We start from the raw sequence: 115,343 nt of genomic DNA, 5'->3' as shown, positions 1-115,343 counted from the left end.
TCGCTCGTCTGACGGGGTGTGAGGGCGAGAGGATCAGGGAACCTTCTCGTCTCCGCCAGCGTTTTCGGTGTGTGGTGGGTGACGTGGCGGTGACAGGGTGTGGCGAACGGCGGGGTGCGGCTACCATGACCGGCACAAGGACGGGCGGCGCGACAGAGTCGTCCCCGGGGGCGGCGACCGGCGTGATGCCGGGGCGAGGAGGGCGGGCCATGGTGCAGAAGGCCAAGATCCTCCTGGTCGATGACCGGCCGGAGAATCTGCTGGCGCTGGAGGCGATTCTCTCGGCGCTCGATCAGACTCTGGTCAGGGCATCGTCCGGGGAGGAAGCGCTCAAAGCGCTGCTCACCGACGATTTCGCGGTGATCCTGCTCGATGTCCAGATGCCGGGCATGGACGGGTTCGAGACCGCGGCGCACATCAAGCGGCGGGAGCGGACCCGGGACATCCCGATCATCTTCCTGACTGCGATCAACCACGGGCCGCACCACACCTTCCGCGGCTACGCGGCGGGTGCGGTGGACTACATCTCCAAGCCGTTCGACCCGTGGGTGCTGCGGGCCAAGGTGTCGGTCTTCGTCGACCTGTACATGAAGAACTGCCAGCTGCGCGAGCAGGCCGGACTGCTGCGGCTGCAGCTGGAGCAGGGCCTGCCCTCCGGGGCGGAGGCCAACGGCTCCAAGGAGCCGGCGGGCCTGCTGGCCGAGCTGTCCGCCCGACTGGCGGCCGTCGAGGAGCAGGCCGAGGCGCTGAGCAAGCAGCTCGGCGAGTCCGCGGACGCGGCAGCGGTGGCGACCGCCGCCCACCTGGAGCGCAAGCTGACCGGCCTGCGCCGGGCGCTGGACGCGCTGGAGCCCGGCAGCGGCGGCGGCATCGTCCGGCAGGCCTCCGGGGACTAGAGCCCATCGGGGCGGCACGGGTACGCGGCCGGGTCCGCGCGGGCCGGGCGACGCAGGTTGACGGCACGTCAATGCCGTGACGGTGGGCGCCCGACACGAACGGGCGTATCGGCAAGCACGCGTGTTCCCCGATCACAAGGGCGGTAACCTCGGCACCATGGCCCCACGTACGTCCGGCACCGCCAAGAAAGCCCCGGCGAAGCCTGCGGCCAAAAAGCCCCCGGCGAAGAAGCCCGCGAGCGCCGCCCGACCGCCCGCCAAGAAGGCGGCAGCGGCGCCCAAACCCGCGCCCAAAGCGGCTCCTTCGCCGACCAGCGGCGTCTACCGCATGTTCCGGGCGCTGTGGCTCGGCCTGGCGCACACCGTCGGCGCGGTCTTCCGCGGCATAGGACGCGGCGCCCGCGGACTGGACCCCGCGCACCGCAAGGACGGCCTCGGCCTGCTGCTGATCGGGCTGACCCTGGTGGTCGCGGCCGGCACCTGGTCCAACCTGCAGGGCCCGGTCGGCAACCTGGTGGAGATGCTGGTCACCGGCGCCTTCGGACGGCTGGACCTGCTGGTGCCGCTGCTGCTCGGCGCGGTCGCCGTCCGCGTCATGCGGCACCCCGAACAGCCCGAGGCCAACGGCCGGATCGTCATCGGCCTGTCCGCCCTGGTCATCGGCACGCTGGGGCTGATCCATCTGGCCTGCGGCTCACCGACCCGCAGCGACGGCGCGACCGCGCTGCGAAACGCCGGCGGCCTGATCGGCTGGGTCGCGGCCTCCCCGCTGGTCTACACGGTCGGCGCCGTCCTGGCCGCGCCGCTGCTGCTGCTCATCACCGCCTTCGGGCTGCTCGTGGTCACCGCCACCCCGCTCGCCGCCGTACCGCAGCGGCTGCGGGCGGCCGGCGCCCGGCTCGGCCTCTACGCCCCGCAGCCGGACCTCGACGCCGTCCCGCTGGAGGAGTTCTTCGACGCCGACGAGGCGGACGGCCTGCCCGGCGGCCGGGACAACGAGGACGAGGCGCCGGTTCGCCGGCTGCCGAGGAAGCTCGGCAAGGCGCCGGACGAGCCCTACGACGTGGACGGCGACCTGGGCGCGGACGGCCTGCCGGCCGGCGACGAGCCCAGGCCGCGGCGCAGACCCCGCCGCCGGCCCGAGCCGCTGCCCGGGACCGCCCAGGCGGCCGGGTCGGACGCGGTGGACGTGGCCGCGGCCGCCGCGGCGGCGCTGGACGGCGCCGTCCTGCACGGCCTGCAGCCGTCGCCGCTGGTCGCCGACCTGACGAGCGGCATCAAGAAGCCGGTGCCCGCCGCCCGCGCGGAGGAGGACAACACCGGCTCCGGCGTCCCCGACCTGACCAAGCACACCGCCGATCCCGGCGAGCCGCTGCCGCCGCGCGCCGAGCAGCTGCAGCTGTCCGGCGACATCACCTACGCGCTGCCGTCGCTCGACCTGCTGGAACGCGGCGGCCCCGGGCGTACCCGCAGCGCCGCGAACGACGCGGTGGTCGCCTCGCTGACCCAGGTCTTCAAGGAGTTCAAGGTCGACGCGGTCGTCACCGGCTTCACCCGCGGCCCGACGGTCACCCGCTACGAGGTGGAACTCGGCGCCGCCGTCAAGGTCGAGCGGATCACCGCACTGGCCAAGAACATCGCCTACTCCGTCGCCAGCCCCGACATCAGGATCATCAGCCCCATCCCCGGCAAGTCCGCGGTCGGCATCGAGATCCCCAACAGCGACCGCGAGATGGTCAACCTCGGCGACGTGCTGCGCTCCGCGGAGGCCGCGGGCGAGGACCACCCGATGACGGTCGCGCTCGGCAAGGACGTCGAGGGCGGCTACGTGATGGCCAACCTCGCGAAGATGCCGCACGTCCTGGTCGCCGGCGCCACCGGCTCCGGCAAGTCGTCCTGCATCAACTGCCTGATCACCTCGGTGATGGCCCGCGCCACCCCGGACGAGGTCCGCATGGTGCTGGTGGACCCCAAGCGGGTGGAGCTGACGGCGTACGAAGGCATCCCGCACCTGATCACCCCGATCATCACCAACCCCAAGCGGGCCGCCGAAGCGCTCCAGTGGGTGGTGCGCGAGATGGACCTGCGCTACGACGACCTGGCCGCGTACGGCTTCCGGCACATCGACGACTTCAACGCCGCCGTGCGCTCCGGTCGGGCCAGGACCCCCGAGGGCAGCGAGCGCGAGCTGACGCCGTATCCGTATCTGCTGGTCATCGTGGACGAGCTGGCCGACCTGATGATGGTCGCGCCGCGCGACGTCGAGGACTCCATCGTGCGGATCACCCAGCTGGCCAGGGCCGCCGGCATCCACCTGGTGCTGGCCACCCAGCGGCCCAGCGTGGACGTGGTCACCGGACTGATCAAGGCGAACGTGCCGTCCCGGCTGGCCTTCGCGACCTCCTCGCTCGCCGACAGCCGGGTCATCCTGGACCAGCCGGGTGCCGAGAAGCTGATCGGAAAGGGCGACGGACTGTTCCTGCCGATGGGCGCGAACAAGCCGATCCGGATGCAGGGCGCCTTCGTCACCGAGGACGAGGTGGCCAAGGTCGTCGACCACTGCAAGGCCCAGCTCACCCCCGCGTACCGCAGCGACGTCACCGTCGGCAGCGGCCCGAAGAAGGAGATCGACGAGGAGATCGGCGACGACCTGGACCTGTTGTGCCAGGCCGCGGAGCTGGTGGTCTCCACGCAGTTCGGCTCGACTTCGATGCTCCAGCGCAAGCTGCGTGTGGGATTCGCCAAGGCGGGCAGGCTGATGGATCTGATGGAGTCGCGCGGCATCGTCGGCCCCAGCGAGGGGTCGAAGGCGCGCGATGTGATGGTGAAGGCGGACGAGCTCGACGGGGTGCTGACCGAGATCCGCGGCGGGGCCTGACCGCGACACGCGGCAACGGCCGAAAACCAGTCGGATTTTCCGGGCAACCGTTTGATCTGTTCGTACGTCAATTCCGGCAGGGAGGACGACATCCTGATGGCGGACAAAAACCGGCCGTCCGCTTGCCCCCCGTTTTCGTACCCCCCCTAGACTGAACTCCCAGCAGGCGGCTGCACGCTCGAAAGGCGCCCTCGTGTCCCTCGGCAACACGCCCACCGAAGACCGGCCTTCGGTCGGTCACGCCCTCGCCCAGGCCCGTATCGCCGCCGGGCTCTCCATTGACGAGGTCAGCACCAGCACCCGGGTGCGCGTCCCGATCGTGCAGTCGATCGAACAGGACGACTTCTCCCGCTGCGGTGGCGACGTCTACGCACGCGGCCACATCCGCACCCTGGCTCGCGCGGTCGGCCTGGACCCCGAGCCGCTGATCGCACAATATGCGGCCGAACACGGGACCGAGGTCGAAGTCGCGCCCGTGGCGCCGGTCTACTCGTCCGAGAAGATCCGCTCCGAACCGCGCCGGCCCAACTGGACCGCGGCCATGGTCGCCGCGATCGTCGCGGTCGTCGGCTTCGTCGCCTACACCGCCGTCACCGGCGGCAACGACGGGAACGGCGCCAAGGCCGACCCCGCGCCGCCGACCCCGAGCAGCAGCACGAAGCCCACCGGCCACACGCCGGGCACCCACACCCCCTCGCCCGACCCGACCGGCAGCGTCATCGCCGCCGCCCCGCCCGGCAAGGTCACCGTCAAGATCAGCGCCGAGGGCGGCGTCAGCTGGGTCCAGGCCACCGACCACAACGGCAAGCGGCTCTTCCAGGGCTCGCTGAAGAAGGGCGCCTCGCAGATCTTCACCGACGACAAGAAGATCAAGCTCGTCGTCGGCAACGCGGGCGCGGTGCAGCTCTTCGTCAACGGCAAGGACCTGGGCGCGGCCGGCACCGACGGCCAGGTGGTCCGCCTGACCTACACCCCGGGGGACCCGACGCAGGGCTGAAGCCCCCCGCTCCTGACGGGGCGGGCGGCCGGTCCGCCGGCGGGCCGGCCGAGGGGTTCCGGCCGTAGCGGCCGAGGCGCGAGGGGCGCGACAGGGCAGCGGGTAGTCTGAGTGCATGCCCGAACCCCGTACCGTCGCCCTTGTCACGCTCGGATGCGCCCGTAATGAAGTGGACTCAGAAGAGCTTGCCGGCCGGCTGGCAGCGGACGGCTGGCAGCTGGTCGAGGACGCCGCGGACGCGGACGTGGCGGTCGTCAACACCTGCGGTTTCGTGGAGGCGGCCAAGAAGGACTCCGTGGACGCCCTGCTGGAGGCCAACGACCTGAAGGACCACGGCCGTACGCAGGCCGTCGTCGCCGTCGGGTGCATGGCGGAGCGGTACGGCAAGGAACTGGCCGACGCGCTGCCGGAGGCCGACGGCGTGCTCGGCTTCGACGACTACGCCGACATCTCCGAGCGGCTGCGCACCATCCTGGCCGGCGGCGTCCACGCGCCGCACACCCCGCGCGACCGCCGCAAGCTGCTCCCGATCAGCCCCGCCGAGCGCCAGGCGTCAACGGTGGCGCTGCCGGGTCACTCGCAGGAGGGTCACCCGAAGGGGGACGCCGCCGCGGTGTCCGGCACGCCCGCGCAGGACGACGGACCGGCCGTGGACCTGGCGGACCTGCCAGCCGGCGTCGCGCCCGCGTCGGGCCCGCGCGCCCCGCTGCGGCGCAGGCTGGACTCAGGCCCGGTCGCCTCGGTGAAGCTCGCCTCCGGCTGCGACCGGCGCTGCACCTTCTGCGCGATCCCGTCCTTCCGCGGCTCCTTCATCTCCCGCCGCCCCTCCGACGTCCTCGGCGAGACCCGCTGGCTGGCGACCCAGGGCGTCAAGGAGGTCATGCTGGTCAGCGAGAACAACACCTCCTACGGCAAGGACCTCGGCGACATCCGGCTGCTGGAGACGCTGCTGCCCGAACTGGCCGCGGTGGACGGCATCGAGCGGGTCCGCGTCAGCTACCTGCAGCCCGCCGAGATGCGCCCCGGGCTCATCGACGCGCTGACCTCCACGCCCGGCGTGGTGCCCTACTTCGACCTGTCCTTCCAGCACTCCGCCCCCGGGGTGCTGCGGGCCATGCGGCGCTTCGGCGACACCGACAGCTTCCTCGAACTGCTCGGCGCGATCCGCGCCAAGGCGCCACAGGCGGGTGTGCGGTCCAACTTCATCGTGGGCTTCCCCGGCGAGACCGAGGCCGACCTGGCGGAGCTCGAGCGCTTCCTCAGCGGCGCCCGGCTCGACGCCATCGGGGTGTTCGGCTACTCCGACGAGGACGGCACCGAGGCGGCAGGCTACGACGGCAAGCTGGACGACGACGTGATCGCCGCCCGGCTGGCCCGGGTCTCCCGCCTCGCCGAGGAGCTGACCGCGCAACGGGCCGAGGAGCGCCTCGGGGACACCGTGCGGGTGCTGGTCGAGGCCGTCGACGAGGAGACCGGCGAGGTAACCGGCCGGGCCGACCACCAGGCGCCGGAGACGGACGGGCAGGTCGTCCTGGTGCCGCAGAGCGGCTCGGCCGGCGGGGACTGGCAGCCGCGGCCGGGGACCTTCGTGACCGCCAAGGTGACCGGGACGCAGGGCGTCGACCTGGTGGCCGAGCCGCTCGGCGGCGCCACCACGATCGGTGCCCCCGCCGCGCCGGCCGACAGCGCGGTCATGGCCGGATCGGCGGTGGTGGGCAGATGAGCGGAGCCCCCGCACCGGCCGAGTCCCCAACCCCGTCGTCGTCCTCCTCGTCCTCTCCGTCGTCCCCCGCCTCCCCTGCCGCGTCGGGCGGGGTGCCGTCCGGATCCACGGTGGCGCCCCCCTCGGTCGTGGAGCCTGCGGCGGGCACCGATCACGCGGGTGACCCGGTGGCGCCGAAGGCCGGCCTGTGGAATATCGCCAACCTGCTGACGATGACCCGGCTGGTGCTGGTCCCCGGCTTCGTCCTGCTGCTGGTCCACGACGGCGGGAACGACCCGAAGTGGCGCTCCTTCGCCTGGGCCGCTTTCGCCGTGGCGATGATCACCGACCTCTTCGACGGCGAGCTGGCCAGGCGCTACGGCCTGGTCACCGACTTCGGCAAGATCGCCGACCCGATCGCGGACAAGGCGATCATGGGGGCCGCGCTGGTCGGGCTGTCCGCGCTGGGCGACCTGCCGTGGTGGGTCACCGCCGTGATCCTCTTCCGCGAGCTGGGCATCACGCTGATGCGGTTCTGGGTGATCAGACACGGGGTGATCCCGGCCAGCCGTGGCGGCAAGCTCAAGACGCTCACGCAGGGCGTCGCGGTCGGCATGTACATCCTGGTGCTGACCGGGCCGCTGGCCAGCGCCCGCGCCTGGCTGATGGCCCTCGCGGTGCTGCTCACGGTGGTGACCGGGCTGGACTACGTCCGGCAGGCCGTGGTGCTGCGGCGGGCCGGCCTCGCGGCGGAGCGCAGGTCGGCCCGGGAGGCCGCGAACTCCGCGGCTTCCTCCCCGGCTACTTCGGGACCTTCGGCTTCCGCCGGGTCGTCCGGCTCCTCCGCTTGCTCTGACGGTGCCGGGGCCGGCGACGGGCCGGGGGACGAGCGGCCCGAGCAGGGCGTATGACGCGCGGGACCGCCGCCGAGGCGCTGCGGCTGCTGGACGAGCGGGGCGGCACGCTGGCGGTCGCCGAGTCGCTGACCGGCGGGCTGCTGGCCGCGGAGCTGACCGGGGTGCCCGGCGCGTCCCGGACCTTCCGCGGATCGGTGACGGCATATGCGACCGCGCTGAAGCAGGAGCTGCTGGGAGTGGACGGCGCACTGCTGGCCGAGCGGGGCGCGGTGGACGCGCGGGTGGCGCGCGAGATGGCCGAGGGCGTACGCCGCAGGCTCGGCGCGGACTGGGGCGCCGCCACCACGGGGGTCGCGGGCCCCGACCCGCAGGACGGGCAGCCGGTGGGCACCGTTTTCGTCGCGGTGGCCGGTCCCGGGGGGGTCGCCGAGGTCACCGCGCTGCTGCTGACCGGCGACCGGACGGCGATCCGCCGGGCGTCCGTGGCCGCCGTACTCGATCTTCTGGTCGAACAGCTCGGGAAGGCCGCCGAATAACGGGCCCGGCGTGCGTTCAGCGGTGCAGGAGGGGGAAGAACAGCGGAGGGCGCGATGTTTGCAGCCCTGAGTGAACACGTCTTAGCTCCCCGCACGGCCGGTGCCCGAGGCGGTACGGTGGGGCGAGTAAGGATGCGGTACCGCGATCCGAGGAGGGAGCCACCGATGATTCTGCTCCGTCGCCTGCTGGGTGACGTGCTGCGTCGGCAGCGCCAGCGCCAGGGCCGCACCCTGCGTGAGGTCTCCTCGTCCGCCCGGGTCTCGCTCGGCTACCTGTCGGAGGTCGAGAGGGGGCAGAAGGAGGCGTCCTCCGAACTGCTCTCAGCCATCTGCGACGCCCTGGACGTACCGATGTCCGAGGTGATGCGTGAGGTCAGCGACGATCTGTCGCTCGCCGAGCTGGCACAGTCCGCGGCGTCCGAGGCCACTGCCGCACCGATGCGGCCGCTGCTCGGCACTGTCACATCGGTCACGTCCGTCACGTCCACCCCGGACGAACGGATCACCATCAAGGCACCGAAGAAGTCCGCGGAAACCGTGAACGTCGTGGCCGCCTGACCCCCTGCGGCCGCCCCACGCGGCGGCGGATCTGCCTTTGCCGTGTTCAGAACGGCGAGGCAGGGTAGGCGGTGAAGGTCCGATACCGGTCACAACCGGCCGTATCGGATCCGAACGCGTCGATCCGCTGGGAGACCCGCATGAGTGTCGTGAAGAGCCCTCTGTCCGAACGCGACGGCAAGGCCGTCGGAGACGCCCTGCAGGGCGCGCTGGTCGATCTCCTCGACCTGTCGCTGCTCGCCAAGCAGGTGCACTGGAACGTGGTGGGCCCGCGATTCAGGTCCATCCACCTCCAGCTCGACGAGGTCGTCGTCAGCGCGAGGGCCCACTCCGACACCGTGGCCGAACGCGCCTCGGCGATCGGCGTGAGCCCGGACGGCCGCGCCGGGACGGTCGCCAAGACCAGCGGCATCGACACGGTCACGGACGGCTGGGTCAAGGATTCCGAGGTCGTCGAGATCATGGTCGCCGCGCTGAGCGCCGTGATCACCCGGATGCGGGAACGCATCGAACTGACGGACAAGCCGGACCCGGTCACCCAGGACATCCTGATCGGCCTCACCGCCGATCTCGAGAAGTTCCACTGGATGTTCCAGGCCGAGAACGCCTGACCGTCCGCTCGCCCGCTCCGGCGGGAAGTACGGGCAGTACGGGGGCCGCCGTGTGCGGCCCCCGCCGCGAACTCGGGGTCAGAGGAGGCGGCCGTGCGTGCGCTTCAGGAACTCCCCACCCCCCTTTACCCTTCTTCGCCCCTCGCCCCCGCTGCACCGTCCCCGCGCCGGTCGGGGCCGCGCCGGCTGGTGCTCATGGCTCGCGTCGCCGGGGGTGCGCTGTGGTGGGGGGCGCTGCTGCGGCTCGCGGTGCACCCCGAGGCGGTCGGCCCCTGGCAGGGCGCGCTGGCCGCGGGCGGCTGGAGTCTCGGCCTGATACCGCTGCACGCCGTGCCGGTACGAATACGGCGACCACGTGCGGCCGCCGAGACGCAGGCGCAGGCGGACGCCACCGCTGCCTGAAGGGCAGGGGCCTGCGACTGACCTACTGGCTGACTTACTGGCCGGGAGTGGGTCCGCGCTGGCACCGCGGACACCAGTACGCCACCCGCCGCTGCGCCGCCGGGCCGTGCTCGCCGCCCCTGACGGGGGTGCCGCAGCGCAGGCACGGCTGGTGCTCCCTGCCGTACACCCAGTGAGTGCGGCCGCGCCGCGTGTCCCCGGTCGTCACATGGCCCGGGCGCGCCTTGTTCGCCTCCAGCAGCCGCTTGGCCAGCGCCACCAGCTTCACCGGCGCTGCGACCTCGCCGAACGGCGTCCACGGGGTCACCCCGCGCAGAAAGCACAGCTCGGCCACGTAGACGTTGCCGATCCCGGCGAGATTGCGCTGGTCGAGCAACGCCTCACCCAGCGGCCGCTCCGGCTGCTCCGCCAGCCGGGTGAGCGCCGCGGCCGCGTCCCACCCGGGACCGAGCAGATCGGGCCCGAGGTGGCCGACGACCTGTGACTCCTCCGCGGTGGGCAGCAGCTCAAGCACCGGCAGCCGGTAGCCGACCGCCGTCCTGGCCTCGTTGCCCAGCACCGCCCGTACCTGATGCTCGGCGCCGCCCCGCCAGCGCTCCCCGGGGGCGTAGAGGTGCCAGGCACCGTCCATCCGCAGATGCGAGTGCAGTGTCAAGCCGCCCTCCAACCGGGTCAGCAGGTGCTTGCCCCGCGGTGTGACCTCCAGCACCTGCCGCCCGCCGAGCTCCACCGTCGCCAGCTGGGGCACCCGCAGCTCCGCCCGCACCAGCGGGCGTCCCGCCAGCGCCGCATCCAGCCGCTGGGCGGTCAGCCACACCGTGTCTCCTTCAGGCACCCCTCCATCATGCCCGCCCGCGTGGCGGTCGGGGGAGCGGGGGCCGCCGGCTGCCGCGCCCGCGGGCTCGCATCGGTCAGCGGGAGTCCCGCAGGCGCAGCCCGCGCGGTGTCGCGTGGAAGCCCGCCGCCTCCAGTGCCCGGCCCAGCGGTGAGGTCAGCGCGGACTCCCCGTTGGCCCGCTCGACCGTGAGCCTGCCCAGTGCCCCCTCCCGCACCGCCAGCGCCAGCGCGTCTGCGGCGGCCTGCGTCCGTATCTCGTCGGTGGGCCAGGCCAGCAGCGTCTTGCCGCCCCGCTCCACGTAGAGGGCGACTTCCCCGTCGGTGAGCACGACCAGGGCGCCCGCCTTGCGCCCGGGCCGGTGTCCGACGCCCGCCGGCTGCTCGGGCCACGGCAGCGCGGCGCCGTACGGGTTGGCCGGGTCCGCGGCGGCCAGCACCACCGTCCTGGCGCGGCCGGTCTGCTCCTCCTCCCGCTCGCGGGCCGTGCTCAGCGCCCGCAGCCGGTCCACCGCTCCGTCCATCGCGAACTGCGCGGCCCCCAGCCCCTCGATCACATAGCCGCGCCGTGCCTGGCCGGTCTCCTCGAACGCCGCCAGCACTCGATACGCCGCCGAGAAACCGCCCTCGACCCCTTCCGCCGCGACCGCGCCCCGGGTCACCACCCCGTGCCGGTCGAGCAGCGCATGGGTGAGCGCATGTGCCCGCAGGGTGGGGTCCTGCTCGGCCACCGGCAGCAGCGACCAGCGCCCCGCGGTGGTCGGCGGGCCGTTGCGTGACGCGGTGGCGCGGGGCACGGCCCGGGAGGCCAGCGAGCTGTAGCGGCCGCGCGGCACCGCCCGGGGTGCCCGGTGCGCGGTCGCCCCCGCGGTGCGGCCGGATCCGAGCAGGGCTCGCAGCGGCGCCAGCGTGTCGTTGGTGAGCCGGCCCGACCAGGCCAGATCCCAGACGGCGTCGGCGAGTTGCGGCTCGGTGACATCCAGGCCGCCGGCCCGCACCTGGTCGGCGATCTGCCGGAAGAACAGCCCGTAGCCCCCGGACAGCGCGGTCAGCACGGCCTGATGCACCGGGGTGAGCTCCAACGGCTGCGGGGCGGGCAGGAGCAGCGGAGCCGTGTCGGCCGGATACAGCGACACCCAGCCGTCCTTGCCGGGCAGCGCACCGGCGCCTGCCCACAGGATCTCCCCGGAGGCGGTCAGCTCGTCCAGCATCGCCGGGCTGTAGCCGGTGACCCGGGAGGGCAGCACCAGCTTCTCCAGCGCGGACGCCGGCACCGAAGCGCCCTGCAACTGCTCCACCGCCCGGGCCAGGCCGTCCATCCCGCGCAGGCTGTGGGTGCCGACGTGCTGCCACTGCGGCAGGAAGACGCCCAGCGTCGCCGGCGGCACCGGTTCCAGCTCCTGCCGGAGCGCCGCCAGGGACCTGCGCCGCAGCCGGCGCAGCACTGCCGCGTCGCACCACTCCTGACCCGCGCCACCGGGCCTGAACTCGCCCTGCACCACGCGGCCCGCCGCACCCAGCCGGTGCAGCACCCCGTCGGCCACCGCTGCCCCGAGCCCGAACCGGCCCGCCGCCTCCCCGGTGGTGAACGGCCCGTGCGTGCGGGCGTAGCGGGCCAGCAGATCGCCCAGCGGATCCTTCACCGGCTCGGTGAAGGCCACCGGCACCCCCACCGGCAGCGCGGTGCCCAGCGCGTCACGCAGCCGCCCCGCGTCCTCGACCGCCGCCCAGTGCTCGGCGCCGGCGATGCGCACCCGGATCGCCCGCCGGGCGGACTCCAGCTCCTCCGCCCAGGCCGGATCCGCGCCCCTGACCGACAGCTCCGCCCCGGTCAGCGGTCCCAGCAGCCGCAGCAGGTCCGCGACACCCTCGGCGCTCCTGGCCCTGCGGTCCTCGGTCAGCCACTGCAGCTCGCGGTCCAGTTCGGCCAGCACGTCGGCGTCCAGCAGCTCACGCAGTTCGGCCTGGCCCAGCAGTTCCGCCAGCAGCCGCGAGTCCAGCGAGAGCGCGGCCGCCCGCCGCTCCGCCAGCGGCGAATCCCCCTCGTAGAGGAACTGCGCGACGTAGCCGAACAGCAGTGACCTGGCGAAGGGCGACGGCTCGCTCGTGGTGACCTCGACCAGCCGCACCCGGCGGGCCTCGATGTCGCCCATCAACTCCACCAGCCCCGGCACGTCGAAGACGTCCTGCAGGCACTCGCGTACCGCCTCGAGCACGATCGGGAACGAGCCGTACTCCGAGGCGACCTCGAGCAGCTGGGAGGCCCGCTGGCGCTGCTGCCACAGCGGAGTGCGCTTGCCCGGGCTGCGGCGCGGCAGCAGCAGTGCGCGGGCCGCGCACTCGCGGAACCGGGAGGCGAACAGCGCGGAGCCGCCCACCTGGTCGGTCACCAGCTGCTCGACCTCGTTCTTGTCGAAGGCGACATCCGCCGCCCCGACCGGCGACTGCTCGGGGTCGAACTCCGCCCCGTGCTGCACCGGGGCCGCGTCCAGCAGGTCGAGTCCCATCAGATCGGCGTCCGGCAGCCGGAGCACTATGCCGTCGTCGGCATGCATCGCCTGCGCGTCCAGGCCGTACTTCTCCTGGAGCCGGGCGCCGAGCGCCAGCGCCCAGGGGGCGTGCACCTGCGCGCCGAACGGGGAGTGGATGATCACCCGCCAGTCACCCAGCTCGTCGCGGAAGCGCTCGACCACGATCGTCCGGTCGTCGGGGATGTGGCCGCAGGCCTGCCGCTGCTCGGTGAGATAGGCCAGCACGTTGTCGGCGGCCCAGGTGTCGAGGCCCGCCGCGGACAGCCGCTCCCTGGCCGGCCCTTCGGTGAGCGCGCCCACCTCCCGCAGCCACGCGCCCAGCGCCCGGCCGAGCTCCAGCGGGCGGCCGAGCTGGTCGCCCTTCCAGAAGGGCAGCCGCCCCGGCACCCCGGGTGCCGGCGAGACCAGCACCCGGTCCCTGGTGATGTCCTCGATCCGCCAGGACGTCGTACCCAGGGTGAAGACATCGCCGACGCGGGACTCGTAGACCATCTCCTCGTCCAGCTCACCGACCCGGCCGCCGCCCTTCTTCGGGTCGGCGCCCGCAAGGAACACCCCGAACAGGCCGCGGTCCGGGATGGTGCCGCCCGAGGTCACGGCGAGCCGCTGCGCCCCCGGCCGGCCGGTCACCGTGTTCGCCACCCGGTCCCACACCAGGCGCGGGCGCAGTTCGGCGAAGGCGTCGGAGGGATAGCGCCCCGCGAGCATGTCGAGCACCGCCGTGTAGGCGGAGTGCGGCAGGGAGGCGAAGGGCGCCGCGCGCCGCACGACCACCAGCAACTCGTCGACGTCCCAGCTGTCCAGCGCCGTCATAGCGACGATCTGCTGGGCCAGCACGTCCAGCGGATTGGCGGGCACCCGCAGCGACTCGATCGCCCCCGCCCGCATCCGCTCGGTGACCACCGCGGACTGCACCAGGTCACCGCGGTACTTGGGGAAGACCACACCGGTGGACACCGCACCGACCTGGTGGCCGGCCCGGCCGACGCGTTGGAGTCCCGACGCCACCGAGGGCGGCGACTCCACCTGGACGACGAGGTCGACGGCCCCCATGTCGATCCCCAGCTCCAGGCTGGAGGTGGCGACGACGGCCGGCAGCCGGCCGGCTTTCAGGTCCTCCTCGACCAGCGCGCGCTGCTCCTTGGACACCGACCCGTGGTGTGCGCGGGCCAGCACCGCCGGGGCGCCGCGGGCCGCACCCGACTGGGCCATGACCTCGGCGGGGGAGTGGGCCTCCGGCAGCGGCTCGCCCTCCGCCCGCTCGTGGCCGATCTCGTTGAGCCGGTTGCAGAGCCGTTCTGCGAGCCGGCGCGAGTTGGCGAAGACGATCGTGGAGCGGTGCGCCTGCACCAGATCGGCGATCCGCTCCTCCACGTGCGGCCAGATCGACGGCCGCTCGGCCGGACCGGCTGCGGGGCCGCTGTGTTCTGCCTGGTCGGCGACCGGCGATCCGCCCAGCTCGGCCAGATCCTCCACCGGCACCACGACCGAGAGGTGGAACTTCTTCTGCGACGGCGGCTGGACGACGGTCACCCTGCGCTGCGGGGACAGATAGCGGGCGATCTCGTCCACCGGCCGTACGGTTGCCGACAGCCCGATCCGGCGCGCGGGCCGCTCCAGCAGGTGGTCGAGGCGTTCCAGCGACAGGGCCAGGTGGGCACCGCGCTTGGTGCCCGCCACCGCGTGCACCTCGTCCAGGATCACCGTCTCGACCCCGCTCAGTGCCTCGCGGGCGGCGGAGGTGAGCATGAGGAAGAGCGATTCCGGAGTGGTGATCAGGATGTCGGGCGGCCTGGTGACCAGTGCGCGCCGCTCGGCGGGCGGGGTGTCGCCGGAGCGGATGCCGACCCGCACCTCCGGCTCGGGCAGCCCGAGGCGTACCGACTCCTGGCGCAGGCCGGCGAGCGGGCTGCGCAGATTGCGCTCCACGTCCACCGCCAGGGCCTTCAGCGGGGAGACGTACAGCACCCGGCAGCGCCTGCGGGCCTCGGCCGGCGGCGGGGTGGCCGCCAGCCTGTCGAGGGCGGCCAGGAAGGCGGCGAGTGTCTTGCCGGAGCCGGTGGGCGCGACGACCAGCACGTCGGAGTCCTCGGCGATGGCCGTCCACGCCCCGGCCTGGGCGGGAGTGGGCTCGCTGAACGCCCCCGTGAACCACGCGCGGGTGGCGGGGGAGAAAGCGTCGAGGCTGTTGCGACTGGACATGCCACCATCCTGCCTCGCCGGACCGACAGCGTGCTGAGTCAGCGGGGCGACCTGTGGATAACTCCTGGCGCGGCCACGCCACAATGGCCGCATGACCCCGCGCGAGCAGGCCAGACACTGGGAGCACCCGGCGCTGCCCGGCGTGGACCTGCTGCGGGCCCGTTATGTCCGCCACACCTTCTCCCGGCATGCTCATGACGGCTACGTGATCGCGGTGGTGACCGCGGGAGTGGAAGGTATCGGCCTGCCGGACGGGGCCGAGCTGGCCGGTGCGGGCGGAGTGGTGCTGATCAACCCCGAGACACCGCACTCTGCCTACGCGGGCACCGAGGAGGGCTGGGCCTATCAGGTCCTCTATCCCGCCCGGGAGGTCGTCGCCGCGGTCGCCGCCGACCTCTCCGTGCCGCGCGGCACCGCGGCCTTCGACACCACCGTCCTGCACGACCCCGTCACGGCCCGGATGATCGCCGACGTCCACGCGGCCGCGGAGAGCGACAACGCGCTGGCGGCCGACACGTGTCTGCGGCTGCTGCTGGCCCGGCTGCTCGCCCGGCACGGTGCCGGCCCCACCGCCGCCCGCGGCCGTTCCGGCGGGCAGGCCGTCGCCGCCCGGGCCCGCGAGCTGCTGGCGGCACGGCTCGCGGAGCCGCCGAGCCTGGCACAGCTCGCCGCCGAGCTCGGCACCAGCCCCTTCGCGCTGCTGCGGGCGTTCAGATCGCGCTACGGGCTGCCCCCGCACGCCTGGCTGACCGGCGAGCGCGTGAAGGAGGCCCGCAGGCTGCTGGACGCCGGCATCGCTCCCGCGGCCACCGCGGCCACCGTCGGCTTCACCGACCAGTCACACCTCAACCGCCACTTCACCCGGATCGTCGGCGTGCCGCCCGGGGCGTACCAGCGCGAGCGCAAGAACGTACAAGACCCGCTGCCGGACGCTTCCTAAGCTGGGCGGATGACCGCACCACCGATACCCGACCGGGCCGCGGACCGGCCGCCACCCCGCTCCCGCGTGGTCCGCGACGCCCTCGGCGTCGGAGTCGCCGTGGGCCTGTCCGGCTTCGCCTTCGGCGTGACCGCGGCCGGCGCCGGCCTCACGGTGCCGCAGAGCTGCGCGCTGTCCCTGCTGGTCTTCACCGGCGCCTCCCAGTTCGCCCTGGTCGGAGCGCTCGGCGCGGGCGGCAACCCCTTCGCGGCGACGGCCGGCGCGCTCTTCCTCGGCGCCCGCAACGCCTTCTACGGTCTGCGGCTCTCACAGCTCCTCCGCTTCCGGGCGGCGCTGCGCCCGCTGGCGGCGCAGTGGGTCATCGACGAGACGTCCGCGGTGGCGCTCGCCCAACGGGGCGAGGCTGCTGCCAGGCTCGGCTTCACCGTGACCGGCGCGAGCCTGTACGTGCTGTGGAATCTCACCACCCTGCTCGGGGCGCTGGGCGCCGCCGCGCTCGGCGACCCCGCCGCCTGGGGTCTGGACGCCGCCGGTCCCGCCGTCTTCCTCGCCCTGCTCGCCCCCATGGTCAAGGGCCGCACCGAACGTGCCGTGGCGGCGCTCGCCGTGCTGCTCGCCCTGGCGGCGCTGCCCCTGCTGCCGGCCGGAGTGCCGGTGCTGGTCGCCGCCCTGGCGGCGCCGCTGGTGCTGGCCACCCGCCGGCGCGGCCGCGCCGGCGACGCAGCCGGCGCCGCACCGGCCGGGCCCGTACGGCAGGAGCCGGAGCAATGAGCGTCGGCGCAGGCACCTGGACGGCGATCCTGCTGACCGCGGCCGGCTGCTACGCGGTGAAGCTGCTTGGCCTGTCGGTACCCGCCGGGCTGCTGGAAAGGCCGCTGGTCAAACGGCTCGCGGCGCTGGTGCCGATCGCGCTGCTCGCCGCGCTCACCGCACTGCAGACCTTCGGGACCGACCAGCTGCGGCTCACCGTCGACGCCCGAGCCGCGGGGCTCGCCGCCGCCTTGGTCGCGGTGCTGCTGCGGGCACCCTTCCTGGTGGTCATCGCGGCGGCGGTCGTCGTCACCGCGGCCGTACGCGCGCTGTCCGGCATATGACGACGCCGCGCCGGATCCACCGGCACGGCGCGCGATACTGGCAGCCATGCGGTTGACGATTTTCTGGGAACGAATGCGCGCTCAGTTCGGTGACGCCTACGCCGACTCCTTCGCGCGTGACCATGTCATGGCGGAACTGGGCGGCCGTACGGTCCACCAGGCACTGGACGACGGCTGGGAGACCAAGGACGTCTGGCGTGCCGTGTGCGCCGCGATGGACGTGCCCGCCGCCCGGCGCTGACCCGATGCCGGGCGGACACCCTGCGGTGTCCGTCCGGCACCGGTGCCGGATGCGCGCCGGGCGCACTCGCTGCGCCGAATGAGTCGATATCAGGACTTTCCTCCCGCACGAGGTGACACTTGGCGCGTGGCAGGAAGCGACGACACCCCCGGTCCTGCCCCACCACCTGCCCCGCCACCGCCCGGCGGACCCGGTGCACACGGCACCCCGCGTCCACCCCGCGCCCGTATGCCCAGGTGGCTGCCGCGCGCGTTGGTACTGGCGCTCGCGCTCATCGCCGGCTACCAGTTCGCGCACTGGGCCTTCGACCGGCTTCTCGGGCTGCTCGTCAACGTTCTGGTCGCGTTCTTCTGTGCCGTGGCCATCGAGCCCGCCGTGGCGTGGATGGCCGGCCGCGGGATCCGCCGCGGGGCTGCCACCGGGCTGGTCATGCTCATCGTGCTGGTCGCCGCGGCGGGCTTCGTGCTGGCGCTCGGTTCGCTGCTGTTCGATCAGATCGGCACCATCGTGCGCAATCTGCCGCAGTACGTGGACGACATCGTCGGGTGGATCAACAGGACCTTCCACTCCCACCTCGACGCCGACAAGCTCCGGGACAACGCCTTGCACTCCAACTGGGTACGCACGTATCTGGCGAACGGCGCGAGCGGCGTGTGGGGGCTGTCGGCCACCGTCGTCGGCACCGTCTTCCAGATCTTCACCGTGCTGCTGTTCACCTTCTACTTCGCCGCCGACGGCCCGCGGCTGCGGCGCACGCTGTGCTCCATGCTTCCCCCCGCCCGGCAGGCCGAGGTGCTGCGGGCCTGGGAGATCGCGGTCGCCAAGACCGGCGGCTACCTCTACTCCCGGGCACTGATGGCGCTGATCTCCGGGGTCGCGCACTACATCCTGCTCCAGGCGCTCGGGGTGCCCTACGCGCCCGCGCTCGCCGTGTGGGTCGGGCTGGTCTCGCAGTTCATCCCGACCGTCGGAACCTACCTGGCAGGCGCGCTGCCGGTCCTGATCGCACTCACCGAGAACCCGTGGGACGCCCTGTGGGTGCTGATCTTCGTCGTGGTCTACCAGCAGTTCGAGAACTACCTGCTCCAGCCGCGGATCACCGCACGGGCCGTGGACATCCACCCGGCGGTCGCCTTCGGCTCGGTCGTCGCCGGCACGGCCCTGCTCGGCGCGGTCGGCGCCCTCATCGCGATCCCCGCCACCGCCACTCTGCAGGGCTTCTTCGCGGCCTACGTGCGGCGCTACGAGGTGACCGACCCCCGGGTCTGACGGCTCCGGCGGGTCGCTTGACACGGAATTCGAACATCCATTCTTATGGAAGCGCCGGACGGATTTCCGGGTCGGCGGCGTGGATTCGGGCCGGAACAACCGGCCGGGACCGCCCGAGTTATCCACAGGCCGGAGCGACGTCCGGGCGCATTGTCAGTGGCAGGCGCTAGCGTCGTGGACGTGAAGCGATCGAACCAGACATCCCGGGTGGAGCCCATGGCAGGAAACGACCGCGACAAGGCGCTCGACGCCGCGCTCGCGCAGATTGAACGGCAGTTCGGCAAAGGCGCCGTCATGCGCCTCGGCGACCGGCCGAATGAGCCCATCGAGGTCATTCCCACCGGGTCGACCGCCCTGGACGTGGCCCTCGGCGTCGGCGGACTGCCGCGCGGCCGGGTGGTGGAGGTGTACGGCCCGGAGTCCTCGGGCAAGACCACGCTGACCCTGCACGCGGTGGCCAACGCGCAGAAGGCCGGCGGCACGGTGGCGTTCGTGGACGCCGAGCACGCCCTCGACCCCGACTACGCCAAGGCGCTCGGCGTCGACACCGACAACCTGCTGCTGTCCCAGCCGGACACCGGCGAGCAGGCGCTCGAAATCGTCGACATGCTGGTCCGCTCCGGCGCCATCGACCTCATCGTGATCGACTCCGTGGCAGCCCTCGTGCCGCGGGCCGAGATCGAGGGCGAGATGGGCGACTCGCACGTGGGTCTCCAGGCCCGGCTGATGAGCCAGGCGCTCCGCAAGATCACCAGCGCGCTCAACCAGTCGAAGACCACCGCGATCTTCATCAACCAGCTCCGCGAGAAGATCGGTGTGATGTTCGGCTCGCCGGAGACCACCACCGGTGGCCGCGCGCTGAAGTTCTACGCGTCCGTCCGGCTGGACATCCGCCGGATCGAGACGCTCAAGGACGGCACCGACGCGGTCGGCAACCGCACCCGCGTCAAGGTCGTCAAGAACAAGGTCGCACCGCCCTTCAAGCAGGCCGAGTTCGACATCCTCTACGGCCATGGCATCAGCCGCGAGGGCGGCCTGATCGACATGGGCGTCGAGCACGGCTTCGTCCGCAAGTCCGGCGCCTGGTACACGTACGAGGGCGACCAGCTCGGCCAGGGCAAGGAGAACGTCCGCAACTTCCTCAAGGACAACCCGGACCTGGCGGACGAGATCGAGAAGCGGATCAAGGAGAAGCTGGGCGTCGGCGTCCCCCGGACCGAGGCGCCGGCGGCGCTGCCGGGCCCCGACGCGGCAGGTGCCGTGGTGCCGGCCAAGGCCGAGGTCCCGGCGCCGGCGCCGGCGCCGAAGAAGGCTGCCAAGGCCACCGCTGCCAAGGCCTGACGCCATGGCGCGCAGGTCCCAGGAGCGCGGCGGCTCTTCCGAGTCGAGGGCCTCGCAAGAGCCGCCGCTCGATCCCGAGGAGCAGGCGCGGGCGCTGTGCCTGCGCCTGCTCACCGGGACTCCTCGCACACGCCGGCAGCTCGCCGACGCCATGCGCAAGCGGGAGATCCCCGACGAGGTCGCGGAACACGTCCTGGAGCGCTTCCAGGACGTGGGACTGATCGACGACCAGGCGTTCGCCAACGCATGGGTGGAGTCCCGGCACCGCGGCCGCGGCCTGGCCCGGCGGGCCCTCGCCCAAGAGCTGCGGCACCGCGGGGTGGAGGCCGAGCTGGTGACCGAGGCCGTCGGCCTGCTCGACGCCGAGCAGGAGGAGGAGACGGCCCGAGCCCTCGTGCAGCGGCGGCTGCCCGGTACCCGCGGTCTGGACCGGGACCGGCGGATCCGGCGACTGGCCGGGATGCTCGCCCGCAAGGGATATGGCGAGGGGCTGGCTCTGCGAGTGGTCCGCGACGCCCTCGCCCGGGAGAAGGAGGCCGACGCCGACAGTGCCGAGTCCTGGCCCGGCACCGAGGGGCTGGACCCGTGGGAGTAGCCCAGCCAAGTGGCCGCCGGCCGGCACGCGACCCGCACCGGCCGACGCCTACCGCGTACGCCCGCTGACGCGCGCACCCGATGCGCCGCTCCCCGGCACTCGGCGGGCAGCGGGGTGCTGACCACCGCCGTCCGGGGCGTCGCCGTCCGGCCCGTCGTCCTCGTCGCCGCCGACCGCGGTCGGCGGACCGCCGCGGGCCAGGTCGGCGTAGGAGTACAGCTCGGCGGGGCGGCAGCCGACCATGGCCGTGACCAGATGTCCGTCCGGCCGGATCAGCAGCACGCTGTGCGCCGTCGCGCCCGGATAGGTCTCGGCCACCAGCAGCTCCGCGGACGTGGGCAGCGCGGCCACCGCCGACGCCAGCCGGGGCATCAGCCCGGCCGTCAACCAGTGCCTGCTCTCCCACACCCCGGTGCCTGGCGCGATCAGGAGCACGACCAGCCCCTGGCCCAGCCGGTCCCGCAACCGTCCGACCGTGCCGTCGAGCGCTGTCACCTGCACGTCGACGACCTGGCCGCCCGGCGGGGTGTCGCACCCCGCCACCAGTGGCGACGCCCCGGACCTGCCGCCGCCCGACCGCGGTGCGGGCAGCGCCAGCGGCGACCGCGCGTAGACCCGGGAGCCGGCCGCGGCGCCGCGCCCCAGGTGGCTGTCGGTCAGCAGTTCCGCCTGCCCGCGTGCCGACCCCGACAGCACCGACTGGCGCACGGTCTGCCAGGTGCCGCTCGCCCGGAGCAGCGGAAGCACCTGGTCGGTGGCCCTCAGCCGGGCGCCGACCGCGCCGCGCCGCTCGGCCTCGTAGCTGTGGAGCAGCAGCTTGGAGGCGCCGTCGTGCCAGGCGAGGGCCAGCTTCCAGGAGAGGTTCTCGGCGTCCCGCAGCCCCTCCTCGACGCTCTGCGCCCCGAGCGCGCCCATCAGATGTGCGGCGTCCCCGGCCAGGAAGACCCGTCCGGACCGCCAGCGCCTGGCCAGCCGCTGGTGCACCGAGTAGTCGGCGGAGCCCACGACCTCGTACGGCACGACGCTGCCGCACCAGGCGGTGAGCGTGCCGCGCAGCCGCTCCACCAGGGCGTCGGGGGTGAGCGCGCGGGCCTGCACCGGCAGCAGCCAGTCCAGCCGCCACAGCCCGTCGGGCAGCGGCCGCGCCGTCACCTCCTGGCCGGCCGGCGCGCCCGGCGGGTCACGGTGCAGCAGCGCCACGCCCGGCTCGGGCAGTTCGGCGCGCACCACGGCCACGGCGTGTCGGTCCACCGCCGTGCGTCCCGGGAAGCGCACCCCCAGCAGCTTGCGCACCGTCGAACGCGGGCCGTCGCACCCGACCAGGTGACTGCCCCGCCACCACGTCTCGTGCGAGCCTGTGGTGTGCACTGTGACCCCATGGCCGTCCTGCTCCAGCGCGTCCACCCGGCAGCCCGCCACGATGCGGACGGAGCCGCAGCCCAGCAGCGCCTGCCGCAGGCCGTTCTCCAGCCGGTGCTGTGCGATGTGCAGCGGGGCGTCATCCGCTCCGAAGTCGATCCGCGCCACCTCGGCACGGCGGCGCACGGTGCGCCAGCCGGTCCAGGCGATGCCGTCCTCGCGCACGGCGGGGCAGCCCAGCCGCTCGACCAGCGCGACGGCCGCCGGACCCAGCACGGCGGTGCGCGAGCGCCGCAGCCCCTCGGCGTCGGCGATCACCTCCGCCTCGTCCAGGAGGATGACGGGGACGTCGCGGCGGGCCAGCGCGAGGGCGAGGGTCAGGCCCACCGGGCCCGCCCCCGCGACGATCACCGGGTCCACTGAGCGGCCCCCGGAAGAAGTGCGGTCACAAAGCGTATGCAACCCACTGCGCCTGCCCACGTCAAGCGACAGTCGCACGTCGGCGCGGTGCGCGGGCGGCGCATCGGGCGCATGCCGTATGCGCCGCACGGCCCGCTTGACGCGTACCGGCTCGGTAACGGTCGGCACCGTGAGCCGGTACCCCCTTGACGCACCCCCGGCCGATCGGCGTGGATTCGGTCACAGATGTCGGGCACGTACGATCCTGGCCGGATGCGGTCGGACGTCGCAGGACAGAGGGAGGAGACCCCAGATGCGGCTGCTGCTGGTGGAGGACGACGACCGGGTTGCCGCGGCCGTCTCCGCACTCCTCGGCAAGCACGGATTCGACGTCAGGCACGCCCGCAGCGGTGAGGAGGCGATCCAGGCGCTGCTGCCCGACGGCGGCCCGGCCTTCGACTGCGTCCTGCTCGACCTCGGGCTGCCCGACCAGGACGGATTCGAGGTGTGCAGCCGGATCAGGCGCAGGACCGCCACGCCGGTGATCATGGTGACCGCCCGCGCCGATGTCAGATCCCGGATCCACGGTCTCAACCTGGGCGCCGACGACTACATCGTGAAGCCGTACGACACCGGGGAGTTGCTCGCCCGCATCCATGCCGTCAGCCGCCGCCCGCCGCTCAACCCGACCGGCCTGCTGCCCCCCGGGGCGCCGCCCGGCGCCGTACCTGCCGCGCAGACCGCCCTACCCGCCGCGCAGCGCACCCGGCTGGTGCTCGGCCCGATCGCCATCGAACTGCCCACCCGCCGGGTCACCGTGGACGGCGATCCGATCGTGCTGACCCGCAAGGAGTTCGACCTGCTGGCGCTGCTCGCCGGGCGGCCGGGAGTGGTCTTCCGCCGGGAGCAGATCATCAGCGAGGTGTGGCGGACCGCGTGGGAGGGCACCGGCCGCACCCTTGAGGTCCATGTGGCGTCGCTGCGTTCCAAGCTGCGCACCCCGGCCATGATCGAGACGGTGCGCGGCGTCGGCTACCGCCTCGTCGTGCCGTCCGCCGGCTGACCCGCCGACAGGCCCGGTGCCGCATCGTGCGCTCCCGACTGCTTCCGCTGCTGATCGTGCTGATGGCGGGCGTCCTGCTGGCGCTCGGTATCCCGCTCGCCGCGAGCCTGGCCGCGGCTCAGCAGCAGCGCGTCGTCGTCGACCGGATCGACGACACCACCCGCTTCGCCGCGCTCGCGCAGTTCGTCACCGCACGCGACGAGCAGAAGTCCGTGGTGGACAGCGTGGACGGCGAAAGGCTGCATACATTGCGCGCGGAACTCGCCAGATACCAGCAGCTGTACGGCATCAGCGCCGGCGTCTTCTACCGCGACAGCGGCGCCATGGCCACGGCCCCGAAGAGCTGGCGACTGCCCGCGCGGGGCGAGCTCTACGACGCCTACGAGTCCGCGCTGCTGGGCCGGCGCGCCCACGATCCGGCGCAGGTCTGGCCCTGGCAGCACCGAAGGCTGGCCATCGCGTCGCCGATCGTGCGGGACGGCGACGTGGTGGCGGTCGTCGTCACCGACTCGCCGACCGGCGCCCTGCGTTCGCGCATTCTGCACGGCTGGCTGCTGCTGGCCGCCGGCGAGCTCGCCGCGATGGTCATCGCCGTGCTGTGCGCGGTACGGCTGACCGGCTGGGTGCTGCTGCCGGTCGCCACCCTGGACCGGGTCACCCACGACATCGCCACCGGCCGGATGAAGTCCAGGGTCGGCGCCGCCGGCGGCCCGCCGGAACTGCGACGCCTGATCAGGTCGTTCAACGAGATGGCCGACAACGTCGAGGCGGTGCTCGACCAGCAGCGCGCCTTCGTCGCGGATGCCTCCCACCAGTTGCGCAATCCGCTGTCCGCACTGCTGCTGCGGATCGAGCTGCTCGGCCTCGAACTGCCCGAGGGCCACACCGAGGCCGAGTCGGTCATGGAGGAGGGCCACCGGCTGGCGCAGGTGCTCGACGATCTGCTGGGTCTGGCGCTGGCCGAGAACTCCGGCAGCCATCTGCACCCCATGGACGTTGTGGCCATGGCGCGCACCCGCACGGCTGCCTGGCGGCCGGTCGCCGACCGGGCGGGCGTCGTGATGGACTTCAGCGCGCCGCCGGATGGCACCGAGGTGACCGGATGGGCGGACCCCGTCGCCCTGTCCAGTGCGCTGGACGCCGTGCTGGACAACGCGATCAAGTTCACCCCCGCAGGTGGCACCGTCATGGTCGTCGTCGCGACCGCCGGGGACAGTGCCACGATCGTGGTCGCCGACGGCGGCCCGGGACTGGTGGACGACGAACTGTCCAGGATCGGCGACCGCTTCTGGCGCAGCGCCCGGCACCAGAACGTGCAGGGCTCGGGGCTCGGCCTGTCCATTGCCCGAGCGCTGCTCAGCCAGGGCGGCGGCGCCATCGCGTACAGCCACCACCAACCGTGCGGCCTCGCGGTCACCCTCTCCGTGCCGGGCGCGGCACCGGCGGTGGCACCGTAGGGCCTCCCGCGGAAGCGACGGCGGCTCCGGCAAGGGCCGGTAGGGCTACGGTTTCACCGAGCGGTAGTACCGCTCCGCGCCCACGTGCAGCGGCAGCGGGTCGGTGAACACCGCGGTCCGCAGGTCGACGAGTTGGGCGGCGTGCACGACGCTGCCGATCGCGTCCCGGCTGTCGATCACCGCCCGGGTCAGCCGCTCCACCAGGCCGGCGTCGGCACGGTCCGTGGTGACCAGCAGGTTGGCGACCGCGACGGTCGGCACGGCCTTGCCGCCCTGTGCCCCCGGATAGGCGTCGGCGGGCATCACCGCCTGCCGGTAGTAGGCCATGTCGGCGCCCATCGCGTGCAGCGGCGCCACCACGTCGCCGAGTTGCACCAGTTTGATCCGTGCCGCCGGGGAGGCCATCGCGGACACCGCGGCGGTCGGCAGTCCGCCGGACCAGAAGAAGGCGTCGAGCCGGCCGTCGAGCAGCATCGCGGGCGCCTGGTCGATGCCGACCGGCTCCGCCGTCACGTCCTTGTTCATGTCCATGCCGGCCGCGTCGAACAGCCGGCGGGTGATCAGATTGACGCCGGAGTCGGCCTGGCCCACCCCCACCCGCATATGGCGCAGGTCGCGGATCGACGTGACAGGGGAATCGTGCGGCACGACCAGTTGCATGTAGTCGTCGTAGAGGCGCGCGACCGCCCGCAGCCGGGACTTCCCGGGACCGTCGTAACTCGCCACCGCGTCGGCCGCCGCGATGGTGAAGTCGGAGCGCCCCGACACCAGCCGCTTGATGTTGTCGACGGATCCCTCGGTGTGCTGCAACGTGACGTCGACCCCGGGCAGCGCTGTGCGCAGGTCGCTCTGCAGCAGCGTTCCGTACTTCTCGTACACCCCGTTGGCGACACCCGTGGCGAAGGACAGCGGAGCTCGCGGGTAGTCCGGGCCGCCGGCCGGAAGCAGCCACCACAGGAGCAGCGCCAGCGCCGATCCGGAGGCCAGCACGCTCTGCAACGCCCGCCGCCGCCAGGCACGGCGGCCCTGCGGCCACGGCAGGCGGAGACGGGGGAGGTCCATGCCCCGCGATCCTGCCAGGCTGCACTGACACGCGGAAGGGGCGACGGATACCGACCGGGGCCTGCGGTCCGCGCGGCAGCGGTTACGGAGCCGTACCCGGCCGTCCGCGGGCGGCGTGAGGCGGGGGGAGACACCGCCCGGGAACCACGTACTCTGGGGGATTGTTATGAGCGCGCGTACTTACGAGGTCCGCACCTACGGGTGTCAGATGAACGTCCACGACTCCGAGCGGCTGTCCGGCCTGCTTGAGGGCGCCGGTTACGTGCGGGCGCCCGAGGGCGCCGACGGCGCGGACGTCGTCGTCTTCAACACCTGTGCGGTGCGGGAGAACGCCGACAACCGGCTCTACGGCAACCTCGGCCAGCTGGTGCCGAAGAAGGCCGCCCGGCCGGGCATGCAGATCGCCGTGGGCGGCTGCCTGGCGCAGAAGGACCGCGACACCATCGTGAAGCGTGCGCCATGGGTCGACGTGGTCTTCGGCACGCACAACATCGGCCAGCTGCCGGTCCTGCTGGAGCGGGCCAGGATCGCCGAAGAGGCCCAGGTCGAGATCGTCGAGTCGCTGGAGACCTTCCCCTCCACGCTCCCCTCCCGCCGCGAGTCGGCCTATGCCGCGTGGGTCGCGATCTCGGTGGGGTGCAACAACACCTGTACGTTCTGCATCGTGCCCGCGCTGCGCGGCAAGGAGAAGGACCGCCGGCCGGGCGATGTGCTGGCCGAGGTCGAGGCGCTGGTCGCCGAGGGCGTCATCGAGGTCACCCTGCTCGGCCAGAACGTCAACGCCTACGGCTCCGACATCGGCGACCGCGAGGCGTTCGGCAAGCTGCTGCGTGCCACCGGCGCTGTCGAGGGTCTGGAGCGGATCCGCTTCACCTCCCCGCACCCGCGCGACTTCACCGACGACGTGATCACGGCGATGGCGCAGACCCCGAACGTGATGCACCAGCTGCACATGCCGCTGCAGTCGGGCTCGGACCGGGTGCTGAAGGCGATGCGCAGGTCGTACCGGCAGGACCGCTACCTGGGCATCATCGAGAAGGTACGGGCCGCGATGCCGGATGCCGCGATCACCACCGACATCATCGTGGGCTTCCCCGGCGAGACCGAGGAGGACTTCGAGCAGACCCTGCACGTGGTCCGTGAGGCGCGCTTCGCGCAGGCCTTCACCTTCCAGTACAGCAAGCGGCCCGGCACCCCCGCCGCGGAGATGGACGGCCAGATCCCCAAGGCCGTCGTCCAGCAGCGCTACGAGCGGCTGGTCGCGCTCCAGGAGGAGATCTCCTGGGAGCAGAACAAGACGCAGGTCGGCCGCACGGTCGAGGTGCTGGTCGCCGAAGGCGAGGGGCGCAAGGACGACGCCACCCGCCGGCTGTCCGGCCGTGCTCCCGATAACCGTCTCGTGCATTTCGAGCGGCCCGAGGGCCGGCCGGTCAGGCCGGGTGACATGGTGACGGTCGAGATTACCTACGCGGCCCCGCACCACCTGCTGGCCGAGCGCCCGGCACTGTCGGTGCGCCGCACCCGTGCCGGCGACGCCTGGGAGCGGCGCACGGCGGCACCGTCGACGCAGCCGGCGGGTGTGATGCTCGGGCTGCCGACGATCGGGGCCCCGGCCCCGGCGCCGGTGGGTCCGATGGCCGCCGCCGGCGGTTGCGCGATCGACTGAGCGCTGCCGCTTGCCGGTGGTTGCGGGATCCACGGAGCGCCGGCCAGTCGGCGGACCGCGGGTCGCCGCCGAAAACCGGCGGTAGGGTGACGATCATGCTGGTCGCTGCCGCTGTCTGCCCCTGCCCGCCGCTGCTGGTGCCCGCGGTGGCGGCCGGAGCTGCTCCCGAGCTGGACGCGCTGCGGGACGCCTGCGCGGACGCCGTCGGGCTGCTGGCCGCGGCCCGCCCCGACCTGCTGGTGGCGGTCGGCCCGGCGGACGCGGCGACCCACGGCGCCTTTCCGGCGGGTGCCCGCGGCTCCTTCCGCCCGTTCGGCGTCGCAATGGACGTACGCCTCGGTACGGCGCGGGCGACCGACGACCGCGCCCCGGCCGATGACGCGGCTGCCCTGCCGCCCTCGCTCGCGGTGGCCGCGTGGCTGCTCGACGGCTGGAACGCGAGCTCCGTCGAGGGCCTGGGAGTGGCGGAGCACCTCACACCCGACCGCTGCGCCGACGCCGGGCGGGACGTCGCCCAGTCCGCGGAGCGGATCGCCCTGCTGGTCATGGGCGACGGCAGCGCCTGCCGCACGGTCAAGGCGCCGGGCTATCTGGACGAGCGGGCCGAGGGCTTCGACTCGGCCGTCGCGGCCGCGCTCGCCGCCGCCGACACCGCGGCGCTGGCCGGGCTCGAACCGGGACTGGCACAGGAACTGAGCGCCGTCGGCCGGGCGCCCTGGCAAGTGCTTGCGGGTGCGGCGGAGGGCGCGGGCCTCGGCGGTCAACTGCTGTACGAGGCGGCGCCCTACGGGGTCGGGTACTTCGTGGCCGGCTGGACGTAACGGCGGCCCGCGCAGACCAGGGTGCGTGCGCGTGGACAGGCCGCGGAAGGTGGAATTCCGCGGCCGTCCGGCATCGTGCGCCACGCCGCCGCCGGCCTCGGGCCGCGGCGGCTTTCAGCGGGAGGTGGGCGTCAGACGGAGCCGCCGGAGTCCCGGCCGCCCTGGTCACCACGGTTGCCCATGGCGTCCCTGGCCTTGTCCGCGCCGGTGTCGATCTTGTCGGTGTGCTTGCCGCCGGTCTTCGAGTCGGCCGTATTCGCCGCCCTGTCGATTCCGGAGTCGACCTTCTCCGGGTGCTGCTCGGCCATGTCGCCGGCCTTGCCCTTCGCCATACCGAGCTTGTCCTTGAGCGTGTCCATGAAGCTCATCTGGCACCTTCCCTCGAAGATGACGCGATCAGGGCGGCGGCCTTCGCCGTTCTACGACGACGAGGCCGCAAAACATCCCAAGCATCGCAAAATGCCCTTCGCGTCCACGATACCCGCGACGCTGTGAATGCGCGCCATCTGTCCTGGAGCCCCGGAATCCCGCCCGATCGGGGCCGGCGCCGGATCTTTGGGAGACTGGCACGGTGAAGAACCGTGTGATCGCCGTGGTCGGCCCCACCGCGGCCGGGAAGTCGGATCTCGGGGTCGCCCTGGCCCGGATTCTGGGCGGCGAGGTGATCAACGCCGACTCCATGCAGCTCTACCGCGGCATGGACATCGGCACCGCCAAACTCCCGCCCGACGAGCGGCAGGGCGTGCCGCACCACCTGCTGGACATCTGGGACGTGACACAGGCCGCGAACGTCGCGGACTACCAGCGGCTGGCCCGCGCCGAGATCGACCGGCTGCATGCGGCAGGGCGCGTCCCGGTACTGGTCGGCGGCTCGGGGCTGTACGTCCGCGCCGCGCTCGACCCGCTGGAGTTCCCGGGCACCGACGCCGCCGTCCGTGCCCGGCTGGAGGCCGAGCTCGACCTGCGCGGCCCGGGCGCCCTGCACGCCCGGCTGGCGGCCGTGGACCCGGCGGCAGGCCGGGCGATCCTGCCCAGCAACGGCCGGCGGATCGTGCGCGCCCTGGAAGTCGTCGAGATCACCGGCCGGCCCTTCACCGCCAACCTTCCGCAGGTCGACGCCCAGCAGTCCCTCTACGACACGGTGCAGATCGGGCTCGACATCCCCCGGCCGCTGCTCGACGAGCGCATTGCCCTGCGGGTCGACCGCATGTGGGCGGCCGGCCTCGTCGCCGAGGTCCGCGCCCTGGACGCGGTGGGACTGCGCGAGGGCCTCACCGCCTCCCGCGCCCTCGGATATCAGCAGGTGCTCGCCGCCCTGTCCGGGGAGTGCACCGAGGAGCAGGCGCGTGCCGACACCGTGCGGGCCACGAAACGCTTCGCACGGCGCCAGGATTCGTGGTTCCGGCGCGACGGGCGTGTGCACTGGCTCACTGCCCAGGATGCGGAACTCACCGACCGTGCACTGGCGTTGCTCGAAGAAGCGGTCACAGCCTGATCACGTGATGGCATCGGGACGCTCCGGCGTCCAGGAGGAGCCCCCCGCCCGTGCCATCATCGAGCATCTAGCTACGGTGTCGGAGACCTGGGAGGGCGCGTGGCGATGGCAGCCGGCCCACGCGACACCCCCCCGGGGCGCGACCCAGCAGCGGGCTCCCACGAGTCCCCCGCGTCACAGGAGATCGGCGGCGTCCCAGCAGGCAACGCCGAACACCTCGGCGAACTCGCCCACTTGGAGGCGCTGGACGCCCTCGGCGACCCGCTCGATCCCCTCGACCCGCTCGATCCCCTCGACCCGCTCGGTTCGATCGACGCCGTCCTGCCGCTCGACGGCGGCCAGTCCTTCCGTGAACTGCGACCGCAACGGCGGCTGCGGATCTGGCAGCTCGCCCCGATCATCGCGCTCGCCGTGGGCGGGTCCCTCATGTTCGCCTTCCCTCTCGCCTTCGAGTCCGGCGAGGCCGGCCCCGTCGTCGCCATGCTGGGTCTGCTGCTGTGCTGCTGCTCCGCGGGCTGGGGCCTGATGGCGGCCCGCCGGGTCGGCTACACCTGGCCGGGCCTGCCCGCCCGCGGGTCCGGCGTCCGGGTCGACTGGCGCTTCGTCGCCGGCTACGCCGCCCTGATCGCGCTGCTCGCGGTGCTGGCCGTCTGGCGCGTCGCCCGGCTGCGCTGACGCCCCGCGCCGCCGCCCGGGCCGCCGTCCGCGTACGATCGAGACGTGACTGACGTGCACCACGGCGCCCCTTCGACCTTCCTCAAGGGCCACGGGACCGAGAACGACTTCGTGATCGTCCCCGACCCGGACGGGCTGCTCGACCTGTCCGCCGAGCAGGTCGCCCGGCTGTGCGACCGGCGCGCCGGGATCGGCGGCGACGGCCTGCTGCGTGTCGTCCGCTCCGCGGCCCACCCCGAAGCCGCCGCACTCGCCGGGCGGGCCGAGTGGTTCATGGACTACCGCAACAGCGACGGCAGCATCGCCGAGATGTGCGGCAACGGCGTCCGCGTCTTCGCGCGCTACCTCCAGCGGGCCGGCCTCGCCGGCCCGGGCGACCTGCCCGTCGCCACCCGTGCCGGGGTGCGCGAGATCCACATCGCCAAGGACGCCGACGACGGCACGCCCGGCGAGATCACGGCGGGCATGGGCCGTGCGGCCCTGCCCGGCGGCGCTGTCACGGTGACGGTCGGCTCCCACAGCCGGCCTGCGGTACACGTCAACATGGGCAACCCGCACGCCGTCGTCTTCGTGGACGACCTCGACGACGCCGGAGACCTCTTCCGCGCTCCCGCGGTCGCCCCAGCTGAGACCTACCCGACCGGGACCAACGTCGAATTCGTCGTGGACCGCGGGCCGCGCCACGTGGCCATGCGCGTCCACGAACGGGGCTCGGGGGAGACCCGGTCCTGCGGCACCGGGGCCTGCGCCGTCATGGTCGCCGCCGCCCGCCGCGACGGCCTCGACCCGGCGAAGACCGGCCGCCCCGTCACCTACACCGTCGACGTCCCCGGCGGCCGGCTGGTGATCACCGAGAACGCGGACGGGCAGATCGAGATGACCGGCCCCGCGGTCATCGTCGCCGAGGGAGTCCTCGCCCCGGCCTTCTCCGCCGCCCACCCGGCTCGCTGAACGGCCGGCATCGAGATGTGGCCCGAACCCCCTACCCCGCTCATTCCGCCAGGAATCCCCGTACACCGTCCCTCGAACGGGTGATGGGGATCACTCTCGGCGAGAGCGTGACGGTCGCACGTGGTGGGCTCGATAGCATCAATCACCGGCGCGGCCCCGCGGGTCGTGTGAGGGCCACCACCGCCGGTTCATGCTGCCGGAGGTGCGGATGAGCGCAGACAACGCGGTGGACGCCGAGCGCGCTGCCGACGCCCCTCGACGCGGTCTGCGGCGCATCGATCTGCGCCGCCTCGGCCGGGCCGCCCTGCTCGGCCCCGGCACCAGGGACCGGCTGCCCGGCGCCATCGAACACCTCATCAAGGTCCACCGCGCCCGGCATCCGCAGGCCGGCCCTGAGGCCGTAGAGACGCTGCGCCGGGCGTATGTGCTCGCCGAGTCCTCGCACCGCGGCCAGACGCGGAAAAGCGGTGAGCCTTTCATCACCCATCCGCTGGCCGTCACCTTGATCCTGGCCGAACTCGGCGCCGAGACCACCACGCTGACGGCGTCCCTGCTCCACGACACGGTCGAGGACACGGACGTGACGCTGGATCAGGTGCGCGAGGAGTTCGGCGCGGAGGTGACCTACCTCGTCGACGGCGTCACCAAACTGGAGAAGGTCGACCACGGCGCTGCGGCGGAACCCGAGACCTTCCGGAAGATGCTGGTCGCGACCGGCAGCGACGTACGCGTGATGTCGATCAAGCTCGCCGACCGGTTGCACAACGTCCGCACCCTCGGGGTGATGCGGCCCGACAAGCAGGCCAGGATCGCCAAGGTCACCCGGGACGTGCTCATCCCGCTCGCCGAACGCCTCGGCGTGCAGGCGCTCAAGACCGAGCTGGAGGACCGGGTCTTCGCGATCCTCCATCCCGCCGAATACGCCCGCACCCAGGCCATGATCGCCGCGAACGCGCAGCGGCCCGACCTGCTGGCCACGATCGCCGAGGACCTGCGCAAGGTGCTGCGCGAGGCGGACATCGCGGCGGAGGTGGCCATCAGGCCCCGGCACGCGGTCTCCGTGCACCGCCTGCTGCTCAAGCGCGGCGGCGCGGAGCTCGGCGGCGGCGACTTCGGCCGGCTGCTCGTCCTGGTCGGCGAGGACGCCGACTGCTACGCCGTGCTCGGCGAGCTGCACACCTGCTTCACCCCGGTGATCGCCGAATTCAAGGACTTCATCGCCGCCCCCAAATTCAACCTCTACCGGTCGCTGCACACCGCCATCGCCGACGACCAGGGCCGGATCGCCGAAGTCCTGGTCAGGACCCGGCAGATGCACCGGGTGGCGGAGGCCGGCGTGATCGCCCTCGGCGACCCGCACGCCGCCCCGGAGCACCTGCAGCCCGCCGACGGCACGCCCCAGCCCGCCGCGGGGTCCGCGGCCGCCGAGGTCTGGGGGAGGGTCGACCCGACCCAGCCCGGCTGGCTCGCCCGGCTGCTCGAATGGCAGCGCGACGCGCCCGACCCCGACACCTTCTGGTCCGCGCTCCGTGACGACCTCGCGCAGGACCGCGAGATCACCGTCTTCACCGCGGAGGGCGGTGACGCCTCCGGCACCATCAGGCTGCCCGCGGGTGCCAGCTGCGTGGACGCCGCCTACGCGGTGCACGGCGAGGGTGGCCGCCGGTGTATCGGCGTACGGGTCAACGGCCGGCTCGCGCCGCTCGGCACCCGGCTGCGCGACGGTGACAGCCTGCAACTGCTGCTGGACGATGCCGCCGCCTCCCGCCCGGCGGCCGACTGGCTCGAACACGCCACCACCCCCGCGGCCCGGATCGCGATCACCCGCTGGCTGGCGCAGCACCCCGCGCCGGCCGACGAGGACCAGCCCGCCGCCGCCCCGGCCGTCCGGCCCAGCCGAGCCGCGGGCAGCGCTCCGTCGTCGCAGCCGGTGGCGGTCACCGACCTGCCGGGAGCCACGGTGCGGCTGGCCCGCTGCTGCACGCCCGTCCCGCCCGACGCGGTGACGGGCTTCGTCATCCGCGGCGGCGCCGTGACCGTCCACCGCGCCGAGTGTCCCAGCACCGCCAGGATGACCGCGGCCGGGCGGACCTCGGTGCCCGTGGGGTGGCGGGACGGCACTCCGGCCGGCGGCTACCGCGCGACGGTGCTCGCCGAGGCGCTCAGCCGCCCGCGACTGCTCGCCGACCTCACCGAGGTGATCGCCACCGAGGGCGTCGGGATCGTCTCGGCCGCGGTGGAGCCGCCGCAGGAACACCGGGTGCGGCACACCTACACGGTCGAGCTGCCCGACCCCCAGGCCCTTGCCGCTCTGATGCGCGCCATGCGGGCCGTGCCCGGTGTCTACGACGTCTACCGGGCGAAGCCCGCCGTCACCGCGGGCCGCGGCTGATCCCGTCCGTGCCGTTCCGTTCTCGCGCACCGCACCCACTCCTCGGATCGTCATCGGACCGGCGTCCGGCCTCTTGATGATTACTCTGAGTGAACGGCTGGTGGCGGCGGCCCGTTCCCGGCCGGGATCACCCGTACGAGTGGTTCGCGAGCTGTGCGCACCCACCGGGAAACCCGCGTGACCGCGACGGTCCGGCGTGCGACCATCGTAATGACGGCACGTGCGAGTGCCGGACCCCGACCGAACGACCTAAGGATCCGATGACCTCCTCCTCTTCTTCCTCTTCGAACGACCGCCAGCGCCTCCCCGAGAGCCTTCGGGCCGACGCCCTGATGGAAGAGGACGTCGCCTGGAGCGCGCAGATCGACGGGGACCGGGACGGCGATCAGCTCGACCGCTCCGAGCGGGCCTCGCTCCGCCGGGTCGCGGGACTGTCCACCGAGCTGGAGGACGTCACCGAGGTCGAGTACCGCCAGCTGCGGCTGGAACGCGTGGTGCTCGTCGGCGTGTGGACCTCCGGCACCGTGGACGACGCCGAGAACTCGCTGGCCGAGCTGGCGGCGCTCGCCGAGACCGCCGGCGCCCTCGTCCTGGACGGCGTCATCCAGCGCCGCGACAAGCCGGACCCGGCCACCTACATCGGCTCGGGCAAGGCGCAGGAACTGCGGGAGATCGTGCTGGAAAGCGGCGCCGACACCGTCGTCTGCGACGGTGAGCTCAGCCCCGGCCAGCTCATCCACCTCGAAGACGTGGTCAAGGTCAAGGTCGTCGACCGCACCGCGCTGATCCTGGACATCTTCGCCCAGCACGCCAAGTCCCGTGAGGGCAAGGCACAGGTCTCGCTCGCCCAGATGCAGTACATGCTGCCGAGGCTGCGGGGCTGGGGCCAGTCGCTGTCCCGGCAGATGGGTGGTGGTGGCGCCGGCTCGTCCGGCGGCGGTATGGCCACCCGCGGTCCCGGTGAGACCAAGATCGAGACCGACCGGCGCCGCATCCGCGAGAAGATGGCCAAGATGCGCCGGGAGATCGCGGAGATGAAGACCAGCCGCGACCTGAAGCGCCAGGAGCGCAAGCGCCACAAGGTGCCCTCGGTGGCCATCGCCGGCTACACCAACGCGGGCAAGTCCTCGCTGCTCAACCGCCTCACCGGTGCCGGTGTCCTGGTGGAGAACTCGCTGTTCGCCACGCTCGACCCGACCGTGCGGCGGGCGGAGACGCCCAGCGGACGGCTCTACACTCTCGCCGACACCGTCGGATTCGTCCGGCATCTGCCCCACCACCTGGTGGAGGCCTTCCGGTCCACGATGGAGGAGGTCGGCGACGCCGACCTGATCCTGCACGTGGTGGACGGCTCGCACCCGGTGCCCGAGGAGCAGCTGGCGGCGGTCCGCGAGGTCTTCCGCGACGTCGGCGCGCTCGACGTGCCCGAGATCGTGGTGATCAACAAGGCGGACGCCGCCGACCCGTTGGTGCTCCAGCGCCTGCTGCGCAACGAGAAGCACGCCATCGCGGTGTCGGCACGCAGCGGCAAGGGCATCGACGTGCTGCTGGAAATGATCGACGAGGAACTGCCGCGCCCTGACGTGGAGGTGGAGGCCCTGGTGCCCTACACCCACGGCGGGCTGGTGTCCCGGGTGCATGCGGGCGGCGAGGTGCTCTCCGAGGAGCACACCGGCGACGGCACTCTGCTCAAGGTCCGGGTGCACGAGGAGATGGCGGCGGAACTGGCCCCGTTCACCCTCGCCACCCACTAGCGAAGGAACCGCGGCAGCAGCCGGCACCGCGAACGGCACCACATGGGTGAGGCCCCGGCTCCAGCCGGGGCCTCACCCATGTCCGCGTGCCGCCGTCAGCTGAACTTCCGGCTCACCGCGTCGAAGACCTTCTCCGCGTCCGCTCCGAGCCGCGGGCCGGCCAGCCAGGTCGCCGTCACCGGGCCGATCGAGGTGTTGCTGACCAGCGCGGTCGTCCCGTCGGGCCGCTTGGCGAACCAGCCCCCGCCGGAGGAACCCGCCGTCATGGTGCAGCCGATGCGGTACTCCGTCGGCTGCCGGGCGTCGAGCGAGAGCCGTCCCGGCTTGCCCGCACAGTCGTACATCCGCTGCCCGTCGTAGGGCGAAGCCGCCGGGTACCCCCACGCGTCGAGGGTGCCGACCTGAGCCGTGGTCGGAGCGTCGAACCACACCGGCATGGCCGAGCCCACCGTCTCCTCCAGCGACTTGCCGCCCTGCTCCGGCGTCACGTGCAGCACCGCGAAGTCGTAGGGCGAGCCGCTGCCGCCCGACTCGGCACCGGTGTCGATCCACTGCTGCGACGTACTCGCTCCGTCGGCCCAGAACACCCCGTACGGCGCCAGCACGTCGCGCTTGGCGCCCTTGAGCGCGGCGGCGTCCTTGCCCGAGTCGTTGTAGGCGGGGACGAAGGCGATGTTGCGGTACCAGCCGCCTTCCGCGCCCGCATGCACGCAATGGCCTGCCGTCCAGACCAGGTTGGACTTGCCGGGGTGGGCCGGGTCCTGGATCACGGTCGCCGAGCAGACCATCGATCCCCTGGGGCTGTCGAAGAACAGCTTTCCGACGTCAGGCGCGCTCCGGTGGTAGGGCGCCGCCACCTGGCGCGCCGTCACCTGCGCGGGCGCGGGATCGGTCTTGCCCTGGTCGGACGCGACGTCGACCGGCACGTTCTTGTCCTGCGGATCGGCGGCCTTCATCCGGTCGTCGTCCCACAGGCCGTCGATCACCGGGTTGACGAAATCCGCCGCCTTGCGCAGCCATTGGGCTTTGTCCCAGTTCTTCCAGGCCCCCCGCTTGTACGCCTGCTCCCACTTCTTCAGATCGGCGACGCTGGTCGGCAGCGACGTCGGAAGGGAGAGATCGAACTTCGGCTTCGCCGTCGTCTTCTGTGTCGCCGTGGGCTTGGAGCCGCCCTCGGTGTCCGACGACCCGCATGCGCTTGCCGTGGCGACCAGCGCCACGGCCGCCGCAGCCGCCATCAACGACCGGCGTATCGATGACATGAACGTGAGCCCCCTGCGAAGTCTGCGTGCCGGGCCATCAGTGGTGTGTCCGGCGCGGGCGGCGCACGAGCACGCCGTCGGGGTGAGGGACGGTCAGCCGCCGCGCACCGGTTCCGGCGGGAAAGTTCCGTGCGCGGCCCGTGATCGGTCCGTCACCGCGTCGTTAGTACGGACGGGGGACTGATCGACTGCAGGCGACTCGGAGGAGACAGCACGTGGCGGCCATTTCGAGCGCTTCGGGACATCGCACGGCGCCGGCCGACGACTACGACGGCATCACCGCCGCGGAGGGGATCCTGCGCAGACAGGCGCAGCGCGAGTCGGCCGCGCGCACCTACGCGCGCTCGCTGCCCGTGGTCCCGGTGCGGGCCAGGGGGATGACGGTCGAGGGCGCGGACGGGCGGCGCTACCTGGACTGCCTGGCCGGGGCGGGGACCCTGGCACTCGGCCACAACCACCCCGTCGTGCTGGAGGCCATCAGGGGCGTCCTCGACTCCGGAGCGCCGCTGCATGTGCTGGATCTCGCGACACCGGTCAAGGACGCCTTCACCACCGCCCTGTTCGAGACGCTGCCGCCCGCCCTCGCCGACCACGGCCGGATCCAGTTCTGCAGCCCGGCGGGGACCGACGCCGTCGAGGCGGCCATCAAGCTCGTCAGGACCGCGACCGGCCGCGACGGGCTGCTGGCCTTCTCCGGCGCCTACCACGGCATGACCGCCGCGGCACTCGCCGCAACGGGTGACACCGCGGTGCGCGCGTCCCTGCGCGGCCCCGACGTCCAGGTCACCCGGCTGCCGTATCCGTACGACTACCGCTGCCCCTTCGGGATCGGCGGCGAGCGGGGCGCCGAACTCGCAGCACGCTGGACCGCGCACCAGCTCGACGACCCCAAGGGCGGGGTGCAGCCGCCCGCCGGGATGATCCTCGAGGCGGTCCAGGGCGAGGGCGGCGTGATCCCGGCCCCCGACAGCTGGCTGCGGCGGATGCGGTCCGTCACCGCGGACCGCGGCATCCCGCTGATCGCCGACGAGGTCCAGACCGGCGTCGGCAGGACCGGCACCTTCTGGGCTGTGGAGCGCAGCGGCATCGTGCCCGACGTCATGGTGCTGTCCAAGGCCATCGGCGGCAGCCTGCCGCTGGCGGTGATCGTCTACCGCGAGGAGCTGGACGGCTGGCAGCCCGGCGCCCACGCCGGGACCTTCCGCGGCAACCAACTGGCGATGGCGGCGGGCGCTGCTACCTTGCGTTTCGTTCGCCGCAACGCCCTGCACGAGCGCGCCGAGACGATCGGGTCCCGGATGCTCAGCCGGCTGCGGGGACTGGCCGCGCACCATCCTTGCATCGGAGACGTACGCGGCCGCGGACTGATGATCGGCATGGAGATCGTCGACACCGACGCGGAACGGGACGACTACGGAGCCCTGCCGGCCGCACCGCAACTGGCCGCGCGGGTCCAGCGTGAGGCCCTGCGCCGCGGGCTGATCACCGAACTCGGCGGCAGGCACGCGAGCGTCGTCCGGCTGCTGCCGCCGCTGACCATCACCGACGAGCAGGCCGAGGCGGTCCTCGAACGCCTCGCCGGAGCCGTCGAGGCCGCCCGCGCCGGCGCACCGGGCGCCGCCGCATGACGCCTGCCCCCCACACCCTCCGCAGCCCCGCGGCAACGACCAGTGGAGCCCCCGTATGACCGCCCCCGCAGAAGCCGCCCCTGCCGTCGACGTGACCGGCCTGCCGGTTCAGCGCCCGCACTTCCCGATGCCCGCCGGGACGCCGCACTCCGCGGCCCCGGCAGGCAGCGGCCCCGATCCGTTGCAGCATCCCGACGCCTATCGCGCCGCCGACGCGGCGGCCACCGACAACCTGCTGCGCTGCTGGGTACGCGAACGGGGCCTGCCACGGCCCGCCGACTCCGTGCTGCGGATCTCCCTGCCCGCCAGTGGGATCGAGGCCCGAGCCGCCGTACGCCACTGGTCGCCCACCGGCCACCACCGCTTCGGGCCCGCCCGTCCGACCACGGCCGGCCCCGCCCTGACCGCCGTCGAGCTGTCCGCGCTGCTGGCCAGGGAGGGCGGCGGCGAGCCCACGGAGGCGGCCGACATGGTGGCCAGGGTGGCCGATTCGGTGCGCCGCACCGCCGTCTTCGTCGCGGAACGGCGCAGCCGTCCCGGTCCTCCCGATGCCGAACTGCATTTCCTGGACTCGGAGCAGGCCCTGATCTTCGGGCACCCGATGCACCCTGCCCCGAAGAGCCGCGAAGGGCTCAGCGACGCGGAGAACGCGGCCTATTCCCCCGAGACGCGCGGCTCGTTCCGGCTGCACTGGCTCGCGGTGGACGAGGCGCTGCTCGCCACCGACTCCGCCTGGACCGAGCGGGGCCGCCCGATCCGGGCGACCGACCTGATCGCCTCCTTCGCCGCCGCCGCCGCCGCCGCCGCCGCCGGCCCGGCCCGGCCGGCGGGCACCGCGCTGCTGCCGCTGCATCCCTGGCAGGCCCGCGACATCCGGCACCGGCCGGAAGTGCTCGACCTCTTCGAGGCCGGGCTGCTGCACGACCTGGGCCCCTACGGCGAGGCGTGGCACCCCACCTCGTCGGTGCGGACCGTCTACCGGCACGACGCCCCGGCGATGCTCAAGCTGTCGCTGGGCGTGCGCATCACCAACTCCCGGCGGGAGAACCTCCGCAAGGAACTGCTGCGCGGCACCGAGGTCCACCGGCTGCTGCGCAGCGGTCTGGCCGCGCAGTGGCGCGCCGCCCACCCCGGCTTCGACATCGTGCGCGACCCCGCCTGGCTCGCCGTCGACACCGCGGACGGCGAACCCGTACCCGGCCTGGACGTCGTGCTCCGGCACAATCCGTTCGGTCCGGGCGACCGGGCCCACTGCGTCGCCGGACTGGCCTCGCCGCGCCCCTGGCCCGCCGACGGCGGGGCGCCCGTCCTGTGGTCGCGGCTTGCCGCGGTCATCGCGGGCCTCGCGGAGCGCACCGGGCGGCCCGGTCCTGCCGTCGCGACCGAGTGGTTCCTGCGGTATCTGGACGCCGTGGTCGGCCCGCTGCTCTGGCTGGACGGCGAGGCGGGCATCGCCCTCGAAGCGCACCAGCAGAACACCCTGGTGCTGCTGGACGCCGACGGCTGGCCCTGCGGCGGCCGCTACCGGGACAACCAGGGGTACTACTACCGTGCCTCGCACCGCGCCGACCTGGAGCGGCGGCTGCCCGGCCTCGGAGTCGCCAGCGACACCTTCGTCGCCGACGAGATCGCCGACGAACGCTTCGCGTACTACGTCGGCATCAACAATGTCCTGGGGCTGATCGGCGCTCTCGGGGCGCAGCAACTGGCGGACGAGCAGGTGCTGCTCGCCGCGTTCCGCCGCTTCCTCAGCCGGGCGGCGCAGCGCGGTGGCAGCAGCCTGCCCGGCCTGCTGCTGCACAGCGCGCACCTGCGCTGCAAGGCCAACCTGCTGACCCGGCTGCACGGCATGGATGAGCTCGTCGGCCCGGTCGACACCCAGTCGGTCTACGTCACCATGCCCAACCCACTGGCCGTCTGACCGGTCGCCACACGCAGCAGAGGAGGAGTCACCGTGTCATCCGCCGACCCCGGCACCGAGGACACCCTCGATCTGACGCTGCCGCCGGAATTCCTCGCGCTCTTCGCCGCCCGCGACACCTCACGGGTCCACGGCGCGCCCGGCCCCCGGGCCGGGCGCGCCGGCGCAGCCACCGGCCTGATCGGGGACATCGCCCGATGGGCCCCCGCCGACACCCCTGCCGGGACGTTTCGCCTCCTGCCGGCCGAGCCCGCGCGCGACCTCGCCCTCGTCAGCCGCTGGATGAACGATCCGGCGGTCGCGGAGTTCTGGGAGCTCGCCGGCGACCCGGCGGTGACCGGGCGGCACCTGGACGCCCAACTCCGCGGCGACGGCCGCAGCATCCCCTGCCTGGGGCTGCTCGACGGCACCCCGATGAGCTACTGGGAGATCTACCGCGCCGACCTCGATCCGCTGTCCCGCCACTACCCGGCCAGACCACAGGACACCGGTGTCCACCTGCTCATCGGCGGCGCCGCAGACCGCGGCCGCGGGCTCGGAAGCACCCTGATCAAGGCGGTGGCCGAGCTGATCCTGGACCACCGGCCCGGCTGCGGTCGTGTGATCTCGGAACCCGACCTCCGCAACACCCCCTCCGTGGCAGCCTTTCTCACAGCGGGCTTCCGGCTGTCCGCCGAGGCCGACGTCCCGGGCAAGCGCGCTGCCCTGATGATCCGCGACCGCTCGCTGCGCCATCTGCTCTGACCGGCCCCGACCGGTGCTCCCTCACCCGCCTGCACCCCCTGTCCCCGCAGGAGCCCACCGTGACCACCACCTCCCCTCCCTCCGACTCCGCGGCCTGGCAGCGTGCGGCCCGGCGCCTGCTGGCGAAGCTGCTCGCCGAATTCGCCTACGAGGAGGTGATCGTCCCCGAACCCGAGCCCGCGGCCGGCCCGACGGCGTACCGCCTGCCGGTCAGCGACACGCTGACCTACCGCTTCCAGGCCCGCAGGGGCGCGTACGGCAGCTGGCAGGTGGACCCCCCGAGCATCGGTCCTGACGGCGATCCGCTGCACTTCGTCAGCCAGGCGCACAACGGCGTCCTCGGCCTGAGCGGGGACACCACCGGCCACCTCATCCGCGAGCTCCTGGCCACGCTGCGCGCCGACCTGCGGCTGGACGCCCACGCGCTGCCGGCCGCCGAGCTGGCCGAGCTGGACTACGCGGAGCTCGAAGGACACCAGACAGGACACCCCTGGCTGGTCGCCAACAAGGGACGTCTCGGATTCTCCGACGCCGACGCGGCCCGCTGGGCGCCCGAGGCCCGCCGACAGCACCGGCTGCCGTGGATCGCCGTGCACCGCGGCCTCGCCCGATACCGCGGTGTCGACACCCTGGCCACCCCCGATCTGCTCTATGCGGACGAGATCCCGCCCGCCACACTCGACGCCTTCCGCTCCACCATCGCCGACCGGGACCGCGACCCGGCCGACCACCTGCTGCTGCCGGTCCACCCGTGGCAGTGGGAGCACGTGGTGCTGCCGCTCTTCGCCCCCGCTGTCGCCGACGGATCCATCATCGCGCTCGGCACTGACAACGACCTGAGAGTGCCGCAGCAGTCCATCAGGACCTTCCTCAACACCAGCCACCCGCGGCGCCGTACGGTCAAGTTGCCGCTGTCGGTGCTCAACACCCTGGTGTGGCGCGGACTGCCCACCCAGCGCACCCTCGCCGCGCCCGCCGTCACCGCCTGGGTGGACGGGCTGCGGGCCGGCGATCCGTTCCTGCGCGACGAGACCCGGGTGATCCTGCTCGGCGAGGTCGCCTCGGTGACGGTGGCGCATCCGCAGTACGACCGGCTGCCGACCGTCCCGTACCAGTACCGCGAACTGCTCGGCTGCATCTGGCGCGAGCCGCTGACGGCGCACCTCGACCCGGGCGAGCGCGCCCGTACGCTGGCCGCGCTGCTGCACACCGACCCGGAAGGACGCTCTTTCACCGCGGAGCTCGTCGCGCGTTCCGGCGTCGCCCCGGCAGTGTGGCTGCGGCATCTGTTCGGCGCGCTGCTGCCGCCGCTGCTGCACTTCCTCTACCAGTACGGCACGGTCTTCTCCCCGCACGGCGAGAACGCCATCGTCGTCTTCGACGAGCAGGACCTGCCGGTGCGGCTCGCGGTCAAGGACTTCGTCGACGACGTCAACGTCAGCGCACAGGCGCTGCCCGAGCACGACACGATGCCCGACGAGGTCCGGGCGGTGCTGCTGACCGAGGAGCCCGGCTTCCTCACCCAGTTCATCCACTCGGGACTCTTCGTCGGCGTGCTGCGGTATCTGGCGCCGCTGTGCGAGGACCAGCTGGGAGTGCCGGGAACGGTCTTCTGGGGCCTGGTGCGTGGGGAGATCATCCGCTACCAGGAACGTTTCCCCCACCTCAAGGAACGATTCGCCGGCTTCGACCTGCTCACCCCGCGCATCGCCCGGCTCTGCCTCAACCGCAACCGGCTGCACCTCGACGGCTACCGCGACCGCGCCGAGCGGCCGCACGCCGCAGTCCACGGCACCGTCCCCAACCCCCTGCACGCGCTGTGACCTGGCGCCGTATGACCGGACCGGGGCCGAAGCCGACCGGTAATGGCGCAGCCGGACGGCGTTGTCGGTGGCTGCCCGTAGGCTTGCCTTCCTATGACTGACACGCCCCCACCCGCGCTCACCGACCTGCTGCACGCCGCCGTCACCGCCGTCGGAGGCGTGGAGCGGGCCGGTCAGGTCACCATGGCCGAGGCCGTCGCCGCCGCCGTGGACGACAAGTCCCATCTGCTCGTGCAGGCGGGCACCGGCACCGGTAAATCGCTCGGGTACCTCGTGCCCGCGCTCGCTCACGGGGAGCGCGTGGTGGTCGCCACCGCCACCCTGGCGCTCCAGCGCCAGCTCGTCGAGCGCGACCTGCCCCGGACGGTCACCGCGCTGCAGCCGCTGCTGCGCCGTGAGCCGCAGTTCGCCATGCTCAAGGGCCGGTCGAACTACCTGTGCCTGCACCGCCTGCACGAGGGAGCGCCGCAGGACGACGAAGAGGGCCTCTTCGACCCCTTCGAGGCCGCGGCGCCGACCAGCAAGCTCGGCCAGGACCTGCTGCGGATGCGGGACTGGGCCGACGAGACGGAGACCGGCGACCGCGACGGCCTGACCCCCGGGGTGTCCGACCGCGCCTGGGGCCAGGTGTCGGTCAGCTCGCGCGAGTGCCTGGGCGCCGCCAAGTGCGCCTACGGCGCGGAGTGTTTCGCCGAGGCCGCGCGGGAGCGCGCCAAACTGGCCGACGTGGTGGTCACCAACCACGCGCTGCTCGCGATCGACGCGATCGAGGGCACCCCGGTGCTGCCCGGCCATGAAGTGCTGATCATCGACGAGGGGCACGAGCTGGTCTCCCGGGTCACCGGCGTGGCGACCGGCGAGCTGAGCGCGGGCAGCGTGAACCGCGCGGTCAAGCGCGCCGCCCGGCTGGTCAACGAGAAGGCCGCCGACGCCCTGCTGAGCGCCGCGGAGGGCTTCGAGCGGGTGATGGAGCTGGCGTTGCCGGGACGGCTGGAGGAGGTCCCTGAGGACCTCCTCTACGTCCTCGCCGCGCTACGGGACGCCTGCCGCCAGGTGATCACGGCCCTCGGCGACACCCGCGACAAGTCGGTGCAGGACGAGGACGCGGTGCGCAAGCAGGCCCTGGCGGCCGTCGAGCACGTGCACGAGGTCTGCGAACGGCTGGTCTCGGCCTCGGAGTACGACGTGGTGTGGTGCGAGCGGCACGACCGTTTCGGGGCCTCGCTGCGGGTCGCCCCGCTCAATGTGTCGGGGCTGCTGCGCGAGAAGCTGTTCACCGACCGCTCGGTCGTCCTCACCTCCGCCACCCTCAAGCTCGGCGGCGACTTCAACGGTGTGGCGGCCTCGATGGGCCTGGCTGCCGAGGGCACCTCGGGCGAGGACGTGGCGCCGTGGAAGGGCATCGACGTCGGATCGCCCTTCGACTACCGCAAGCAGGGCATCCTCTACGTGGCCAGGCACCTGTCGCCACCCGGCAGGGACGCCGGCCGTGAGGACATGCTGGAGGAACTCGCCGAGCTGATCGAGGCGGCCGGCGGCCGTACGCTCGGGCTGTTCTCCTCGATGCGCGGCGCCCAGACCGCCGCGGAGGCGATGCGCGACCGGCTGGACCACCCGGTGCTGCTGCAGGGCGAGGAAACTCTGGGCGAGCTGATCCGCACCTTCTCGCAGGATGCCAGGACGTGCCTGTTCGGCACGCTCTCGCTGTGGCAGGGCGTGGATGTGCCGGGGGTGAACTGCCAGTTGGTGGTGATGGACCGGATCCCGTTCCCGCGGCCCGACGACCCGCTGATGAGCGCGCGGCAGAAGTCGGTCGAGGAGCACGGCGGCAACGGCTTCATGGCGGTCGCCGCCACCCATGCCGCGCTGCTGATGGCCCAGGGCGCGGGCCGGCTGATCAGGGCGTCGGGCGACCGCGGTGTGGTGGCCGTCCTCGACCCGCGGCTGGCGACCGCCCGCTACGGCGGCTTCCTGCGCTCCTCCATGCCCGACCTCTGGTACACCACCGACCGCAATCAGGTGCGGCGCTCGCTGGCCGCGATCGACGCCGCGGCGAAGGTCTGACGGCCCGGCGGACCACACGGCAGGGCCGGGCAACGAGTGCGCCCCGGAACCGCGTACGGTTTCCGGGGCGCTCGGCACACCCGCGCGTCACACCCTGCGCAGGACCGCCACGACCTTGCCCAGGATGGTGGCCTCGTCGCCGGGGATGGGCTGGTAGGCGGCGTTGTGCGGCAGCAGCCACACATGGCCGTTGTCCCGCTTGAAGCGCTTCACCGTGGCTTCGCCGTCGAGCATGGCGGCGACGATGTCGCCGTTCTCGGCGACCGGCTGGCGTCGCACGGTGACCCAGTCGCCGTCGCAGATGGCCGCCTCGATCATCGAGTCACCGACCACCTTGAGCACGAACAGTTCGCCGTCGCCCACGAGTTGGCGGGGCAGCGGGAAGACGTCCTCGACCGACTCCTCGGCGAGGATCGGTCCGCCGGCCGCGATCCGCCCCACCAGTGGCACGTAGGAGGCCGAGGGCTTTCCCGAGGTGTCGGTCGGCTGGGGGTGCCCGGCGTCGGAGGCACGCACCTCGTAGGCCCGCGGTCGGTGCGGGTCGCGGCGCAGAAAGCCCTTCCGCTCCAGTGCCATCAGCTGATGGGCCACCGATGACGTACTGGACAGGCCGACGGCCTGGCCGATTTCGCGCATGGACGGGGGGTATCCGCGGCGCTGCACCGAATCCCTGATGACTTCGATGACCCTGCGCTGGCGTTCGGTGAGGCCGGAGCTGTCGGCGCGAATACCCGGGGGCCGTCCGGGAAGTGAGCGCGCGGGCTTCGGGCTGTTCTCTTCGTTCATCACGTCCAACGGGCCGATTCGATCCGGGGAGCGGTCATGGGCGGTCAATGTCCCTGTGGCGCTCTCTGCGGTGGTGGTCACGGCGGCCCCTTTCGAGATGTTCTCCCACCGCATGAACTGCGGGAGGCCCGCTTCGCAGCCGCGGGCAGTTAGTACAACGGTAGTGGGTTTCGAAAGGTTGCGCCAAACACACGTTCGAGTGAATTTGCATAAATCCGCTGACGTGATCAAGGTACCGGGTGTATTGATCGAATGGAAGTTCGACCCCCATATCCTGCCCGCCGCCGGCCGGACCGGGCCGCAGGGGCCCCCGTGTGACGCTCCGGCCACGCCGCACCCCAGTGTGTCACCGGCGCCCCGCAGGGGTCCCGGATACGCAGCGGACACGGTCGCGCACACCCGGCGACTTGCGACACGCGCAGCGAGTCGGTTGAATCCACTCCACCACATCTAGTGGTTGGATAGGGCCCGGCCCCCACGGGTTGTGGTCGGAGTGGGGACCCGGCGGGTCCAACGTCAGGGCAATCACCTATGCTTGGGACTGCTTCACGGGGTCGTCAGACGCCGCGGAAGCGTCGTTTTGTCGCGCGCTCACCATGGAGTGAGGGAGGGAGTAGGAACGATGCACTGCCCCTTCTGCCGGCACCCCGACAGCCGTGTCGTCGACAGCCGCACCACCGATGACGGCGCCTCCATCCGCCGGCGCCGCCAGTGCCCCGACTGCGGTCGCCGGTTCACCACCGTGGAGACCGCGTCACTCATGGTGATCAAGCGCAGCGGCGTCACGGAACCGTTCAGCCGCAGCAAGGTGATCGCCGGCGTGCGCAAGGCCTGCCAGGGCCGCCCCGTCACCGAGGACGCCCTGGCCCAGCTCGGTCAGCGGGTCGAGGAGGCGGTCAGGGCCACCGGCAGCGCGGAGCTGTCGACCCACGACGTGGGGCTGGCCATACTCGGTCCGCTCCAGGACCTCGACCTCGTCGCGTATCTGCGGTTCGCCTCGGTCTACCGGGCATTCGACTCGCTCGAGGACTTCGAGCGGGCCATCACGGAGCTGCGCGAGCAGCTGCCACCCACCACTCCTGGCGGGCTCGACGAGGACCTCGGTGTCCCCGCCCCCGCATCCGCCGCCGACTGAGCGGCGCGCAGGACTCAGATTTCCGCCGGAGCGCGCCGCGCGCCGAGGCCATTGACATCACCGTGCTGCGGGAAGAACCGCGCACATCAGGGCGTTTTCGCCCGTATAGGGAGGCGGAATGACAGAGACGACGAGCGGCCCGGCACGCGGTTCCCGCACCAAGGGGTCCAAGACGAGCAAGGGCCTGCGCATCGAGCGCATCCACACCACCCCCGGCGTGCACCCGTACGACGAGGTGGTCTGGGAGCACCGTGACGTCGTCATGACCAATTGGCGCGACGGCTCGATCAACTTCGAGCAGCGTGGCGTCGAGTTCCCCGACTTCTGGTCGGTGAACGCGGTCAACATCGTCACCAGCAAGTACTTCCGCGGCGCGGTGGGCAGTCCGCAGCGTGAGAAGAGCCTGAAGCAGCTGATCGACCGGGTGGTTCTCACCTACCGGAAGGCGGGCGAGAAGCACGGATACTTCGGTTCGCCCGACGAGGCCGAGGTCTTCGAGCACGAGCTGACCTACGCGCTGCTGCACCAGGTCTTCAGCTTCAATTCGCCGGTCTGGTTCAACGTGGGCACCGCCCAGCCGCAGCAGGTCTCCGCGTGCTTCATCCTGTCCGTCGACGACTCCATGGAGTCGATCCTCGACTGGTACAAGGAAGAGGGCATGATTTTCAAGGGCGGCTCGGGCGCCGGCCTGAACCTGTCCCGTATCCGCTCGTCCAAGGAGCTGCTCTCCTCCGGCGGCAACGCCTCAGGTCCGGTCTCCTTCATGCGCGGCGCCGACGCCTCCGCCGGCACCATCAAGTCGGGCGGCGCCACCCGCCGCGCCGCCAAGATGGTCGTCCTGGACGTCGACCACCCCGACGTCGAGGCCTTCATCGAGACGAAGGTCAAGGAAGAGGTGAAGATCCGCGCCCTGCGGGACGCGGGCTTCGACATGGACCTGGGCGGCGACGACATCACGTCCGTCCAGTACCAGAACGCCAACAACTCGGTGCGTGTCAACGACGAGTTCATGAAGGCGTACGAGTCCGCCGCCCCCTACGGCCTGCGCGCCAGGATGACCGGTGAGGTCATCGAGGAGGTCGACGCGCGGTCGCTCTTCCGCAAGCTGGCCGAGGCGGCCTGGGCCTGCGCCGACCCGGGCATCCAGTACGACGACACGATCAACCACTGGCACACGTCGCCGGAGACCGGCCGGATCACCGCGTCGAACCCGTGCAGCGAGTACATGCACCTGGACAACTCCAGCTGCAACCTGGCCTCGCTGAACCTGCTGAAGTTCCTGCGCGACGACGGCGAGGGCCGCCAGTCCTTCGACGCGGAGCGCTTCGCCAAGGTCGTCGAGCTGGTCATCACCGCGATGGACATCTCGATCTCCTTCGCCGACTTCCCGACCGAGAAGATCGGCGAGACCACCCGCGCCTTCCGCCAGCTGGGCATCGGTTACGCCAACCTGGGCGCCCTGCTGATGGCGACCGGCCACGCCTACGACTCCGACGGCGGCCGCGGACTCGCCGGGGCCATCACCTCGCTGATGACCGGAACGTCCTACAAGCGCTCCGCGGAACTGGCCGCGGTCGTCGGCGCCTACGACGGCTACGCCCGCAACGCCGACGCCCACAAGCGCGTCATGAAGCAGCACTCCGACGCCAACGGCGCCGCCCGCAGGGTCGACGACCTGGACAGCCCGGTATGGGCCGCGGCCACCGAGGCCTGGCAGGACGTCATCCGGCTCGGCGAGAAGAACGGCTTCCGCAACGCGCAGGCGTCGGTGCTGGCGCCCACCGGCACGATCGGCCTGATGATGGACTGCGACACCACGGGTGTCGAACCGGACCTGGCCCTGGTGAAGTTCAAGAAGCTCGTCGGCGGCGGCTCGATGCAGATCGTGAACAACACGGTCCCCACCGCGCTGCGCAGGCTCGGCTACCAGCCCGAGCAGATCGAGGCGATCGTCGCCCACATCGCCGAGCACGGCAACGTGATCGACGCGCCCGGGCTCAAGCAGGAGCACTACGAGGTCTTCGACTGCGCCATGGGCGAACGGGCGATCTCGGCCATGGGCCACGTGCGCATGATGGCTGCCGCCCAGCCCTTCCTGTCCGGCGCCATCTCCAAGACGGTGAACCTGCCGGAGACGGCCACCGTGGAGGAGGTCGAGGAGGTCTACTACGAGGGCTGGAAGCTCGGCCTGAAGGCACTGGCGATCTACCGCGACAACTGCAAGGTCGGCCAGCCGCTCTCGGCCAAGAAGAAGGACGACACGAAGGCCGAGAAGACGGCACAGGCAGCCGCGCAGGTCGAGAAGGTCGTCGAGTACCGCCCGGTGCGCAAGCGCCTCCCCAAGGGCCGTCCCGGCATCACCACGTCCTTCACCGTGGGCGGCGCCGAGGGCTACATGACGGCGAATTCGTATCCGGACGACGGTCTGGGCGAGGTCTTCCTGAAGATGTCCAAGCAGGGCTCCACCCTCGCGGGCATGATGGACGCGTTCTCCATCGCGGTGTCCGTTGGCATGCAGTACGGCGTCCCGCTGGAGACCTACGTCTCGAAGTTCACGAACATGCGCTTCGAGCCGGCCGGACTCACCGACGACCCGGACGTGAGGATGGCGCAGTCGATCGTCGACTACATCTTCCGCCGCCTGGCGCTGGACTTCCTCCCCTTCGAGACCCGCTCGGCGCTCGGCATCCACTCCGCGGACGAGCGGCAGCGGCACCTGGACACCGGCTCGTACGAGGCGGGCGAGGACGACGTCGACGTCGAGGGCCTGGCCCAGTCCGCACCGCGGCAGGTCGAGCCCCGCGCGCCGCTGGCCGTCGCCAAGCCCCCGGCGGCGGAGACCCCGGCGCCCAAGGAGGCGCACAACTCCACCGAGCTGCTGGAGATCCAGCTCGGCCTCAACGCCGACGCTCCGCTGTGCTTCTCCTGCGGCACCAAGATGCGCCGCGCCGGCAGCTGCTACCTCTGCGAGGGCTGCGGCTCGACCAGCGGGTGCAGCTGACCGGAGCGCACGGCCGGCTGACCGGCAGGTGACAGCGGTGGGGAGCGGGCCCGCGGGCCCGCTCCCCACCGCTGTGCGCGCGGCACGTCCCCCGCGACTGCCCCGGCGCCGCGGGGCGCCGCGGACCGGAGTGGCGGACAGGGACGATCCGTGGCCTCCGCACCACTACGATGGCGCGGTGTTGGTGAAGTGGATACGCTGCGGCGTCCTGGACCGGGCCGGTTTCGACCGGGGGCAGCGCAGATGGACCGCGCTCAGGGAGCAGCCGGGCTTCCGCGGTCAGGGCGGCGGCTGGAGCCGCTCCCAGCCCGGTGTGGTGCACCTCTTCGCCTTCTGGGACGGGCAGGCGCCCTATGACGCCTTCATGGCCGGGCCGCACGAGGCGCTGGCGGCCAACCAGGCCGGCACCTTCGAGATGCTGGCAGCGCGCACGTTCACCCGCCGGCTGGACGTGAAGGTCGGCTTCGAGCCGCGCTTCTCCGACGCGGACCTGCTGCGGGTCGCGCTCTGCAAGGTGCGCCCGGACCGCGTCGACCACTTCGTCCAGATGCAGGAACGCGTCTGGAACCCAGCGATGGCCGGCTCACCCGGCATGCTGCGTGGCGTCTTCGCGGAGGGTGCGGAGAGCGACTTCCTGGTGCTCTCGGCGTGGAACTCCACCACGGAGCACGGCAAGTACCGCGAGGGAGCGGTGGCACGGCTGTCCGACCGGGCCGGCCTGGACGACGACGTGCTGAACGTGGCGGGCGACGTGGTCGACGTCGTCCAGGCGTGGACGGTCTGAGCGTGCCGGCGCGCTCACGCCGCGCCGTGGGGGCCGGCCGGGGGCGCCCCGCCGGTCGCCACCGACTGGATCGCGGTGGCGGCGCCCGGCCGTAGCAGGGTCGCGAGCGCCGTGGTGACCTGCTCGGCCAGGCCGGTGTCCACCGGGGCGTGCTGGCTGATCAGCCGATACCACATGGTGCCGAAGGCGAAGTCGACCGCGAGGTCGAGCGGCGCGGCCGCGTCGGAGAGCGAGCCGTCCGCCACGCCGCGGGCCAGCAGCGACCGCAGGGCCTGCCGCCGGGGGCCGAGGACGGTGGCCTGCAGGCGGTGCGACAGTGCGGGGTCGTGCTGCGCCTCGGCCATCAGCCCGACCAGGGCGTTGCCCGTGAGTGCGGTGGTGAGCGTGAACGTGGCGTCCAGGAGCGTCCGTACGTCGCGCAGCGTGTCGCCGGTCTCCGGGTCCAGCTGCTCCGCCTTGCGCAACCCGAGGTCGCGCAGGGCGTCGATCAGCACGTCCTGCTTCGCGGGCCACCAGCGGTACACGGTCTGACGGCCGACTCCCGCCGTCTCCGCGATGCCCTTCATCGTCAGCGCCTGATATCCGCCGCTCTGGCACAGCTCCAGCGCCGCGTCGAGCACCGCGCGCCTGGCCGTCTCGCTGCGGGGTCTGCCGCGTGGGGGGGTCTCGTCCATGGGGCCACTTTACAAGGCACGCTGTCTCGCATAGAGTTTACGAGTCACCATGTCTCGTAATCGGAGAGCGCAATGCCCGCATCGACAGAACGCGTCGTCGTCATCGGCGGCACATCGGGAATCGGCCTGGCCACCGCGGAGGAGCAGCTGCGGGCCGGCCGCGCGGTGATCGTCACCGGGCGGGACAAGGGCAGGCTGGACGCCGCGCTCGCTCGGCTCGGGGACGGTGCGTCCGGCACGTCGCTGGACGCGCTGGACGAGACGGCCACCCATGACTTCTTCGCCGGCCTCGGCCCCGTCGACCACGTGGTGGTGGCCGTCACCGGCGCCACCGCCGCAGGACCTTTCTGTGACCTGCCGATAGCCCGGCTGCGCGCCGCCGCCGAGGGGAAACTGGTGGCCCAGACCATCGCCGCCCAGTCGGCCCTCAAGGCGCTGCGTCCCGGCGGTTCGATCACCTTCGTGACCGCCGGCTCCGCCGGTTCGGCACGTCCGGGCACCGCCGGGCTCGCCGCGGTCAACGCGGCCGTCGAGGCGATGGTCCCGGTGCTCGCCGTCGAATTGGCGCCGGTCCGGGTCAATGCCGTGTCGCCCGGCATCATCGACACCCCGTGGTGGGACTGGATGGACGCCGACGCCCGGCAGCAGGCGTTCGACAGCTTCGCGTCGACCGCGCCGGCCGGGCGGGTGGGGCGCCCGGAGGATGTCGCCGGGGCGATCGGGTATTTGCTCGGCGCGACCTTCACCACCGGCGTGGTGCTCCCGGTCGACGGCGGGTCGCGTCTGCGGCCGGCGGCGCTGTGACGGCGCCCGGGCGGCGGACCGTCCTGATCACCGGCTCCACCGACGGTCTGGGCCGCTGGCTCGCCCTGCGCCTTGCCGAGGCGGGCGACCGCGTCCTGATCCACGGCCGCGACGCCGACCGCGCGCAGGAGGTACGCGGCGCCGTGCTGGAGGCCACCGGCGAGGACCGGGCCGAGGTGCTGCTCGCCGACCTCGCCGAGCTGCCGGAGGTCGACCGGCTGGCCGACGAGGTGGCCGCCCGCACCGACCGGCTGGACGTGCTGGTGAACAACGCGGGAATTGGCGGCGCCACACCCGGCGGCGGGCGACAGGTCGACGAGTACGGGGTCGAGCGCCGGTTCGCGGTGAATTACCTGGCCGGATATCGGCTGACCCGCCGGCTGCTGCCGCTTCTGCTGGGGGCCGCGCCGTCCCGGATCGTCAATGTCGCCTCGGCGGGACAGCAGGCCATCGACTTCTCCGATCCCATGCTGGCGAGTGGTTACGACGCGACCCGGGCGTATTCGCAGAGCAAGCTCGCCCAGATCATGTTCACCTTCGACCTCGCGGAGGAACTGAGCGGGACGGGTGTCACGGTGGATGCGCTGCACCCGGCCACGTTCATGGACACCACAATGGTGCGGGAGATCGGCATCAGCCCGTGGAGCACCGTCGAAGAGGGCGGCACGGCGACGCTTCGGCTCATCAATACCACCGGACCCGGGAGCGGGCGCTATTACAACGGGCTCAGCGAGGCGCGCGCCGACCGGCAGGCGTATGACAGGGAGGCACGGCGAAGGCTCCGGCAATTGTCGGACGACCTGATAGCCGGCCGGTCCGGGCTCCGGCACTGAGCCGTGCGCAGGCGCCGGCACGCAGGCCGACCCGGTGCGCTGCCCCGGCCGGCGGCACGATGTGCGAGGTGCCCGGCGGTTCCGGCGCGCTGCCGGCCCGGTCGCACCATAGGCTGATCACCATGGGACGTCCTCGCCGCATCGTGCTCATCCGGCACGGCGAGTCCCAGGGCAACAGGGACGACACCATTTACGAGCGGGTGCCTGACCACGCCCTGGAGCTCACCGCCACCGGCAAGCGCCAGGCCACCCGGGCCGGTGAGGGCCTGCGCGAGCTGTTCGGCGACGAGCGGGTGCAGGCGTTCGTGTCGCCCTACCGGCGCACCTGGAACACCTACCGGGCGCTGGGCCTGGATCCGCGGCTGACCCGGGCCAAGGAGGAACCACGGCTCCGGGAGCAGGACTGGGGCAACTGGCAGGACGTCGAGGACATCCAGCGCCAGCGCAAGGCACGTGACGCGTACGGCCACTTCTTCTACCGCTTCGCGATGGGGGAGAGCGGCGCGGACGTCTACGACCGGGTCGGGGCGTTTCTGGAAACCCTCTACCGCGCCTTCGACCAGGAGGACTTCCCGTCCAACGTCCTGATCGTCACCCACGGGATCACCATGCGGCTGTTCTGCATGCGCTGGTTCCACTGGACGGTCGAGGAGTTCGAGGCCCTGTCCAACCCGGAGAACGCCGAGACCCGCGCTCTGCTGCTCCAGCCGTCGGGCCGCTATGTCCTGGACCGGCCGTTCGACCGGTGGCGCACCCCGGGGCCGCCCGGTGGCGGCGACGGGTGAGTTTCGGCACAAGGAGATTGACCCGGAACAGGCACGATGTCAGAGTTTCCGACGTCATGACGGCTCACACCACCGATTCCGCGCGTGTCTCCCGCGCCATCACCAGCCTCCGCGGCCTTGCCGTAGGGGACGCCCTCGGCTCGCAGTTCTTCGTCCCTGCCCACTACTCGGCACTGCAGAACGGCGAACTGCCGCCAGGCACCTGGCAATGGACCGACGACACCGAAATGGCCTGCTCCGTCGTCGCGGTGCTCGCGGGCCACCGGCGTATCGACCAGGACGCCCTCGCGCTGTCCTTCGCCGAGCACCACGACTTCGACCGGGGCTACGGCCCCGCCGTCAACCGCATGCTGCGGCTGATCCGCCAGGAAGGCGCCGACTGGCGGGAACTCGCCGCGGGGCTCTTCAACGGGCAGGGCTCGTGGGGCAACGGCGCCGCGATGCGGGTGGCACCACTCGGCGCCTGGTATGCGGGCGACCTTGTCCAGGCCGCTCACCAGGCGGAGATCTCGGCCTACACCACGCACCAGCACCGCGAGGCGGTCGCCGGAGCGATAGCGGTGGCCGCCGCGGCGGCGCTCGCCGCCGACCCCGCCGCCCCGCGGGACCCCTCCGACCTGCTGGGCGCGGTCCTCGACGTCGTGCCGCGCAGCGCCGTCCAGGCCGGGATCCGGCGGGCCAGGGACATGCTCGACTACGGCGACGTCGCCACCGTGGCAGCGGTGCTCGGCTGCGGCCGGCGTACGAGCGCACATGACACCGTGCCGTTCGCCCTGTGGTCGGCGGCACGCCACCTCGGCGACTACGAACGGGCGTTCTGGACCACCGCGAAGGCGGGCGGCGACATCGACACGACCTGCGCGATCGTCGGCGGCATCGTCGCGGCACGACCGGGCGGCGAACCGCCGGCGGCATGGACCGAGCGGACCGAAGCGCTGCCGGACTGGGCCGTGACGTCCTGAAGCCCCCATGGAAGTGGCGGCAGGGCGGCGAGTAGGCTGGATTCCGCCATGGCGTATCCACCACCCACTCACACCGTCGAGCGTTCCCTGCGTGCCACGCTCGGCGTGAAGACCGTCGCAGGCATCGACGAGGTGGGGCGTGGCGCCTGGGCCGGTCCGGTCACCGTCTGCGCCGCCGTCACGGGTCTGCGCCGCCCGCCGGACGGTCTGACCGACTCCAAGCTGATCACCCCCAAGCGGCGCACCCGGCTGGCAGCCGTGCTCACCGGCTGGGTCACGTCCTTCGCGCTGGGCCACGCCTCGCCGGAGGAGATCGACACACTGGGCATGACGGCGGCCCTGCGGCTCGCGGCGCTGCGCGCCCTCGACGGCCTGCCGGAGCCCCCCGACGCGGTCATACTCGACGGGAAGCACAACTACCTTGCCGGCGGCGGTCCGTGGCAGGTCAAGACGGTGATCAAGGGCGACCAGTCGTGCGTGTCGGTCGCCGCCGCCTCCGTCATCGCCAAGGTCCAGCGTGACGGCCACATGGCCGAACTCGGCGCGGACTACCTCCCCTTCGCCTTCGACGACAACGCCGGCTATCCCTCGCCCGTGCACCGCTCGGCACTTGAGGACCTCGGGCCGACGCCGCTGCACCGGATGTCGTGGTCGTACCTGGACTCGATGCCGCGCTGGCAGCACTTGAAGAAGGTCCGCGTCCTGGACGACTCAGGGGAACAACTCGGTTTCGATTTCTGATCCAGCACCCACCCACCGCTGCGCATCCGGTGCGCATTTGATAGACATCAGCTCATGCCTCTCACCCCCGAGGAGCCTCAGATTCACGAGAGCGTCCCGGGTCCCCGCACTGCTCCGACCAGCGGCCGGAGTGCGTCGACCCCCCGTCCTGTCCCAGGGCCGCCCCGGCCCGCCGCGCCCCGGCCGGCGCCGCCGAGGGCAGTCGCCGCCGTCGGCTCGGCCCCCGGCCGCGCCGGAACCGGCCACTCGAACAGCGCGCCCGGATCCGCGGCTGCGAACCAGCCCGTGCCGGTGCCCGGTCAGCGTCCGTCCACCATGCCCACTGCGGAGACGTCCACCACGGAAACGCACAGTGCGGCAACCTCCAGCACGGGAACGGCGCAGATCCAGCTGATCCCCGCCCCGGTCGACGGTGCGCTCGACGCGGCCGAGGAGGCCGTCGACCTGCTGCTGGACACCGGACGCGCCCCCGGCGAGATCCTGGTGCTCACCTCCGGCGAGCAGCACCCGTGGGCTAGCCACGAACTGAGCTTCGGCGAAACGTCGTACTGGGCTCAGCACGACGCGGCCGACGACGTCTTCTTCGCCGACATCGCCGCTCCGCGCGCCACGGGCCGCCCCGTCGTGATCGTGGCGCTCAACGGCGGCAGCGACGACACGCTGCCGCGCGAGCTGGCCACCGCGCTGGCCCGTGCGGGGCTCCTGCTGATCGTGTGCGGCGACCCGGCCCGTATCAACAACGCGCTCGGCGCCAGCGCCTGAGCGCTTCCGGGCGGGGCGTCCCGCCCGGTGCCGCTCAGTGCAAGGACGCCCGACGCAGCGTCTGCGGTGTGCCGTTGGCGACCGCGGGCGGCGGGTCGGTCCCGGCGCGCGACCACGAGGCGGCGTTCGGCGTACGCCCGGCGCGGTTCTCGCCGATGACGTGCCAGCCGTCGCCGGTGAGCGTCACGTACGAGCCGCAGCGCAGCCCGTGCAGGGTGCAGGCGTCGCGCAGCCCCCACATCCAGGCGCCGTCCTCCGGGGTCCACCCCGGCGCACCGTCGCGGCAGACCATCAGCACCGCGGTGCGTACGGGCTTGCGCAGGCGCAGGTCGTGCGGGATGACCCGGCGCAGGTGGGACAGCAGCGCGTTGCGCCGCTCCCAGCCGTCCACCACGCCGCTGCGGCCGGTGAACGACGCACTGGCCCTGATCCGCCCGTCCGGGTCGTAGACCGCGACCACCACGGTGGACGGCGCCGGCAGGTGGCGGGCGTGCAGGTCCTTGACCACGTCGCGCGGACTCGCGAGCAGCGGGACGCCGACGTCCGCCCATTCGGCCGGCTCCAGCGTGCGTGTCGCGGTGGAGGCGATGGCGGAGGACGTCCCCGGAACGAAGCCGATGGTCACGGTCCTCCCTTCGCGGATACACCCGTGGACCGGCCGCGGGCGTGCGCCGGTCAGAAGGCTCGGAGAGCCGATCGGGGATCCGTCTCCAATTCTTCCCCGCGTATTGCCCTGCGGCAACGGGCAATTGGCGCTCGCGACCGGAATGGTCACGTCCGTCGGATAGATCCCGGCCCCCGCGCCGTCCTTCGGCCCCGCACCCGTGAACCGCCACGACCAGCGGGAACGCCGCCCGGGCGGCGGCTCGGGGGGCCCGCGGGCGACGGCCGCCGGTGCCCGGCCGGTCTCCGAGAATTCATCGGCGACCAGCCCGTGACCGGACGCCGCCTTCACGGCTTCAACCCAACCCGGCGGCAGGGTGAACGCTGCGTGCAGTGCCCGTAGGCGCTGGATACGGTCGCCGCGCGAGGGTGCCGCGCGCCCGGCGTACTGCTCGCCGCGCCGACATGGGGGATCAGCGGCCATGCCGTGCGGCCGTCCGCCTTCGGGCCGCAGCAAGGCCGGCGGGCCGACCGCATCCGGATGGTCACGCTCGGTGAGGTGACGGATTCGCCGATTGTCCGTGCCATCGGGTTGCATGGGGGCATGGACAACCTGGAGCTGCGCGCCGAAGCCGATGCCATCCTCGCTGAGCTCGTCGGTGCCCCGAGCGGTTCGGCCCGGCTGCGGGAGGACCAGTGGCAGGCGGTGGCGGCTCTGGTGGAGGAGCGCCGGCGGGCTCTGGTGGTGCAGCGCACCGGGTGGGGGAAGTCGGCGGTGTACTTCGTGGCCACCGCCCTGCTGCGGCGGCGTGGCGCCGGCCCGACGGTGATCATCTCGCCCCTGCTTGCGCTGATGCGCAACCAGGTCGAGGCGGCGGCGCGGGCCGGCATCCAGGCGCGGACCATCAACTCGGCCAACCCGGAGGAGTGGGAGACGATCTACGGGGAGGTCGAACGCGGCGAGACCGACGTGCTGCTGGTGAGCCCGGAACGCCTCAACTCCGTGGACTTCCGGGACCAGGTGCTGCCCAGGCTCGCGGCGACTACCGGTCTGCTGGTGGTCGACGAGGCGCACTGCATCTCGGACTGGGGCCACGACTTCCGGCCCGACTACCGCCGGCTGCGCACGATGCTCGCGGAGCTGCCCGCGGGTGTGCCGGTGCTGGCCACCACGGCGACCGCGAACGCGCGGGTGACCGCCGACGTGGCCGAGCAGCTGGGCACGGGCGGCGGGGACGCCCTGGTGCTGCGGGGGCCGCTGAACAGGGAAAGCCTGCGCCTGGGCGTCCTGGTGCTGCCTGACGCGGCACATCGGCTGGCCTGGCTGGGGGAGCGGCTGGGGGACCTGCCGGGTTCGGGGATCATCTACACGCTGACGGTGGCGGCCGCGGAGGAGGTCGCGGCGTTCTTGCGGCAGCGCGGATACGCGGTGGCCTCGTACACCGGCAAGACGGAGAACGCCGAGCGGCTGCAGGCGGAGGAGGATCTGCTGGCCAACCGGGTGAAGGCGCTGGTGGCGACCTCGGCGCTGGGGATGGGCTTCGACAAGCCGGACCTGGGGTTCGTCGTCCACATGGGATCCCCGTCGTCGCCGATCGCCTACTACCAGCAGGTGGGCCGTGCCGGGCGCGGGGTGGACCACGCGGATGTGCTGCTGCTGCCGGGGCGCGAGGACGAGGCGATCTGGTCGTATTTCGCCTCGGTGGGCTTCCCGCCGGAGGAGCAGGTCCGGCGCACCCTCGCGGTGCTGCAGGAGGCGGGCCGCCCGCTGTCGCTGCCGGCGCTGGAGCCGTTGGTGGACCTCCGCCGCTCCCGCCTGGAGACGATGCTGAAGGTCCTGGACGTGGACGGCGCGGTCAAGCGCGTCAAAGGGGGCTGGGCGGCGACGGGGCAGCCGTGGGCGTACGACGCGCAGCGGTATGCCTGGGTGGCCCGGCAGCGGGAGGCCGAGCAGCAGGCCATGCGGGACTACGTGGCGACCACCGGGTGCCGGATGGAGTTCCTGCAGCGCCAGCTCGACGACGAGAAGGCCGTCCCGTGCGGCCGCTGCGACAACTGCGCCGGGGCCTGGTTCGATCCCGCCGTCGCGCCCGGCGCCCTGACCGCGGCGGCCGGCGAGCTGGACCGCCCGGGGGTCGAGGTCGAGGCACGCAAGATGTGGCCGACGGGGCTCGCCGCGGTCGGGATGGACCTCAAGGGGCGGATCCCCGCCGGCCAGCAGGCGGTCACCGGGCGCGGACTGGGCCGGTTGTCGGATATCGGCTGGGGCAACCGACTGCGCCCGCTACTGTCGGCGCAGGCCGCGGACGGGCCGATGCCGGACGACGTGCTGGCCGCCGTGGTGACCGTGGTGGCCGACTGGGCCCGATCCCCGGGCGGCTGGGCCAGTGGCGACTCCGAGGCGATGGCCCGGCCGGTGGGGATCGTCGCCATGCCCTCCCGTACGCGCCCCCAGTTGGTGGCGTCCCTGGCCCAGGGCTTGGCCAGGGTCGGCAGGCTCCCGCTGCTCGGCACCCTGGCATATACCCCGCGGGCCGGCGAGTACGGGGCGCACCGCAGCAACTCCGCCCAGCGGCTGCGGGCGCTGGCGGACTCCTTCGCCGTGCCGGACGAAGTCGCCGCCGCCCTGGCGGCCACCCCGGGCCCGGTCCTGCTCGTCGACGACTACACCGATTCGGGCTGGACTTTGGCCGTGGCGGCTCGGCTCCTGCGGCGGACCGGGGCTGACCAGGTGCTCCCGCTCGTCCTCGCCCTGGCCGGGTAGCCGGCCCCCGACCCCGCCCGCGCCGTTGTCCTGCACCCCGCGGGCCGCCCTCCCCACCAAGCCTGTCCAGGCGGCTTCCTCGCAACCTTCGCGCACCTGACCCCGATCGTTGGCCGACGACGGGGTAAGCGGGGGGGCGAGGACCGGCGCCCTCTGGGGCCATGGATGGGAAGGGTGGGGAGTCACGTGGGCATGGACGACATGAGCGGTGCGATGGCACCCGGTCTTTTGTCGGATATGAGCCTGCCGGCGGCTCCGGACGCCGGGATGAGGCGCTTCGCGCGGCTGACCGCCCGCTTCGTCGGTGTGCCCAGCGCTCTGGTCGCGCTGGTGGAGGGCGACAGCCTGGTCTTCCCCTGCGTCGTCGGGCCCGCCGCCCATTTCGCGGCCGACGGCAAGCAGGCCGCCCTCGTCCGCGAGTTGAGCCGGCGAGTGGTGACGTCGGGCGCCCCGGTGGTCCTGGAAGACGTGCGCGCCGGCGATCCGAACAGGGAAGGCGGCGACGACCCCGGCGCGGCCGAGGTGGTGTCCTACGCGGGTGAGCCGCTGAAGGACGCCATGGGCAGGCCGCTGGGGGCGCTGTGCGCGGTCGATGCCACCGCGCGCCGCTGGACAGAATCCCAACTGGGCGACCTGGCCGACCTGGCCGCAGCGTGCTCGGCCGAACTGCGGCTGCGCGTGACCTCGCTGCGGGCCACCGGCGCCCGGAACCGCGCCCAGGTCCTGACGCACCAGGTGCGCCAGGACCTGAACAGCGCCGAGCTGCTGCTGCGCGCGGCCGAGGAGCTCACGGGCGCCGCCAGCGTTCAGGAGGTGAACGCCCGGGTGCGGGACCTGCTCAGCGCCGACCTCAAGCCCTCGTACGTGAGCCTGCTGCTGCTCAACGGCCGCGAGCTGCGCCGGCTGCCCGATCCCGACAGTGTGCACCCGGGCGAGTCCGTGGAGCGCATGGACCGCGGCGCCGACTTCGCCGCCGCGCGGGCGCTGCGCGAACGCCGCATGGTCACCGTCGCCGACCGCGCCGACGTCGTACGGAACCACGGGCCCGAGGCGGTCGCGGCCTTCGACTCCCTCGGCATCAGCTCCGCGGTCTGCCTCCCCATGGTCGCGTCGCGCGGCCCCGTGGGGGTCCTGGGGCTCGGCTGGGACTCCTCCCACGAGGTGACCCTGGACGAGGCGGCCGTGCTCACCACGATCGCCGGCTACACCGCCCAGGCGGTGGAACGCGCGGTCTTCCTCGACGACCGCATCCACGTGGCCCACCAGCTCCAGCAGGCCATGCTCACCGACCTGCCCACCCTGCCCGGCATGGACATCGCCGCGCTCTACCGGCCCGCGAGCGCCGACGACATGGTCGGCGGCGACTGGTACGACGCCTTCCCGCTTCCCCATCCGCACGGCGACCGCGACCCCGGTGTCGCCGTCACTGTCGGCGACATCACCGGCCATGACATCCGGGCCGCCGCCCTGATGGGGCAGGTGCGCAGCATGCTGCGCCAGTCGGTGCTGATCAAGAACGGTGAAGGCCCCGCCTCCGCGCTGGCCGCGCTGGAGTACGCCTGCCGCGTCCTGCCCCTTCCCGCCTCCGGCACCCTGATCCACGCGCACATCCACCACGAGAACGACCAGTGGACCATGACCTGGACCAACGCCGGCCACCCTCCGCCCCTGCTGCTGCACCCCGACCGCCATGTCTCGCACCTGACGGACCACGGCCCGCTGCTGCACCACGGCCTGCCCGCCACCGAACGCCACGACAGCCAGGTCGTGCTGGAACCGGGATCCACGCTGCTGCTGTACACCGACGGCCTGATCGAGCGCCCGGGCAGCGACCTGGACAGCGCCATCGACCATGCCGCGGCCCTGCTGGCCGCCGGCGCCACCGCACCATTGCCCGACCTGCTGGAACGCCTGGCCGACCAGGTCGCCTGCGCGCACGCCGACGACGACACCGTGCTGCTCGCCCTCCGGATCCCTCCCAGGGAGCAGCCCGCGACCGCCGGACCGTCGTAGCCGTCGGTCGCGGGCGGGGGGGCAAGGACGCCGGCCGACGTGCGCGGCGCGAAACTCCCCGGCGTCCGACGCCCGGATGGGCAGCCCACTCCCGCGGATAATGACCGGATGGTTCATGTACTGAGCAGCAGGACCCTGCTCCGGCCCACCGACCCCGAGCGCTCCCGGGTCTTCTACGGCGAGCAGCTGGGCCTGGCGGTCTACCGGGAGTTCGGCACCGGACCCGAGCGCGGCACCGTCTACTTCCTGGGCGGCGGCTTCCTGGAGGTCTCGGGGCGCTCGGACAGCCCGCCGTCCCCCGGCCTCCAGCTGTGGCTGCAGGTGGCGGACGCGCAGGCGGCGCACGAACAGCTCGCCGCGCGAGGCGTCGAGGTGGCACGGCCGCCCAAGAAGGAACCCTGGGGCCTGGTCGAGATGTGGATCGCCGATCCGGACGGCGTCATGATCTGCGTGGTCGAGGTGCCGGAGGACCACCCGATCCGCCACCGGCCGGGTATCTGACGGCCCGTACCGGAGCGCGGGGCCCCGGGCCGCCCGGCCCGTGTCACGAGGGCGTCCTCAGCCCTGTGACGGGCACGGCGGTCTTCCGGGTGCATCCACTTCACCCCTCAGGGCGAAGCCGGGGCGTTGTCCTACTCGTGACGGGCGCTGACCCGGCGGGCGCGGCGCCTCATCGAGCGGCGCTCCTCCTCGCTGAGCCCGCCCCAGACTCCTGCGTCCTGTCCGGTCTCCAGTGCCCATTCGCGGCACTGGTCCATGACGGGGCACCGGTGGCAGACGCTCTTGGCCTCCTGGATCTTCAGGAGTGCGGGGCCGGAGTTGCCGACCGGGAAGAACAGCTCGGGGTCCTCGTCGCGGCAGGCGGCGCGGTGTTGCCAGTCGGGGATCATGGGTCGTCCTCCATCGCTCGATTGGCCTTTCGGTGTGGGAGCGGCCGGATTGAAGGGCTCGACCGGCGGACCGGCCTCAACTTCGCGACCTCCCGGGCGGCTTCGCCCTCAGGAGCGCCTTACCGGTGAGGCGGAGCCGAACCGCATTGTCCGCAGGAAGCTGGAGCCGGCCGCGGCGATGCGCCCTCCGGCGCCGTCAGCCGAGCGTCACGAGCAGCGCGGCGGCGATCACGACCAGGACCGCCGTGGAGAGCAGAATGATGTGGCCCATGGGCAACGAGCCCGCGGCGTGATGGCGGGGGCGCCCGTCCCGTGCGTGCTTGTGCGGCTGGTCGGCGGACGTCTCGGCGCCCCACGCGCCGCTGCTGTATGTGGTCATCCTGATATGGGTCATGTTCCCCTCCTGACCGCTGAACGGGAATCGACGCATTGCCCGGCCGAGCCGCTCTTCCGGCCGCCTCGGCGGCCCGGCTCGCCCGATCGGGCTGAACCGCCCGGTTCGGGGTAGCCGCAAGCACATCAGCGGCCGGCAGCCCAGGCTCCGGCAGAGGAGGCGATGCACGTGTCGAGTCCGCAGCCACACCCCGCAGGACAGCACCGCGATGCGCCAACTGCCGCGACCGAACCGGTCGGTGAGCTGGTCCAGCGGGCGTCACAGCAGCTGACCGAGCTCGTGCGCGGTGAACTACGGCTGGCACAGGCGGAGATGACGGAGAAGGGCAAGCGGTACGGCAAGGGGGGCGGCCTGATCGGCGGTGCCGGGATGGTCAGCCTGCTCATGCTGCAGGCGCTGGTCGTCACCGTGATCGCCGCCCTGGCCGTACCGCTTCCGGTCTGGGCCGCCGGACTCATCGTCACCGTGGCGCTGGCCGCGGTCGCCGCTGCGCTGGCGATGACCAGGAAGAAGCAGGTCAGTCAGGCGGCGCCGCCGGCGCCCGAGGAAACCATCGAGAACGTGAAGGCAGACGTGGCCGAGATCAAGAGGAGTGCGCGCCGATGAGCGAGCCGGATGGTGAGCAGACCGCCTCCAGCCCCGACGAGCTTCGCGAGCAGGTCGAGAAGACCCGCGCCGAGCTTGGGCGGACCGTGGAGGAGTTGGCAGACAAGGCCGACGTCAAGGCCAGGGCCAAGGCGAAGACCGCCGAGGTCAAGGAACAGGCCGTGGGCAAGGCCGAGGAGATGAAGACCAAGGTCGTCGAGACCGGCCACCGGGTGCAGGACAGCATCCCGGACCAGGTCAAGGACAAGGCGGCCGTGGCTGCGGAGCAGCTACGTGCCAAGACCGCCCAGGCCGGCAGCGTATGGGAGGGAAAGGCGCCCGAGCCGCTGCAGGAGAAGACCGCCCAGGGTGCACGGGTGGCGCGGGAGAACCGGACCGTGCTGCTGGTGGCGGCCGGCGTGGCCACGGTGGCCTGGCTGGCGTGGCGCCACAGGAGCTGATGGTCCGGCAGCGCTGAACAGCGCTGCGCTGCGCCCCTGATGGTGACCTGCACGGCCCGTGGCCCGTTCGCGCCCGCGGAACCGCCTCTCCGGCGGTTCCGCGGGCGCGTTGCGCGTGCCGGCCCTGGCCCCTGCCGACGGGGCCAGGGGTCTGCTGCGAGGCCGCTCGCGCCTGCCGGGTCCCCTTGCGAGGACATCGGACGGACAGCGCCGGAGTGGAGGCGCTGAGTCGATCCGTAGCGGGCAGGCTGCTTGGTGCGACCGCCCGGTGGCCATCCCGCCGGCGCAGGAAGCGCGGTGGAAGGTGTGCTGGCGATGATCGGTGATGGTTGAGCGGTTCCGTGTGGTGTCCGATGCCCCCGGTGAGGTGGCCAGGGCGCGCCGGTGGGCGCAGGGGCAGGTGGAGGAGTTCGCCTGGCCGACCCGCTGGCGCCCCGATGGCGCGGCGGTCGCGCTGCTGGTCTCGGAGTTGGTGACGAACGCGCTGCGGTATGCCGGTGGTCTGGTCGGACTGTCCCTGGTCTTCGACGCGCGGCGGCTGCGGATCGTGGTCAGTGACGACTCGACCGCCCTGCCCGTGCTGCGTCCGCACTCGGCGGGAGGGCGGGGGCTGGTGATCGTGGACCGGCTGACGCGGTCGTGGGGCGTGGTCTCCTACCGCACCGGCAAGCAGGTGTGGGCTGATCTCGCGGCGGCGGGTGCCGCCCCGGCGCAGGCCCCGGCCGGCCACCGCCCGCCCGGCGCGCCGGGCCGGCCTCAGGAGTGCCTGAACTGCGCGGCACTGATCTCCGGCAGCGAGTCGTGGGTCCGGCTCACGTTCCGCAGACGGTGGACGCCGCTGGTGGGTGCCGTCAGGAGGATGCTTCCTCCCTGGCGCAGGTCCGGAATCTGCCACCAGTAGCCGGCAGCCGCCGTAGGCGGGCATCGGCGGGCCTTGGCGGGCGTCGGCCGGACCGCGCAGGCAGTGCGCAAGACGGGTTCTCTGCCCTGTGGATAACTCTGAGCCAGAGTTATCCACAGGTTTTGTGGGGGTCTGGTGCGAAGTGTGTTCGCTGCGGCAAGCTCAAGTCATGACACAGAGCAACCATATCAACCACGGAGAGTCATCGTCGTCGACGGGCGAGGTGGAGGTCGTCCTGCGCGGTCCCGCGGAGCTCGCGGCGGCGCTGCCGTTCCTGATGGGCTATCACCCGGACGACTCGGCGGTTCTGCTGGCGCTGCACGGCGAGCACGGACGCTTCGGCGGCAGGCTGCGGGTCGGTCTGCCCGAGCACCCGCAGGATCCCGCGGAGTGGCCGGATCTCGCCCGGCAGCTCGCGGACTGCCTGGTGACCGGGAGTCTGCGCCGCGGCAGCCGGCCGTCGTCGATCGTCGTCTTCCTCTGCCAGGATCCGCGCGCGGGTGAGGAGTCCCGCGCGGTGATGGAGCGTCTGCGGCCGCTGGCCCAGCAGCTTCGCGTCGCCTGCGGCGAGTTGGACGTCCCGGTGATCGAGGCGCTGTGCGTCTCGGGGGGACGGTGGTGGTCGTACTGCCGGCCGGAGTCCGACAGTTCCGGGCAGGCTCCGGACGGCGGTGCGCGGGTCGCGGAGCCGCACGCATCCGCGATCGCTGCCACCTCCGCCTACCACGGCATCAGGATGCCGGTCTCGCTGCGCGACCTGGAGTCCCGACTCCGGCCGCTGGAGCAGCGGGACCGCGAGCACGAGACCGCGCTCGACCTCGCCTGCGCCCGGTTGGTGCCGCGCATGCTCGACAGGAGCGCCAGCGCCTCCGTCGCCGAGCGCACGGTCGAGCTGCTGCGCGGGGCCCTGGAGACCTTCGTCTCCGCACCGCTGATCAACGACCCCGTGCGGTCGGACAGAAGGGACGACGCCCTCCTCGACGACGGCGAAGCCGCGGAGATGATCCTCGGCCTCCAGGACCACGCGGCACGTGACCGAGTCGTGGAATGGGCGGAGCCGGCCACGGCGGCCGCGGCGATCCGGCTGTGGCGGGCGCTGGCCAGGCGCTGCTCGGGGCCGTACGCGGAGCATGCCGCGGCGCTCCTCGCGCTGACCGGCTGGGTGGCCTGGTGCTCGGACGACGAGGCGGAGGCGCGCGTCGCCCTGAGCAGGGCGCTGGACCTCGAACCGCACTGCACCTTCGCCCGCCTCCTGCAGCATGCCGTCAGCCAGGGGCTGGACCCCGACGTGGTGCGCCGGTCGCTGCGCAGCACCCGGCGCAGAAGGGTCCTGGAGGCGGCTACAGTTCGCCGCGGACCAGCCGGACCAGCCGGTCGAGGACCCGGCCGCCGCTCACCCGGAGGCCGTCGTGCTCGTATTCGTCGGTGACCCACGTCCGCAGACCCCGGATCGCCCGCGCGGTCTCCAGCGAATCCGCGGTGTCGACGTACATGTCGTCGTGGTAGACGGCAGCCGCCACGGGCACCTGGTTGTGCGCCAGCCGATCCGGGTCGTAGAGGTCCGGCCACTGCTCGCGCTGCGCCAGCAGCTCGGCGGCCTCACGCAGTGGTGCAAGCGACGGGTCGGTCTCGAACATCCACGGGTGGATGGACTCACCCGTGAAGAGCACCGGTCCCGCGCCGTCCAGCGCCGCGTCCGCGTCGAAGGCGGGGAATTCGCCCCGGACGGTCTCCGCGGCCCACCCGGTCCCCCGTGCCGAGACGGATGTCTGACCGTAGGTCGCCTCGTGCAGCACCGCGTAGAGCGGGCTGGCGGCGAAGGAGAGATGCCCCTGGACCTCGAAGAGGAAGGAGTCGGACAGCACGCGTCCGGCAGGGCCGGTGACGAAGGCGTCCTCGACCAGGTAGTGCAGGGTGTGCGAACCGTTGCTGGAACCCAGCATCAGCCCGAGGGCCTGGAAGGCGCGCGGGGTGAGCACACCGCCGCCCGGAAGCCGGGTCGGGCTGTCGCGCAGCAGGCGCGTGATGTCCCGGACGGCTTCGACGTCATCGGGGTAACGGGTGTAGTGGGCCACGTTCTTGCGCTGGATCCGGGGGTAGGCCGCGCGGTAGACGTCCTCAGGCGTGGTCCGCAGGCCCGGCAGGCCGCCGGTGATCAGCACCTCGCTGAGGGCCTCGGGCGCGAAGGACAGGTAGCTGACCGCGCAGAAGCCGCCGAAACTCTGGCCGAGGACGCTCCACGGCTTGTCATCGCCGAGCAGCCGTCGCCGGAGGACCTCGCAGTCCCGCACGATCGAATCGGCCCGGAATTGGGAGAGGTACGCGGCCTGCGCCGCCGCGTCGCCGCGTGCGGGCAGCGTCTGGCGGTTCGCCGGGGTGGACAGCCCTGTGCCGCGCTGGTCGACCAGGAGCACGCGGTAGTCGTCCAGCGCGCGGTCCACCCAGCCGTCCCTGCCCAGCGGCCGCGGACCGCGGTTGCCGGGGCCACCTTGCAGGAACAGCAGCCACGGCAGTTGGCCGGAGTCCTTGCCCGCGGCCGCCACTTCCCGCGCGAAGACCTCGATGTGCTCGCCGTCGGGCTGAGCGTGGTCGAGCGGCACCTGGACGCGGTGGTCGGTGACGAGGGTGCCTGGCTGGCGGTGGGCGGGCATGCTGCCTCTTCTCTGCCGCTCCGGATGCTCCGGGGGCGGCGCGCACGATGTCATTCGTTCAGGAACCGTAGACGGCCCGTGACCTGGGTGCTCGGGCGGCCGTTCTTCAGGAGTGCAGCACTCAGCGCGACAGCCCGACCCTCCGCGACCGTATGCGGACGTGATCACCGCGCCCGCTCCGGAGCGGCGCAGCACGCGGGCAGGCGGGAAGCGGTGACGGCGCGACCGCGCCCCGGCCCGGTCCTGGCGGACTCGCCGCCGGCCGTCCACGACGCGCTGATCTGTGTGGCCGCGCCGGCCCTCGCCGTCTCGGGCCGGCACGCTGCTCGGGCAGGTGCTGGCCGGGCCGGGCCTGGACGGCGGCTGGGGCCTGCGGAGGCTGTCCACGGACGTACCCGGCTTCAACCCCTTCGGGCACCGCAGTGGTGCGGTGCGGATCCACGAGACCGCCGTGGCCGTGGCGGGGCTGGCTGCCGCGGGTCTGAAGGAGGCTGCGGCCTCGCTGATGACCGGAGTGCTCGACGCGGCGGCCGCCTTCGGCCTGCGCCTGCCGGAGATATACGCGGGGGAGCAGCGGGCGGCCGGCCGCCCGCCGTGCCCGCACCCGATGGCCTGCCGTCCCGCCGCGCTCGCGGCCGCCGGCTCGGTGCACCTGCTGGCGGCACTGGCCGGAGTGCGGCCGGACGCCCCTGGCGGGTCCGTCACCCTGCGTCCGCTGGCGTGCGCGCCGGTGGGGGCCGTGCGGCTGAGCGGGATGCGATCGACGAGACGCCCTTCGCGGTGCGGGTCAGCCGGCTGGGGACGGCGACGGCCGAGGGGGTGGCATCGGGGCTGCGGCTCGACGCCTGACGTGGGAGCGATTCGAGGGAGGGAAGTGATCACGGAGCAGGTGTCGATCCTGCTGATTATCGTCAGGCAGACGACTAAGATCGTTGCATGTCGCCCTACGACCCGTCGGCCTTTCCGCCCTTCGCCGTCACCGTCGACCTGGTCGTGCTCACCGTGCGGCACCACGCGCTGTGCGCGCTGTCGGTGCGGCGTGGCGAGGCCCCGTTCCAGGGGAGATGGGCACTCCCGGGCGGCTTCGTGCGGGCCGACGAGGATCTCTCGCAGGCCGCGGCACGCGAGCTCGCCGAGGAGACCGGGCTGCGGGCGCAGAACGGAGCACACCTGGAGCAGCTCGCGACGTACGGCGACCCGCAGCGCGACCCGCGGATGCGGGTGGTGAGCGTCGCGCATCTCGTGCTGGCGCCCGACCTGCCCGCCCCACGGGCGGGCGGCGACGCGCGCAGCGCGCGCTGGGCGCCGGTCGGCACGCTGCTGGCCGAGGGCGGCCAGGAGCACCCCGCCGACGCGGCCCCGCTGGCCTTCGACCATGCGCAGATTCTGGCGGACGGGGTGGAGCGGGCCAGGTCCAAGATCGAGTATTCGTCGCTGGCCACGGCCTTCTGCCCGCCCGAGTTCACCGTGGGGGAGCTGCGCCGCGTGTACGAGGCCGTGTGGGGAGTGGCGCTCGACCCGCGCAATTTCCACCGCAAGGTGACCGGCACGGTGGGCTTCCTGGTGCCCACCGGCGGGACCACGACGCGTCAGGGCGGCCGTCCCGCACAGTTGTTCAGAGCCGGCGGGGCCACCCTGCTCAATCCGCCGATGCTCCGGCCCGAGGTGTAGTTCGCAGGACGATTTACCCCATTTAGGACGTTATGGTGCTGGGGTGATCCAGGCCATCGGATTGACCAGCACACCCCGTCGCAACGCCCCGCCCGCCGTCGCCGACCTCACCTTCGACATCCGCCCGGGCGAGGTCACCGGCCTGCTCGGGCCGGCGCAGTCGGGCAAGTCCACCGCCCTGCGCCTGCTGCTGGGCCTGCAGGCCGGCCGCGGCGCCACGCTCGTCGACGGCCGCCCGCTGCACGAACTGGCCAGGCCCGCCAAGGCGATCGGCGCGGTGCTCGGCGACGTTCCAGGACACCCCCGCCGCACCGCCCGCGGCCACCTGCGGATGCTCTGCGCCGCACACGGCCTCCGCGCCGCGCGCGCCGACGACGTGCTGGACTCCGTCGGCCTGGCCGCCGTGGCCGACCGGCGGCTCGGCACGTACTCGCTGGGCATGGACCGCAGGCTCGCCTTCGCCGTGGCGCTGCTGCCCGACCCGCACACCCTCGTCCTGGACGACCCGGTCCGTGAGCTTCCGCCCCGCGAAGCCGCCTGGGTGCACGCCCTCGTACGCCGCCACGCGGCCGCGGGAGGCGCCGTCCTGCTGACCGGCCGGGACCCCGGTGCGCTGGCCAGGACGGCCGACCGGGTGATCGCGCTGGCGGACGGCCGGGTCGTCGCCGACCAGTCCGCGGCGCTCTTCGCCGGCACCCGGCTGCGGCCGCACGTGGCCGTCCGTTCGCCGTACGCCCAGCGGCTCGCCGGGCTGCTCGCCGAGGACGGCACGGAGGTGGTCTCGACCAGCGGGAGCCGCCTCGCGGTGTACGGCGCCACGTCGGCGGCGGTCGGGGAGGTCGCCTACCGGCACGGCATCCTGCTGCACCAGCTGGCGGACGAGTCGGCTGCCGCCGAGCCGGCCGACCCGGATCAGGCCGACGAGGACGCCGCGCCGCGCACCGCCCCCAGGAACCGCCCCTCGCCTCGCCGCAGGCCGCACAGCCCGCTGTATCCGCTGCGCTACGAACTGCGCCGCTGCTTGGGCGTGCGCACCCCCTGGCCGGCGGTCGCGGCCGCCCTCGTGGCGTCGGTGATCTGCGCGCTGCTGCTGGCGCGCGGCGGGGCCGTCCACGCGTCGCCGCTCCGGCTGCTGGCCGGGTGGCCCGCCGCGATTCCGCTGCCGGCCGCCGCGGTCGGCGCCGGAGCGCTGGGCGCGCTGTCGTACGGACAGGAGTTCGCCTTTCCGGCGCTGACCCCGGGTTTCGGCCCGGAGCCGAGGGCCCCGCGGCTGCTCACCGCCAAGCTGGCCGTGAGCGGAGCTCTTGCCCTGGCGCTCGCCTGGCTCGCCGCGCTGGTGAACTCCGTCGTCCTGAGGCTGGCACTCGGCCCCGGCCACGTCCCCGACCCGACGACCCTGTCGGCCACCACGGCGGGATGGGCGGCGCTGGCGGTCGGGTGCGCGTGGACCGGGGTGCTCGCGGCCTGCGCCTTCCGTACGACCGCCCTGGGCCTGTCCGCGGTCCTCTCGGTGCCGCTGCTGGTCGCACCCGGCGTACGCGCTCTGCTCGGTGGCCGGACCGGGCGGCAATTCCGCGACGCGGGAGGCGCGTTGTGGTCGGTGCTGAGCGGGGATTCGCGGGCCGACGACCGTGCGGCTCTGGCGGCTCTGCACTCTGCCGCCCAACCGCTCTTCGTGGCCCTGGCATTGTCGCTGTCCGGGCTGGTCATCGCGTATCTGGCAGGGGCCTTGCGCGGTCGCAGGCGCAGCCGCAGGCCAACTCCCCTGCCCTCGACGGCAGCTGTCAGAATCGACGGCGAAGAGGGCTGATTCGTCCCCTTAAAACGTCAATTATCAGGTGATGAGCGCTCACCCTTTCGTGTGCTTTTCAGCAAAGCCCTCAAGGCCTGCATCGGCATCGCCGACAAAGGATGCGTGAGTACCCTTGCGCACACCATGATGACCGCGGCTCGATCCGCCGATTCCGGCATGGCCGGCTCGGGCGAGCTGGACCGCTACTCGTATGCCGGCGCCTCCGGCGGCGACCGCCCAGGACTCGGGTCCTGGGACGGTATGGACCCGGACATGGGCCGGATGGGCCGCCGGGCGGGCGGCAGCCGCGGCCGGGGGCTGCACGGCCAACTCGTCCAACAGCTCGGACAGATGATCGTGTCCGGCGACCTCGGCGCCGACCGCCCGCTGGTCCCCGAGGAGATCGGCCAGCGCTTCGAGGTCTCCCGCACTGTGGTGCGCGAGTCCCTGCGCGTGCTGGAGGCCAAGGGCCTGGTCAGCGCCCGGCCCAACGTCGGCACGCGGGTCCGGCCGGTCAGCGACTGGAATCTGCTCGACCCCGACATCATCGAATGGCGCGCCTTCGGGCCGCAGCGCGACGAGCAGCGCCGCGAGCTGCTCGAACTGCGCTGGACCATCGAACCGCTCGCCGCCCGGCTCGCCGCAGGACACGGCCGCGAGGACGTGCAGCAGCGGCTGGCCGACATGGCCGAGATCATGGCCCACGCCGCCGCCCAGGGCGACGCCCTCACCTTCACCCGCGCCGACGTGGAGTTCCACGCCCTGCTGCTCCAGGTCGCCGGCAACCGCATGCTGGAGCACCTGTCCGGCATCGTGTCGTCGGCGCTGCACGTCTCGGGCGGCCCGGTCACCGGCTGCGAGCGGCCCGGGGACACGTCCGTCGGGCTGCACCACCGCATCGTCGACGCGCTCGCCGAGGGCGACGGCGGTACGGCGGAGGCGGCGATGCGCCAGCTGCTCGCCGTTCCCTCCGAGCAGTCCGCCGCTCCCGCCGACCATGTCGTCCCCGCCCCCCGAGAGCACTGACCGCCCCGCCCGGCCGCCGCGGGCCCCGTATCCGGGGGCCTGCGGCGGCCCTGTGCGTGTCACATGTCCGACTTTGCCGCTGATCTGCACAATTTGGGGTGTGACTCGGGCCACGTAAGCTGGGCGTAACGCCAGGCGAGGCAGTGCGATGACTTAAGAGGTGGCGGCCGTACGAGGAATATTCAGCATTGAGCTTGACGCTGAGTCGCTGTGCGGTTCCACCGAGTCGTTCCCATCGTTCCGAGAGGTTGTTCGTGTCGGCCAGCACATCCCGTACGCTCCCGTCCGAGATCGCCGAGTCCGAGTCTCTGATGGCCCTCATCGAGCAGGGTAAGGCTCAGGGGCAGATCGCAGGCGACGATGTACGCCGGGCGTTCGAAGCGGACCAGATTCCGGCAACCCAGTGGAAGAACGTTCTGCGCAGCCTCAACCAGGTCCTCGACGAGGAGGGTGTGACGCTGATGGTGAGTGCCGCTGAGGCGCCCAAGCGCACCCGTAAGAGCGTCGCAGCCAAGAGCCCGGCGAAGCGTACTGCCACCAAGACGGTCGCCACCAAGGCGGCCCCTGCCAAGAAGACCGTTGCGCCCAAGGCCCCCGCTCCCGAGGCGGTGGCCGAGGCCGAGACCACGGTGGAGCCATCGGTGGAGGCGGAAAACCCAGCAGCCAAGAAGGCGCCCGCGAAGAAGGTCGCCGCCAAGAAGACCGTCGCCAAGAAGGCCCCCGCGAAGAAGGTGGCGGCCAAGAAGACCGCCGCCGGTCCCGGTGAGGACGAGGCGGTCGAGGCGGAGGACGCGATCGAGGACCCCGCTCCCGGCAAGGCCGGCGAGGAGGAGACCGAGAAGACGGAGTCCGAGAGCTTCGTGCTCTCCGACGACGACGAGGACGACGCGCCCGCACAGCAGGTCGCGGTCGCCGGCGCCACCGCCGACCCGGTCAAGGACTACCTCAAGCAGATCGGCAAGGTCCCGCTGCTCAACGCCGAGCAGGAGGTGGAGCTCGCCAAGCGCATCGAGGCGGGCCTGTTCGCCGAGGACAAGCTGGCGGCGGCCGACAAGCTCGCCCCCAAGCTCAAGCGCGAGCTGGAGATCATCGCCGAGGACGGCCGCTGGGCCAAGAATCACCTGCTGGAGGCCAACCTCCGGCTGGTCGTCTCGCTCGCCAAGCGCTACACCGGCCGCGGCATGCTCTTCCTCGACCTGATCCAGGAAGGGAACCTGGGCCTGATCCGTGCGGTCGAGAAATTCGACTACACCAAGGGTTTCAAGTTCTCCACCTATGCCACCTGGTGGATCCGGCAGGCGATCACCCGCGCGATGGCCGACCAGGCCCGCACCATCCGTATCCCGGTGCACATGGTCGAGGTCATCAACAAGCTGGCCAGGGTGCAGCGCCAGATGCTCCAGGACCTGGGCCGGGAGCCCACCCCGGAGGAGCTGGCCAAGGAACTGGACATGACCCCCGAGAAGGTCATCGAGGTCCAGAAGTACGGCCGCGAGCCGATCTCCCTGCACACCCCGCTCGGCGAGGACGGCGACAGCGAGTTCGGTGACCTGATCGAGGACTCCGAGGCGGTCGTCCCCGCGGACGCGGTGAGCTTCACGCTTCTGCAGGAGCAGCTGCACTCGGTGCTCGACACGCTGTCCGAGCGCGAGGCGGGCGTGGTGTCCATGCGCTTCGGCCTGACCGACGGGCAGCCCAAGACGCTGGACGAGATCGGCAAGGTCTACGGCGTCACGCGGGAGCGGATCCGGCAGATCGAGTCCAAGACGATGTCCAAGCTGCGTCACCCGTCCCGCTCGCAGGTGCTGCGGGACTACCTGGACTGACCTCTCCCGGCCCGCCGCCCCGCTGCGCGGGGCGGCGGATCTCTGCGGATGCGGCCTCCGGCCCTATCGATGACTCTGGGTGTCCAGAGTGATTCACAGGGTCAGGAGGCCGTATGCATGTCCCCATCCCCGCCCGTCTGCTCCGTCGTGCCATGGGCGGCCGCCGTGCAGTGATAGCCGTGGCGGCCCTGCTGCCGGCGCTCGCCGTCCCCCTGGCGGCGCCCGCGGCTCCGGCCGCCGCCGACGGAGTCGTGGTCGGCGGCGCGCCCACCAGCACCGACAGCGAACCATGGGTGGTGGCGCTCGGCAGCCGGGAGCGTTTCGGATCCGGCAGATCGGGGCAGTTCTGCGGCGGTGTGTCGGTCGGGCCGCGTACGGTCGTCACCGCCGCACATTGCTTCGGCGAGGAGGCGCTCGGCGTCACGGACTGGCGGAAGCTGCCGGACCTGCGGGTCATCGCCGGGCGCACGGACCTCAGCGGTACGACCGGGGAGGAGCTGCCGCTGTCCGATGTGTGGGTGAACCCGGACTTCGACCCCACCACCAACGCCGGCGACGTCGCGGTGATCACGCTGCCGCAGGCGCTGCCCGACGGCGCGGTCATCCCGATGGCGGGACCCGCGGACACCGCCCCCTATGCGGCGGGAACGCAGGCGCAGGTGTACGGCTGGGGCGACACGACGGGGCAGGGCGCGTACCCGAAGTCGCTGCGGACGGCCACCGTCGACGTCATGGCCGACACGGTGTGCGAGCAGGCGTATCCGGGCAACGCCGACGGTACGTATCTGCGTGCGTCCATGCTCTGCGCCGGGGTGTCAGGCGGCGGCAAGGACGCCTGCCAGGGCGACAGCGGTGGTCCGCTGGTCGCGGACGGCCGGCTGATCGGCCTGGTCTCGTGGGGGACGGGGTGCGCCGAAGCGGGCTTTCCCGGGGTCTACACGCGCGTCTCCGCGGTGTCGGGGCTGGTGGCCCAGCACATGTGACGGAAGGCCTGCGGGCGGACACCCCCTGCTGGGGTCCGTCCGCCCGCGGGTCCGAGCTAGTCGCTGGTGCGATGTGTCAGCGCTCGTCGTCTCCCGCCGACGCCGGGGGGTCGGTGAGCCGTCCGGTCTCGTCCTGTATTTCCGCAGCGATCTTCTTGAGTTCCGGCTCGAACTTGCGTCCATGGTGTGCGCAGAAGAGCAGCTCTCCGCCACTGATGAGCACGACACGCAGGTAGGCCTGAGCGCCGCAACGGTCACAGCGGTCTGCCGCAGTCAGCGGACTCGCGGGGGTCAGAACAGTAGTCACGTCGCCTCTTCTCTAGCTCGACGAGCTGTCGTACCAGGGTCAACATCCAACCAGGCCGAAAACGTTCCCGCTGACGACTTTTCCTCAAAAACGGGCCTCGGGGTGACTGGGTGTGACCGATTGGCGGCGAATAGGAGTTCTTGCGTCGGATGTCGCTTGTGGGGCTTTTGCAGTGCTTGTCCTGGCTTGGCCCCGACCGGCTTGCCGGGGTGTTGGTGAGGACGTGCCCGGAGCCTAAATGGTTCATGCGTCTTTGGGAACGTGACATGTGTATCACTCGCGCGGGTGATCGAACACATGCTCGAAAACGACTACGATGAGCGCTTGGATACCGGGTGGCGGCGTGGCCGCTCCCCCCGACCTCGGTACCCTCTCACCGACACGGCCGAAGACCTTCAGGCCGTCCAGACCGAGGAGTTGTCCGCGTGACCGCCGAAACATCCGTGCCGTCCTCCGCGCTGCTGACGGGCGCAGATCGCGACGGCTCCAGCTACACCGCGCGGCACCTGCTCGTTCTCGAGGGGCTTGAGGCGGTACGCAAACGGCCCGGCATGTACATCGGCTCCACGGACAGCCGCGGTCTGATGCACTGCGTCTGGGAGATCATCGACAACTCGGTGGACGAGGCGCTGGGCGGCCACTGCGACCACATCGAGGTGATCCTCCGCGAGGACGCCTCCATCGAGGTCCGGGACAACGGCCGCGGCATCCCGGTGGACGTCGAGCCCAAGACCGGCCTGTCCGGCGTCGAGGTCGTCATGACCAAGCTGCACGCCGGCGGCAAGTTCGGTGGTGGCTCCTACGCGGCCTCCGGCGGCCTGCACGGCGTCGGCGCGTCCGTGGTGAACGCCCTGTCGGCCCGTCTCGACGTCGAGGTCGACAGGAGCGGCCACACCCACGCCATCAGCTTCCGCCGCGGGGTCCCCGGCGTGTTCAAGGGAGCCGGCCCCGACGCCCCCTTCGACCCCGCCAGCGGCGTCACGAAGGCCAAGAAGATCCCCCGCACCCGCACCGGCACCCGGGTGCGGTACTGGGCGGACCGGCAGATCTTCCTCAAGGACGCCAAGCTCTCGCTCGACCACCTGCACCAGCGCGCCCGGCAGACCGCCTTCCTCGTCCCCGGACTGACCATCGTGGTGCGCGACGAGCGCGGCCTGGAGTCGGACAAGCCGGTCGAGGAGACCTTCCACTTCGACGGCGGCATCAGCGAGTTCTGCGAGTTCCTGGCCCCCGACAAGCCGATCTGCGACGTCCTGCGCCTCACCGGCACCGGCACGTTCAAGGAGACCGTGCCGGTCCTGGACGACCGCGGCCACATGACCCCGACCGAGGTCACCCGCGAGCTCGGCGTCGACATCGCACTGCGCTGGGGCACCGGATACGACACCACGGTCAGGTCCTTCGTCAACATCATCGCCACGCCCAAGGGCGGCACCCATGTGACGGGCTTCGAGCGCTCCGTCGCCAGGACGATGAACGAAGCGCTGCGGGCCGCCAAGCTGCTGCGGGTCGCCGAGGACGACATCGTCAAGGACGACGCCATGGAGGGCCTGACGGCCGTCGTCACCGTACGGCTCGCCGAGCCGCAGTTCGAGGGGCAGACCAAGGAGGTGCTCGGCACCTCGGCCGCCAACCGGATCGTCTCGACGGTGGTCGCCAAGGAGCTGAAGGAATTCCTGACCTCCACCAAGCGGGACGCCAAGGCCCAGGCCCGCGCCGTGCTGGAGAAGGCCGTCGCCGCCGCCAGGACCCGGATCGCCGCCCGCCAGCACAAGGAGGCGCAGCGCAGGAAGACGGCGCTGGAGACCTCCTCGCTGCCGGCCAAGCTCGCCGACTGCCGCAGCGACGACGTGGACCGCAGCGAACTGTTCATCGTGGAGGGCGACTCGGCCCTCGGCACCGCCAAGCTGGCCCGCAACTCCGAGTTCCAGGCCCTGCTGCCCATCCGCGGCAAGATCCTCAACACCCAGAAGTCGTCGGTCTCCGACATGCTCAAGAACGCCGAATGCGGCGCGATCATCCAGGTGATAGGAGCCGGCTCGGGCCGCACCTTCGACATCGACCAGGCGCGCTACGGCAAGGTGATCTTCCTGGCCGACGCCGACGTCGACGGCGCCCACATCCGCTGCCTGCTGCTGACCCTCTTCCAGCGCTACATGCGCCCGATGGTGGAACAGGGCCGGGTCTTCTCCGCCGTCCCCCCGCTGCACCGCATCGAACTCGTCCAGCCCAAGAAGGGCCAGGACAAATACATCTACACCTACTCCGACAGCGAACTGCGCCAGACCCTGCTCGACCTCCAGCGCCGCAACGTCCGCTACAAGGACGGCATCCAGCGCTACAAGGGCCTCGGCGAGATGGACGCCAACCAGCTGGCCGAAACGACGATGGACCCGCGCCACCGCACGCTGCGCCGCATCAACATCAGCGACATCGAGGCCGCTGAGCAGGCCTTCGACCTGCTGATGGGCAACGAGGTCGCCCCCCGCAAGGAGTTCATCACCAACTCGGCCACGACGCTCGACCGCTCGAAAATCGACGTCTGACCTGCGGCTTTGTAGTCGAGCGGACTCGGGGACCCTTTGCAGTCCGCACACAGTCTGCAAGGGAACTGACGTCACGTCAGTTCTGGGGGTTGTTCAGGCCGCCGCGCGGGCCTCTGCGTCGCCCTCTTCGGGGCGGTCCGCGTAGGCCTTGTCGACGGCGGCCCGGGTCCGTTCTTCGGACTCGGGCCACAGGTGGGCCGGCCGCGCGCCTTGCGGCACCATTACGCCGGCCTGCCCATCAAGCACGGCGAGTCCGTAAAGACCCTCTCCGAGCGCCTCAGCCTTACCAACGCGGCCACGACGCTGAACATCTAAATTTGACGCCGGTATGAACTGGAAGCCTTGACCTCGGCTCTCCGCCGAAGCCGATCGAGCCCGGGCATACTCTGGTCCAGGTCGCCGAGGCATGGGGGAAGCATGGACGCCGCACCGAGGGATCAGCCGCTTGAGGACGGGCCGGAAGGCGCGACCGACACGGACTCCAAGCCCTGGGACGCGCCGCCCCGGCCGCGTCTGCGGGAGCGGTTCACCCGGGCGCAGTTGGTGTCCCGGTCGGCCTGGGCAGCGGGCGGGCTGCTGATCGCCTACGCCGCCGCCGCATTTGCGGTCCGGGGCATGTGGCTGGACCTCGCTCTGCTCTGGATCTGTCCGATCCTCTGGATGTTCGCCGCCGGGATGGTGGTCGCGGTGCCCGAATTCCGGTCGGAGAAGCCCCTGCGCCGGGCCCGCCGCGTACCGGCACGCTACGTGCGTACGGAGCCCCACCGGGACTACCACGGGGACTTCGAGCAGGTCTACCAGGTGCAGACCGGAGAGAGTCGGGAGGTGTACTGGCGCAGGAACTGCGGGAAGACCCCCGACCTGGCCGCACTGCCGATCCGGCACGTCTGGCTTGTGGCGAGCGAGGAGAAGGACGTGGCGGTGTCCACTGGGGGGCTCGTCTTCCTTGCCTTCTTCATGTTCATGCTGCTGTGCGCGGGTGCCGTCTTCGCACTTTCGGGACTGGCCGCCGTCGCGTTCTGTCTGCTCGGCCCCTGGCTGCTCTGACGACGCTGACGCAATGTGTGGGAGGTGCCCTACGTTCGGCGCCTGCCATGGCCAGGCAGGGCGCTGCAGCGGTAGGACCGTGGCGTAGGCGTCAGTCCGCGTGGCGCGGTCCGCAAACAGTCCGCAGGACAGTCGAAAACGCCGTCGGGGGCCACGCTGGCCATCGGGAATGATCACCGCGTGCGGATGATGTGGCCCCGCGCGATACCGGAGTCTGTACGCAACCACCGGTACGAATGTGCTGAAGGACGACTGGTCCTGCGGGTCCGCAGGAAGTTCGGCCGTGGATATGCTTGCGGTCTCGGCAGGGGACACCCGAGCAAGGGGTGGGGGATGCGGATCAAGCCACGCCGGCATTTGCTGGATATCTGGCAGGCTGTTTCACGTCATTCGTTTGAGGATGGCGAATGGGCTTGGGGTGAATGGGGAGGTCGCAGCAGCGTCGCCGACGCCGAGCGGCTGCTGTGCCTGATGTATCCGGCCACGGAAATCCCCAGCTTCCGGCTTGACGACCCGGACACCGTCGAACGCGATGTGCTGACCGCGCTGAAGGGCGTCGGCGGGCGAGTGGAGCTCCCCGCGAAGCTGGTACGCGTCCTCGGCGAGTTCATGCGCACCTACACGACACCGGACAAGCGCCCAAGCTTTGCGGGCGGTTACTCCTTCGACGCGTGCGACCCCGGCCGGGAGCTCAGCGAGGAGCAGCGCCAGCTCGACGTCGTCGACTCGTTCTCGATGTCGATCACCTTGTGCCTGGCCACCCTCGGCTTCCTCAAGGTCTACCAGAGCACGACCCGGCGCGGCGAGATGCGCGCGCTGATCGAGGAGGTCCGGGTCGCCGCCGAGACCCGGCTCACCGCGGCCATGGTGAGCTTGCTGCGCTCCTTCACTGTCAACGTCTTCGGCCCCGAAGAACCGCAGGGCCGCACGATGTGCGGCGTCCTCGGCCAAGGGCATCTCTCCGACCGCGTCGTCGTGGAGCGGTTCCATCGCCGCTTCGAGGCACTGCGCGCCACCATCAGCGAGAGCTTCGTACTCGGCATCGACACCGCAGACCGTCTCGGGGACGAGAGCCAGCTCTTCGAATGCGGGTGGGCCTGGGGCCTGGTGAAGGACTCCCCACCGGTCGAGACCACCGAGTCGATCGGCCCGCAGCCCGACGGCGTCGCCCGGCCGATCCCGTACCTCTACTTCACGGTTGTCGCCCTCGACGGCATCCAGGACCTGTTCTCCGAACGCACCCTGACGCTCGGTCTGCTCACGCCCGAACAGCAACGGCTCGCCGAAGCGTTACGCCTGCGGTGGGAGATCACTCGGCAGTTCTGGTCCGGCATCGCCCGCTTCGGCGACGCTGCCTGGCCGCTGGAGGACATTCCCTGGCGAACCAGCGGAGAGCGCCTCGAGTCGGAGTACTTCTCACTCGCAGTCGTCTCCATCCTGGTCCATGACCTGGTGAGCCGCCGCGCGACCGACGACGACCTCACCCGTACGGTCACGGTGATGGAGCGGCTCGCCGAGCGCGGCCGGATCAGCAGCCGGCCGACTGTCGAGGACAAGGCGATCGGCCTGCACACCCCAGGCGTGCGGTTGCCGCTCCAGGGCAGCGGCGACACCGGCACCCCGATGCAGTGGACCGTCGGCGACTTCTCGGCCCAGTTGCTCAAACGGAGCATCCAGCTCTCCATACTCTCGCGGAACACGTCCTCCCACGACCGGCTGCTGACGCTTGCCGAGCGCATCTTCGACCACGTCTGGAGGCGGCGGATCCGCGACGGAGAGGGCGCCGGGCTGTGGGACGACGTCCAGGCCGTCTACCCGGGGATGTCGGCCCCTCAGAGACCGCCGTCCTGGAACATCACCGAACGGGTCGTCGAGTGCATGGTGGCCGGCCGACAGTTGTTCAGCCAGCCGCCGATCCGCAGTACCGAACTGGCCAGTCACGCCTCCTCGCTGCTCAGCGAGGCGACCCACCTGCTCGGCAACGAGCAGCTCGAACCCACCTCGGGCCAGGACGCCTCCCGTGGCGTGGCGCTCAGGTCCATCGAGGTCAAACTCGCCCGGGCGCGCGGGATCATCGACCGGCAGCCCGGCACCGCGATGGCCCTCACCATGGACGTCCTCGGTGAGTTGGACAGCCTGGCACTGGCCAGGCACACCGCCTCCCGGGGAGTGTGAGCTGTGCTCGTCTTCGCCGCTTCGGACAAGGGCGGCACTGGCCGCTCGGTCACCAGCGCCAACGTCGCCTTCCGCCGTGCGCTGGCGGGGGACGATGTCTGCTACCTGGACTTCGACTTCGGCTCGCCCACCGCGGCCGCACTCTTCGGCATACGGAGCGCGGTGGGCGGCACCGACCACCATGGCGGCCTTCACTCCTACCTCCAGGGGAAGGCCGACGTGCCCGTCCGGCTGGATGTCTGGGCACACACCGAGCACGAGGTGCTCCGTCTCCAGCCCGCCGCCTCCGGCAACCTCGTCCTGTTGCCGGGCGAGCGCAATGGTGGCGAGTTCGCCCTGGTCAAGGACATGGTGAGCCGCTGCATCGACCTGTTCCTGCGGCTCGACAGCGAATTCGACGTGGTGATGGTCGACCTCAGCGCAGGGCGCAGCTACGCCGTCGAGATGGCGCTCGAGGTCACCGCACGGCCCGAACTGCAAGGCGTCGAGGCCCGGTGGCTCGTCTATCACCGTTGGACCCGGCAGCACGTGATCGCTGCCTCCGGGCTCGCCTTCGGCCCGCGCGGCATCCTCGCCGGCGGCTACGCTCGCGGCCACGATGTCGAGAAACTGCGCGGGAGCCTTCGCTTCGTACGGGTGGCTGTGCCCGACCCCGAGACGCCGCCGTGGTCGCGGGTGCCCGCCACCCAGTCCGCATGGATGCGCAAGTGTGACCAGGACCTCGACCGGCTAGCCGCCGACTGCGGCGTCGGCTACACCGCCGTCATCGGCTCCGTGCCGCTGGAACCCGTCCTGCAGTGGCGCGAACAGCTCATCACCGACGAGGACGTGCTCTCCAGCCGGATCGCCAACTTGGGGACTTTGCAGGCGTTGCAGGATCTGGCCGAGAAGCTCACCGACGAGGACACGTGGCGGATGTCGTGACCGGAGCCGGCGCTCGCTTGCGGGAAACGATCGCCGAGTCGCCCACTCATGCGGTGCCGCTCGCCCACGACGCTCGACCGCTCGAAAGGTGGCCCCCGCAGCCTTTCGCTGACACTCTGTCTGCTGGGAATCGGGGCGGGCCGGTCACGGTCCACAGTGTTCGCATCCGGGGGGATCATCGTGTTCGGCGACAAGCGCAAGGCCGGGGACCAGTTGGGCGGGCCGCCGAAGCGCGCGAAGACGGAGAGGGCAGCGTCTTCGGATGACCTGCTCAGTGGGACTCCCGCCACGGACGTTCCGTCAGGTGCGGTGTCGGACGCGGACGACAGCAGCTCCGAGGAGCAAGACGTCGTGCTGGTGGACGTCCTGCCCGCTGCTCTCCACGCACCGGTGAAGGAGTACGTCGACCAGCAGGCGACACGCTTGGTCACACGGCTGCGTGCCGAAAGCGATGACGATGTGCGGATCCTGACCCGGCAGGCGGCCTACGCCCTCTTCCCCAGAGTGGAAACCGCTGTCGGCGTGAAGGCCCCGGGTGACCCCTCGAAGCTGGCGGCCGCGGCGGTGAAAACCGGCCTGAGCGAGATCGTCAAGTCACCGGCGTTCAAACGTCCAGGCAACGGGCAAGCGGGTGCCTGGTATGAGGACGGACACCTTGTCGGCCCGGCGTCGAAGGCCGCGACTCGGGACCTGCAGCTGCTCAACCATCTTTCGCAGGCTCTGATCAACCACGTCGGCACCTCCGAGAAGAGCGGCACCAAAGAGATCGAGGCCATGGCCATCAACGGCCGGATCCTGATCAGCGCCAACGAGCAGCGCACTGTCACAACGCTGCTGGGATACGACCTCGCCACCGTGCTGACCAGGCCGGGCAAAGAGGTGAAGGATCCATGGGCGCAACGCAAGGCCGTCAAGCTGAGCAGCCTTGTGAAGGCACTGGGCCTGACCACCTCTCCCTCCGAGCTCCCTGGCGACTCGGCTGAAGCCGCAGGGGTCAAGCGCCTGGTCCAGCTCCAGGTGGACTGCACGATGGCGCCGGCACAAGCCGAAGCCGTCAGAGCGATCCTGGCGACTCTGCACAAGGTGATGACTCAGCCGGCCGCCAAGAAGATCATCGACGGGGGAACACCCGCCAACGCCACCCCGAGGCCCCCTCACGTCATCGCGCTGATCACCGGCGCCGCGTCGGACGGGCGCTTCATCGCGGTCAACGGGCAACCGAACAAGGGGCTCACCGCCCATGCAGAACAGAACCTTCTCCACGCCGCGATCCTGGCGAGCCACCGGGGCAGATCGTCCGTGGCCGGCGGCAAACGGCCCTGCACCGTCTGCTGGGTGACGCTGCGCCTGGCGCGGGAGTACGGCTACGACGTCTCCTTCAACCCCCGTCCAGGAGGCCTGTGGGACACCACGACCTACCAGGGCCTGCAGCGGGTCGCCCAGTCTCTCGGGATCATGGCCGTCTGCGAGGAGGCGCAAGGTCTCATCAACGGGACGGACCTCGAACCCGGTCTGGTCCAGCACGCCACCGCCGCATCGCTGGACGCCCCGCCCCTGACCTCGACGAAACTGCGGGAGACCGTCATCAAGTCGACCGTGTCCCACCGCAATACGCTCACCCAGTCCGCGAGCGAGTCGCTCGACTCGCAGAGCAGCCAGTCCGCCGTCGAGGACGCCGACGCCGATGCCGGGGCGCTCGAGGACGACGACCAGGACCTCTTCCTGGAGATCACTCCGGAGGAAAATCCGATGGAGACCGACTGAGCAAACAGGCCCGAGGGTTCAGAGGTCGTTATGTCCCGTCTTTGGTGGGGCTGTCGCCGCCGAGGCCGGCCAGCCTCGGCCGGCCGTCACCTCGTGTGCGATGCGACGCCACCGGACCTCCCCGCCGGGCAGGGGCCAGGCCCAGGTCGGCTGTTCCGCGGTGTTCAGGCCGTGGAGGAGGCGGGCGAGCTGCGGGCCGGCGGTGGCGGCACCGTCCGGGACGGTGGGGCCGTGGACGGTACGGAGTCCTGCGAAGCGTGCCAGTTCGCACTCGTAGAAGCTCACGGCCTCCTCGGTCCGCGCGGCCAGGTCGTCGTGCGGCACCGTACGGTGCAACTGCAGCAACGGAGGCTCGAGGGACTCGGCGATCGCCGCGGTGAGCCGCGCGTGACCGTCCAGGATCAGATGGCAGTCCAGCCCACTGACCCACCACAGGAGGACCGGCGGAAGCGTCCCTTCACGGGCCTGCTTGCGGTACGCCTTGACCCGGCTGTCGTCGGTATCGGGCATCGGGCGTAGGGGAAGGACCTCCCACGAGCCGGAATGGAAGAACCAGTCGAGGTAGCCGTCGGGGTGGCCGTCGACAACCATCGAGCTCCAGTACTCGGCATGCGAAGTGCCAGCAGGGCGCCAGCGCTGGAGCGGGCTCTCGCACGACAGGAGCCATCGGCCCTCGTGGAGCGGGCTGTCCGGCGCGTCGATGAGGTACTGCGCGAAGCGGTGAGCCCACCGTTCCGGGCTGCCCGCGAGGGCGCGCCCCATATCGGCGCGCAACGGCGGGACGAAGGAGCGGTACTCGTCGGTGCGCCAGAAGTCGACGCCTTGGAGGTCCTCGTCGACAACCGCGAGCAGTACGGGACGCGACAGTTGGGAGACCAGCAGTTGCTGCCCAGCACTGAACACGCAGAGGCCCGGCTGGCGGCGCTCCCGCACATCCAGGGACAGGCCCACCCAGGTGCCGTCGTGCCGCGTAACGTCACTGCGCTGCATGGAGAGAGCGTAGGCGGTTGCTCAATGGGATGAGCTGATGAGTCTCCTTGCCAGGCCGACATGCCCTGCCGACCGCACGAGCGGGTCGCCCCGGCTGGAAGACATGCGGTGCTCGTTGGTGGCCGGCGGAGCGCCCGCGGCGGCGACGCTTGACCGCGTCACGGCGGCCAATATTGCCGTGCCCCGCGGACCGTTGCCGTGTCAGGATGCGCCGCGTCGTGATGTCCGCGCCCTCTCGGAGCTGCTCTTGGCCGGCAATCGCCGCCCCCTCGCCGCCGTGCTTGCCGCCAACGTCGTGTCCATCAGCGGGAACGCGCTCACCGGGATGGGTGTGCCGTGGTTCGTGCTGCAGAGCACCGGAAGTGCGGGCAAAGCCGGGGTCGTCGCTTTCTGCACGATGCTGCCTGTGGTGCTGTCCGCGGTTGTCGGCGGGCCGGTCATCGACCGGGTGGGGCGGCGGCGGGTCGGGGTCGCGTCGGATCTTGTCTGCGGGGTGGTGGTCGGGGCGGTTCCGGTGCTGGAGTCCGCCGGGGTGCTGCGGTTCTGGATGCTGTGCGGGCTGATGGCCGTCACCGGGCTGTGCCACGCGCCCGGCGAGACTGCCCGCGGGGTGCTGCTGCCCACGCTCGCCGAGTCCGCGGGGATGCCGCTGGGGAGGGCCGCGGCCTGGTACGACGGCGCGTCACGGTGTGCGGGGATGATCGGATCTGCCGTCGGCGGTGTGCTCATCGCCCTCCTGGGGGCGCAGAACGTCCTGTTGCTGGACGCCGCGACGTTCGCCGTGTCGGCCTCGCTCCTCGCGTTCGGCCTGCGGGGCGTGGCCGAGGCCCAGCCGCGCAAGCGGCACGGTCCGGCGTTGCCGCGCGCGTACCGCCGTGAGCTGCGGGTGGGCTACCGATACGTGCTCGCCACGCCGCTTCTCCTCGGCATCTGCCTCATGACCCTGGTCACGAAGGGTCTCGACCAGGGCTGGAGCGTGGTGCTCCTGCCGGTGCACGTTCGCGAGCACTGGGGCGGCTCCACCGATCTGGGCCTGCTCAACGCGCTGTTCTCGGTCAGCGCGCTCACCGGGGCGCTGGTCTACGGGAGCGTGGCCGGGCGCTTCCGGCGGTGGCCGGTGTTCACCGTCGCCTTCCTCGTCGGCGGCATGCCCCGCTTCCTGGTCGCCGCCTGCACCGGCACCGCGGCGCCGCTGGCCGTGACGATGGCGATCGAGGGCCTCGCCTTCGGCGTGCTGAACCCCATCCTGGCCACGGTGGTCTACGAGACGGTGCCCGACGAGCTGCGCAGCCGCGTGCTGAGCGTGACCACCGCCTCGGTCCTGGTGGTCACTCCGCTGGGCGGGCTCGCCGCCGGATTCTTCGTGGATTCCGCCGGTCTGTTCAGCACGATGCTGGTGGCCGGCTGCGTCTATCTCCTGGCCACTCTCAGCCCGGCCGTCTTCCCCAGCTGGAGGCAGATGGACGGCCCCGGCCCGTCCGAGGGCGGGTCGAAGAGCCGGGTGCCGCTGGAGGCCGAGCCGGGGGCGGTATAGTCGGCCCTAGTCCTCCGGTACCTCGACGATCACCAACGTGCCGTGGCTCCCGGGGCGGACCGTGTGCGGGGTTCGCGCCGGCATCATGTAGAGCTCGCCCGCCCCGACCACGATCGGCTCGCCCTTCACGTCGAGTTCCAGCCGCCCTTCGAGGACCAGCAGGGCCTCGGCCACAGCGTGGGTCTCCTCCTTGACCGGGCGTTCGTCCATGCGCAGCACCTTCACGCAACTGGTCCCCACCAGGCCAAGGCTCCGGGAGTCCCACGCTTCCGGCAGGCCGGCCGCGGTCTCCGCAAGGTTGATCAGGCTCATGGCACACCCCTCCGCACGGACCCGGCCGGTCATGCCGTGCGGGTCCGCATACGACGCTCAATGGACTCCTTGAAAGCTATCTGACCAGGAAAAACAAGTGGTAGACCGTTTGGTAAAACCTGCCGTCGATCGCCGGCCGTGGCCGCTTCCGGCTGCCGGGAGCGGGGACGAGGCCGTCGCGAGGGTAGGGGGCCGGCGGCTTCCGGCCGACCAGTTCGACGTCTCCGAGGTGATCCTGACCGCCGGTGGCGTCGTCATCGCGAGCTGCCGGCCGCGTCGGCCGGCGACAGCCCGGACGGGTGCGGCCGGCGGGCGCCCCGGGTGCCGGGACCTGACAATCGGGAGGAACGCACCGAGAACGGGAGGTAGGCGATGGCGTACATCGCAAGGGACGGCTCGCGCGGCATGGGCGTCGTCGGCGCCGGTGCCCCGTCATGACCGACGAGTCCGCCGCCGGGAGTAACGGCGAAGGGGACCTCGCCGGTCAGACCGTCGTGGTGATCGGCGCCAGCGCCGGGATGGGCCTGGAGACCGCACGCCAGGTACGGGCGCGCGGCGGCCAGCTGGTCATGGTCGGCCGCAATCCCGAGCGGTTGCGGAAGGCCGCGGAGGAGCTCCGTCCGGTCAGCACGGCCGCCTTCGACGCCACCGATCCCGACCGCCTGCAGCGGTTCTTCGAGGAGCTGCCGGGGACGGTCGACCACGTGATGGTCACCGCAGGCCAGCCGTCGTACATGCCGCTTGAGGGGATGGACCTCGCCGCCGTTCGCCGGGATGTCGGCGAGCGGATGGCCATGACGCTCGGGGTGGCGCTCTGCAGCCGTGACAAGGTGCGTGCCGGCGGCACGCTCATCTTCATCGGCGGCACCGGTGGCCGGCGGCCCGGCGTCGGCATGAGCGTCATGGGCGCGCTCACCGCGTCACTGCCCGCGCTCACCGCGAATCTGGCGCTGGAACTGGCGCCGATCCGGGTGAACCTGATCGCCGCGGGCTTCGTCGACACGCCCCTGTCGGCCGCGCTGCTGGGCGACAAGCTCGACGCCCGGCGCGAGGAACTGCGCACCACGCTGCCGATCCGCCGGGTGGTGGGCCCGGCCGACATCGCCGCCCTGGCCGTCCACCTGATGTGCAACGACGCGATCACCGGGGCGACGTACGACATCGACGGCGGCCAGCAGCTCCTCTGACCAGGCCCGCCTGGAGGGAGTCGTGACCGTGCTCAGCTGGTCGGATGAGCCCACTGACGCCACTTCACCTGATGGGGTGAAGGTTTCGGCTTGTTGGACCAGGATCTTCCCGCTCTGTCCATGATTGGGCACACGGCCCATCCGGCCGTGGAACGAGGAGAGTTCGGTGGACAAGCACGACGGCGGCGACCCACTGGCGCTGCGGGTGGACGACCCCTGGCGGGATGCCGGAGGTGCAGGGCTCTGGGTGCCCGATCAGGAGGCGCCCGCCGCGCCACCGGTCGCGGTGCCACCGGCTGCCGCGGGGGCGGCCGGGGACCGGGGGGCGGTTTTCCAGGAGGTGCAGCACAGCGCGGCGTTCCAGGAGGTGAGAGGCCGGTATCGCGGGTTCGTCTTCCCCGTGGCCGCCGCCTTCGTGGCGTGGTATCTGCTCTACGTCGTGCTGGCCACCACCGCGCCGGGGCTGATGGCGCGCCAGGTCACGGGCGAGGTGAATGTGGCGATGGTCGCGGGGCTCGCGCAGTTCGCCACGACGTTCCTGCTGACCTGGGCCTACGTCAGACACGCGCGGCTGCGCAGGGACCGGGCGGCGCTGGACCTGCGGTGGACGCTGGCGACCAGGACCGGACAGGAGCGGGTCCGTTGACCGGCGGGCGGATGATGGCCGGCCGGTATCTGGCGGATTCGGCGGGAGAGCACCAGGGCCTGGCCGTGGTGCTGTTCACGGTGTTCGTGTCGGTGACGCTGGCGATCACCGCGTGGGCGGGGCGGCGGCGCAGCTCGTCGGAGGAGTTCTTCGCGGGCGGCCGGATGTTCTCCCCGATGGAGAACGGCTTCGCGATCGCGGGCGACTACATGTCGGCGGCGTCCTTCCTCGGTATCTCGGGCCTGATCGCGCTCTTCGGCTACGACGGGATGCTCTACTCCGTCGGCTTCCTGGTGGCGTGGCTGGTGGTGCTCATGCTCGTCGCGGAACTGGTGCGCAACTGCGGGCGCTACACGCTGGCCGACGTGCTGTCGGCGCGGATGCGGGAGCGGCCGGTGCGGATCGCGGCGGGCACCTCGTCCGTCGTGGTGTCGGTGCTCTACCTGGTGGCGCAGATGGTCGGCGCGGGCAGCCTGGTCGGCCTGCTGATCGGCGGTCAGGGCACGGCGGCCAGGACCTGGGCGGTGATCGGGGTCGGGGCGCTGATGGTGTTCTACGTCTCCTTCGGCGGCATGCGGGCCACCACCTGGATCCAGATCGTCAAGACCGTGCTGCTGATCAGCGGCACGGTGATGCTCACCGTGATGGTGCTGGTCCGCTTCCACGGCAACATCGACGACCTGCTGCACTCGGCGGCCACCGGCAGCGGGCACGGGGAGTCCTTCCTCGCGCCAGGGCTGAAGTACGGCGGGAGCTGGACGTCGCGGCTGGACTTCATCAGCCTCGGGCTGGCGCTCGTGCTGGGCACGGCGGGGCTGCCGCACATCCTGTCGCGCTTCTACACGGTGCCGACAGCCCGGTCGGCCCGCCGGTCGGTGGTGTGGGCGATCGGGCTGATCGGGGCGTTCTACCTGATGACGATCGTGCTCGGCTTCGGCGCCGCGGCGGTCGTCGGGTCCGGCACGGTCCGGTCGTCCAACGCGGCGGGCAACACGGCGGTGCCGCTGCTCGCCGAGGCGCTGGGCGGCGGAGCCGGGACGACCTGGGGCACCGTGCTGTTCGCCGTGGTCGGCGCGGTCGCCTTCGCGACGATCCTGGCGGTGGTGGCCGGGATCACCCTGGCCTCGTCGGCCTCGGTGGCGCACGACCTCTACACGGCGCTGCGCCGGCCGCTCGGCAGGCACGGGCGGCGGGAGCAGGCCGAGGTCACCATGGAGCAGGACGAGGTGCGGGTGGCGCGCTTCGCGGCGGTGGGCATCGGTGCGGCGGCCATCGCGCTGAGCCTGCTGGCGCAGGACCAGAACATCGCCTTCCTGGTCGGCCTCGCCTTCGCGGTGGCGGCGTCGGCGAACCTGCCGGCGCTGCTGTATTCGCTGTTCTGGCGGCGGTTCACCACCCGGGGCTCGGTGTGGGCGATCTACGGCGGGCTGATCCCGGCGCTGCTGCTCGTCGTGCTGTCGCCGGTGATGTCGGGGCGGCCGGACGCGCTCTTCCCCGGCGTCGACTTCCACGTCTTCCCGCTGGAGAATCCGGGCCTGATCTCGATCCCGCTGGGCTTCCTGGCCGGATGGCTCGGCACGGTGCTCTCGCCCGAGCCCGCCGACCCCGGGCGCTTCGCCGAGACGGAGGTCCGCTCGCTCACCGGGGCGGGAGCGGTGTAGCCCCGCGGCCCGGTGGGATACGGCGGGGACGTCAGCCGACCGCGCTGACCGCGGTCGCGGTCAGCCGGGCCGGGGTGCCGAGCGGGCCGTCGCAGCTCTCCGGGCGCGGCGGCTGCGCCGCGCTCCGCGTCACCGTCACGTCCCAGGCCCTGCCGTCGGTGTGGGCGACCAGGACGGACCAGCTGCCGCCGTCCGGTTCCGCGACCGTACGCCGCACGGTCAGCGCGCCCTCCAGGTCGACGCCCGCGAGGGCGCGTACGGCCAGGTCGGCCGCCTGCCCCGGGCGGTCCCAGGCGGACCGGCCGCGGCAGCCGTCGAGGACGACGCGGCCGGTGCGGGCCGCCTCCAGGACGTTCTTGGCGAGCCGGCCGTCCACCCGGCCGTAGGTGTAGCCGTAGGGAAGCACCAGCATGGTGGGGGAGAAGCGGTGGCCGCCCAGGTGGGTGATCTCCCAGGCGTCGGCGCCGCCGGAGGCGGCCAGTTCGGCGGCCAGCGGCCGCCCGTGCACCGCGCAGCAGCGGTCCCGCCTGCCGTTGGTGCACACCAGCGCCAGCGGCGGGCCCACATGGGCGGTGCCGAAGCCGCCGTGCGAACCCGCGCCCAGCGCCGCGAAGTCCAGCTCCGCCAGGTCCGCAGCGTCGGCGAGCGTGTCGGTACGGATCCAGGCGTCGCCCGGGGCGGTGTGGCCGAGGAAGACGCGGCGCCTGGCCGCGGTGTGCAGGTCGGCGTGCCGGCCCGGCCTTCGGATCAGGGCGACGCGCACGCCGGTGCCGTCGGCGGCCCGGTCCAGCGCCCGGCCGACCGCCGGGTCGAGCCGGCTCCCGGTCAGCGCCTTGCGCCCCCACGGCCCCGGCTGCTCGATCAGCAGCCAGGTCCTGGCGGTGGCGGCGGTGGCTGCCACCGGTTCGCCGAGCTCCGCCGACGCCGTCGTACAGGTACTCACGCAGGCGAGCCTAGCCGTGCCGGCCCACCCTCACCCGGACGGCCCCGCCGACGCTGGGCGCCGGGCGCCCCGGACGGCGCGTGGCCCTCGGACCCCGGGCGCTGCGGACGGCACGTGGCCGCCGGGTGCCGGGAGCTCCGGAGGGCGTGTGACCCTCGGAGCCCGGGCGCCCCGGACGGCGCGTCGCGGTCAGAGCGCCCCCCTGAGCAGGGGTGGCCCCGACGACGGCACCCGGCGGTCCGACGGCCGGACCGCCGGCCTGGGGGGGCCGTCAGGCCGGGCCCGCCACCACTGCCACCGGCTTGGCCAGCGGGACGCCGGAGCCGTCGCGGCGCGGGTCCTTCGGGGGGAGGTCGGCGGGGGCGCCGGTCGCGGTCGCCGCGCGGGCCGGGGCAGCGCCCGCCCAGGCGAACGTCAGGCCCGTCTCGCCGCGCAGGAAGCGCTGGCAGCGCACCCCGCCGGTGGCCCGGCCCTTGCGCGGATACTGCTCGAACGGCGTCAGCTTCGCCGTCCCCTCGCCCGCCCCGTCCAGCGTGTCCTCGGCCTTGGCCACCGTGAAGACCACCGCGTCCACCGCCGGGTCCACCGCGGTGAAGGAGATCACCTTGGCGCCGTCGGCGAGCTTGACGCCGGCCATGCCGCCGGCCGGGCGGCCCTGCGGGCGTACCTGCGCGGCCGGATAGCGCAGCAGTTGGGCGTCGTCGGTGATGAAGACCAGGTCCTCCTCGCCGGTGCGCAGCTCCACCGCACCGATCACCGTGTCGCCCTCCCGCAGGCCGATGACCTCCAGGCCGTCCTTGTTCGCCGGGTAGTCGGGCACCACGCGCTTGACCACGCCCTGCTCGGTGCCCAGCGCCAGGCCGGGCGAGGACTCGTCGAGCGTGGTCAGGCACAGCACCCGCTCGCCGTCCTCCAGCGCCAGGAACTCGGTCAGCGGCGCCCCGCCGGCCAGCGACGGCGGCCCCGCGGTGTCCGGCAGCATCGGCAGGTCGATCACCGTCACCCGCAGCAGCCGACCGTAGGAGGTGACCGCGCCGATGTCGGCCCGGGCCGTGGAGGGCACCGCGGAGACGATCACGTCGTGCTTGGCCCGCCGGCCCCCGCTGTCGGCCGGCTCGTCGCCCCTGGAGGTGCGGGCCAGCAGCCCGGTCGAGGACAGCAGCACCCGGCAGGGGTCGTCGGCGACCTCCAGCGGCACCGCGGAGACCGGCGAGCCCGCCGACTCCAGCAGCACCGTGCGGCGCTCGGTGCCGTACTGCTTGGCCACAGCCGCGAGTTCCGCCGACACCAGCTTGCGCAGCTCCGCGTCAGAGTCGAGGATCCGGGTCAGCTCGGCGATCTCGGCGGTGAGCCGGTCGCGCTCCGACTCCAGCTCGATCCGGTCGAAGCGGGTCAGCCGGCGCAGCGGGGTGTCCAGGATGTACTGCGTCTGGATCTCCGACAGGCCGAAGCGCTCCTTGAGGCTCTCCTTGGCCTGTGCCGCGTTGTCGCTGGCGCGGATGATCGCGATGACCTCGTCGATGTCGACGAGCGCCACCAGCAGGCCGTCCACCAGGTGCAGCCGGTCGCGGCGCTTGGTGCGGCGGAATTCGCTGCGCCGCCTGACGACCTCGAAGCGGTGGTCGACGTAGACCTGGAGCAGTTCGCGCAGGCCGAGGGTGAGCGGCTGCCCGTCGACCAGGGCCACGTTGTTGATGCCGAAGGAGTCCTCCATCGGCGTCAGCTTGTAGAGCTGTTCGAGCACGGCCTCGGGGTTGAAGCCGTTCTTGATCTCGATGACCAGCCGCAGGCCGTGCTCGCGGTCGGTGAGGTCCTTGACGTCGGCGATGCCCAGCAGCTTCTTCGCGCCGACCATGTCCTTGATCTTGGCGATGACCTTCTCGGGGCCCACCGTGAACGGCAGTTCGGTGACGACCAGGCCCTTGCGGCGCGCGGTGACGTCCTCCACCGAGACCGTCGCGCGGATCTTGAAGGTGCCGCGGCCCGTCTCGTAGGCGTCCCTGATGCCGGACAGCCCGATGATCCGGCCGCCGGTCGGCAGGTCGGGGCCGGGGATGTGCCGCATCAGGGCGTCGAGGTCGGCGTTCGGATAGCGGATCAGGTGCCGGGCGGCGGCGATGACCTCGCCCAGGTTGTGCGGCGCCATGTTGGTGGCCATGCCGACCGCGATCCCGGACGCCCCGTTGACCAGCAGGTTCGGATACGCCGACGGCAGGACCGCGGGCTCCTGCTCCTGGCCGTCGTAGTTGGGCGCGAAGTCGACGGTGTCCTCGTCGATCGACTCGACCATCAGCTGCGCCGGGCCGGACATCCGGGCCTCGGTGTACCGCATCGCGGCCGGCAGGTCGTCCAGCGAACCGAAGTTGCCGTGCCCGTCGACCAGCGGGAGGCGCTGCGAGAACGGCTGCGCCATCCGCACCATGGCGTCGTAGATCGACGCGTCGCCGTGCGGGTGCAGCTTGCCCATCACCTCGCCGACGACCCGGGCGCACTTGACGAACGCGCGGTCGGGGCGCAGCCCCATCTCGTTCATCTGGTAGACGATGCGGCGGTGCACCGGCTTCATGCCGTCACGGGCGTCGGGCAGGGCGCGCGCGTAGATGACCGAGTAGGCGTACTCAAGATACGAGGCCTGCATCTCGTCCACGACGTCGATGTCGAGGATGCGCTCCTCGAAACCGTCATCGGGCGGCGGGGTCTTCGTCGTGCGGCGGGCCATCTCGGCGGCGCTCCTTCGTCTGGACCGGAAGGTGGTTCGGCTGGACCGGTGAACTGACGCGGACCATTGTGGACCGCGCCACCGACATCGCCGACCACAACCCGGCACGAGCGTGCCCACGACCGGGAACTTCGCCGCCCGCCGACTCGCTTGCCTAGAGTGGCAGCACTCTACGCAGTCACGAGCACGCGACCGGAAGGACAGCTTGCCCATGGGTCACACGGCCACGCCGGAGGCACACTCCAGCGGCCTGACAGCCACCGAGCACCGCCTGGCGAACGGCCTGCGGGTGGTGCTCTCCGAGGACCACCTCACCCCGGTCGCGGCCGTCTGCCTCTGGTACGACGTCGGTTCGCGGCACGAGGTCAAGGGGCGTACGGGGCTCGCCCACCTCTTCGAGCACCTGATGTTCCAGGGTTCGGCGAGCGTCAAGGGCAACGGCCACTTCGAACTGGTCCAGGGTGCCGGCGGCTCGCTCAACGGCACCACCAGCTTCGAGCGCACCAACTACTTCGAGACGATGCCCGCCCACCAGGTGGAACTGGCCCTGTGGCTGGAGGCCGACCGGATGGGCAGCCTGCTGGCCGCCCTGGACCAGGAAAGCCTGGACAACCAGCGGGACGTGGTGAAGAACGAGCGCCGCCAGCGGTACGACAACGTGCCCTACGGCACCGCCTTCGAACGGCTCACGGCGCTGGCCTACCCCGACGGCCACCCCTACCACCACACCCCGATCGGCTCGATGGCCGACCTGGACGCGGCCTCCCTGGAGGACGCCAGGGCCTTCTTCCGCACGTACTACGCGCCGGGCAACGCGGTGCTCTCCGTCGTCGGCGACATCGACCCGGAGCAGACGCTGGCGTGGGTGGCGAAGTACTTCGGCACCATCCCCGCGCACGACGGCAAGCCCGCGCCGCGGGACGGCTCGCTGCCCGAGGTGATGGGCGGCCAGCTGCGCGAGGTCGTCGAGGAGGACGTGCCGTCACGCGCCCTGATGGCGGCCTACCGGCTGCCCGAGGACGGCACCCGCGCGGGTGACGCCGCCGATCTGGCGCTGACGGTGCTGGGCGGCGGCGAGTCGTCCCGGCTGCACAACCGCCTGGTGCGCCGCGACCGTACGGCGGTGACCGCGGGCTTCGGGCTGCTGCGGCTGGCCGGGGCGCCGTCGCTGGGCTGGCTGGACGTCAAGGCGTCCAGCGGGGTCGAGTTGACCGCCATCGAGACCGCGGTGGACGAGGAGCTGGCCCGCTTCGCGGCCGAGGGCCCCACCGCGGAGGAGATGGAGCGGGCGCAGGCCCAGCTGGAGCGCGAGTGGCTGGACCGGCTGGCGACCGTCGGCGGGCGGGCGGACGAACTGTGCCGTTTCGCGGTGCTGTTCGGCGACCCGCAGCTGGCGCTGAGCGCGGTGCAGCGGGTGCTGTCGATCACCCCCGAGGAGGTTCAGCAGGTGGCCGCGGCCCGGCTGCGGCCCGACAACAGGGCCGTGCTCGTCTACGAGCCCACCGGCAACGGCCAGCAGGACGACCGAGACGACGAGGCAGACGAGGAAGAGGCCGAGCTGTGAGCGACACCGCTGCCGTCATGACGTTCCACCCGCAGCCGCAGGCCGGCGACCCCAAGCCCTGGGCCTTCCCGGCCCCGGAGCGCGGCGCGCTCGGCAACGGTGTGACGCTGCTGACCAGCCACCGCCCCGGCCAGCAGGTGGTGGCCGTCGAGGTGCTGCTCGCGGCGCCGCTTGACGCCGAGCCCGAGGGCCTGGACGGCGTCGGCACCATCATGGCCAGGGCGCTGTCGGAGGGCACCGACCAGCACACCGCCGAGGAGTTCGCGGCGGAGCTCGAGCGCTGCGGCGCCACCCTGGACGCGCACGCGGACCACCCCGGGGTGCGGGTCTCGCTGGAAGTGCCCGCCTCCCGGCTGGACCGGGCGCTGGGGCTGCTCGCCGAGGCGCTGCGGGCGCCGGCCTTCCCCGACGACGAGATCAAGCGGCTGGTGGCCAACCGTCTGGACGAGATCCCGCACGAGCTGGCGAACCCGGGGCGCCGGGCCGCGATGGCGCTGTCCGAGGAGCTCTTCCCGGCCACGCTGCGCTGCTCGCGGCCGCGGCAGGGAACCGAGGAGACCGTCCGCAGGATCGACGCGGAAGCGGTGCGCGCCTTCTACGCCGCCCACGTGCGGCCGGCGACGTCCACCGCCGTGGTGGTCGGCGACCTGACCGGTATCGACCTGCCGGCACTGCTGGACGACACGCTGGGCCGCTGGACCGGTTCCACGGCCGAGCCGCGTCCCCGCCCGGCGATCACCTCGGACGACTCCGCCCGGGTGATCATCGTGGACCGGCCGGGCGCGGTGCAGACCCAGCTGCTCATCGGGCGGACCGGCGCCGACCGGCACGACCCGGTGTGGGCCGCACAGGTGATCGGCACCTACTGCCTGGGCGGCACGCTGACCTCCCGGCTGGACCGGGTGCTGCGCGAGGAGAAGGGCTACACCTACGGGGTGCGGGCCTTCGGCCAGGTGCTGCTGGGGTCGGCCGACGGTACGGGCGCGGCGCTGCTGGCGATCAGCGGCTCGGTGGCCACCGAGGTCACCGGCGACGCGCTGGCCGATCTGCTGCAGGTGATCCGCACCCTCGCCGAGGGCGGCCTGACCGACGAGGAGCGGGACGTCGCGGTGCAGAACCTGGTCGGCGTGGCGCCGTTGCGCTACGAGACCGCCGCCGCGGTGGCCGGCACCCTCACCGACCAGGTGGAGCAGGAGCTGCCCGACGACTTCCAGGCCCGGCTCTACGCCCGCCTGGCGGCCACCGGCACCGTGGAGGCCACCGCCGCCGTGGTGCGGGCCTTCCCGCTGGACCGCCTGGTGGTGGTGCTGGTCGGCGACGCCTCGGTGATCGCCGAGCCGGTCCGCGCGCTGGACATCGGCCCGGTGCGCGTCACCAGCTGAGCCGCCGGCGTCCCCCCGGCCGCGGGCCCGGCGGCGACCCGCCGGGCCACCGGTCGGGCAGCCGCCGTCCGCACCGCGGGAACCTGAACCCCGGCGCCCGCCATGGCGCCGGGGTTCCGTGCGATTCGGACGAATTCCGGGGCCGCATTCCCTTTTCCATCCGCGCTGGAATAGAGTCGCAGCAGAATACGGGGAAAGAACGGAGTCCTGCGATGCGGAATCGGATGTGAACGGGACGGAAGGCACGGCGAGGCGTATCTCCGCCGAGGTGGTGTGTACGGCCATCCGCGACGACATCGTCGGCGGCTACTTCCCGCCGGGCAGCCGGCTGACCGAGGAACTGCTCGCACAGCGCTACGGGGTCTCGCGGGTGCCGGTGCGCGAGGCGCTGCGGACCCTGGAGTCCGAGGGCTTCGTCCGCACCCGCAAGCACGCAGGGGCGTCGGTGGCCGAGCCGACGGAGCAGGAGGCCGCCGACCTGCTGGAGATCCGCGGCCTGCTGGAGCCACTGGGCACCGCGCGCGCGGCCCAGCGGCGTTCCGACGCGCATCTGAAGGTGCTGCGCGGGCTGGTCCGGCTCGGCCAGGAGCGGGCGGTGCAGGGGCAGTTGTCCGACCTGCCGTCGCTGAGCGGCTGGTTCCACGAGACGCTGGCGCAGGCGTCGGGCAGCCCGACGCTGGCCGCCCTGCTGATCCAGCTGCGGCACAAGATCTCCTGGGTCTACGCCGACGGCGGCTCGGTCAGGGCGGCGGAGGCGTGGGAGGAGCACGCGGCGATCGTGGACGCGGTCGCCCGCGGTGACGCCGAGCGGGCCCGCAGGCTCGCCGCCGTGCACGTCGAGCACGCGGCAGCGGTGAGGACCCTGAAACACCGCGTAAACGCAGCGCGCCGCCGCAATTAACAATCGCACCGTATACAAGAGGGGTGAATTGCCGTCCGGGTATCGCCCCCGGCAATTGCAGAAAAGCGGGCCCCGGCAATCCCTGAGGACTGCGGGACCCGCTTGAATTCTGCACGCGCGCGCGGCGGGCGCCGGCCGCAAAGCGTGCGGCAGAGCCTGCCGGAAAACCGTCAGACGGTCTCGGGAAGCTCTTCGAGGCCTTCGGCGACCAGCTTCGCCAGCCGGTCGAGCGCGGTCGCCGCCTGCTGGGCGTCCTCGGCGTCCGAGGCCAGGACGACCTCCTCGCCGCCCCGGGCGCCCAGGCTCAGCACCGCGAGCATGGAGGCGGCGTTCACCGGGTCGCCGTCCGCCTTGGCGATGGTCACCGGCACCCCCGCGGCGGTCGCCGCGCGGACGAAGATGGACGCGGGGCGGGCGTGCAGGCCTTCCGCCCAGCCGACGTTGACGCGGCGCTCAACCATGGTGTTGCCCCTCAATGTGTGTCAGGTCTTCCAAGTTGTCTAGACCATTTTTGCACGGCTGGGGTGCTGCTCAGGCACCCCGGCGCGCTCGACCAAGACTGCCCCCTGCGCCTGCCCGCCGCGAGCCGGGCACGCCGCTTACGCTGGGCCCATGACCGACCAGCAGGACCTTCGGGACCCCGCGCGCCGGCCCTACCCCGTGCACTGGGAGGCCGACGTCGTGCTCCGCGACGGCGGCATCGCCCACATCCGGCCGATCGGCCCGGACGACGCCGGACGTCTCGTCGACTTCTACGAGCAGGTCTCCGACGAGTCGAAGTACTACCGCTTCTTCGCGCCCTACCCGCGGCTGTCCGACCGGGACGTGCACCGCTTCACCCACCACGACTACGACGACCGGGTGGGCCTGGCCGCCACCGTGGGCGGCGAGTTCATCGCCACCGTCCGCTACGACCGCACCGACGACAGCGGCCGGTCGGCCTCCGGCAGGAGCGGCACCCGCGCCGAGGTGGCCTTCCTGGTCCAGGACGCCCACCAGGGCCGCGGTGTGGCCTCCGCGCTGCTCGAACACATCGCCGCCGTCGCCCGCGAGCGGGGCATCCTGCACTTCACCGCGGAAGTGCTGCCCGCCAACCGCAAGATGGTCAAGGTCTTCACCGACGCCGGCTACACCCAGCAGCGCAGCTTCGCCGACGGGGTCGTCCACCTCGACCTGGACCTGGAGCCCACCACCGAGTCCGTGCAGGTCATGCGGTCCAGGGAGCACCGTGCCGAGGCCCGTTCCGTGCAGCGGCTGCTGCGGCCTGAGTCGGTCGCCGTGATCGGCACCGGGCGCCGTCCCGGCGGGGTCGGCCGCACCCTGCTCCGCAACATCGTCGCCGGCGGCTTCACCGGACGGCTCTACGCGGTCAACCACTCCTTCCCGCCCGGCGGCGCGCAGCTCGACGGCGTGCCCGGCCACCGCTCGGTGCGCGAGATCGCCGAGAGCGGCGGCAGCGTCGACCTCGCGGTGGTCGCCGTGCCGGCGGAGCGGGTGCCGCAGGCGGTCGCCGACTGCGGTGAGGCGGGAGTACGCGGCCTGGTGGTCATCGCGGCCGGCTACTCCGAGAGCGGGCCGGAGGGCAGGGAGCGCCAGCGCGAGCTGGTGCGGCAGGCCCGCAGCCACGGGATGCGGGTCATCGGTCCCAACGCCTTCGGCGTGCTCAACACCGCCCCCGGGGTGCGGCTCAACGCCTCGCTGTCGCCGGGGATGCCGCACCGCGGCAGGCTCGGCCTGTTCACCCAGTCCGGGTCGATCGGCATCGCGCTGCTGTCCGGGCTGCACCGGCGGGGCGCCGGGCCCTCCACCTTCGTCTCGGCCGGCAACCGCGCCGACGTCTCCGGCAACGACCTGCTGCAGTTCTGGCAGGACGACCCGGACACCGACGCGGTGCTGATGTATCTGGAGTCCTTCGGCAACCCGCGCAAATTCACCCGGCTCGCCCGGCGCACCGCCGCGGCCAAGCCTGTGGTGGTGGTCAAGGGCGCGCTGCACACCGGCTCGGTGCCCGCGGGGCACAGCGTGCCGGTCGCCCGCATCCCGGACAGCACGGTCGACGCGCTGTTCCGGCAGGCGGGGGTGATCCGGGTCGACACCGTCACCGAACTGCTCGACGCCGGGCTGTTCCTCTCCCTCCAGCCGCTGCCGGACGGCGACCGGGTCGCGATCCTCGGCAACTCCGAATCCCTCGGCCTGCTCACCTACGACGCCGCCCTCACCGCGGGCCTGCGCCCCGCCGCGCCGCTCGACCTCACCACCGCCGCGACCCCGGGCGACTTCGCCGGCGCACTGACCCGCGCGCTCGCCGACCCGGACACCGACGCGGTGGTGGTCACCGCGATCCCCCGGGTCGGCTCCGAGGAGCTGCCCGTCCCCGGCGCTGCGGGGTTCGGCCCGGCGCCCGACCCCGACCCGGACGCCGCTCGCGACATCGACCCCGAGGCCGGGGACGACCCGGCGCTCAGCGACGCCCTGCGGCGGGCGGCCGTCGGCGACAAGCCCGTGGTGGTGGCCCACCTCGCCCTGGACGCCTTCGCCGACCGGCTCTGCGCCCCCGGCGGACCGGGCACCCGGCTGCCGGCCTACCGCGCCCCCGACCGGGCCGTGCGCTCGCTCGCCGAGGCCGCCGGATACGCCGCCTGGCGGGCGGGCGCGGCGGAGCCCGGCCGGGTGCCGGAGTTCGACGACATCCAGGAGGCGGCGGCCGCCGAGGACGTACGGCTGCTGCTGCCCGACGGATCGCCGCCGGAGGGCGTCACGCTGTCCGACCCGGACGCGGCGACGCTGCTCGGCCGCTACGGCATCACGGTGCGCCGGGCGCTGCCCGCACCCGACCCGGACGCCGCGGTCGCCGCGGCCACGGCGCTGGGCTACCCGGTCGCGCTCAAGACCACCGCCGCGCACCTGCGGCACCGCGCCGACCTCGGCGGGGTGCGGCTCGACCTCGCCGACGAGAACGACCTGCGGCGGGCCTACGCCGAGCTCACCGCCCGGCTCGGCGGGCCCGCCGAGCTGATGCCGGTCGTCCAGGCGATGGCGCCGCGCGGCGTCGACACCGTCGTCCGCGCCGGCATGGACCCCGCCGCGGGGGCCGTCCTGTCCTTCGGCCTGGCCGGGCCCGCCTCCGAGCTGCTCGGCGACATCGCCCACCGGATCGTCCCGGCCACCGACCGGGACGTGGCGGAGCTGGTCCGCTCCATCAGGGCGGCGCCCCTGCTGTTCGGCTGGCACGGGGCCGAGCCGGTCGACACCGGGGCGCTGGAGGCGCTGCTCTCCCGGGTCTCGCTGCTGGCCGACGACCTCCCCGAGATCGTCGGGGTGTGGCTGGACCCGGTCGTCGTCTCCCCGCACGGGCTCACCGTCCTCGGCGCCGGCGTGCGGCTGGCCCCGCCGCCCGCCCGCACCGATCTCGGACCGCGCGCCCTCGCCTCCTTCTGACCCGGCGTTGTCCACAGGGGACTCACGCGCTGCCCGGTTGGGGGAGGGGACGCGACTAGGATGGGTCGCATGGCGAAGACCGGGACCACGACGCAGGGCCTGCGGACGGCGATCGAGCGCAGTGGCTACTATCCGACGCTCGTGTCGGAGGCCGTGGAGGCCGCGGTCGGGCAGGAACCGGTCGCGTCGTATCTCGTCCACCAGGAGACGACCTTCGACGCGAACGAGGTGCGGCGGCACGTCACCGTGCTGGTGCTCACCGAGGGACGCTTCATCGTCAGCCACACCGACGAGCAGGCCGCCGACGACACCTCGCCGACGCCGTACGCGACGACGTCCACGGAGTCGGTGAAGATCGGCCGGATCTCCTCGGTGGTGGTCAGCCGGGTGGTGGCCAATCCGGAGTCGTACACCCCTGGCACCCTGCCGCGTGAGGTCGTGCTGACGATCGGCTGGGGCGCGGTCTCCCGGCTCGACCTGGAGCCGGCCGCGTGCGGCGACCCGAACTGCGAGGCCGACCACGGATACACCGGCTCCTCCACCGCCGACGACCTGTCGCTGCGGGTGAGCGAGGCCGGCGACGGGCCGGACACCGTACGGCAGACCCTGGCCTTCGCGCAGGCGCTCTCCGAGGCGACCGCGGCCGTCGACTGATGGACCGTGGTTTTGGCGGTGGCGCCGATCCGGAGCCACTCGACCCGCGCAAGGCTCCCGTGCCCGACTACGGCAGCGCCGCGCTGTGCGACGTGATCCCCGCCGCGGTGGCGGGCTTCGGCATTCCCGGCATGCCCGGCACCGGGCTCGAACTGGCCCCGGCCGACCGGGTGTGCGTCTTCCTGGTGGACGGCCTCGGCTGGGAGCTGATCGGGCGGCACCCGGAGGAGGCGCCGTATCTGTGCTCGCTGCTGCCGTCGTCGCTGGGCGGCACCGGCCGCCCGCTGACCGCGGGTTTCCCGGCGACCACCGCGACCTCGCTGGCCTCGGTCGGCACCGGGCTGCCGCCGGGGGCGCACGGCCTGGCCGGCTACACCACGCTCAACCCGGATACCGGCGCCCTGATGAACCAGCTGCGCTGGCAGCCCTGGACCCCGCCCGCGGTCTGGCAGCCGTATCCGACCGTCTTCCAGCTGGCCGACGCCGCCGGGATCGCGACCTGCCAGGTGTCCTCGCCCACCTTCCAGAACACCCCGCTGACCAAGGTCGCGCTGTCCGGCGGGGCCTTCCACGGGCGGCTGACCGGCGAGGAGCGGGTCGACCTGGCCGCGGACCGGCTGGGCGCGGCGGACCGGACGCTGGTGTACACGTACTACAGCGAGCTGGACGGGATGGGCCACCGGCACGGCGTGGACTCCGACGCGTGGCGCGGCCAGTTGATGATGGTGGACCGGCTGGCCCAGCGGCTGGCCGAGCAGCTGCCGCCGCGTGCGGTGCTCTACGTGACCGCCGACCACGGCATGATCGACATCCCCTTCGACGAGGAGTCGCGGATCGACTTCGACGAGGACTGGGAGCTGCGGGCCGGGGTCGCGGTGCTCGGCGGCGAGGGCCGGGCGCGGCACGTCTACGCGGTGCCGGGCGCCGCGGCCGATGTGCACGCGGTGTGGAGCGAGGTGCTGGGGGACCGGATGTGGGTGGCGAGCCGGGCGGAGGCGGTCGAGGCCGGCTGGTTCGGGCCGGACCCGGAACCCCGGGTGCTGGCCAGGATCGGCGACGTGGTCGCCGCCGCGTGCGACGACGTCGCGGTCACCGCCGGCCGCACCGAGCCGGGGGAGTCCCGGATGACCGGTCTGCACGGCTCGATGACCCCCGTCGAGCAACTCGTGCCGCTGCTCGAAGTACGCTCCTGACGTCGCTCGCCCCCCACCCGTCCCAGGTCCCCGTCGAAAGGCCGCCGTCCCACCCATGTCCGAGCTGGTCTTCTTCTCCGGAACGATGGACTGCGGCAAGAGCACTCTCGCCCTGCAGATCGTCCACAACCGCACCTCGCGCGGACTGCAGGCGGTGATCTTCACCCGCGACGACCGGGCGGGCGAGGGCAAGCTGTCGTCGCGGCTCGGCCTGGTCACCGACGCGGTCGAGGTCACCGACGGCATGGACCTCTACGGCCATCTGGTCGCGCTGATAAGCCGCGGCGGCCGGGTGGACTACGCGGTCGTGGACGAGGCGCAGTTCCTGGCGCCCGACCAGATCGACCAGCTGGCCCGGGCGGTGGACGAACTCGAGGTCGACGTCTACGCGTTCGGTATCACCACCGACTTCCGCACCCGGCTCTTCCCCGGCTCCCAGCGGCTCATCGAACTCGCCGACCGCGTCGAGGCGTTGCAGGTCGAGGCGCTGTGCTGGTGCGGTGTGCGGGCGACCCACAACGCCCGCACCGTGGGCGGGGTGATGGTCGTGGAGGGCGCGCAGGTGGTGATCGGGGACGTGGACGACCAGTCGGCCGAGGTGGGTTACGAGGTGCTGTGCCGCCGCCACCACCTGCGCCGGACGACCAGCGCGACCGCGGGCGCCGGTGCGCTGTCGCCCGACGTGCTGCCGGTGACGCCGTCCTGAGGCGGGCCCGGGCGGCCGTGGAGGCCGCCCGGGCCCGCTCGCCGGTCAGCCCGCCGAGGCGGGGCCGAACCGGGCGACGACCGTACGGTCGGCCGTCACCGGGACGCTGACCGCCGGCGCGGCGCTGCCGAGGTCGGTGCCCTCCAGCGTCCAGCCGATCAGCCGGAAGCCGCGGGCCGGGACTGCGGTCACCGTCACGGTGTCGCCCTTCTCGTAGCGGCCGGGCTCCGTCGCGTTGCCGGTGACGCGGACCGTGCCGTCGGTCGCCGGGTCGGCGGTCGCCGTCACGGACTGCTGCACGATGTTGATCGCCATGATGTTGTACAGCTTCGCCGGGCCGGTGGACGTGGTGCCGTTGTACCGGAGCAGGTTGACCACCCGCACGTCGGCGGTCGGTCCGGCCTTGACGGTGTAACCGCCGTCGCCGAGGTTGTCCGTGCCGAGGTTGGCGGCGTGGACGCTACCGGAGTCGACGGTGAGGCCGTTGTGCATGCCGTAGCCGAAGACGTCGAGGACCGCCAGGTCCCGGGCCCCCTCGACATGCACCAGGTCGGTGTTCTTGCGGGTGTAGCCGTCGATGGTCTGGGCGAACAGGTTGCTGCCCAGGCCCCAGTTCGGCAGGTCGAAGCCGGTCCTGTTCACCGCGTTGCCGTTGCTGAGGACGCCGTCGATCGAGCCGTGGTCGGCGGCGCCGACCGTGATGCCCCGGTTGAGGAAGACCCCGCCGACCTTGTGCACCACGAAGCCGTCGTTGCGGTCCGAGGTCAGGTCGATGCCGTTCCAGGTGTTGGTCATCGTGACGTCGACGACGTAACTGCCGCGGCCGGCGCTCCTGATGGCGTACGGGTAGGGGACGTAGCCGGTGCCCGGGTTGTTCTCCGGGTGGAAGACCCGCAGCCCGCGCACCCCGGCGTGGTCGCCGGACAGGGTGACCAGCGCGGTGGCGGTGGCGGGGTCGGCGGTGTTCCGGCCCTCGTAGGCGAACAGCACGGTGCCGCCGCTGTCGCCGCTCTCGTCGCGGTTCGGGGAGGCCGCTGCACCCCGCAGCTCGACACCGGCCGGGACCTTCAGATGGGTCCCGACGCGATACCAGCCCGCGGGCAGGTAGACGGTGCCGCCGCCCTGGGCGCCGGCCCGGTCGAGCAGGTGCTGGAGCGCCGCCGTGGCGTCCGCCGCCGGGAGGTAGCCCACGCCGTGCGGGACGGCGCCGGCCACGTAGAGCGTCTGCCGCTGCGGTACGGGGTCGGCGGCCGGGGCGGCCGGCGACGGGACGGGGCCGGCGAACTTCACGACGGTGCCCGAGGTGGGGCCGTCGAGCGTGGTGCCGGTGACCTTCACGTAGCCCGCCGAGGCGTTGCGGACCGACGCGGTGCTGCCCTGCAGGGTGCCGCCGGCCAGCGACATGCCCCAGCGGCTGTCGATGTCGTCCACCTGCAGCGCGACATCGGTACGGACCACCGTGGTGCGCACGAACGCCCCGACGAACGCCGCCCGCTGGCCCTTCACCACCTGGATGCCCAGGTGGAGGTCGGACAGCGAGATGCCGGAGAACTGGTCCCATTCCAGGTCGCCGAGCACCAGCCCGGTGCCGTGCGCCCGGGTCCAGCGGTCCAGGGCGGCCCGCTGCGGCGGCTTGTACGCCGAAGGCGCCTTCGCCCAGTAGGAGTTGGAGAAGGTGATGTCGTTCCAGGTGCCGACGTCCGAGCCGTTGAAGGCGGTGACACCGTCGGACAGCACCGTGCCCTTGACGTCGTCGACGGTCGCCGACTCGTGCACCTGGCCCTGCACCGCGGGACGGCCGCGGTCGTCGGCCTTGGTGGAGACGCCGATGCCCTTGTAGGAGTTGAGCATCGTGACGTGCGAGACCGTCCCCATCATGAAGTTGGCGTCGCTCTGCCAGGCCGAGCCCGGGATCTCGAAGGTGTAGTCGTACGGCACCGGGTCGGTGGCGCTCTGCCGCGGGTAGTACGTGGTCAGACCCTGCACCGAGGCGCTGCCGCCGATCCGGAAGAGCACCGGGCCGTCGGCGCCGGCCGGCAGGTCGGCGCTGATCACCGTTCCGTACGAGCCGGAGCCGTGGTCCGGGTCGCGCCGGGCGCCGCGCAGCGAGCAGAAGGCCGGGACCTCCACGGTGCCGGTGAACCGGTAGGTGCCGGCGCCCAGCCACACCGTGCCACCGCCCGCGTCCTGGCAGCCGTAGAGCGCCGCCTGTACGGCCGCGGTCGCGTCCTTGCGGCCGGTGGCGTCGGCGCCGTAGTCGCGCGCGTCGAAGTCGGCGATCACCGGGTCGGCGGTGGGGTAACGGGTGTGGACGAGCACCGGCTTCGGGGTGACCGCGTGCCGCAGGTGCACCTCCAGATCCGCGAGCGCCACCTTTTCGGCGCCGGGCGCGTAACCGGTGACCACCAGGCGCACCCAGCGTGCGGTGGTGGCGGGGAAGGCCGTGCTGGTCACCGAGCCGGAGCCGGTGCTGCCGTTGCGTCCCACGTCACGGAAGTGCGTGCCGTCGGCGGAGACCTGGACGGTGTAGTCCCAGGCGAGGGCGCCCTGCCAGGTGGCCTGGACCTGGTCGAGGCGCTTGGCGGCGCCGAGGTCCAGGGTGAAGGTCTCACCCTTGCCCGCGTCGCCGCTGACCCAGGCGGTGCCGCCGTCGAGGTCGATCGCCGCGCGGGCCGAGGAGCCGGCCGCCGTGCTCGACGCCGAGGCGGTGCCCAGGTGCGCCAGGTCGGTGGTGACGGCCAGCGCGTGGAAGGTGTCCAGCGCGGTGCTCAGCGCGTGGAAGGCGGCGCGCGCCTGCTCGTCGGTGACGCCGGTGCCGTTCGCGACCGGACGGGCCGCGTCCGCGGCCTGCTTGAGCGCGTCCTTGGCGCCCGCCGGGTACTGCCCGTCGCGGGTGCCCTCGCGGGCCGCCAGGTAGGCCAGGTCGGCCTGCGCGACCAGCTGCTTCAGGCCGGTCGTCGGGTCGAGCGCGGTCGGCAGCGCGGTCACCGAGACCCGGGCGACCTTCAGCTCGCCGGCGCCGCCGCCGGTGGTGATGCGGAAGTCGGAGCCGTTGGAGCGGTTGGTGAGGATGGCGTCGTCCAGCAGGAAGGTGTGGGTCTTCCAGGTCCCCGAGTCGCCGTAGGTGAAGACCGGCGACTGCTTGAACATCTGCGGGATGGTGTCGCCCGGGGAGTCGTATTCGAGCTGGATCGACCCGTTGCCCTGGTCGAGGTAGTCGATGCTGACGGCGACCGGGTCGCGGTTGTCGTAGAGCGTGGCGTCGTCGGCGTTCATGTAGAAGAAGCCGGTCTCCGCGCCGGGGGTGCCGCGGTCGGTGCCCCAGTAGCCGCGGCCGTCCTGCACGCCGGTGACCAGGTGGGTGTCGTTGTCGCCGGCCCGCGGGGTGATGCCACGGGAGTCGACGGCGGCGCCGAGGACGACCGACAGGCCCGCGGCCACCCGGATCGAGGAGAGCGTGACGTCGGCGGGCGCGTCACCGTCGACGCCGGATATCCGCAGCTGGCGCCCGGCGGAGAAGTCCGCGGGAACGGTGAACGCCTCGGTCCTGAACGCCCCGGAGTCGCCGAGCGCGACGCTGCCCAGCACCTCGCCCGCGCCCCGGGTCAGCCGCAGGGTGCCGCCGCCGGAGTCCTGGTAGGTGACGCCCACGGTCAGCTGATCGGCCGTCACCGCGTCGGTGTACTCCTGGTCGAGGTCGAAGGCCAGGTAGCCGGTGCCGGCCGCGACGTCGGTCCGCCAGTACGGCGTGCCGTCCTGCGTCCCGGTGCGCAGGCCGCCGGTGTCGTCCCCGGCGGTCGCGGTCAGGCCGAGGGTGAAGGGCTGGGGGCCGAGGTCGGCGCCGACCCCCAGCGGGTAGAGCGACGGCGCGGCGGCCGACGCCGGCAGCGAGGCCGGCAGCAGCAGCGCGACGGCGGTGAGCAGCAGCAGGGCGGGCGCACGCAGCAGCGCCCGGATGCGGATTCCTCCGCGGATTCCTCTGGGTGGCACGGACAACCTCCGAAGATCACGATGGGACGTGCGGGTCAGGGGTCGTGCGAGAGTGCCGCCCGCCGGGGGGGGCAGGCGGGCGGGCCGTGCCGCCCGCACCGCCGGGGCGGTGCGGGCGGCACGGTTCCGGCCGCGTCCGGGGTCAGGTCCGGCGCAGCCGGAGCGTGAGGATCTGGAACGGGCGCAGGTCGAGCGGCAGCGCGCCGCCGGGCTCCGCGTCGAGCCGGTCCACCGGGTTCTCCAGCAGATCGGTGATCTCCGCGCCGGCCACCGCGAAGTCGGCCCGCAGCGTGCCGCGGGCGGTGCCGCCGCGCGACTCGTACAACCGCACCACGACGTCGCCCGACCGGTCGTCGGCGAGCTTGACGGTCTCCACCGTGATGTCCGGGTTGTCCACGGTGATCAGCGCCGCCCCGCCGGCCGGCGCCGCGGCCGCCGGGCGCAGCGGCAGGTTGAGCGCGTAGCCCGCGGCGACGGCGTCGCCGATGCCCGCGCCGACCACCAGCGCGTAGCAGAACCGGTGCCGGCCGCGGTCGGCCTGCGGGTCGGGGCTGTGCGGGGAGCGCAGCAGCGAGAGCCGCAGGGTGGTCGTGGTGCCGCCGTCGTCGCGGGTGTGCCGGGACACGTCGTGGCCGTAGGTCGAGTCGTTGACGACCGCCGCGCCCCAGCCGTGCTCGCCGATGTGCACCCAGCGGTGCGCCCACAGCTCGAAACGGGCCGCGTCCCAGCTGGTGTTCTCGTGGGTGGGGCGCCGTACGTGCCCGAACTGGATCTCCGCGCTCTCGGTGTCGGCGTGCACGTTGACCGGCCACGCGGCCTTGAGCAGGGTGTCGCGCTCCTGCCAGTCGATGTCGGTCCTGACGGTGAGCCGGGGGCTGCCCGCGGTCAGTTCCAGGTGCTGCACCAGGTGCGAGGCGCCGAAGGCGCGCTCCACCCGCACCGAGGCCAGCAGCGGCCCCGACTCGGCCAGCCGCACCGACACCGCCTCGTCGAGGTCCCTGACGGTGTCCCGGTAGTAGCCGTCGATGTTCCAGGCGCTCCACAGGTTCGGGTCGTCGGGGTGCAGTTGCAGCAGGTTGCCGGCGCCGCCCGGCGCGATGGCCTCCCGGCGGGCCCGCAGGTCGAGGATCGAGCGCACCAGCCCGGCGGCGTCGATCCGCACCCGCAGCACCCCGTTGTCCAGCACGGTGGTGCCGTCCTCGGTGCTCGCGGTGACCGGCGGCAGCCCGGACTCCACCGCCCGGCCGGTGCCGAGCGGCGGCGCCTCCACCAGGACCGCCTGCCGCCCGTCGCCGAGGCGCTGGCCGCCCTCGGCCGCCACGCCGGCCGGCAGTACGGTCACCTCGCGGCGGGCGTAGGGCCCGGCGTTGAAGAAGGCCAGACCCTCACCGCCGTCCAGCGCCGTACCGATCACCTCGGCCAGCTCGGCCTGCAGTTCGGCGTGCACCGCCTCGGCCTCCTGGTGCACCCAGGCGATCGAGGAGCCGGGCAGGATGTCGTGGAACTGGTGCAGCAGCACCCGCTGCCAGATCGACTCCAGCCGCTCGTACGGATAGGGCGCGCCACGGCGTACCGCCGCGGCCACCGACCACAGCTCGGCCTCCCGCAGCAGCGCCTCGGCCCGCCGGTTGCCCTGCTTGGTGCGGGCCTGGCTGGTGTACGTGCCGCGGTGGTTCTCCAGGTACAGCTCGCCGCGCCAGACCGGCAGCCGGTCGTATTCGGCGCGGGCCGCCGCGAAGAAGTCCGCCGGGTCGCCGACCTCGACGCGGGTGGAGCCCTCCAGGTTGCGCAGCCTGCGGGCCTTCTCCAGCATCTCCCGGGTCGGGCCGCCGCCGCCGTCGCCGAAGCCGAAGGGGGCCAGCGAGCGGGTGGCCGCGCCCTTGTCGGCGAAGTTGTTCTCGGCGTGCGCCAGTTCGGCGCCGGTCAGGCTGGCGTTGTAGGTGTCGACCGGCGGGAAGTGGGTGAAGATCCGGGTGCCGTCGATGCCCTCCCAGTCGAAGGTGTGGTGCGGCAGCCGGTTGGTCTCGTTCCACGACAGCTTCTGGGTGAGGAACCAGCTCGCCCCGGCCAGCCTGGCCAGCTGCGGGTAGGCGGCGGTGTAGCCGAAGGAGTCCGGCAGCCACACCCCCTCCTGGGTGATGCCGAACTCCTCAGCGAAGAAGCGGCGGCCGAAGACCAGCTGCCTGGCCAGTGCCTCACCGCCGGGCAGATTGCCGTCGGCCTCCACCCACATGCCCCCGACCGGCGCCCAGTTGCCCTCGCTCACCGCTTTCTTGATCCGCTCGAAGATCTCCGGGCGGCGGTCCTTGATCCACGCGTACTGCTGCGCGGAGGAGCAGGCGAAGACCAGTTCCGGGTACTCCTCGGCGAGGGTGGTCATGTTGGTGAAGGTGCGGGCGCACTTGCGTACCGTCTCCCGGATCGGCCACAGCCACGCCGAGTCGATGTGGGCGTGGCCCACCGCGGTGACGGTGTGGGCCGAGGCGTACGCGGGCCTGGACAGCACGTCGGCGAGCTCGTCGCGGGCGGCCTGCGCGGTGCCGGCCACGTCCGTGACGTCGACCGCGTCGATCGCCCGGGCCAGCGCCCGCAGGATCTCGTGCCGGCGCGAACCGCCCACCGGCAGCTGCCGCATCAGCTCGTCGAGCACCTCGATGTCGTGCACCAGGTGCCACACCGCGTCCTCGCGGACCGCGAGGTGCGCGGCTCGCAGCTGGTAGAGGTGGTCGGTGCCGGCGGTCTGCCGGGAGCCGAAGTGGGTGCCGACCGACTTGGCGCCCTCGATCATCGGGTTGGCGGCCAGCTCCACCAGCAGGTCCACCGGCTCACCGCCGGCCGCCGGTTCGGCGAGCAGCACGCTGCGGTGGTGCGGGTGCAGCCCCTGGACGGGCGAGCCCGCGGCGTCGTGCACGAATCCCTCGGCCTGGCCGCCGGGGCCCATGGACAGGTCGAAGCCCAGGTCGAAGACCGCCTCGACCCGCCGCCCGGCCCACTCCCGCGGGATGTTGCCGGTGACCTTGAGCCAGCTGGTCGACCAGGGCCCGCCCCAGGTGTCGCCGATCGCCATGGGGGCGTAGGACGCCGCCAGGGCGTCGGCCACCGGGACGGGTTCGCCGGGGACGTGCCAGGCGGCGAGGCCCAGGTCCACGGTGTCTCCGTAGAGTGCGGGTCTGACCACCTGGGCCAGGAATTTGGTGATCCGCTCTTCGACGATGTGCCGGTCGTCATGCACTGGTGTGGTCTTTCTGGCCGGGGGACGCAGGGGACATCAACTCGCTCCTCGGGGAGTACGCCAGGTGCGCCGGGGGACGAACCCCAGCAGATCGGTGCAGGCGGTGGTGTCGAACAGGCTGCCGTGCCCGGTGACCGAGGGCGGTACGGGCACGCCGGGGTGGTGGGCGGCCATCAGTTCGGCGGACGGCACGGTGGACGTGGTGTCGGCCGCCGTCACGTTGATGACCCGGGAGCCGCGGCTGTCGCCCTCGAGCGCGAGCCGGATCGCGTGCGCCGCGTCGAGGGTGTGCAGCCAGCCCCACAGGTCGTGCCGCTGGGCTGCGGGGTCCGCGGCGCAGGTGGCGAGGAAGTGGTCGAGGCGCTCGCCGGCGCCGGTGAAGGGGAAGCGCATGCACACCGAGTCGAGCCCCCAGCGCCGGTGCGCCGCCGCCGCGACCTCCTCAAGGACCACCTTGGACAGCCCGTAGGGGTCGCGGACCAGGCTCGGGTGCGCCTCGTCCAGCGGTACGTACGCCGGTGAGACCGGCACCGGCGACCAGGCGAGGCCGGCCGCCGCCATGCTGGAGGCGGCGACCACCCTTCGCGCCCCGGCCGCGCCGGCCTCGTCGAAGACCCGGTACGCGGTGTGGCAGTTGGCGGCGAACATCGCGCTGGGGTCGTCCACGTTGGGGTGCGGGATCGCCCCCAGGTGCACCACAGCCTCGACGCCGTCCACGGCCTTGCGCACCAGGTCGGGGTCCTGCAGGTCGCCGGTGTGCACCCGTTGGGCCCGCGGTTCGTCGATCGGGGTCAGGTCGGTCAGCACCAGCCGGTGCCCGGCCGCCAGCAGCTCTTCCGTGACATGGCCGCCGATGTGCCCGGCGGCCCCCGTCACCAGGATCCGCATCAGCCCTTCACCGCCCCGGTCAGGCCGTTGACGAAGTAGCGCTGCAGGCTCAGGAAGAGCAGGATCACCGGCACCACCACGATCAGCGCGCCGGCCATCAGGTCGTTGTAGTGCGGCACGTTCTGCGCCGCGAGGGTCTGCAGGCCCACCGGCAGGGTGTACGTGCTCTCGCTGTTCAGCGACACCCGGGTCAGCAGGTACTCGTTCCAGGTGGGGATCGCGGTGATCAGCGCCACCGTGATCAGCGCAGGCCGGGTCAGCGGCAGGTAGATGCGGGTGAAGATGTGGAACTCGTTGGCGCCGTCCACCCGCGCCGACTCCCGCAGCTCCTTGGGCACCGAGGAGAAGGCCCCGGTCATCAGCAGCACCGACAGCGGCGCCCCGCCGTTGACGAAGGGCAGCACCAGGCCGATATGGGTGCCCAGGATGCCCATCTTGTTCTCCAGCAGCACGATCGGCAGCATCACCGTCACACCGGGGACGAAGAGCAGCGCCACGAAGAGCTTCTGCAGCGCCCCGCGGCCGGGGAAGTCCAGCACCGCGAAGGCGTAGCCGGCGGCCGCGTAGACCACCAGCGTCAGCACCACGGTCAGCGCGGAGACCTCCAGGCTGTTCATGAAGTAGCGGAAGAAGTGCAGCTGGTTCCAGGTGTTGGCCAGCGTGTCGAAGGTCGGGTGCTGCGGGATGAGATGGCCGCCGCGCACCACCTCGATCTGGTTCTTGAACGCGGCGGAGACCATCCACAAGAAGGGGTAGACGCTGATCACGCCGTACAGCGCGAGCAGGCCGCCCACCAGCACCCGGGCGCTGATCCTGCGGGCGCGGACCGCTGCGGTGCCGGTGGCGCCGGGCGTGCGCGAGGGCCGCGGGGCGAGGGGAATCGTTGTCATGTTCTGCTCCGCATGACTCGCAGGTTGATCAGCGCGATGACCAGCGCGGCGGCGAAGAGGATCCAGCCCAGCGCGCTGGCGAGCCCGAGGGTCGGCGCGAGGTCCTTGAGGAAGGCCAGCCGGTAGGCCTCAAGGCCCAGCACGTTGGTGTGGTCGCCCGGGCCGCCGTTGGTCATCACCAGGAAGGTCTGGAAGCCCTGCAGCGAGTCGCGCAGGTTGAGCAGCACCACGATCGAGGTGATCGGCCGCACCAGCGGCCACACCACCGAGACGTTGGTGCGCCACCAGCCGGCGCCGTCCAGCTGCGAGGCTTCCAGCACGCTGCGGTCGATGCCCTGCAGGCCCGTCAGGTAGAGCAGCATCGCCACCGGCACCGCACCCCACACGGTGACCACGATCATGGTGGGCAGCGCGGTGCTGGGGTTGCCGAGCCAGCCCTGCGGCTGGGACAGCGAGCCCATGCCGAGGCTGCCGAGCACGCTGTTGACCGCGCCGTCCGGCTGCAGGATGTACTGCCAGGCGAAGAAGACCGCGATGCCGCTGGTCACGTAGGGCACGAAGTAGACCGAGCGCAGCACGTCCTGCATCCGCTTGGCCGAGTTGAGCAGCACCGCGAGCGGGAAGGACACCAGCACGGTCAGCAGCGGGACGGCGACCATCACGTACAGCGTGTGGATCGCCGCGTGGTGCAGCCGCGGTGCGTAGGCCGGGTTCTGCCAGAGCAGGTCCTTGTAGTTCTGCAGGCCCACCCAGTCCCAGTGCGGCGCGAAGCCGTTCCACCGGGCGAAGCTCAGCAGGAAGCCGTAGCCGACCGTGTACAGGCCCATGACCGCGAAGAGGATCACGGCGGGGGCGACGAAGAGATAGCCGGAGATTGCCTCGTAGCTGCGGCGGCGCAGGACGCGCCGGCCGCCGTCGGGGTCGGCCGTTCCCGCCGGCCGGGGAGCGGGTCCCCGGCCGGCGGCGGCCGTCTCCGTCAGTGCGGGACGGGGTGCGGTGGTCACTTCGACGTCGCCCAGAAGGAGTTGTTGAGCTTGGCCATGGCCTTGCCGGTGGTCGAGACGTCCTTCTGCTTGAGCGGGGTGAGGTCGGCCAGGATCTCCGCCATCGAGTCCTGGTCGTAGCTCCCCGGGCGGAAGTCGTTGACGCTCGGGTCGTAGGTGTTCTCCGGGGTGCCGGCGAAGGCCTTGGTCATGTCGGCCAGCGTCGCGCCCATCACCGATGCGGCGTCCGCGCCCAGTTCGGTGGAGGGCACCTCGGTGGCGTCCTTGGCGAACTTCGAGGCCACGTCGGGCTGCGCCAGGAACTTCATCCACTTCTCGGCGTTCTCCGGGTGGCTGCTGGTCCCCGACACCGCCAGGCCGGTGAGGGCCAGCGGGGCGAGGGCCGGCTTGGGCACCGCGCCGGCCGCCGGGCCGGGGATGCCGAAGGCCATCACGTCCTCGGGGTTCATGCCGTTCTGCTGGAGGAAGGCCAGCGTGAAGGTGCCGCCGATGTCCCAGGCGGACTTGCCCTGGGCGAAGGCCTGGTCGGCCGCGTCGATGTCCAGGCTCTGGGTGCCGGGCATCCAGTACGGCTGCATCTGCGCGTATTCGCCGAGCACCTTCTGGCCGTTGGCCGAGGAGAAGTCGGCGGCGGCGTCCTGGCCCCACAGCGCCTGGTAGCTCGTCTTGCCCAGCTGGCCGAAGGCCAGCGGCTGGAGCACCCAGGTCAGGCCGGTGGCCTTGACCTTCAGGCCGAGGCTGACCCCGCCGTTCTTCGGGTCCTTGTCGGTGGTGGCCTTCAGATCGGTGAGGAACTCCTCATAGGTGGCCGGGGGTTTGGTGACGCCCGCGGCGGCCAGCACCTTCTTGTTGCCCATCACGATGCCGAAGGTGCCCGAGGTCAGCGGGACGCTGAAGCGCTGGCCCTGCTTGACGCCGTGCGACTTGGAGTCGGCGGGGATGGACTCCTTGTAGTGCGCGGGGGTCACCGTGCCCGAGGCCTGGACGCCCTTCTGGTACAGGCCGCTCCAGTCGGCGCCGACCTCCTTCGATATGTCGCGGGCGATGCCGGTGGCGCCGAGTGCGAAGTCCTCGCCGTCGGAGTGGACTTCGAGCACGTCGGGCAGGTCGTGGGTCTTCGCGGCCGCCTGGACCTTGGTGGTGTAGGCGTCGTCGGGACCGTAGGCCTGCACGGTGACCGTGATGCCGGTCTGCTTCTTGAACTCGGCCGCGGCGTTCTTCAGCGCCGCGACGTGCGACTGCTTGAAGGTCCACATCGTCAGCGACTTGGCGTCCCCTGAACCCGAAGACCCTCCGCCGCAGGCGGCCAGCGGGGTCAGCGACAGGACCGTCGCCACCGCCACGGCGGCACATCTGGTTTTCGGGGTAAAACGTGCGAATGGTGTGCGCATGGGCCCCTACCTAGGCTTCGGTCGTTCAGAAGACCGAATGACGTTGGAGTGACTGAACTTAGGGTCGCGTTTGGTATAGCGTCAAGACGCGCGCTGAGGTGAGATGGGCTCAGCGCGGCCGTGTGGGCGAGGCGCGGGGAGCGGAGGATCAGTGGAATCGGTGGCAGAAGCGGCGCGCGGGCGGAAGCCCGACGAGGTGAAGTCCGCGGCTCGCGTCCTGGAGGTGCTCGAACTGCTGGGCGTGCGGGGCGCCCGGCTCTCGCTGGCGGAGATGGCCGCGGCCATGGCCGTGCCCAAGAGCAGCCTGCACGCGATCCTGCGGACCATGGAGGCCCGCAGATGGGTCGATCTCGACCCCTCGGGCACCCGGTACGGCATCGGGCTGAAGGCCCTTCTGACCGGCACGGCCTACCTGGAGGGCGACGACGTCACGAGCCTCGCCGGACCCGTGCTCGACGCGCTCGCCGAGGAGACCGGCGAGGCCGTGCACCTGGGCAGGCTGGACGGC

Annotated in this window: 92 protein-coding genes and 1 pseudogene (1 of these 93 running past the window's edge); 68 read left to right on the top strand and 25 right to left on the bottom strand. The window is 72.3% G+C overall.

The window, feature by feature from the left end; genetic code table 11:
* Positions 1 to 209 precede the first annotated feature (209 nt).
* The 9 genes from OG702_RS09440 (at position 210) to OG702_RS09400 (ending at position 9,437) form a co-directional block, all read left to right on the top strand.
* A complete protein-coding gene (locus tag OG702_RS09440; RefSeq protein WP_327288401.1) occupies positions 210 to 896 on the top strand; it encodes a response regulator in 687 nt (228 codons plus the stop codon).
* A 157-nt stretch (positions 897 to 1,053) separates the two neighbouring features.
* Positions 1,054 to 3,774, top strand: a complete 2,721-nt coding sequence (locus OG702_RS09435; protein ID WP_327288400.1) for a DNA translocase FtsK — start codon at positions 1,054 to 1,056, stop codon at positions 3,772 to 3,774.
* A 193-nt stretch (positions 3,775 to 3,967) separates the two neighbouring features.
* Complete coding sequence (locus tag OG702_RS09430; protein WP_327288399.1) at positions 3,968 to 4,771, top strand: helix-turn-helix domain-containing protein; 804 nt, start codon at positions 3,968 to 3,970, stop codon at positions 4,769 to 4,771.
* A 115-nt stretch (positions 4,772 to 4,886) separates the two neighbouring features.
* Entirely contained in the window at positions 4,887 to 6,494 is a 1,608-nt protein-coding gene (rimO, locus tag OG702_RS09425; RefSeq protein WP_327288398.1) for a 30S ribosomal protein S12 methylthiotransferase RimO, read from the top strand.
* Positions 6,491 to 7,384 carry a CDP-diacylglycerol--glycerol-3-phosphate 3-phosphatidyltransferase gene (gene pgsA / locus OG702_RS09420; RefSeq protein ID WP_327288397.1) on the top strand — a complete coding sequence of 298 codons (894 nt, stop codon included), beginning with the start codon at positions 6,491 to 6,493 and terminating at the stop codon, positions 7,382 to 7,384. Before rimO ends, pgsA begins: the two co-directional genes overlap by 4 nt.
* Positions 7,381 to 7,866 (top strand): CinA family protein, encoded by a 486-nt coding sequence (locus OG702_RS09415; RefSeq protein ID WP_327288396.1) that lies wholly within the window; start codon positions 7,381 to 7,383, stop codon positions 7,864 to 7,866. The genes pgsA and OG702_RS09415 overlap by 4 nt, the downstream gene beginning before the upstream one ends.
* Before the next feature lie 165 nt (positions 7,867 to 8,031).
* Complete coding sequence (locus OG702_RS09410; RefSeq protein WP_327288395.1) at positions 8,032 to 8,424, top strand: helix-turn-helix domain-containing protein; 393 nt, start codon at positions 8,032 to 8,034, stop codon at positions 8,422 to 8,424.
* A gap of 140 nt (positions 8,425 to 8,564) precedes the next feature.
* On the top strand, positions 8,565 to 9,035 hold the full coding sequence (locus OG702_RS09405; protein WP_327288394.1) for a Dps family protein: 471 nt from the start codon (positions 8,565 to 8,567) through the stop codon (positions 9,033 to 9,035).
* Between the two features lie 195 nt (positions 9,036 to 9,230).
* Positions 9,231 to 9,437 carry a hypothetical protein gene (locus OG702_RS09400; protein WP_327288393.1) on the top strand — a complete coding sequence of 69 codons (207 nt, stop codon included), beginning with the start codon at positions 9,231 to 9,233 and terminating at the stop codon, positions 9,435 to 9,437.
* A 34-nt stretch (positions 9,438 to 9,471) separates the two neighbouring features.
* Here the strand turns inward: OG702_RS09400 and OG702_RS09395 are convergent, their stop codons facing one another.
* Both OG702_RS09395 and OG702_RS09390 read right to left on the bottom strand, forming a co-directional pair.
* Positions 9,472 to 10,272: a DNA-formamidopyrimidine glycosylase family protein gene (locus OG702_RS09395; RefSeq protein WP_327288392.1), complete on the bottom strand. Its 801-nt coding sequence runs from the start codon at positions 10,270 to 10,272 to the stop codon at positions 9,472 to 9,474.
* Between the two features lie 76 nt (positions 10,273 to 10,348).
* On the bottom strand, positions 10,349 to 15,004 hold the full coding sequence (locus OG702_RS09390; RefSeq protein WP_327288391.1) for an ATP-dependent helicase: 4,656 nt from the start codon (positions 15,002 to 15,004) through the stop codon (positions 10,349 to 10,351).
* Between the two features lie 91 nt (positions 15,005 to 15,095).
* Between OG702_RS09390 and OG702_RS09385 the strand changes: the two genes are divergently transcribed.
* The 7 genes and pseudogenes from OG702_RS09385 to recX form a co-directional block, all read left to right on the top strand.
* Positions 15,096 to 15,944: an AraC family transcriptional regulator gene (locus OG702_RS09385; RefSeq protein ID WP_327288390.1), complete on the top strand. Its 849-nt coding sequence runs from the start codon at positions 15,096 to 15,098 to the stop codon at positions 15,942 to 15,944.
* Between the two features lie 9 nt (positions 15,945 to 15,953).
* A complete protein-coding gene (locus tag OG702_RS09380) occupies positions 15,954 to 16,715 on the top strand; it encodes an AzlC family ABC transporter permease (RefSeq protein ID WP_327288389.1) in 762 nt (253 codons plus the stop codon).
* Positions 16,712 to 17,038, top strand: a complete 327-nt coding sequence (locus OG702_RS09375) for an AzlD domain-containing protein (protein ID WP_327288388.1) — start codon at positions 16,712 to 16,714, stop codon at positions 17,036 to 17,038. The genes OG702_RS09380 and OG702_RS09375 overlap by 4 nt, the downstream gene beginning before the upstream one ends.
* A gap of 46 nt (positions 17,039 to 17,084) precedes the next feature.
* A complete protein-coding gene (locus OG702_RS09370) occupies positions 17,085 to 17,279 on the top strand; it encodes a DUF3046 domain-containing protein (protein ID WP_327288387.1) in 195 nt (64 codons plus the stop codon).
* Positions 17,280 to 17,405: 126 nt separating this feature from the next.
* On the top strand, positions 17,406 to 18,548 hold the full coding sequence (locus OG702_RS09365; protein WP_442814351.1) for an AI-2E family transporter: 1,143 nt from the start codon (positions 17,406 to 17,408) through the stop codon (positions 18,546 to 18,548).
* 216 nt (positions 18,549 to 18,764) lie between these two features.
* On the top strand, positions 18,765 to 19,889 hold the full coding sequence (gene recA / locus OG702_RS09360) for a recombinase RecA (RefSeq protein ID WP_327288386.1): 1,125 nt from the start codon (positions 18,765 to 18,767) through the stop codon (positions 19,887 to 19,889).
* Positions 19,786 to 20,484: pseudogene (recX, locus tag OG702_RS09355) on the top strand (recombination regulator RecX); the annotation flags it as partial. The gene recA and the pseudogene recX, both read left to right, overlap by 104 nt.
* A gap of 48 nt (positions 20,485 to 20,532) precedes the next feature.
* Here recX and OG702_RS09350 read toward each other — a convergent pair.
* Entirely contained in the window at positions 20,533 to 22,263 is a 1,731-nt protein-coding gene (locus OG702_RS09350) for an FAD-dependent monooxygenase (RefSeq protein ID WP_327288385.1), read from the bottom strand.
* 292 nt (positions 22,264 to 22,555) lie between these two features.
* Between OG702_RS09350 and OG702_RS09345 the strand changes: the two genes are divergently transcribed.
* On the top strand, positions 22,556 to 23,305 hold the full coding sequence (locus tag OG702_RS09345) for a response regulator transcription factor (RefSeq protein ID WP_327288384.1): 750 nt from the start codon (positions 22,556 to 22,558) through the stop codon (positions 23,303 to 23,305).
* A 26-nt stretch (positions 23,306 to 23,331) separates the two neighbouring features.
* Positions 23,332 to 24,762 carry a sensor histidine kinase gene (locus tag OG702_RS09340; RefSeq protein WP_327288383.1) on the top strand — a complete coding sequence of 477 codons (1,431 nt, stop codon included), beginning with the start codon at positions 23,332 to 23,334 and terminating at the stop codon, positions 24,760 to 24,762.
* Positions 24,763 to 24,807: 45 nt separating this feature from the next.
* Here the strand turns inward: OG702_RS09340 and OG702_RS09335 are convergent, their stop codons facing one another.
* Positions 24,808 to 25,824: a TAXI family TRAP transporter solute-binding subunit gene (locus tag OG702_RS09335; protein ID WP_327288382.1), complete on the bottom strand. Its 1,017-nt coding sequence runs from the start codon at positions 25,822 to 25,824 to the stop codon at positions 24,808 to 24,810.
* Between the two features lie 166 nt (positions 25,825 to 25,990).
* On the opposite strand from OG702_RS09335, the gene miaB reads away from it, so the two are divergent.
* Positions 25,991 to 27,490, top strand: a complete 1,500-nt coding sequence (gene miaB, locus OG702_RS09330; RefSeq protein ID WP_327288381.1) for a tRNA (N6-isopentenyl adenosine(37)-C2)-methylthiotransferase MiaB — start codon at positions 25,991 to 25,993, stop codon at positions 27,488 to 27,490.
* Between the two features lie 95 nt (positions 27,491 to 27,585).
* The gene (locus OG702_RS09325) at positions 27,586 to 28,311 is read left to right on the top strand and encodes a hypothetical protein (RefSeq protein ID WP_327288380.1); all 726 of its coding nucleotides are present in this window, start codon (positions 27,586 to 27,588) and stop codon (positions 28,309 to 28,311) included.
* Between the two features lie 131 nt (positions 28,312 to 28,442).
* Here the strand turns inward: OG702_RS09325 and OG702_RS09320 are convergent, their stop codons facing one another.
* Positions 28,443 to 28,679: an antitoxin gene (locus OG702_RS09320; protein WP_327288379.1), complete on the bottom strand. Its 237-nt coding sequence runs from the start codon at positions 28,677 to 28,679 to the stop codon at positions 28,443 to 28,445.
* Positions 28,680 to 28,882: 203 nt separating this feature from the next.
* Here OG702_RS09320 and miaA point away from each other — a divergent pair, with 203 nt between their 5' ends.
* The 5 genes from miaA (at position 28,883) to hflX (ending at position 35,578) form a co-directional block, all read left to right on the top strand.
* Positions 28,883 to 29,806, top strand: a complete 924-nt coding sequence (gene miaA, locus OG702_RS09315) for a tRNA (adenosine(37)-N6)-dimethylallyltransferase MiaA (protein WP_327288378.1) — start codon at positions 28,883 to 28,885, stop codon at positions 29,804 to 29,806.
* A 105-nt stretch (positions 29,807 to 29,911) separates the two neighbouring features.
* Complete coding sequence (locus OG702_RS09310; protein ID WP_327288377.1) at positions 29,912 to 30,481, top strand: hypothetical protein; 570 nt, start codon at positions 29,912 to 29,914, stop codon at positions 30,479 to 30,481.
* 45 nt (positions 30,482 to 30,526) lie between these two features.
* Positions 30,527 to 31,432 carry a diaminopimelate epimerase gene (dapF, locus tag OG702_RS09305; RefSeq protein WP_327288376.1) on the top strand — a complete coding sequence of 302 codons (906 nt, stop codon included), beginning with the start codon at positions 30,527 to 30,529 and terminating at the stop codon, positions 31,430 to 31,432.
* A 208-nt stretch (positions 31,433 to 31,640) separates the two neighbouring features.
* Positions 31,641 to 33,824, top strand: coding sequence for a RelA/SpoT family protein (locus OG702_RS09300; RefSeq protein ID WP_327288375.1), 2,184 nt, complete (start codon positions 31,641 to 31,643; stop codon positions 33,822 to 33,824).
* A gap of 260 nt (positions 33,825 to 34,084) precedes the next feature.
* Positions 34,085 to 35,578, top strand: a complete 1,494-nt coding sequence (hflX, locus tag OG702_RS09295) for a GTPase HflX (protein WP_327288374.1) — start codon at positions 34,085 to 34,087, stop codon at positions 35,576 to 35,578.
* Between the two features lie 95 nt (positions 35,579 to 35,673).
* On the opposite strand, the gene OG702_RS09290 is transcribed toward hflX, so the two are convergent.
* Positions 35,674 to 36,840 (bottom strand): trypsin-like serine peptidase, encoded by a 1,167-nt coding sequence (locus tag OG702_RS09290; RefSeq protein ID WP_327288372.1) that lies wholly within the window; start codon positions 36,838 to 36,840, stop codon positions 35,674 to 35,676.
* Positions 36,841 to 37,064: 224 nt separating this feature from the next.
* Between OG702_RS09290 and OG702_RS09285 the strand changes: the two genes are divergently transcribed.
* From OG702_RS09285 to OG702_RS09265, 5 genes are all read left to right on the top strand, one after another.
* Entirely contained in the window at positions 37,065 to 38,468 is a 1,404-nt protein-coding gene (locus OG702_RS09285; RefSeq protein ID WP_442814701.1) for a diaminobutyrate--2-oxoglutarate transaminase, read from the top strand.
* 55 nt (positions 38,469 to 38,523) lie between these two features.
* Complete coding sequence (locus OG702_RS09280; RefSeq protein ID WP_327288371.1) at positions 38,524 to 40,389, top strand: IucA/IucC family protein; 1,866 nt, start codon at positions 38,524 to 38,526, stop codon at positions 40,387 to 40,389.
* 33 nt (positions 40,390 to 40,422) lie between these two features.
* Positions 40,423 to 41,133, top strand: a complete 711-nt coding sequence (locus OG702_RS09275) for a GNAT family N-acetyltransferase (RefSeq protein WP_327288370.1) — start codon at positions 40,423 to 40,425, stop codon at positions 41,131 to 41,133.
* A 59-nt stretch (positions 41,134 to 41,192) separates the two neighbouring features.
* Entirely contained in the window at positions 41,193 to 42,956 is a 1,764-nt protein-coding gene (locus OG702_RS09270; RefSeq protein WP_327288368.1) for an IucA/IucC family protein, read from the top strand.
* 93 nt (positions 42,957 to 43,049) lie between these two features.
* Positions 43,050 to 45,020 (top strand): ATP-dependent DNA helicase, encoded by a 1,971-nt coding sequence (locus OG702_RS09265; protein WP_327288367.1) that lies wholly within the window; start codon positions 43,050 to 43,052, stop codon positions 45,018 to 45,020.
* A gap of 87 nt (positions 45,021 to 45,107) precedes the next feature.
* Here the strand turns inward: OG702_RS09265 and lexA are convergent, their stop codons facing one another.
* The gene (gene lexA / locus OG702_RS09260; RefSeq protein WP_327288366.1) at positions 45,108 to 45,887 is read right to left on the bottom strand and encodes a transcriptional repressor LexA; all 780 of its coding nucleotides are present in this window, start codon (positions 45,885 to 45,887) and stop codon (positions 45,108 to 45,110) included.
* Between the two features lie 541 nt (positions 45,888 to 46,428).
* Between lexA and nrdR the strand changes: the two genes are divergently transcribed.
* The 3 genes from nrdR (at position 46,429) to OG702_RS09245 (ending at position 50,726) form a co-directional block, all read left to right on the top strand.
* Positions 46,429 to 46,941 (top strand): transcriptional regulator NrdR, encoded by a 513-nt coding sequence (nrdR, locus tag OG702_RS09255; protein ID WP_033173865.1) that lies wholly within the window; start codon positions 46,429 to 46,431, stop codon positions 46,939 to 46,941.
* A gap of 118 nt (positions 46,942 to 47,059) precedes the next feature.
* Positions 47,060 to 49,942, top strand: coding sequence for a vitamin B12-dependent ribonucleotide reductase (locus OG702_RS09250; protein WP_327288365.1), 2,883 nt, complete (start codon positions 47,060 to 47,062; stop codon positions 49,940 to 49,942).
* 178 nt (positions 49,943 to 50,120) lie between these two features.
* A complete protein-coding gene (locus OG702_RS09245) occupies positions 50,121 to 50,726 on the top strand; it encodes a DUF4937 domain-containing protein (protein ID WP_327288364.1) in 606 nt (201 codons plus the stop codon).
* Positions 50,727 to 50,740: 14 nt separating this feature from the next.
* Here the strand turns inward: OG702_RS09245 and OG702_RS09240 are convergent, their stop codons facing one another.
* Positions 50,741 to 51,400 carry a TetR/AcrR family transcriptional regulator gene (locus OG702_RS09240; protein WP_327288363.1) on the bottom strand — a complete coding sequence of 220 codons (660 nt, stop codon included), beginning with the start codon at positions 51,398 to 51,400 and terminating at the stop codon, positions 50,741 to 50,743.
* 72 nt (positions 51,401 to 51,472) lie between these two features.
* On the opposite strand from OG702_RS09240, the gene OG702_RS09235 reads away from it, so the two are divergent.
* The 6 genes from OG702_RS09235 (at position 51,473) to OG702_RS09210 (ending at position 56,287) form a co-directional block, all read left to right on the top strand.
* The gene (locus tag OG702_RS09235; RefSeq protein ID WP_327288362.1) at positions 51,473 to 52,204 is read left to right on the top strand and encodes an SDR family oxidoreductase; all 732 of its coding nucleotides are present in this window, start codon (positions 51,473 to 51,475) and stop codon (positions 52,202 to 52,204) included.
* Positions 52,201 to 53,037 carry an SDR family NAD(P)-dependent oxidoreductase gene (locus tag OG702_RS09230; protein WP_327288361.1) on the top strand — a complete coding sequence of 279 codons (837 nt, stop codon included), beginning with the start codon at positions 52,201 to 52,203 and terminating at the stop codon, positions 53,035 to 53,037. The genes OG702_RS09235 and OG702_RS09230 overlap by 4 nt, the downstream gene beginning before the upstream one ends.
* Positions 53,038 to 53,159: 122 nt before the next feature.
* Complete coding sequence (locus tag OG702_RS09225) at positions 53,160 to 53,822, top strand: phosphoglycerate mutase family protein (RefSeq protein WP_327288360.1); 663 nt, start codon at positions 53,160 to 53,162, stop codon at positions 53,820 to 53,822.
* A gap of 56 nt (positions 53,823 to 53,878) precedes the next feature.
* Positions 53,879 to 54,784 carry an ADP-ribosylglycohydrolase family protein gene (locus OG702_RS09220; RefSeq protein WP_327288359.1) on the top strand — a complete coding sequence of 302 codons (906 nt, stop codon included), beginning with the start codon at positions 53,879 to 53,881 and terminating at the stop codon, positions 54,782 to 54,784.
* Between the two features lie 48 nt (positions 54,785 to 54,832).
* Complete coding sequence (locus tag OG702_RS09215) at positions 54,833 to 55,525, top strand: ribonuclease HII (protein WP_327288358.1); 693 nt, start codon at positions 54,833 to 54,835, stop codon at positions 55,523 to 55,525.
* Between the two features lie 54 nt (positions 55,526 to 55,579).
* Positions 55,580 to 56,287 carry a hypothetical protein gene (locus tag OG702_RS09210; protein WP_327288357.1) on the top strand — a complete coding sequence of 236 codons (708 nt, stop codon included), beginning with the start codon at positions 55,580 to 55,582 and terminating at the stop codon, positions 56,285 to 56,287.
* 34 nt (positions 56,288 to 56,321) lie between these two features.
* Here OG702_RS09210 and OG702_RS09205 read toward each other — a convergent pair whose 3' ends face one another.
* Positions 56,322 to 56,912, bottom strand: coding sequence for a hypothetical protein (locus tag OG702_RS09205; protein WP_327288356.1), 591 nt, complete (start codon positions 56,910 to 56,912; stop codon positions 56,322 to 56,324).
* A gap of 582 nt (positions 56,913 to 57,494) precedes the next feature.
* Here OG702_RS09205 and OG702_RS09200 point away from each other — a divergent pair.
* From OG702_RS09200 to OG702_RS09190, 3 genes are all read left to right on the top strand, one after another.
* Positions 57,495 to 59,654: a RecQ family ATP-dependent DNA helicase gene (locus OG702_RS09200; RefSeq protein ID WP_327288355.1), complete on the top strand. Its 2,160-nt coding sequence runs from the start codon at positions 57,495 to 57,497 to the stop codon at positions 59,652 to 59,654.
* 192 nt (positions 59,655 to 59,846) lie between these two features.
* The gene (locus OG702_RS09195) at positions 59,847 to 61,667 is read left to right on the top strand and encodes a SpoIIE family protein phosphatase (protein WP_327288354.1); all 1,821 of its coding nucleotides are present in this window, start codon (positions 59,847 to 59,849) and stop codon (positions 61,665 to 61,667) included.
* 108 nt (positions 61,668 to 61,775) lie between these two features.
* Positions 61,776 to 62,168: a VOC family protein gene (locus OG702_RS09190; RefSeq protein ID WP_327288353.1), complete on the top strand. Its 393-nt coding sequence runs from the start codon at positions 61,776 to 61,778 to the stop codon at positions 62,166 to 62,168.
* A 131-nt stretch (positions 62,169 to 62,299) separates the two neighbouring features.
* Here OG702_RS09190 and OG702_RS09185 read toward each other — a convergent pair whose 3' ends face one another.
* Complete coding sequence (locus OG702_RS09185; RefSeq protein WP_327288352.1) at positions 62,300 to 62,557, bottom strand: WhiB family transcriptional regulator; 258 nt, start codon at positions 62,555 to 62,557, stop codon at positions 62,300 to 62,302.
* Positions 62,558 to 62,753: 196 nt separating this feature from the next.
* Positions 62,754 to 62,951: a hypothetical protein gene (locus tag OG702_RS09180; protein ID WP_327288351.1), complete on the bottom strand. Its 198-nt coding sequence runs from the start codon at positions 62,949 to 62,951 to the stop codon at positions 62,754 to 62,756.
* 168 nt (positions 62,952 to 63,119) lie between these two features.
* On the opposite strand from OG702_RS09180, the gene OG702_RS09175 reads away from it, so the two are divergent.
* The 4 genes from OG702_RS09175 to OG702_RS09160 all read left to right on the top strand — a co-directional run bounded on the left by OG702_RS09175 (position 63,120) and on the right by OG702_RS09160 (position 66,327).
* Complete coding sequence (locus tag OG702_RS09175) at positions 63,120 to 63,557, top strand: phage holin family protein (protein ID WP_442814350.1); 438 nt, start codon at positions 63,120 to 63,122, stop codon at positions 63,555 to 63,557.
* A complete protein-coding gene (locus OG702_RS09170; RefSeq protein ID WP_327288350.1) occupies positions 63,554 to 63,997 on the top strand; it encodes a DUF3618 domain-containing protein in 444 nt (147 codons plus the stop codon). Before OG702_RS09175 ends, OG702_RS09170 begins: the two co-directional genes overlap by 4 nt.
* Positions 63,998 to 64,343: 346 nt before the next feature.
* Positions 64,344 to 64,898 carry an ATP-binding protein gene (locus tag OG702_RS09165; protein ID WP_327288349.1) on the top strand — a complete coding sequence of 185 codons (555 nt, stop codon included), beginning with the start codon at positions 64,344 to 64,346 and terminating at the stop codon, positions 64,896 to 64,898.
* 169 nt (positions 64,899 to 65,067) lie between these two features.
* Entirely contained in the window at positions 65,068 to 66,327 is a 1,260-nt protein-coding gene (locus tag OG702_RS09160) for a DUF4192 domain-containing protein (RefSeq protein ID WP_327288348.1), read from the top strand.
* Here the strand turns inward: OG702_RS09160 and OG702_RS09155 are convergent.
* Positions 66,239 to 67,549 carry an alpha/beta fold hydrolase gene (locus OG702_RS09155; RefSeq protein WP_327288347.1) on the bottom strand — a complete coding sequence of 437 codons (1,311 nt, stop codon included), beginning with the start codon at positions 67,547 to 67,549 and terminating at the stop codon, positions 66,239 to 66,241. The two genes, OG702_RS09160 and OG702_RS09155, sit on opposite strands and share 89 nt — an antisense overlap.
* Before the next feature lie 936 nt (positions 67,550 to 68,485).
* Here OG702_RS09155 and OG702_RS09150 point away from each other — a divergent pair.
* The 5 genes from OG702_RS09150 to OG702_RS09130 all read left to right on the top strand — a co-directional run bounded on the left by OG702_RS09150 (position 68,486) and on the right by OG702_RS09130 (position 74,847).
* Positions 68,486 to 69,220 (top strand): NUDIX hydrolase, encoded by a 735-nt coding sequence (locus OG702_RS09150; RefSeq protein WP_327288346.1) that lies wholly within the window; start codon positions 68,486 to 68,488, stop codon positions 69,218 to 69,220.
* Positions 69,221 to 69,263: 43 nt separating this feature from the next.
* Positions 69,264 to 71,030, top strand: coding sequence for an ATP-binding cassette domain-containing protein (locus OG702_RS09145; RefSeq protein ID WP_327288344.1), 1,767 nt, complete (start codon positions 69,264 to 69,266; stop codon positions 71,028 to 71,030).
* 105 nt (positions 71,031 to 71,135) lie between these two features.
* Positions 71,136 to 72,038 (top strand): FadR/GntR family transcriptional regulator, encoded by a 903-nt coding sequence (locus tag OG702_RS09140; protein ID WP_327288343.1) that lies wholly within the window; start codon positions 71,136 to 71,138, stop codon positions 72,036 to 72,038.
* Between the two features lie 254 nt (positions 72,039 to 72,292).
* Entirely contained in the window at positions 72,293 to 73,864 is a 1,572-nt protein-coding gene (locus OG702_RS09135) for an RNA polymerase sigma factor (protein WP_327288342.1), read from the top strand.
* A gap of 113 nt (positions 73,865 to 73,977) precedes the next feature.
* Positions 73,978 to 74,847: a S1 family serine peptidase gene (locus tag OG702_RS09130; protein ID WP_327288341.1), complete on the top strand. Its 870-nt coding sequence runs from the start codon at positions 73,978 to 73,980 to the stop codon at positions 74,845 to 74,847.
* A 76-nt stretch (positions 74,848 to 74,923) separates the two neighbouring features.
* Here the strand turns inward: OG702_RS09130 and OG702_RS09125 are convergent, their stop codons facing one another.
* Entirely contained in the window at positions 74,924 to 75,154 is a 231-nt protein-coding gene (locus OG702_RS09125) for a DUF7455 domain-containing protein (RefSeq protein ID WP_033173880.1), read from the bottom strand.
* 425 nt (positions 75,155 to 75,579) lie between these two features.
* Here OG702_RS09125 and OG702_RS09120 point away from each other — a divergent pair, with 425 nt between their 5' ends.
* The gene (locus tag OG702_RS09120; RefSeq protein ID WP_327288339.1) at positions 75,580 to 77,700 is read left to right on the top strand and encodes a DNA gyrase/topoisomerase IV subunit B; all 2,121 of its coding nucleotides are present in this window, start codon (positions 75,580 to 75,582) and stop codon (positions 77,698 to 77,700) included.
* A gap of 93 nt (positions 77,701 to 77,793) precedes the next feature.
* Here the strand turns inward: OG702_RS09120 and OG702_RS09115 are convergent, their stop codons facing one another.
* Positions 77,794 to 77,946: a hypothetical protein gene (locus OG702_RS09115; RefSeq protein ID WP_327288338.1), complete on the bottom strand. Its 153-nt coding sequence runs from the start codon at positions 77,944 to 77,946 to the stop codon at positions 77,794 to 77,796.
* A gap of 171 nt (positions 77,947 to 78,117) precedes the next feature.
* On the opposite strand from OG702_RS09115, the gene OG702_RS09110 reads away from it, so the two are divergent.
* From OG702_RS09110 to OG702_RS09095, 4 genes are all read left to right on the top strand, one after another.
* Positions 78,118 to 78,747, top strand: a complete 630-nt coding sequence (locus tag OG702_RS09110; protein WP_327288337.1) for a hypothetical protein — start codon at positions 78,118 to 78,120, stop codon at positions 78,745 to 78,747.
* Positions 78,748 to 79,080: 333 nt separating this feature from the next.
* On the top strand, positions 79,081 to 80,922 hold the full coding sequence (locus OG702_RS09105) for an SCO2524 family protein (RefSeq protein ID WP_327288336.1): 1,842 nt from the start codon (positions 79,081 to 79,083) through the stop codon (positions 80,920 to 80,922).
* A 3-nt stretch (positions 80,923 to 80,925) separates the two neighbouring features.
* A complete protein-coding gene (locus OG702_RS09100; RefSeq protein ID WP_327288335.1) occupies positions 80,926 to 81,846 on the top strand; it encodes an SCO2523 family variant P-loop protein in 921 nt (306 codons plus the stop codon).
* 180 nt (positions 81,847 to 82,026) lie between these two features.
* The gene (locus OG702_RS09095) at positions 82,027 to 83,610 is read left to right on the top strand and encodes a hypothetical protein (RefSeq protein ID WP_327288334.1); all 1,584 of its coding nucleotides are present in this window, start codon (positions 82,027 to 82,029) and stop codon (positions 83,608 to 83,610) included.
* 18 nt (positions 83,611 to 83,628) lie between these two features.
* Here OG702_RS09095 and OG702_RS09090 read toward each other — a convergent pair whose 3' ends face one another.
* Positions 83,629 to 84,600, bottom strand: coding sequence for a hypothetical protein (locus OG702_RS09090; RefSeq protein WP_327288333.1), 972 nt, complete (start codon positions 84,598 to 84,600; stop codon positions 83,629 to 83,631).
* Positions 84,601 to 84,847: 247 nt separating this feature from the next.
* Between OG702_RS09090 and OG702_RS09085 the strand changes: the two genes are divergently transcribed.
* Positions 84,848 to 86,134 (top strand): MFS transporter, encoded by a 1,287-nt coding sequence (locus OG702_RS09085; protein WP_327288332.1) that lies wholly within the window; start codon positions 84,848 to 84,850, stop codon positions 86,132 to 86,134.
* A 6-nt stretch (positions 86,135 to 86,140) separates the two neighbouring features.
* On the opposite strand, the gene OG702_RS09080 is transcribed toward OG702_RS09085, so the two are convergent.
* Positions 86,141 to 86,446, bottom strand: a complete 306-nt coding sequence (locus OG702_RS09080) for a cupin domain-containing protein (RefSeq protein ID WP_327288331.1) — start codon at positions 86,444 to 86,446, stop codon at positions 86,141 to 86,143.
* 434 nt (positions 86,447 to 86,880) lie between these two features.
* On the opposite strand from OG702_RS09080, the gene OG702_RS09075 reads away from it, so the two are divergent.
* From OG702_RS09075 to OG702_RS09065, 3 genes are all read left to right on the top strand, one after another.
* Positions 86,881 to 87,633, top strand: a complete 753-nt coding sequence (locus OG702_RS09075) for an SDR family oxidoreductase (protein ID WP_327288330.1) — start codon at positions 86,881 to 86,883, stop codon at positions 87,631 to 87,633.
* Between the two features lie 166 nt (positions 87,634 to 87,799).
* Complete coding sequence (locus tag OG702_RS09070) at positions 87,800 to 88,279, top strand: DUF485 domain-containing protein (RefSeq protein ID WP_327288329.1); 480 nt, start codon at positions 87,800 to 87,802, stop codon at positions 88,277 to 88,279.
* A gap of 14 nt (positions 88,280 to 88,293) precedes the next feature.
* Positions 88,294 to 89,940 carry a solute symporter family protein gene (locus tag OG702_RS09065; protein ID WP_327293156.1) on the top strand — a complete coding sequence of 549 codons (1,647 nt, stop codon included), beginning with the start codon at positions 88,294 to 88,296 and terminating at the stop codon, positions 89,938 to 89,940.
* 31 nt (positions 89,941 to 89,971) lie between these two features.
* Here the strand turns inward: OG702_RS09065 and OG702_RS09060 are convergent, their stop codons facing one another.
* Together OG702_RS09060 and OG702_RS09055 are read right to left on the bottom strand one after the other, a co-directional pair.
* Entirely contained in the window at positions 89,972 to 90,883 is a 912-nt protein-coding gene (locus OG702_RS09060) for a sucrase ferredoxin (RefSeq protein ID WP_327288328.1), read from the bottom strand.
* Between the two features lie 271 nt (positions 90,884 to 91,154).
* Complete coding sequence (locus OG702_RS09055) at positions 91,155 to 93,602, bottom strand: DNA gyrase/topoisomerase IV subunit A (RefSeq protein WP_327288327.1); 2,448 nt, start codon at positions 93,600 to 93,602, stop codon at positions 91,155 to 91,157.
* A 211-nt stretch (positions 93,603 to 93,813) separates the two neighbouring features.
* Here OG702_RS09055 and OG702_RS09050 point away from each other — a divergent pair, with 211 nt between their 5' ends.
* The 3 genes from OG702_RS09050 (at position 93,814) to OG702_RS09040 (ending at position 97,449) form a co-directional block, all read left to right on the top strand.
* Positions 93,814 to 95,166, top strand: a complete 1,353-nt coding sequence (locus tag OG702_RS09050) for a M16 family metallopeptidase (RefSeq protein WP_327288326.1) — start codon at positions 93,814 to 93,816, stop codon at positions 95,164 to 95,166.
* 17 nt (positions 95,167 to 95,183) lie between these two features.
* Entirely contained in the window at positions 95,184 to 96,548 is a 1,365-nt protein-coding gene (locus OG702_RS09045) for a M16 family metallopeptidase (RefSeq protein WP_327293155.1), read from the top strand.
* Between the two features lie 226 nt (positions 96,549 to 96,774).
* Positions 96,775 to 97,449 (top strand): GntR family transcriptional regulator, encoded by a 675-nt coding sequence (locus tag OG702_RS09040; protein WP_327288325.1) that lies wholly within the window; start codon positions 96,775 to 96,777, stop codon positions 97,447 to 97,449.
* Positions 97,450 to 97,619: 170 nt separating this feature from the next.
* Here the strand turns inward: OG702_RS09040 and OG702_RS09035 are convergent, their stop codons facing one another.
* Positions 97,620 to 97,910, bottom strand: coding sequence for an HPr family phosphocarrier protein (locus tag OG702_RS09035; RefSeq protein ID WP_327288324.1), 291 nt, complete (start codon positions 97,908 to 97,910; stop codon positions 97,620 to 97,622).
* A gap of 151 nt (positions 97,911 to 98,061) precedes the next feature.
* Here OG702_RS09035 and OG702_RS09030 point away from each other — a divergent pair, with 151 nt between their 5' ends.
* The 4 genes from OG702_RS09030 (at position 98,062) to OG702_RS09015 (ending at position 103,440) form a co-directional block, all read left to right on the top strand.
* The gene (locus tag OG702_RS09030; RefSeq protein WP_327288323.1) at positions 98,062 to 100,887 is read left to right on the top strand and encodes a bifunctional acetate--CoA ligase family protein/GNAT family N-acetyltransferase; all 2,826 of its coding nucleotides are present in this window, start codon (positions 98,062 to 98,064) and stop codon (positions 100,885 to 100,887) included.
* Positions 100,888 to 100,956: 69 nt separating this feature from the next.
* Complete coding sequence (locus OG702_RS09025) at positions 100,957 to 101,541, top strand: DUF5998 family protein (RefSeq protein WP_033173900.1); 585 nt, start codon at positions 100,957 to 100,959, stop codon at positions 101,539 to 101,541.
* Positions 101,541 to 102,734: an alkaline phosphatase family protein gene (locus tag OG702_RS09020; RefSeq protein ID WP_327288322.1), complete on the top strand. Its 1,194-nt coding sequence runs from the start codon at positions 101,541 to 101,543 to the stop codon at positions 102,732 to 102,734. Before OG702_RS09025 ends, OG702_RS09020 begins: the two co-directional genes overlap by 1 nt.
* A 55-nt stretch (positions 102,735 to 102,789) precedes the next feature.
* Positions 102,790 to 103,440 (top strand): thymidine kinase, encoded by a 651-nt coding sequence (locus OG702_RS09015; protein ID WP_327288321.1) that lies wholly within the window; start codon positions 102,790 to 102,792, stop codon positions 103,438 to 103,440.
* 45 nt (positions 103,441 to 103,485) lie between these two features.
* Here the strand turns inward: OG702_RS09015 and OG702_RS09010 are convergent, their stop codons facing one another.
* From OG702_RS09010 to OG702_RS08985, 6 genes are all read right to left on the bottom strand, one after another.
* Positions 103,486 to 107,430: a glycosyl hydrolase family 28-related protein gene (locus OG702_RS09010; RefSeq protein WP_327288320.1), complete on the bottom strand. Its 3,945-nt coding sequence runs from the start codon at positions 107,428 to 107,430 to the stop codon at positions 103,486 to 103,488.
* A gap of 142 nt (positions 107,431 to 107,572) precedes the next feature.
* Positions 107,573 to 110,662 carry an alpha-mannosidase gene (locus tag OG702_RS09005; RefSeq protein WP_327288319.1) on the bottom strand — a complete coding sequence of 1,030 codons (3,090 nt, stop codon included), beginning with the start codon at positions 110,660 to 110,662 and terminating at the stop codon, positions 107,573 to 107,575.
* A gap of 36 nt (positions 110,663 to 110,698) precedes the next feature.
* Positions 110,699 to 111,550 (bottom strand): NAD-dependent epimerase/dehydratase family protein, encoded by an 852-nt coding sequence (locus OG702_RS09000; protein ID WP_327288318.1) that lies wholly within the window; start codon positions 111,548 to 111,550, stop codon positions 110,699 to 110,701.
* The gene (locus tag OG702_RS08995) at positions 111,550 to 112,440 is read right to left on the bottom strand and encodes a carbohydrate ABC transporter permease (RefSeq protein WP_327288317.1); all 891 of its coding nucleotides are present in this window, start codon (positions 112,438 to 112,440) and stop codon (positions 111,550 to 111,552) included. The genes OG702_RS09000 and OG702_RS08995 overlap by 1 nt, the downstream gene beginning before the upstream one ends.
* Entirely contained in the window at positions 112,437 to 113,444 is a 1,008-nt protein-coding gene (locus OG702_RS08990) for a carbohydrate ABC transporter permease (protein WP_327288316.1), read from the bottom strand. Before OG702_RS08990 ends, OG702_RS08995 begins: the two co-directional genes overlap by 4 nt.
* On the bottom strand, positions 113,441 to 114,787 hold the full coding sequence (locus OG702_RS08985; protein WP_327288315.1) for an ABC transporter substrate-binding protein: 1,347 nt from the start codon (positions 114,785 to 114,787) through the stop codon (positions 113,441 to 113,443). The genes OG702_RS08990 and OG702_RS08985 overlap by 4 nt, the downstream gene beginning before the upstream one ends.
* 208 nt (positions 114,788 to 114,995) lie before the next feature.
* On the opposite strand from OG702_RS08985, the gene OG702_RS08980 reads away from it, so the two are divergent.
* Positions 114,996 to 115,343, top strand: partial view of an IclR family transcriptional regulator gene (locus tag OG702_RS08980; RefSeq protein WP_327288314.1) — the start only. Its footprint extends 435 nt past the window's final position; 348 of the gene's 783 nt are visible here — the first part of the coding sequence; its start codon is at positions 114,996 to 114,998; its stop codon lies beyond the right edge, outside the window.

Source organism: Streptomyces sp. NBC_01198 (genome assembly GCF_036010485.1).
Taxonomy (GTDB): domain Bacteria; phylum Actinomycetota; class Actinomycetes; order Streptomycetales; family Streptomycetaceae; genus Actinacidiphila.
This window is presented reverse-complemented; position numbering and strand designations above follow the sequence as displayed.

Bases quoted from the DNA above. Each gene is read 5' to 3' on its own strand.
- OG702_RS09235 (WP_327288362.1), top strand. From the start codon at position 51,473: ATGCCCGCATCGACAGAACGCGTCGTCGTCATCGGCGGCACATCGGGA.
- OG702_RS09110 (WP_327288337.1), top strand. From the start codon at position 78,118: ATGGACGCCGCACCGAGGGATCAGCCGCTTGAGGACGGGCCGGAAGGC.
- OG702_RS09090 (WP_327288333.1), bottom strand. From the start codon at position 84,600: ATGCAGCGCAGTGACGTTACGCGGCACGACGGCACCTGGGTGGGCCTG.
- OG702_RS09400 (WP_327288393.1), top strand. From the start codon at position 9,231: ATGGCTCGCGTCGCCGGGGGTGCGCTGTGGTGGGGGGCGCTGCTGCGG.
- miaB (WP_327288381.1), top strand. From the start codon at position 25,991: ATGAGCGCGCGTACTTACGAGGTCCGCACCTACGGGTGTCAGATGAAC.
- OG702_RS09065 (WP_327293156.1), top strand. From the start codon at position 88,294: ATGGCCGGCCGGTATCTGGCGGATTCGGCGGGAGAGCACCAGGGCCTG.
- OG702_RS09020 (WP_327288322.1), top strand. From the start codon at position 101,541: ATGGACCGTGGTTTTGGCGGTGGCGCCGATCCGGAGCCACTCGACCCG.
- OG702_RS09155 (WP_327288347.1), bottom strand. From the start codon at position 67,549: ATGCCCGCCCACCGCCAGCCAGGCACCCTCGTCACCGACCACCGCGTC.
- OG702_RS09170 (WP_327288350.1), top strand. From the start codon at position 63,554: ATGAGCGAGCCGGATGGTGAGCAGACCGCCTCCAGCCCCGACGAGCTT.
- rimO (WP_327288398.1), top strand. From the start codon at position 4,887: ATGCCCGAACCCCGTACCGTCGCCCTTGTCACGCTCGGATGCGCCCGT.
- OG702_RS09320 (WP_327288379.1), bottom strand. From the start codon at position 28,679: ATGAGCTTCATGGACACGCTCAAGGACAAGCTCGGTATGGCGAAGGGC.
- OG702_RS09215 (WP_327288358.1), top strand. From the start codon at position 54,833: ATGGCGTATCCACCACCCACTCACACCGTCGAGCGTTCCCTGCGTGCC.
- OG702_RS09225 (WP_327288360.1), top strand. From the start codon at position 53,160: ATGGGACGTCCTCGCCGCATCGTGCTCATCCGGCACGGCGAGTCCCAG.
- OG702_RS09290 (WP_327288372.1), bottom strand. From the start codon at position 36,840: ATGTCATCGATACGCCGGTCGTTGATGGCGGCTGCGGCGGCCGTGGCG.
- OG702_RS09030 (WP_327288323.1), top strand. From the start codon at position 98,062: ATGACCGACCAGCAGGACCTTCGGGACCCCGCGCGCCGGCCCTACCCC.
- OG702_RS09045 (WP_327293155.1), top strand. From the start codon at position 95,184: ATGACGTTCCACCCGCAGCCGCAGGCCGGCGACCCCAAGCCCTGGGCC.
- OG702_RS09130 (WP_327288341.1), top strand. From the start codon at position 73,978: ATGCATGTCCCCATCCCCGCCCGTCTGCTCCGTCGTGCCATGGGCGGC.
- OG702_RS09080 (WP_327288331.1), bottom strand. From the start codon at position 86,446: ATGAGCCTGATCAACCTTGCGGAGACCGCGGCCGGCCTGCCGGAAGCG.
- OG702_RS09405 (WP_327288394.1), top strand. From the start codon at position 8,565: ATGAGTGTCGTGAAGAGCCCTCTGTCCGAACGCGACGGCAAGGCCGTC.
- OG702_RS09385 (WP_327288390.1), top strand. From the start codon at position 15,096: ATGACCCCGCGCGAGCAGGCCAGACACTGGGAGCACCCGGCGCTGCCC.
- OG702_RS09055 (WP_327288327.1), bottom strand. From the start codon at position 93,602: ATGGCCCGCCGCACGACGAAGACCCCGCCGCCCGATGACGGTTTCGAG.
- OG702_RS09300 (WP_327288375.1), top strand. From the start codon at position 31,641: ATGAGCGCAGACAACGCGGTGGACGCCGAGCGCGCTGCCGACGCCCCT.
- OG702_RS09440 (WP_327288401.1), top strand. From the start codon at position 210: ATGGTGCAGAAGGCCAAGATCCTCCTGGTCGATGACCGGCCGGAGAAT.
- OG702_RS09310 (WP_327288377.1), top strand. From the start codon at position 29,912: ATGGCAGCCGGCCCACGCGACACCCCCCCGGGGCGCGACCCAGCAGCG.
- pgsA (WP_327288397.1), top strand. From the start codon at position 6,491: ATGAGCGGAGCCCCCGCACCGGCCGAGTCCCCAACCCCGTCGTCGTCC.
- nrdR (WP_033173865.1), top strand. From the start codon at position 46,429: ATGCACTGCCCCTTCTGCCGGCACCCCGACAGCCGTGTCGTCGACAGC.
- OG702_RS09185 (WP_327288352.1), bottom strand. From the start codon at position 62,557: ATGATCCCCGACTGGCAACACCGCGCCGCCTGCCGCGACGAGGACCCC.
- OG702_RS09000 (WP_327288318.1), bottom strand. From the start codon at position 111,550: ATGCGGATCCTGGTGACGGGGGCCGCCGGGCACATCGGCGGCCATGTC.
- OG702_RS09390 (WP_327288391.1), bottom strand. From the start codon at position 15,004: ATGTCCAGTCGCAACAGCCTCGACGCTTTCTCCCCCGCCACCCGCGCG.
- OG702_RS09265 (WP_327288367.1), top strand. From the start codon at position 43,050: ATGACTGACACGCCCCCACCCGCGCTCACCGACCTGCTGCACGCCGCC.
- OG702_RS09435 (WP_327288400.1), top strand. From the start codon at position 1,054: ATGGCCCCACGTACGTCCGGCACCGCCAAGAAAGCCCCGGCGAAGCCT.
- OG702_RS09195 (WP_327288354.1), top strand. From the start codon at position 59,847: ATGGACGACATGAGCGGTGCGATGGCACCCGGTCTTTTGTCGGATATG.
- OG702_RS09220 (WP_327288359.1), top strand. From the start codon at position 53,879: ATGACGGCTCACACCACCGATTCCGCGCGTGTCTCCCGCGCCATCACC.
- OG702_RS09370 (WP_327288387.1), top strand. From the start codon at position 17,085: ATGCGGTTGACGATTTTCTGGGAACGAATGCGCGCTCAGTTCGGTGAC.
- OG702_RS09150 (WP_327288346.1), top strand. From the start codon at position 68,486: ATGTCGCCCTACGACCCGTCGGCCTTTCCGCCCTTCGCCGTCACCGTC.
- OG702_RS09190 (WP_327288353.1), top strand. From the start codon at position 61,776: ATGGTTCATGTACTGAGCAGCAGGACCCTGCTCCGGCCCACCGACCCC.
- OG702_RS09050 (WP_327288326.1), top strand. From the start codon at position 93,814: ATGGGTCACACGGCCACGCCGGAGGCACACTCCAGCGGCCTGACAGCC.
- OG702_RS09240 (WP_327288363.1), bottom strand. From the start codon at position 51,400: ATGGACGAGACCCCCCCACGCGGCAGACCCCGCAGCGAGACGGCCAGG.
- OG702_RS09325 (WP_327288380.1), top strand. From the start codon at position 27,586: ATGCTGGTCGCTGCCGCTGTCTGCCCCTGCCCGCCGCTGCTGGTGCCC.
- OG702_RS09180 (WP_327288351.1), bottom strand. From the start codon at position 62,951: ATGACCCATATCAGGATGACCACATACAGCAGCGGCGCGTGGGGCGCC.
- OG702_RS09160 (WP_327288348.1), top strand. From the start codon at position 65,068: ATGACACAGAGCAACCATATCAACCACGGAGAGTCATCGTCGTCGACG.
- OG702_RS09015 (WP_327288321.1), top strand. From the start codon at position 102,790: ATGTCCGAGCTGGTCTTCTTCTCCGGAACGATGGACTGCGGCAAGAGC.
- OG702_RS09105 (WP_327288336.1), top strand. From the start codon at position 79,081: ATGCGGATCAAGCCACGCCGGCATTTGCTGGATATCTGGCAGGCTGTT.
- OG702_RS09345 (WP_327288384.1), top strand. From the start codon at position 22,556: ATGCGGCTGCTGCTGGTGGAGGACGACGACCGGGTTGCCGCGGCCGTC.
- hflX (WP_327288374.1), top strand. From the start codon at position 34,085: ATGACCTCCTCCTCTTCTTCCTCTTCGAACGACCGCCAGCGCCTCCCC.
- OG702_RS09410 (WP_327288395.1), top strand. From the start codon at position 8,032: ATGATTCTGCTCCGTCGCCTGCTGGGTGACGTGCTGCGTCGGCAGCGC.
- OG702_RS09415 (WP_327288396.1), top strand. From the start codon at position 7,381: ATGACGCGCGGGACCGCCGCCGAGGCGCTGCGGCTGCTGGACGAGCGG.
- OG702_RS09200 (WP_327288355.1), top strand. From the start codon at position 57,495: ATGGACAACCTGGAGCTGCGCGCCGAAGCCGATGCCATCCTCGCTGAG.
- OG702_RS09375 (WP_327288388.1), top strand. From the start codon at position 16,712: ATGAGCGTCGGCGCAGGCACCTGGACGGCGATCCTGCTGACCGCGGCC.
- OG702_RS09025 (WP_033173900.1), top strand. From the start codon at position 100,957: ATGGCGAAGACCGGGACCACGACGCAGGGCCTGCGGACGGCGATCGAG.
- OG702_RS09380 (WP_327288389.1), top strand. From the start codon at position 15,954: ATGACCGCACCACCGATACCCGACCGGGCCGCGGACCGGCCGCCACCC.
- OG702_RS08995 (WP_327288317.1), bottom strand. From the start codon at position 112,440: ATGACAACGATTCCCCTCGCCCCGCGGCCCTCGCGCACGCCCGGCGCC.
- OG702_RS09280 (WP_327288371.1), top strand. From the start codon at position 38,524: ATGACCGCCCCCGCAGAAGCCGCCCCTGCCGTCGACGTGACCGGCCTG.
- OG702_RS09075 (WP_327288330.1), top strand. From the start codon at position 86,881: ATGACCGACGAGTCCGCCGCCGGGAGTAACGGCGAAGGGGACCTCGCC.
- OG702_RS09210 (WP_327288357.1), top strand. From the start codon at position 55,580: ATGCCTCTCACCCCCGAGGAGCCTCAGATTCACGAGAGCGTCCCGGGT.
- recA (WP_327288386.1), top strand. From the start codon at position 18,765: ATGGCAGGAAACGACCGCGACAAGGCGCTCGACGCCGCGCTCGCGCAG.
- OG702_RS09035 (WP_327288324.1), bottom strand. From the start codon at position 97,910: ATGGTTGAGCGCCGCGTCAACGTCGGCTGGGCGGAAGGCCTGCACGCC.
- OG702_RS09250 (WP_327288365.1), top strand. From the start codon at position 47,060: ATGACAGAGACGACGAGCGGCCCGGCACGCGGTTCCCGCACCAAGGGG.
- OG702_RS09335 (WP_327288382.1), bottom strand. From the start codon at position 25,824: ATGGACCTCCCCCGTCTCCGCCTGCCGTGGCCGCAGGGCCGCCGTGCC.